General features: G+C 63.1%; 109 protein-coding genes, 1 other RNA gene, 3 pseudogenes and 1 riboswitch (2 of these 114 cut by a window edge). Of the genes and pseudogenes, 64 read left to right on the plus strand and 49 right to left on the minus strand.

Going from position 1 to position 111,229, the window contains the following annotated elements; all coding sequences use genetic code 11:
* The 4 genes from pyc to DBIPINDM_RS19750 form a co-directional block, all read left to right on the plus strand.
* Positions 1-2,661, plus strand: partial view of a pyruvate carboxylase gene (gene pyc, locus DBIPINDM_RS19735; RefSeq protein ID WP_258588793.1) — the 3' portion only. The gene continues 798 nt to the left of window position 1, outside the view; the window shows 2,661 of its 3,459 coding nt (coding positions 799-3,459); its start codon lies off the left edge, out of view; its stop codon occupies positions 2,659-2,661.
* Positions 2,662-2,825: 164 nt separating this feature from the next.
* Positions 2,826-3,086, plus strand: a complete 261-nt coding sequence (locus tag DBIPINDM_RS19740) for a DUF2312 domain-containing protein (RefSeq protein ID WP_027053014.1) — start codon at positions 2,826-2,828, stop codon at positions 3,084-3,086.
* 204 nt (positions 3,087-3,290) lie between these two features.
* The gene (locus DBIPINDM_RS19745; RefSeq protein ID WP_258588794.1) at positions 3,291-3,731 is read left to right on the plus strand and encodes a hypothetical protein; all 441 of its coding nucleotides are present in this window, start codon (positions 3,291-3,293) and stop codon (positions 3,729-3,731) included.
* Positions 3,732-3,738: 7 nt separating this feature from the next.
* Positions 3,739-4,050, plus strand: a complete 312-nt coding sequence (locus DBIPINDM_RS19750) for a hypothetical protein (RefSeq protein WP_258588795.1) — start codon at positions 3,739-3,741, stop codon at positions 4,048-4,050.
* 69 nt (positions 4,051-4,119) lie between these two features.
* On the opposite strand, the gene msrB is transcribed toward DBIPINDM_RS19750, so the two are convergent.
* The 5 genes from msrB to DBIPINDM_RS19775 form a co-directional block, all read right to left on the minus strand.
* Complete coding sequence (gene msrB, locus DBIPINDM_RS19755) at positions 4,120-4,524, minus strand: peptide-methionine (R)-S-oxide reductase MsrB (RefSeq protein ID WP_258588796.1); 405 nt, start codon at positions 4,522-4,524, stop codon at positions 4,120-4,122.
* A 100-nt stretch (positions 4,525-4,624) separates the two neighbouring features.
* The gene (locus DBIPINDM_RS19760; protein WP_258588797.1) at positions 4,625-5,422 is read right to left on the minus strand and encodes an MBL fold metallo-hydrolase; all 798 of its coding nucleotides are present in this window, start codon (positions 5,420-5,422) and stop codon (positions 4,625-4,627) included.
* Between the two features lie 19 nt (positions 5,423-5,441).
* Positions 5,442-6,632 (minus strand): vWA domain-containing protein, encoded by a 1,191-nt coding sequence (locus tag DBIPINDM_RS19765; protein WP_258588798.1) that lies wholly within the window; start codon positions 6,630-6,632, stop codon positions 5,442-5,444.
* A 7-nt stretch (positions 6,633-6,639) separates the two neighbouring features.
* Entirely contained in the window at positions 6,640-7,086 is a 447-nt protein-coding gene (locus tag DBIPINDM_RS19770) for a GNAT family N-acetyltransferase (protein ID WP_258588799.1), read from the minus strand.
* Between the two features lie 92 nt (positions 7,087-7,178).
* The gene (locus DBIPINDM_RS19775; RefSeq protein ID WP_258588800.1) at positions 7,179-8,018 is read right to left on the minus strand and encodes an AAA family ATPase; all 840 of its coding nucleotides are present in this window, start codon (positions 8,016-8,018) and stop codon (positions 7,179-7,181) included.
* A 136-nt stretch (positions 8,019-8,154) separates the two neighbouring features.
* Here DBIPINDM_RS19775 and ssrS point away from each other — a divergent pair.
* From ssrS to DBIPINDM_RS19795, 4 genes are all read left to right on the plus strand, one after another.
* Positions 8,155-8,310, plus strand: a non-coding RNA gene (gene ssrS / locus DBIPINDM_RS19780) — 6S RNA.
* A 96-nt stretch (positions 8,311-8,406) separates the two neighbouring features.
* Entirely contained in the window at positions 8,407-8,994 is a 588-nt protein-coding gene (locus DBIPINDM_RS19785) for a 5-formyltetrahydrofolate cyclo-ligase (RefSeq protein ID WP_258588801.1), read from the plus strand.
* Positions 8,995-9,070: 76 nt separating this feature from the next.
* Positions 9,071-9,895: a TIGR00282 family metallophosphoesterase gene (locus DBIPINDM_RS19790; protein WP_019861780.1), complete on the plus strand. Its 825-nt coding sequence runs from the start codon at positions 9,071-9,073 to the stop codon at positions 9,893-9,895.
* A 78-nt stretch (positions 9,896-9,973) separates the two neighbouring features.
* On the plus strand, positions 9,974-10,741 hold the full coding sequence (locus DBIPINDM_RS19795; protein WP_258588802.1) for a TerC family protein: 768 nt from the start codon (positions 9,974-9,976) through the stop codon (positions 10,739-10,741).
* A 19-nt stretch (positions 10,742-10,760) separates the two neighbouring features.
* Here the strand turns inward: DBIPINDM_RS19795 and DBIPINDM_RS19800 are convergent.
* A pseudogene (locus tag DBIPINDM_RS19800) lies at positions 10,761-11,227 on the minus strand (SRPBCC family protein).
* An 8-nt stretch (positions 11,228-11,235) separates the two neighbouring features.
* Positions 11,236-11,714, minus strand: a pseudogene (locus DBIPINDM_RS19805) (SRPBCC domain-containing protein).
* 51 nt (positions 11,715-11,765) lie between these two features.
* On the opposite strand from DBIPINDM_RS19805, the gene DBIPINDM_RS19810 reads away from it, so the two are divergent.
* The 3 genes from DBIPINDM_RS19810 (at position 11,766) to DBIPINDM_RS19820 (ending at position 13,413) form a co-directional block, all read left to right on the plus strand.
* Positions 11,766-12,089 (plus strand): ArsR/SmtB family transcription factor, encoded by a 324-nt coding sequence (locus tag DBIPINDM_RS19810; protein ID WP_258588803.1) that lies wholly within the window; start codon positions 11,766-11,768, stop codon positions 12,087-12,089.
* Positions 12,090-12,304: 215 nt separating this feature from the next.
* A complete protein-coding gene (locus DBIPINDM_RS19815; protein ID WP_258588804.1) occupies positions 12,305-13,054 on the plus strand; it encodes a YebC/PmpR family DNA-binding transcriptional regulator in 750 nt (249 codons plus the stop codon).
* 32 nt (positions 13,055-13,086) lie between these two features.
* Positions 13,087-13,413 (plus strand): SelT/SelW/SelH family protein, encoded by a 327-nt coding sequence (locus DBIPINDM_RS19820; RefSeq protein ID WP_258588805.1) that lies wholly within the window; start codon positions 13,087-13,089, stop codon positions 13,411-13,413.
* 30 nt (positions 13,414-13,443) lie between these two features.
* Here the strand turns inward: DBIPINDM_RS19820 and DBIPINDM_RS19825 are convergent, their stop codons facing one another.
* On the minus strand, positions 13,444-13,920 hold the full coding sequence (locus DBIPINDM_RS19825) for a DUF1772 domain-containing protein (protein ID WP_258588806.1): 477 nt from the start codon (positions 13,918-13,920) through the stop codon (positions 13,444-13,446).
* 1 nt (position 13,921) lies between these two features.
* The gene (locus tag DBIPINDM_RS19830; protein ID WP_258588807.1) at positions 13,922-14,749 is read right to left on the minus strand and encodes an NAD(P)H-binding protein; all 828 of its coding nucleotides are present in this window, start codon (positions 14,747-14,749) and stop codon (positions 13,922-13,924) included.
* A 124-nt stretch (positions 14,750-14,873) separates the two neighbouring features.
* On the opposite strand from DBIPINDM_RS19830, the gene DBIPINDM_RS19835 reads away from it, so the two are divergent.
* Entirely contained in the window at positions 14,874-15,503 is a 630-nt protein-coding gene (locus DBIPINDM_RS19835; protein WP_258588808.1) for a TetR/AcrR family transcriptional regulator, read from the plus strand.
* 16 nt (positions 15,504-15,519) lie between these two features.
* On the opposite strand, the gene DBIPINDM_RS19840 is transcribed toward DBIPINDM_RS19835, so the two are convergent.
* Positions 15,520-16,683 (minus strand): helix-turn-helix domain-containing protein, encoded by a 1,164-nt coding sequence (locus tag DBIPINDM_RS19840; protein WP_258588809.1) that lies wholly within the window; start codon positions 16,681-16,683, stop codon positions 15,520-15,522.
* 160 nt (positions 16,684-16,843) lie between these two features.
* Between DBIPINDM_RS19840 and DBIPINDM_RS19845 the strand changes: the two genes are divergently transcribed.
* The gene (locus DBIPINDM_RS19845; protein WP_258588810.1) at positions 16,844-17,551 is read left to right on the plus strand and encodes a hypothetical protein; all 708 of its coding nucleotides are present in this window, start codon (positions 16,844-16,846) and stop codon (positions 17,549-17,551) included.
* Positions 17,552-17,607: 56 nt separating this feature from the next.
* Here DBIPINDM_RS19845 and rpmE read toward each other — a convergent pair whose 3' ends face one another.
* Complete coding sequence (rpmE, locus tag DBIPINDM_RS19850) at positions 17,608-17,829, minus strand: 50S ribosomal protein L31 (RefSeq protein WP_010912060.1); 222 nt, start codon at positions 17,827-17,829, stop codon at positions 17,608-17,610.
* Positions 17,830-18,035: 206 nt separating this feature from the next.
* Here rpmE and DBIPINDM_RS19855 point away from each other — a divergent pair, with 206 nt between their 5' ends.
* The gene (locus DBIPINDM_RS19855) at positions 18,036-19,835 is read left to right on the plus strand and encodes an ABC transporter transmembrane domain-containing protein (protein ID WP_258588811.1); all 1,800 of its coding nucleotides are present in this window, start codon (positions 18,036-18,038) and stop codon (positions 19,833-19,835) included.
* 118 nt (positions 19,836-19,953) lie between these two features.
* Here DBIPINDM_RS19855 and DBIPINDM_RS19860 read toward each other — a convergent pair whose 3' ends face one another.
* Positions 19,954-21,000, minus strand: coding sequence for a Kelch repeat-containing protein (locus DBIPINDM_RS19860; protein WP_258588812.1), 1,047 nt, complete (start codon positions 20,998-21,000; stop codon positions 19,954-19,956).
* A 263-nt stretch (positions 21,001-21,263) separates the two neighbouring features.
* On the opposite strand from DBIPINDM_RS19860, the gene DBIPINDM_RS19865 reads away from it, so the two are divergent.
* Complete coding sequence (locus DBIPINDM_RS19865; RefSeq protein ID WP_258588813.1) at positions 21,264-22,208, plus strand: LysR substrate-binding domain-containing protein; 945 nt, start codon at positions 21,264-21,266, stop codon at positions 22,206-22,208.
* A gap of 51 nt (positions 22,209-22,259) precedes the next feature.
* Here the strand turns inward: DBIPINDM_RS19865 and DBIPINDM_RS19870 are convergent, their stop codons facing one another.
* The 4 genes from DBIPINDM_RS19870 to DBIPINDM_RS19885 form a co-directional block, all read right to left on the minus strand.
* Positions 22,260-23,027, minus strand: a complete 768-nt coding sequence (locus DBIPINDM_RS19870; protein ID WP_258588814.1) for a hypothetical protein — start codon at positions 23,025-23,027, stop codon at positions 22,260-22,262.
* Between the two features lie 55 nt (positions 23,028-23,082).
* Positions 23,083-23,562 (minus strand): GlcG/HbpS family heme-binding protein, encoded by a 480-nt coding sequence (locus tag DBIPINDM_RS19875; protein WP_258588815.1) that lies wholly within the window; start codon positions 23,560-23,562, stop codon positions 23,083-23,085.
* 286 nt (positions 23,563-23,848) lie between these two features.
* Positions 23,849-25,753, minus strand: coding sequence for a DUF3857 domain-containing protein (locus DBIPINDM_RS19880; RefSeq protein WP_258588816.1), 1,905 nt, complete (start codon positions 25,751-25,753; stop codon positions 23,849-23,851).
* Positions 25,754-25,995: 242 nt separating this feature from the next.
* Positions 25,996-27,480, minus strand: a complete 1,485-nt coding sequence (locus DBIPINDM_RS19885; protein ID WP_258588817.1) for a carboxypeptidase M32 — start codon at positions 27,478-27,480, stop codon at positions 25,996-25,998.
* A 267-nt stretch (positions 27,481-27,747) separates the two neighbouring features.
* Between DBIPINDM_RS19885 and DBIPINDM_RS19890 the strand changes: the two genes are divergently transcribed.
* Complete coding sequence (locus tag DBIPINDM_RS19890) at positions 27,748-28,101, plus strand: DUF1304 domain-containing protein (protein ID WP_258588818.1); 354 nt, start codon at positions 27,748-27,750, stop codon at positions 28,099-28,101.
* Between the two features lie 97 nt (positions 28,102-28,198).
* Here the strand turns inward: DBIPINDM_RS19890 and DBIPINDM_RS19895 are convergent, their stop codons facing one another.
* The 7 genes from DBIPINDM_RS19895 to DBIPINDM_RS19925 form a co-directional block, all read right to left on the minus strand.
* On the minus strand, positions 28,199-28,627 hold the full coding sequence (locus tag DBIPINDM_RS19895) for a hypothetical protein (protein ID WP_258588819.1): 429 nt from the start codon (positions 28,625-28,627) through the stop codon (positions 28,199-28,201).
* Positions 28,628-28,874: 247 nt separating this feature from the next.
* Complete coding sequence (locus tag DBIPINDM_RS19900; RefSeq protein ID WP_258588820.1) at positions 28,875-29,906, minus strand: peptidoglycan -binding protein; 1,032 nt, start codon at positions 29,904-29,906, stop codon at positions 28,875-28,877.
* Between the two features lies 1 nt (position 29,907).
* Entirely contained in the window at positions 29,908-30,933 is a 1,026-nt protein-coding gene (locus DBIPINDM_RS19905; protein ID WP_258588821.1) for a MotA/TolQ/ExbB proton channel family protein, read from the minus strand.
* 150 nt (positions 30,934-31,083) lie between these two features.
* The gene (trhA, locus tag DBIPINDM_RS19910; RefSeq protein WP_258588822.1) at positions 31,084-31,770 is read right to left on the minus strand and encodes a PAQR family membrane homeostasis protein TrhA; all 687 of its coding nucleotides are present in this window, start codon (positions 31,768-31,770) and stop codon (positions 31,084-31,086) included.
* Between the two features lie 99 nt (positions 31,771-31,869).
* The gene (locus tag DBIPINDM_RS19915) at positions 31,870-32,670 is read right to left on the minus strand and encodes an inositol monophosphatase family protein (RefSeq protein WP_258588823.1); all 801 of its coding nucleotides are present in this window, start codon (positions 32,668-32,670) and stop codon (positions 31,870-31,872) included.
* Between the two features lie 24 nt (positions 32,671-32,694).
* Positions 32,695-33,261 (minus strand): elongation factor P, encoded by a 567-nt coding sequence (gene efp, locus DBIPINDM_RS19920; protein WP_019861758.1) that lies wholly within the window; start codon positions 33,259-33,261, stop codon positions 32,695-32,697.
* Between the two features lie 115 nt (positions 33,262-33,376).
* Positions 33,377-34,243: a LysR family transcriptional regulator gene (locus DBIPINDM_RS19925; protein ID WP_258588824.1), complete on the minus strand. Its 867-nt coding sequence runs from the start codon at positions 34,241-34,243 to the stop codon at positions 33,377-33,379.
* Positions 34,244-34,351: 108 nt separating this feature from the next.
* On the opposite strand from DBIPINDM_RS19925, the gene DBIPINDM_RS19930 reads away from it, so the two are divergent.
* Positions 34,352-35,368, plus strand: a complete 1,017-nt coding sequence (locus DBIPINDM_RS19930) for a zinc-dependent alcohol dehydrogenase family protein (RefSeq protein WP_258588825.1) — start codon at positions 34,352-34,354, stop codon at positions 35,366-35,368.
* A 15-nt stretch (positions 35,369-35,383) separates the two neighbouring features.
* Here the strand turns inward: DBIPINDM_RS19930 and DBIPINDM_RS19935 are convergent, their stop codons facing one another.
* From DBIPINDM_RS19935 to DBIPINDM_RS19945, 3 genes are all read right to left on the minus strand, one after another.
* Positions 35,384-36,379 carry a tetratricopeptide repeat protein gene (locus DBIPINDM_RS19935; protein ID WP_416361768.1) on the minus strand — a complete coding sequence of 332 codons (996 nt, stop codon included), beginning with the start codon at positions 36,377-36,379 and terminating at the stop codon, positions 35,384-35,386.
* Positions 36,380-36,425: 46 nt separating this feature from the next.
* Positions 36,426-37,073, minus strand: a complete 648-nt coding sequence (locus DBIPINDM_RS19940; protein WP_258588827.1) for a thiamine phosphate synthase — start codon at positions 37,071-37,073, stop codon at positions 36,426-36,428.
* Between the two features lie 131 nt (positions 37,074-37,204).
* Complete coding sequence (locus DBIPINDM_RS19945; protein WP_258588828.1) at positions 37,205-38,110, minus strand: DMT family transporter; 906 nt, start codon at positions 38,108-38,110, stop codon at positions 37,205-37,207.
* Positions 38,111-38,242: 132 nt separating this feature from the next.
* Between DBIPINDM_RS19945 and DBIPINDM_RS19950 the strand changes: the two genes are divergently transcribed.
* The 3 genes from DBIPINDM_RS19950 to DBIPINDM_RS19960 all read left to right on the plus strand — a co-directional run bounded on the left by DBIPINDM_RS19950 (position 38,243) and on the right by DBIPINDM_RS19960 (position 40,375).
* Positions 38,243-38,695, plus strand: coding sequence for an Lrp/AsnC family transcriptional regulator (locus DBIPINDM_RS19950; protein ID WP_258588829.1), 453 nt, complete (start codon positions 38,243-38,245; stop codon positions 38,693-38,695).
* Positions 38,696-38,762: 67 nt separating this feature from the next.
* The gene (locus tag DBIPINDM_RS19955; protein WP_258588830.1) at positions 38,763-39,491 is read left to right on the plus strand and encodes a class I SAM-dependent methyltransferase; all 729 of its coding nucleotides are present in this window, start codon (positions 38,763-38,765) and stop codon (positions 39,489-39,491) included.
* Positions 39,492-39,604: 113 nt separating this feature from the next.
* Positions 39,605-40,375, plus strand: a complete 771-nt coding sequence (locus DBIPINDM_RS19960; protein ID WP_258588831.1) for a sulfite exporter TauE/SafE family protein — start codon at positions 39,605-39,607, stop codon at positions 40,373-40,375.
* A 42-nt stretch (positions 40,376-40,417) separates the two neighbouring features.
* Here the strand turns inward: DBIPINDM_RS19960 and DBIPINDM_RS19965 are convergent, their stop codons facing one another.
* The gene (locus DBIPINDM_RS19965) at positions 40,418-40,969 is read right to left on the minus strand and encodes a DUF2269 domain-containing protein (RefSeq protein WP_258588832.1); all 552 of its coding nucleotides are present in this window, start codon (positions 40,967-40,969) and stop codon (positions 40,418-40,420) included.
* Between the two features lie 329 nt (positions 40,970-41,298).
* Here DBIPINDM_RS19965 and DBIPINDM_RS19970 point away from each other — a divergent pair, with 329 nt between their 5' ends.
* The 11 genes from DBIPINDM_RS19970 (at position 41,299) to DBIPINDM_RS20020 (ending at position 48,321) form a co-directional block, all read left to right on the plus strand.
* The gene (locus DBIPINDM_RS19970) at positions 41,299-41,679 is read left to right on the plus strand and encodes a hypothetical protein (RefSeq protein WP_258588833.1); all 381 of its coding nucleotides are present in this window, start codon (positions 41,299-41,301) and stop codon (positions 41,677-41,679) included.
* Positions 41,680-42,230: 551 nt separating this feature from the next.
* Positions 42,231-42,764, plus strand: coding sequence for a DUF1465 family protein (locus DBIPINDM_RS19975; protein WP_258588834.1), 534 nt, complete (start codon positions 42,231-42,233; stop codon positions 42,762-42,764).
* Positions 42,765-42,859: 95 nt separating this feature from the next.
* Positions 42,860-43,369, plus strand: a complete 510-nt coding sequence (gene ruvC, locus DBIPINDM_RS19980; protein WP_258588835.1) for a crossover junction endodeoxyribonuclease RuvC — start codon at positions 42,860-42,862, stop codon at positions 43,367-43,369.
* 60 nt (positions 43,370-43,429) lie between these two features.
* Positions 43,430-43,681, plus strand: coding sequence for an AbrB/MazE/SpoVT family DNA-binding domain-containing protein (locus DBIPINDM_RS19985; RefSeq protein ID WP_013529138.1), 252 nt, complete (start codon positions 43,430-43,432; stop codon positions 43,679-43,681).
* 2 nt (positions 43,682-43,683) lie between these two features.
* Positions 43,684-44,097: a type II toxin-antitoxin system VapC family toxin gene (locus tag DBIPINDM_RS19990; RefSeq protein WP_109664762.1), complete on the plus strand. Its 414-nt coding sequence runs from the start codon at positions 43,684-43,686 to the stop codon at positions 44,095-44,097.
* A 15-nt stretch (positions 44,098-44,112) separates the two neighbouring features.
* Positions 44,113-44,733, plus strand: a complete 621-nt coding sequence (gene ruvA / locus DBIPINDM_RS19995; RefSeq protein ID WP_258588837.1) for a Holliday junction branch migration protein RuvA — start codon at positions 44,113-44,115, stop codon at positions 44,731-44,733.
* A gap of 68 nt (positions 44,734-44,801) precedes the next feature.
* Positions 44,802-45,083 (plus strand): AbrB/MazE/SpoVT family DNA-binding domain-containing protein, encoded by a 282-nt coding sequence (locus DBIPINDM_RS20000; protein ID WP_258588838.1) that lies wholly within the window; start codon positions 44,802-44,804, stop codon positions 45,081-45,083.
* Positions 45,080-45,484 carry a PIN domain-containing protein gene (locus DBIPINDM_RS20005; RefSeq protein ID WP_258588839.1) on the plus strand — a complete coding sequence of 135 codons (405 nt, stop codon included), beginning with the start codon at positions 45,080-45,082 and terminating at the stop codon, positions 45,482-45,484. Before DBIPINDM_RS20000 ends, DBIPINDM_RS20005 begins: the two co-directional genes overlap by 4 nt.
* Positions 45,481-46,518: a Holliday junction branch migration DNA helicase RuvB gene (ruvB, locus tag DBIPINDM_RS20010; RefSeq protein WP_258588840.1), complete on the plus strand. Its 1,038-nt coding sequence runs from the start codon at positions 45,481-45,483 to the stop codon at positions 46,516-46,518. The genes DBIPINDM_RS20005 and ruvB overlap by 4 nt, the downstream gene beginning before the upstream one ends.
* A gap of 11 nt (positions 46,519-46,529) precedes the next feature.
* Positions 46,530-47,297, plus strand: coding sequence for a hypothetical protein (locus DBIPINDM_RS20015; RefSeq protein ID WP_258588841.1), 768 nt, complete (start codon positions 46,530-46,532; stop codon positions 47,295-47,297).
* A 127-nt stretch (positions 47,298-47,424) separates the two neighbouring features.
* Positions 47,425-48,321, plus strand: a complete 897-nt coding sequence (locus DBIPINDM_RS20020; protein WP_258588842.1) for a metallophosphoesterase — start codon at positions 47,425-47,427, stop codon at positions 48,319-48,321.
* An 85-nt stretch (positions 48,322-48,406) separates the two neighbouring features.
* On the opposite strand, the gene DBIPINDM_RS20025 is transcribed toward DBIPINDM_RS20020, so the two are convergent.
* Positions 48,407-49,657 (minus strand): glycoside hydrolase family 5 protein, encoded by a 1,251-nt coding sequence (locus DBIPINDM_RS20025; protein WP_258588843.1) that lies wholly within the window; start codon positions 49,655-49,657, stop codon positions 48,407-48,409.
* A 57-nt stretch (positions 49,658-49,714) separates the two neighbouring features.
* Between DBIPINDM_RS20025 and ybgC the strand changes: the two genes are divergently transcribed.
* The 9 genes from ybgC (at position 49,715) to ftsH (ending at position 59,698) form a co-directional block, all read left to right on the plus strand.
* Complete coding sequence (gene ybgC, locus DBIPINDM_RS20030; RefSeq protein WP_258588844.1) at positions 49,715-50,197, plus strand: tol-pal system-associated acyl-CoA thioesterase; 483 nt, start codon at positions 49,715-49,717, stop codon at positions 50,195-50,197.
* 268 nt (positions 50,198-50,465) lie between these two features.
* The gene (gene tolQ / locus DBIPINDM_RS20035; RefSeq protein WP_023766137.1) at positions 50,466-51,176 is read left to right on the plus strand and encodes a protein TolQ; all 711 of its coding nucleotides are present in this window, start codon (positions 50,466-50,468) and stop codon (positions 51,174-51,176) included.
* Between the two features lie 11 nt (positions 51,177-51,187).
* Positions 51,188-51,640 (plus strand): protein TolR, encoded by a 453-nt coding sequence (gene tolR / locus DBIPINDM_RS20040; RefSeq protein WP_183463941.1) that lies wholly within the window; start codon positions 51,188-51,190, stop codon positions 51,638-51,640.
* Positions 51,641-51,647: 7 nt separating this feature from the next.
* Complete coding sequence (locus DBIPINDM_RS20045; RefSeq protein ID WP_258588845.1) at positions 51,648-52,805, plus strand: TonB family protein; 1,158 nt, start codon at positions 51,648-51,650, stop codon at positions 52,803-52,805.
* A gap of 39 nt (positions 52,806-52,844) precedes the next feature.
* Positions 52,845-54,155 (plus strand): Tol-Pal system beta propeller repeat protein TolB, encoded by a 1,311-nt coding sequence (tolB, locus tag DBIPINDM_RS20050; RefSeq protein ID WP_258588846.1) that lies wholly within the window; start codon positions 52,845-52,847, stop codon positions 54,153-54,155.
* Positions 54,156-54,403: 248 nt separating this feature from the next.
* Positions 54,404-54,910 carry a peptidoglycan-associated lipoprotein Pal gene (pal, locus tag DBIPINDM_RS20055; protein WP_095201157.1) on the plus strand — a complete coding sequence of 169 codons (507 nt, stop codon included), beginning with the start codon at positions 54,404-54,406 and terminating at the stop codon, positions 54,908-54,910.
* Between the two features lie 224 nt (positions 54,911-55,134).
* Complete coding sequence (gene ybgF / locus DBIPINDM_RS20060; RefSeq protein WP_258588847.1) at positions 55,135-56,250, plus strand: tol-pal system protein YbgF; 1,116 nt, start codon at positions 55,135-55,137, stop codon at positions 56,248-56,250.
* On the plus strand, positions 56,250-57,647 hold the full coding sequence (gene tilS, locus DBIPINDM_RS20065) for a tRNA lysidine(34) synthetase TilS (RefSeq protein WP_258588848.1): 1,398 nt from the start codon (positions 56,250-56,252) through the stop codon (positions 57,645-57,647). The genes ybgF and tilS overlap by 1 nt, the downstream gene beginning before the upstream one ends.
* Positions 57,648-57,769: 122 nt before the next feature.
* Complete coding sequence (gene ftsH, locus DBIPINDM_RS20070) at positions 57,770-59,698, plus strand: ATP-dependent zinc metalloprotease FtsH (RefSeq protein ID WP_258588849.1); 1,929 nt, start codon at positions 57,770-57,772, stop codon at positions 59,696-59,698.
* 174 nt (positions 59,699-59,872) lie between these two features.
* On the opposite strand, the gene DBIPINDM_RS20075 is transcribed toward ftsH, so the two are convergent.
* Together DBIPINDM_RS20075 and DBIPINDM_RS20080 are read right to left on the minus strand one after the other, a co-directional pair.
* Positions 59,873-61,354 (minus strand): tetratricopeptide repeat protein, encoded by a 1,482-nt coding sequence (locus DBIPINDM_RS20075; RefSeq protein WP_258588850.1) that lies wholly within the window; start codon positions 61,352-61,354, stop codon positions 59,873-59,875.
* Positions 61,355-61,640: 286 nt separating this feature from the next.
* Complete coding sequence (locus DBIPINDM_RS20080) at positions 61,641-62,498, minus strand: hypothetical protein (protein WP_258588851.1); 858 nt, start codon at positions 62,496-62,498, stop codon at positions 61,641-61,643.
* 369 nt (positions 62,499-62,867) lie between these two features.
* Between DBIPINDM_RS20080 and glmM the strand changes: the two genes are divergently transcribed.
* The 5 genes from glmM to serA all read left to right on the plus strand — a co-directional run bounded on the left by glmM (position 62,868) and on the right by serA (position 69,461).
* A complete protein-coding gene (gene glmM, locus DBIPINDM_RS20085; protein ID WP_258588852.1) occupies positions 62,868-64,220 on the plus strand; it encodes a phosphoglucosamine mutase in 1,353 nt (450 codons plus the stop codon).
* A 257-nt stretch (positions 64,221-64,477) separates the two neighbouring features.
* The gene (locus DBIPINDM_RS20090; protein WP_258588853.1) at positions 64,478-65,317 is read left to right on the plus strand and encodes an outer membrane protein; all 840 of its coding nucleotides are present in this window, start codon (positions 64,478-64,480) and stop codon (positions 65,315-65,317) included.
* Positions 65,318-65,656: 339 nt separating this feature from the next.
* Positions 65,657-66,421: an outer membrane protein gene (locus tag DBIPINDM_RS20095; RefSeq protein ID WP_258588854.1), complete on the plus strand. Its 765-nt coding sequence runs from the start codon at positions 65,657-65,659 to the stop codon at positions 66,419-66,421.
* 201 nt (positions 66,422-66,622) lie between these two features.
* Positions 66,623-67,798, plus strand: coding sequence for a phosphoserine transaminase (locus DBIPINDM_RS20100; RefSeq protein ID WP_258588855.1), 1,176 nt, complete (start codon positions 66,623-66,625; stop codon positions 67,796-67,798).
* 61 nt (positions 67,799-67,859) lie between these two features.
* Positions 67,860-69,461: a phosphoglycerate dehydrogenase gene (gene serA / locus DBIPINDM_RS20105; RefSeq protein WP_258588856.1), complete on the plus strand. Its 1,602-nt coding sequence runs from the start codon at positions 67,860-67,862 to the stop codon at positions 69,459-69,461.
* Positions 69,462-69,516: 55 nt separating this feature from the next.
* Here the strand turns inward: serA and DBIPINDM_RS20110 are convergent, their stop codons facing one another.
* Positions 69,517-70,428, minus strand: a complete 912-nt coding sequence (locus DBIPINDM_RS20110; RefSeq protein WP_258588857.1) for a DMT family transporter — start codon at positions 70,426-70,428, stop codon at positions 69,517-69,519.
* Between the two features lie 213 nt (positions 70,429-70,641).
* Between DBIPINDM_RS20110 and DBIPINDM_RS20115 the strand changes: the two genes are divergently transcribed.
* Positions 70,642-71,940, plus strand: a complete 1,299-nt coding sequence (locus tag DBIPINDM_RS20115) for an adenylosuccinate synthase (protein WP_258588858.1) — start codon at positions 70,642-70,644, stop codon at positions 71,938-71,940.
* 76 nt (positions 71,941-72,016) lie between these two features.
* Positions 72,017-73,717 carry a hypothetical protein gene (locus DBIPINDM_RS20120; RefSeq protein WP_258588859.1) on the plus strand — a complete coding sequence of 567 codons (1,701 nt, stop codon included), beginning with the start codon at positions 72,017-72,019 and terminating at the stop codon, positions 73,715-73,717.
* A gap of 30 nt (positions 73,718-73,747) precedes the next feature.
* On the opposite strand, the gene DBIPINDM_RS20125 is transcribed toward DBIPINDM_RS20120, so the two are convergent.
* From DBIPINDM_RS20125 to DBIPINDM_RS20140, 4 genes are all read right to left on the minus strand, one after another.
* Positions 73,748-74,047 carry a CcdB family protein gene (locus DBIPINDM_RS20125; RefSeq protein ID WP_258588860.1) on the minus strand — a complete coding sequence of 100 codons (300 nt, stop codon included), beginning with the start codon at positions 74,045-74,047 and terminating at the stop codon, positions 73,748-73,750.
* Positions 74,047-74,289, minus strand: a complete 243-nt coding sequence (locus tag DBIPINDM_RS20130) for a type II toxin-antitoxin system CcdA family antitoxin (RefSeq protein WP_258588861.1) — start codon at positions 74,287-74,289, stop codon at positions 74,047-74,049. Before DBIPINDM_RS20130 ends, DBIPINDM_RS20125 begins: the two co-directional genes overlap by 1 nt.
* A 239-nt stretch (positions 74,290-74,528) precedes the next feature.
* The gene (locus DBIPINDM_RS20135) at positions 74,529-76,349 is read right to left on the minus strand and encodes an ABC-F family ATP-binding cassette domain-containing protein (protein WP_258588862.1); all 1,821 of its coding nucleotides are present in this window, start codon (positions 76,347-76,349) and stop codon (positions 74,529-74,531) included.
* A 1-nt stretch (position 76,350) separates the two neighbouring features.
* Positions 76,351-77,010, minus strand: coding sequence for a thiamine diphosphokinase (locus tag DBIPINDM_RS20140; RefSeq protein ID WP_258588863.1), 660 nt, complete (start codon positions 77,008-77,010; stop codon positions 76,351-76,353).
* Between the two features lie 88 nt (positions 77,011-77,098).
* Positions 77,099-77,213: riboswitch (TPP riboswitch) on the plus strand.
* Positions 77,214-77,256: 43 nt separating this feature from the next.
* Here DBIPINDM_RS20140 and thiB point away from each other — a divergent pair.
* The 4 genes from thiB to DBIPINDM_RS20160 all read left to right on the plus strand — a co-directional run bounded on the left by thiB (position 77,257) and on the right by DBIPINDM_RS20160 (position 82,528).
* Complete coding sequence (thiB, locus tag DBIPINDM_RS20145) at positions 77,257-78,255, plus strand: thiamine ABC transporter substrate binding subunit (protein WP_258588864.1); 999 nt, start codon at positions 77,257-77,259, stop codon at positions 78,253-78,255.
* A 190-nt stretch (positions 78,256-78,445) separates the two neighbouring features.
* Positions 78,446-80,029, plus strand: coding sequence for a thiamine/thiamine pyrophosphate ABC transporter permease (gene thiP, locus DBIPINDM_RS20150; protein WP_258589306.1), 1,584 nt, complete (start codon positions 78,446-78,448; stop codon positions 80,027-80,029).
* Complete coding sequence (gene thiQ / locus DBIPINDM_RS20155; protein ID WP_258588865.1) at positions 80,022-80,798, plus strand: thiamine ABC transporter ATP-binding protein; 777 nt, start codon at positions 80,022-80,024, stop codon at positions 80,796-80,798. The genes thiP and thiQ overlap by 8 nt, the downstream gene beginning before the upstream one ends.
* 260 nt (positions 80,799-81,058) lie before the next feature.
* On the plus strand, positions 81,059-82,528 hold the full coding sequence (locus DBIPINDM_RS20160) for a M48 family metalloprotease (RefSeq protein WP_258588866.1): 1,470 nt from the start codon (positions 81,059-81,061) through the stop codon (positions 82,526-82,528).
* Between the two features lie 159 nt (positions 82,529-82,687).
* On the opposite strand, the gene DBIPINDM_RS20165 is transcribed toward DBIPINDM_RS20160, so the two are convergent.
* A complete protein-coding gene (locus tag DBIPINDM_RS20165; RefSeq protein WP_258588867.1) occupies positions 82,688-83,551 on the minus strand; it encodes an RNA polymerase factor sigma-32 in 864 nt (287 codons plus the stop codon).
* Between the two features lie 324 nt (positions 83,552-83,875).
* Here DBIPINDM_RS20165 and DBIPINDM_RS20170 point away from each other — a divergent pair, with 324 nt between their 5' ends.
* The 3 genes from DBIPINDM_RS20170 to DBIPINDM_RS20180 all read left to right on the plus strand — a co-directional run bounded on the left by DBIPINDM_RS20170 (position 83,876) and on the right by DBIPINDM_RS20180 (position 86,231).
* Positions 83,876-84,649 (plus strand): amino acid ABC transporter substrate-binding protein, encoded by a 774-nt coding sequence (locus DBIPINDM_RS20170; protein ID WP_258588868.1) that lies wholly within the window; start codon positions 83,876-83,878, stop codon positions 84,647-84,649.
* 131 nt (positions 84,650-84,780) lie between these two features.
* Positions 84,781-85,461: an amino acid ABC transporter permease gene (locus tag DBIPINDM_RS20175; protein ID WP_258588869.1), complete on the plus strand. Its 681-nt coding sequence runs from the start codon at positions 84,781-84,783 to the stop codon at positions 85,459-85,461.
* A complete protein-coding gene (locus tag DBIPINDM_RS20180; protein ID WP_258588870.1) occupies positions 85,458-86,231 on the plus strand; it encodes an amino acid ABC transporter ATP-binding protein in 774 nt (257 codons plus the stop codon). Before DBIPINDM_RS20175 ends, DBIPINDM_RS20180 begins: the two co-directional genes overlap by 4 nt.
* 78 nt (positions 86,232-86,309) lie before the next feature.
* Here the strand turns inward: DBIPINDM_RS20180 and DBIPINDM_RS20185 are convergent, their stop codons facing one another.
* The 7 genes and pseudogenes from DBIPINDM_RS20185 to DBIPINDM_RS20215 all read right to left on the minus strand — a co-directional run bounded on the left by DBIPINDM_RS20185 (position 86,310) and on the right by DBIPINDM_RS20215 (position 94,453).
* Entirely contained in the window at positions 86,310-86,891 is a 582-nt protein-coding gene (locus tag DBIPINDM_RS20185; protein ID WP_010911999.1) for a CarD family transcriptional regulator, read from the minus strand.
* Positions 86,892-87,261: 370 nt separating this feature from the next.
* Complete coding sequence (fdxA, locus tag DBIPINDM_RS20190; protein WP_095201183.1) at positions 87,262-87,600, minus strand: ferredoxin FdxA; 339 nt, start codon at positions 87,598-87,600, stop codon at positions 87,262-87,264.
* Positions 87,601-87,853: 253 nt separating this feature from the next.
* Positions 87,854-88,241, minus strand: a pseudogene (locus DBIPINDM_RS20195) (RNA-binding S4 domain-containing protein).
* Between the two features lie 15 nt (positions 88,242-88,256).
* Complete coding sequence (locus tag DBIPINDM_RS20200; protein WP_258588871.1) at positions 88,257-91,739, minus strand: helicase-related protein; 3,483 nt, start codon at positions 91,737-91,739, stop codon at positions 88,257-88,259.
* Positions 91,740-92,038: 299 nt separating this feature from the next.
* Positions 92,039-92,275, minus strand: a complete 237-nt coding sequence (locus DBIPINDM_RS20205; RefSeq protein WP_258588872.1) for a hypothetical protein — start codon at positions 92,273-92,275, stop codon at positions 92,039-92,041.
* 176 nt (positions 92,276-92,451) lie between these two features.
* A complete protein-coding gene (phbB, locus tag DBIPINDM_RS20210) occupies positions 92,452-93,177 on the minus strand; it encodes an acetoacetyl-CoA reductase (protein WP_258588873.1) in 726 nt (241 codons plus the stop codon).
* 91 nt (positions 93,178-93,268) lie between these two features.
* Positions 93,269-94,453, minus strand: a complete 1,185-nt coding sequence (locus tag DBIPINDM_RS20215; protein ID WP_258588874.1) for an acetyl-CoA C-acetyltransferase — start codon at positions 94,451-94,453, stop codon at positions 93,269-93,271.
* Positions 94,454-94,494: 41 nt separating this feature from the next.
* On the opposite strand from DBIPINDM_RS20215, the gene DBIPINDM_RS20220 reads away from it, so the two are divergent.
* Positions 94,495-94,674: a hypothetical protein gene (locus tag DBIPINDM_RS20220; protein ID WP_258588875.1), complete on the plus strand. Its 180-nt coding sequence runs from the start codon at positions 94,495-94,497 to the stop codon at positions 94,672-94,674.
* Between the two features lie 81 nt (positions 94,675-94,755).
* Positions 94,756-95,367, plus strand: a complete 612-nt coding sequence (gene phaR / locus DBIPINDM_RS20225) for a polyhydroxyalkanoate synthesis repressor PhaR (protein WP_258588876.1) — start codon at positions 94,756-94,758, stop codon at positions 95,365-95,367.
* Positions 95,368-95,402: 35 nt separating this feature from the next.
* On the opposite strand, the gene DBIPINDM_RS20230 is transcribed toward phaR, so the two are convergent.
* Entirely contained in the window at positions 95,403-95,870 is a 468-nt protein-coding gene (locus DBIPINDM_RS20230) for a GNAT family N-acetyltransferase (protein WP_258588877.1), read from the minus strand.
* Positions 95,871-95,926: 56 nt separating this feature from the next.
* A complete protein-coding gene (locus DBIPINDM_RS43635; RefSeq protein WP_416361769.1) occupies positions 95,927-96,136 on the minus strand; it encodes a hypothetical protein in 210 nt (69 codons plus the stop codon).
* Positions 96,137-96,455: 319 nt separating this feature from the next.
* Here DBIPINDM_RS43635 and ftrA point away from each other — a divergent pair, with 319 nt between their 5' ends.
* Positions 96,456-97,454 (plus strand): transcriptional regulator FtrA, encoded by a 999-nt coding sequence (gene ftrA, locus DBIPINDM_RS20240; protein ID WP_258588879.1) that lies wholly within the window; start codon positions 96,456-96,458, stop codon positions 97,452-97,454.
* 15 nt (positions 97,455-97,469) lie between these two features.
* On the opposite strand, the gene DBIPINDM_RS20245 is transcribed toward ftrA, so the two are convergent.
* A complete protein-coding gene (locus DBIPINDM_RS20245; protein ID WP_258588880.1) occupies positions 97,470-98,612 on the minus strand; it encodes a citrate synthase in 1,143 nt (380 codons plus the stop codon).
* Positions 98,613-98,705: 93 nt separating this feature from the next.
* On the opposite strand from DBIPINDM_RS20245, the gene DBIPINDM_RS20250 reads away from it, so the two are divergent.
* Together DBIPINDM_RS20250 and DBIPINDM_RS20255 are read left to right on the plus strand one after the other, a co-directional pair.
* Positions 98,706-99,794 (plus strand): citrate synthase/methylcitrate synthase, encoded by a 1,089-nt coding sequence (locus tag DBIPINDM_RS20250; RefSeq protein ID WP_258588881.1) that lies wholly within the window; start codon positions 98,706-98,708, stop codon positions 99,792-99,794.
* A gap of 227 nt (positions 99,795-100,021) precedes the next feature.
* A complete protein-coding gene (locus DBIPINDM_RS20255; protein ID WP_258588882.1) occupies positions 100,022-101,152 on the plus strand; it encodes a patatin-like phospholipase family protein in 1,131 nt (376 codons plus the stop codon).
* A gap of 24 nt (positions 101,153-101,176) precedes the next feature.
* Here DBIPINDM_RS20255 and DBIPINDM_RS20260 read toward each other — a convergent pair whose 3' ends face one another.
* Both DBIPINDM_RS20260 and DBIPINDM_RS20265 read right to left on the minus strand, forming a co-directional pair.
* Entirely contained in the window at positions 101,177-102,169 is a 993-nt protein-coding gene (locus tag DBIPINDM_RS20260) for a methionyl-tRNA formyltransferase (protein WP_258588883.1), read from the minus strand.
* A gap of 108 nt (positions 102,170-102,277) precedes the next feature.
* Positions 102,278-103,732: an aldehyde dehydrogenase family protein gene (locus DBIPINDM_RS20265; protein WP_258588884.1), complete on the minus strand. Its 1,455-nt coding sequence runs from the start codon at positions 103,730-103,732 to the stop codon at positions 102,278-102,280.
* A gap of 220 nt (positions 103,733-103,952) precedes the next feature.
* On the opposite strand from DBIPINDM_RS20265, the gene DBIPINDM_RS20270 reads away from it, so the two are divergent.
* From DBIPINDM_RS20270 to DBIPINDM_RS20290, 5 genes are all read left to right on the plus strand, one after another.
* Positions 103,953-105,029 (plus strand): helix-turn-helix transcriptional regulator, encoded by a 1,077-nt coding sequence (locus DBIPINDM_RS20270; RefSeq protein ID WP_258588885.1) that lies wholly within the window; start codon positions 103,953-103,955, stop codon positions 105,027-105,029.
* Positions 105,030-105,159: 130 nt separating this feature from the next.
* Complete coding sequence (locus tag DBIPINDM_RS20275) at positions 105,160-105,411, plus strand: hypothetical protein (protein ID WP_258588886.1); 252 nt, start codon at positions 105,160-105,162, stop codon at positions 105,409-105,411.
* 400 nt (positions 105,412-105,811) lie between these two features.
* Positions 105,812-106,987, plus strand: a complete 1,176-nt coding sequence (locus tag DBIPINDM_RS20280; protein WP_258588887.1) for an efflux RND transporter periplasmic adaptor subunit — start codon at positions 105,812-105,814, stop codon at positions 106,985-106,987.
* 79 nt (positions 106,988-107,066) lie between these two features.
* Entirely contained in the window at positions 107,067-110,240 is a 3,174-nt protein-coding gene (locus DBIPINDM_RS20285; RefSeq protein ID WP_258588888.1) for an efflux RND transporter permease subunit, read from the plus strand.
* 123 nt (positions 110,241-110,363) lie between these two features.
* Complete coding sequence (locus DBIPINDM_RS20290) at positions 110,364-110,522, plus strand: DUF3309 domain-containing protein (protein ID WP_258588889.1); 159 nt, start codon at positions 110,364-110,366, stop codon at positions 110,520-110,522.
* A gap of 56 nt (positions 110,523-110,578) precedes the next feature.
* Here the strand turns inward: DBIPINDM_RS20290 and DBIPINDM_RS20295 are convergent, their stop codons facing one another.
* Positions 110,579-111,229: the 3' portion of an SDR family oxidoreductase gene (locus tag DBIPINDM_RS20295; protein ID WP_258588890.1), read on the minus strand. Its footprint extends 309 nt past the window's final position; 651 of the gene's 960 nt are visible here — the last part of the coding sequence; the start codon falls outside the window, past its right edge — the gene reads right to left on this strand; it ends in the stop codon at positions 110,579-110,581.

Raw genomic sequence — 111,229 nt, forward strand, 5'->3', positions numbered from 1 at the left:
GCGCTGAGGATCGCGCGCGAGACCAGCTATATCGGCGCCGGCACGGTCGAGTTCCTGCAGGACGCCGATAGCGGAAAATTCTATTTCATCGAGGTCAATCCACGCATCCAGGTCGAGCATACCGTCACCGAACAGGTGACGGGCATCGACATCGTCAAGGCGCAGATCCACATCCTCGACGGCTTCGCCATCGGCACACCGCAATCGGGCGTGCCGGCGCAGAAGGACATCAGGCTGAACGGCCATGCCTTGCAGTGCCGCATCACCACCGAGGATCCCGAGCACAATTTCATCCCGGATTACGGCCGCATCACCGCCTATCGTGGCGCCACCGGCTTCGGCATCCGGCTGGATGGCGGCACCGCCTATTCCGGCGCGGTCATCACCCGCTTCTACGATCCGCTGCTGGAGAAGGTGACGGCGTGGGCGCCGACGCCGGCCGAGACCATCGCCCGCATGAACCGCGCGCTGCGCGAATTCCGCATCCGCGGCGTCGCCACCAACCTCACTTTCCTCGAAGCGATCATTAACCACCCGAGCTTCGCCGACAATTCCTATACGACGAAGTTCATCGACACGACGCCGGAGCTGTTCCAGCAGGTCAAGCGGCAGGATCGCGCGACCAAGCTCATCAACTATCTGGCCGACGTCAGCGTCAACGGTCATCCCGAGACGCGCGGCCGGCCGATGCCGAAGGCCGATGCGGCCGCACCCGTCGTGCCTTATCTCAACGGCAACGTGCCCGGCGGCAGCAAGCAGAAGCTCGACGTGCTCGGTCCGGAAAAATTCGCCGGCTGGATGCGTGAGCAGAAGGAAGTTCTGGTCACCGACACAACGATGCGCGACGGCCACCAGTCGCTGCTGGCGACCCGCATGCGCACGCACGACATTGCCAATATTGCCGGCACCTATGCGCGCGCCCTGCCGCAGCTTCTGTCGCTCGAATGCTGGGGCGGCGCGACCTTCGACGTCGCTATGCGCTTCCTCACCGAGGACCCGTGGGAGCGGCTGAGCAAAGTGCGCGAGGCGGCCCCCAACCTGTTGCTGCAGATGCTCCTGCGCGGCGCCAACGGCGTCGGTTACACCAACTATCCCGACAATGTCGTGCAGCATTTCGTCAAGCAGGCAGCGAGCGGCGGCATCGACCTGTTCCGGGTTTTCGACTGCCTGAACTGGGTCGAGAACATGCGCGTCGCCATGGACGCGGTCGGCGCCGAGGGCAAACTGATCGAAGCGGCGATGTGCTATACCGGCGACATTCTCGACCCGGCGCGGGCCAAGTACGATTTGAAATATTATGTCGGCCTGGCCGGTGAATTGCAGGCCGCCGGCGCCCACATCATCGCCGTCAAGGACATGGCAGGCCTCTTGAAGCCGGCAGCGGCACGCGTGCTGTTCAAGGCACTGCGCGAGGCGACCGACCTGCCGCTCCATTTCCACACCCACGACACGTCCGGCCTGTCGGCGGCGACCGTGCTGGCGGCGGTGGAGAGCGGCGTCGACGCCATCGACGCGGCGATGGATGCCTTCTCCGGCAACACGTCGCAACCTTGCCTGGGTTCGATCGTCGAGGCGCTGAAGGGCACCGAGCGCGACCCGGGTCTCGACCCGCAATGGATCCGCAAAATCTCGTTCTACTGGGAAGCGGTGCGCAACCAGTACGCCGCCTTCGAAAGCGATCTCAAGGGGCCGGCCTCGGAAGTCTATCTGCACGAAATGCCGGGCGGGCAGTTCACCAACCTCAAGGAGCAGGCGCGTTCGCTCGGGCTGGAAACGCGCTGGCACGAGGTCGCGCAGACCTATCACGACGTCAATCTGATGTTCGGCGACATCGTCAAGGTGACGCCGTCGTCCAAGGTCGTCGGCGACATGGCGCTGATGATGGTGAGCCAGGACCTGACCGTCGCCGATGTCGAGAATCCGGCCAGGGACATCGCCTTCCCGGACTCGGTCGTCTCGATGCTGCGCGGCGATCTCGGCCAGTCGCCGGGAGGGTGGCCAGAGGCGCTGCAGAAGAAGGCGCTGAAGGGCGACAAGCCGATCACGGCGCGGCCCGGTTCGCTCTTGAAGCCGGCCGATCTCAAGACGAGCCGCAAGGAGATCGAGGAGAAACTGGAGCGCAAGCTCAGTGAATACGAATTCGCCTCGTGGCTGATGTATCCGAAGGTGTTCACCGACTTTGCCGGCGCGCAGGAGACCTACGGCCCGGTTAGCGTCCTGCCGACGCCGACCTATTTCTACGGCATGAAGTCGGAAGATGAGATCTTCGTCGACATCGAAAAGGGCAAGACGCTTGTGGTGCGGTGCCTTGCCATCGGCGATGTCGACGACAAGGGCATGGTCACTGTGTTCTTCGAGCTCAACGGCCAGCCGCGGCGTGTCAAGGTGCCGGACCGGGCGCACGGCGCCTCCGCCGCCAAGGCGCGCCGCAAGGCCGAGCCCGGCAACGAGGCGCATGTCGGTGCGCCGATGCCTGGCGTGGTCTCGGCACTTTCGGTGGCCGCCGGCCAGGCGGTGAAGGCCGGTGACGTGCTGCTCTCCATCGAAGCGATGAAGATGGAGACGGCGCTGCATGCCGAGCGCGACGGCACCGTCGCCGAGGTGCTGGTCAAGGCCGGCGACCAGATCGATGCCAAGGATCTGCTGATCGCCTTCGCTTAAGCGCCCGCAAAGAACGGGCAGGCTGTCGGCTTCTGTCGGCAGCCCGTGGTGAGCTGTTCGATAACAGCTTGACCCGCCGCCGCCGGTCGGGCATCGAACCGGCTCAAATTTGCCGCCGTCTCTCCCCGAGTCGCGGCACGGAACCAATTTTTTTGGAGAAAAACATGGCCGACGATATCACCGAGACCAGCCAGACTGTTGCCGCCGGCCAGCTGCGTGCCCTCATCGAGCGCATCGAGCGGCTCGAGGAAGAAAAGAAGACGATCGCCGACGACATCAAGGAAGTTTTCGCCGAGGCCAAGGGCACCGGCTTCGACACCAAGGCGATCCGCACCATCATCCGGCTGCGCAAGAAGGACCAGGCCGAGCGCCAGGAAGAGGATGCCATCCTCGATCTGTACATGGCCGCGCTCGGCATGGAATAAAGAGACTGTCTGGAAATTCTACTCCGGTGGCCATCTGATGGCGTTTTCTGCGCTTCCCCGTTCTACTGCGGCGGCGCAGTAGAACTGAGCTCACGTACTTAAGTACGCTCCGCTACGGTTCTCGAAACCACCACCATATGACTCGCCAGAGCGAATTTCGAAACAGCCTCGGCCTGAGCGTGATGCTGGAGCGGGCATCGAACCATGAGCGAATTCGACTTTGGCGGACGCCGCGCCTCGGAATTCCGCCATCGCGGCTTCTGGTCGCTGTTCGCTGAACGGCATCCGGAAGAAAGAGCCCGGTTGGCGCGGCGCGGACCCTGGTTCTGGCAGCGCGGGCTGCCCGACTTCGCCCTGGTCATTTCCATGTATGTCGCGCCGGCGCAAAACCATGTCGGCGTCTTTTTCGGCCGCAACGAGAAATTCGGTGCGACGCAAAGCTGGTCGCGATTGAAGCCGTTCCAGCCGGCGATCGAAGACAGGCTGAAGCTCAGGCCGGAGCAAAGCTGCGAGGGCCTCGGCATCAATTCGATGTGGCGGGTCAACTGCTATGCCGAGGATAACTGGCCGGCCATGACCGACTGGCTGGTGACGGAGTGCTCACGGGTCGAGCGCGCCGTTGTCGACGTGCTTGGTCAGGGGTAGGGCGCCGGTGTCCCTGGAAGGCGTCAGGTCCTTCTTGCGCTCGCGTTGGCTTGGCGAGGTCCCGCTCGACCGGCTGTTCTGGCGCGACATGATGCTTGTCGGCACGGGGATCAACATTGCCTCGTCCGTGGCAGCACTGATCCTGCTTGGGCTGAAAATGCCGCTTGGCGTCGTGCTGACAGTGCATTTCGCACCGGTGCCCTACAACATCTTTCTCACCATCGCGGTCTGGCGGACGGCCGAGAAATCCGGTGGCGCCAAGGCTTCGCTGGTGATGCTGGGTTCGGCGCTCTGGCTGATCGCCACAGTTGCTGCCTGAGGCGCTCAGCCTGCGCATACGAAAAAGGGCGGCCGAAGCCGCCCTTTGCCGAAAACTACAAGATGCCGATCAGGCGGCCGGCTCGAATTTCAGCGCCACGCCATTGATGCAGTAGCGCAGGCCGGTCGGCAGCGGGCCGTCTTCGAAGACATGGCCGAGATGGCTGCCGCAGCGCGCGCAATGGCACTCGGTGCGGACCATGCCGTAGCTGCGGTCGATGGTGTTCTCGACCGAGCCGGGCACGGGATCGTTGAAGCTCGGCCAGCCGGTGCCGCTCTCGAACTTCAGCTTGGATTCGAACAGCGGCTGGTCGCAGCCGACGCAGGAAAATGTGCCGGCACGCTTCTCGTAGAGCAGGGCGCAGCTTCCCGGCCGCTCGGTGCCGTGGTTGCGCATGACCGCATATTGCTCCGGCGTCAGCCGGGCGCGCCATTCGGCATCGGTGCGGGTGACAGGGTAGGTGTGGGTGTCCATTTGATCTCCTCAGCCTTGCCGGCTCGTTGTTGATTGCAACCTCATATTCGCACCAACATAGGCATTTGTTACCGGATTTTCTCGCATTTTCGATCGCCTGTCATGCGATCGCCGCGAGATAGCGGGCAACTGAAGTGGCGAATGAATTCTTTCCGCCGCCGATTATGTTCAGGTCCCACCATGCACCGCGGATGTCGTCGAAGTCGAATGGTCCCAGTGCTGCCGCGATGCGGCGCACGGCCGTCGCGTTGAGCGGTATCTGGTTCGGATAGCTGTACATGAAGCTGACATGGCGGCGCGTCGGCGCCACCTGCACGGTGTCGCCGGTCAGCAGGGCGTTGCCGCCATCGCGCTTCCAGTGCAGCACCTGGCTGCCGGCAAAATGGCCTCCGCAGCGGATGAGGGTCAGCGAGGGATTTATGGCCAGAGTCTCGCCTTGCCAGCTGACAATCGAGGGATATGGCCGCATGATCCACTGGCGGTCATCGGCATGGAGGTAAATCGGCACGCCGCCAAAGGCCTCGCTCCAGCCGACCATCGCCGAATAGAAATGGCAGTGCGAGATGGCGATGGCCACCAGGCCGCCGCGCCGGTTGATCTCGGCCACCGCCTCGTCGCTCACCATCGGGACGCAGTCCCACAGCACATTGCCGTGCGGCGTCTGCACAAGCTGCGCCCGCTGGCCGATGGCGAAGCGCGGCTCGATGCCGAAGCCGAGCACGCCCGCATCGTCCCTCATCACCAGCCTATGCCCAGCAGAGAGCTCTTGCTGTGTAATCCAGGCCTGGCCCTCCCAGCGCACAAACTGCCGTTCGTCCTCGCAGATCGGGCAGTGTTGCGGCGGCGTCTCCGTCGCCGCGAACTGGACACCGCACTGCAGGCAGAGGAAGCAGGTCATCGGATCTCCCGTCGGTCTTTCAATGTTTTCTGGAAAGCTGCTTTGTCGCGGTTTCGAGCCCGGCCAGCGTCAGCGGAAACATGCGGCCGCCAAAAATGTCGCGGATCATGGCGATGGAATGGGTGTAACCCCAGTTCTTTTCGCTCTCGGGATTGAGCCATACCGCATTCGGCCATTGCTGCAGCAGGCGGCCGAGCCAGACGGCGCCGGCCTCCGGATTCCAGTGCTCGACCGAACCGCCGGGATGAGCGATCTCGTAAGGGCTCATCGAAGCGTCGCCGACGACGATCACCTTGTAATCCGGACCGTATTTGTGGAGGAGGTCGAAGGTCGGGATCACCTCGGCATGGCGGCGCCGGTTGTCCTTCCACACCCCCTCGTAGAGGCAATTGTGGAAATAGAAATATTCGAGCTGGCGGAATTCGGCACGCGCCGCCGAAAACAGCTCCTCGACGCTCTTGATGTGGTCGTCCATCGAGCCGCCGACGTCGAAGAACATCAAAAGCTTCACAGCGTTGCGCCGCTCGGGCCGCGTCTGCACGTCGAGATAGCCGTGCTCGGCGGTGGCGTGGATGGTGCCGGGCAGGTCGAATTCTTCCTCGGCGCCCTCGCGAACCCAGCGGCGCAGCCGTTTCAGCGCGATCTTGATGTTGCGGGTGCCAAGCTCGACGGCATCGTCGAAGTTTTTGAACTCGCGCTTGTCCCAGACTTTGACGGCACGGCGGTTGCGGCTTTCATGCTGGCCGATGCGCACGCCTTCGGGATTGTAGCCATAAGCGCCGAAGGGCGAAGTGCCGCCGGTGCCGATCCATTTCGAGCCGCCCTGGTGTCGGCCCTTCTGCTCCTCGAGCCGCTGCTTCAAGGTCTCCATCAGCTTCTCGAAACCGCCAAGGGCCTCGACCAGCTTTTTCTCTTCCTCGGTCAGGTGCTTTTCGGCAAGCCGACGCAGCCATTCCTCGGGAATATTGGCGACATCAACCGCATCTGGCCCGCCCAGCGCCTCGATGCCCTTGAAGATATGCGCGAACACCTGGTCGAAGCGGTCGATGTGGCGCTCGTCCTTCACGAGAGCGGCGCGGGCCAGGTAATAAAAACCCTCGACGTCATAGTCGACCAGCCCGGCTTCCAGCCCCTCGAGCAGCGACAGGTATTCCCTGAGCGAAACGGGAACACGCGCTGCCTTCAGTTCGAGGAAGAAGGGGATGAACATTTTCTATCTACAGCAGATCATACTCGATGAAGCCGGTGCGGCGAGCGACGTGGTCGTAGAGCTTGCGGGCCGTGGTGTTGGTCTCGTGCGTCATCCAGTAGACGTTCTTGACGCCGATTTTTTCCGCCGCGTCCTTCACCGCCTTGATCAGCGCAGCACCAATGCCCTTGCCACGCACGTCCGGATCAGCGAACAGGTCCTGCAGGTAGCAGTTGTTTTTCTCCGACCAGCCTGAGCGGTGGTAGAGATAGTGGGTGAGGCCGACCGCCTTGCCATCGAGGGTGGCGATAAAGCCCTTCGGCTCGAATTCGCCAGCGGTGAACAGCCGCTTCCAGGTGATGGCGTAGACCTCTTCCGGCAGTTTGGTCTCATAGAAGGTCAGATAGTCGGTCCACAGGCGTTTCCAGTCAGCGTGGTCGGACTGCGCGAGCGGGCGGACAACAATCTCAGACATTTCATCTCCTCCGAAAGGTTTTGGCCGAAGCTGCCTTCCTGTCCGGCCGGCAGCAACGGTCCACAGCCGGGGAAAGCGCTATTGCTGCCTGGCTATTGCTGCCTTCTGGCCATGAAGGCCAGCCGCTCGAACAGATGCACGTCCTGTTCGTTCTTCAGCAGGGCGCCATGCAGCTTGGGCAGCGCGTTCTTCGGGTCGGCGCGCAAATCCTCGGGCGCGATGTCGTCGGCGACCAGCAGGCGGATCCAGTCGAGCGCCTCGGAGGTTGACGGCTTCTTCTTAAGGCCCGGCACCTCGCGGATCTCGTAGAACTGGGTGAGGGCCGCGCGCACCAGGTTCTGCTTGATGCCGGGATAGTGCACGTCGACGATTCTGTGCAGCGTGTCGACGTCGGGAAAGCGGATGTAGTGGAAGAAGCAGCGGCGCAGGAAGGCGTCCGGCAGTTCTTTCTCATTGTTGGAGGTGATGATGACGATCGGCCGGACGGCGGCGCGGATGGTCTCGCCGGTTTCGTAGACGAAGAACTCCATTCGATCGAGTTCCTGCAGCAGGTCGTTGGGAAACTCGATGTCGGCCTTGTCGATCTCGTCGATCAAAAGCACGACCTTCCTGCCCGCCGCGAACGCCTCCCACAGCTTGCCGCGCTTGATGTAGTTCTTGATGTCGTTGAACCTGATATCGCCGAGCTGGCTGTCACGCAGGCGGGAGACGGCGTCATACTCGTAGAGACCCTGTTGCGCCCTCGTCGTCGATTTGACGTGCCATTCGATGAGATCGACGCCGAGCGCTGATGCCACCTGGCGGGCAAGTTCGGTCTTGCCGGTGCCGGGCTCGCCCTTGACCAGCAAAGGCCGCTCCAGCGCGATCGCCGCGTTGACGGCCACCATCAGATCCTTGTCGGCGACATAGGCCGCCGTGCCTTCGAAACGCATTTTTGCTCCTTGGTTCACGCCATGAGCGTAAGGACGCCGGTCAGCCTGTGCAAGGGCGCGACGCGGGTGGCGAATAAAGCCACCGAGACCGCCTGCGTCACTGGCGCTTGACCGATGAGCGGCCTATATTGGGGAGGACGGTCTGTGCTTCCCGGCAGGAGAACATTTTCCCCGGGGCCTTAACGATCCTTAGGGAGCTGTCCCTGGGAAGACCCGTGGGTTTTCTCACACGGCGCCCACCTACTTTGTAGGTTCCCGGGATCGCTCTCTCCACCGGTTGTGTGGATCGTCGCTTCTTGCAGCGCATCCATGCATTGCGGTGGATGATGCGGTAGAAAACGTCGCTCCCAAAACGCCATCCCGATCCGGCCTTTTCTATCGTCCGCGCATGACATCTCTCAAAGACCTGAAAAAACAGCTGCGGCGCGAAGCGCTTGGACGCCGCGATGCGCTCGATGAATTCTGGCGCGTGGAAATCGCGCTTGAAATGGCCGAGACGGCGCGCGATCACCTCGCGATCGAACCGGGCCAGATCGTCTCCGGCTTTTGGCCGATGCGCTCGGAGGTCGACGTCCGGCCGCTGATGTTCGCCTTGCGCGAGCAGGGAGCGCGGCTCTGCCTGCCGGCGATCCTCGACAAGACCACCATCGTCTTTCGCGAACTGGTGCGCGGCGCGCCGATGGTCGAGATGGGGTTCGGCACCGTCGGCCCGCATGAAGAGGCCGAGGTGCTCGATCCCGCGGTGATGCTGGTGCCACTCGCCGCGTTCGACGCGCGTGGCCACCGCATTGGCTACGGCGCGGGCTATTATGACCGCGCCATCGCCAAGCTGATCGACAAGGGGTTGCCGCCACGGCTGGTCGGCATAGCCTTCGACTGCCAGGAGGTGGCGCTGGTGCCGGATGAGAACCACGATGTCATCATCCCGGAAATACTCACCGAGAGCGGGTTGCGTCGCTTCGCGCCACAATTGTAGATAAGCACAATGGACGCATGATCTTTTCGCAGACGTCATGCAGCTTTTGCTTCGCTGACTTTTGGTGCGGGATCATATGAGACTTCTCTTCCTCGGTGACATGGTTGGAAAAACGGGACGCACGGCAGTGTGGGAGCAACTGCCTGGCCTGATCTCGGATTTCAAACTCGATTTCGTCATCGTCAACGGCGAGAATGCCGCCGGCGGCTTCGGCATCACCGAAGAGATCTTTCGCGAGACGATCGCGGCCGGCGCCGATGTCGTCACCACCGGCAACCATGTCTGGGACCAGCGCGATGCACTCGCCTTCGCGCCGCGCGAAGAGCGCTTCCTGCGCCCGTCGAATTTTCCCAAGGGCACGCCGGGGCGCGGCTCCGGCGTCTACATCGCCAGGAGCGGCGCGCGCGTGCTGGTCGCCAACATCATGGGCCGCGTGTTCATGCATCCCGAGCTCGACGATCCGTTCCAGGCTGGCGAGCGCGAGCTTGCCGCCTGTCCGCTCGGCGAGCAGGCGGATGCGGTGGTCATCGACTTCCACGCCGAGGCGACCTCGGAAAAGATGTGCTTCGCGCATTTCGTCGATGGCCGCGCCAGCCTCGTTGTCGGCACCCACACCCACCAGCCGACCGCCGACCACCAGATCCTCAATGGTGGCACCGGCTATCTATCCGATGCCGGCATGTGCGGCGACTACGATTCCTCGCTCGGCATGGACAAGGAGGAACCGCTCAACCGGTTCCTGTCGAAAGTGCCGAAAGGGCGCTTCGAGGCAGCGACCGGACCGGCGACATTATGTGGGGTTGGTGTCAATATTTCCGACCGCACCGGACTGACCGAGAAGATCGCGCCGTTTCGTCGCGGGCCGAGGCTTGAAGAAACGGCTCCATCCTTCTGGTCGTGACATTGATATAGGCGCACGCAGTACCTAACTGCCGACGACAACTGCTTCAGATCGTTAAAAGAGGGGACAACGACCTCCATGCAGCTTATCGAATTTCTTGCGCCGCATTTTCAATTCGTTTCCGATCCAACCGCATGGGTCGCCTTGCTGACGCTGGTGGTGCTCGAGATTGTGCTCGGCATCGACAATCTGATCTTCATCTCGATCCTGACCAACAAACTGCCGGAAGCGCAGCGGGCTCGCGCCCGCCGGCTCGGCATTTCGGCGGCGCTGGTCATGCGGCTGGTGCTGCTCGCCACCATCTCGACTATCGTCCAGCTGACGACGCCGGTCTTCACCGCCTTCGGCCACGGCTTCTCCTGGCGCGACCTGATCCTGATCGCCGGCGGCCTGTTCCTGGTCTGGAAGGCAACCAAGGAGATCCACCACACGGTCGATCCCGACGATCATCAGGACACGATGCTGGGCGGGACGCTGCAGATCAGCCTCGCCGGCGCGATCTTCCAGATTCTGTTGCTGGACCTCGTCTTCTCGATCGATTCCATCATCACCGCCGTCGGCATGACCGACGAGATCGCCATCATGTACATCGCCGTGATCGTGGCCGTCACCGTGATGATGCTGGCGGCCGGGCCGCTGGCCAACTTCATCGCCAAGAACCCCAGTATCGTCATGCTGGCGCTGGGCTTCCTGCTGATGATCGGCATGACGCTGATTGCCGACGGCATGGGCTACCATGTGCCCAAGGGCTACATCTACGCCGCGATGGGTTTTTCGGCCCTGGTCGAGGGGCTCAACATGCTGGCGCGGCGGCGCAAGAAGGCGAAGTCAGGCGACGGGCACTGAGGCTGGCCCGCCGGGGCATCTAACGCCCTGGCACACCCTTCGGGTGGCGGTCACCGATCAGGCCCAGCGTCAGGCCCTGTTCCAGCCAGGCCTTGGCGCCGGCCAGCACGAGCGTGAAGCCACCGGTTGAGCCGATCGCTTCTGTGACCTGTTCATCGGCCGTGCCGGCAAAGCCGAAGTTCCGGACCTCGAGAAGGTCGCATCGCCAGGCATTTCGGTGAAGGTCCAGACCACCGTGGTCGGCGGATCGCTCCACTGCATGACGATCTTTTCGTTCCTGACGATCTCGCTGACACGGACTGTCGTCGAGACACCGTACATGCGCCATTCCCAGCGAATTTCCTTGCCGCTGTCCAGTCGGTCGCTGCCGTGGGTGAACCAGAATTTGGTGGTGATGGCCGGATCGACAATAGCCCCGAACACTTCGGCGACCGGCCGCCGGATCAGCATGCCGGCTTCGGCTGTTGGGGTTTCGTGGATCTCCATGGGAACGCTCAAATGTTGGACTCGTTGGCAGGTTCGCCCTTCATCTCGCTGCGGTAATAGCCGTCGCGCAGATTGATGCCGTATTCGACATAGGCCTTCATGCAGGCCAGCATCTGCGACCAGCCCTCGCAGTTGAGGTAGGATTTCTTCAAGCCGACCGCGCCTTCCTGCCAGCCGCTTTCGGCGATGGTGACGAAGGTGCCGCCATCGTCGAGTGGCTCGAAATTCATCTCGATGCGGGTCTTGTAGGCCGGCTTGCGGCATCGGTGGCGTCCCAGCGCAGCACGATGCGGCTGTCCTTGACCACTTCATCGACCTCGACCGGCACCTTGCCCCACCAGACAACGCCAGCGCCGGCTTCCAGCGGCGCGCTGGCGCCGCCGATGGTGGTGAAATAGCCGCTCAGCTTCTTCGGATTGACGACGGCGTCGAAAACTTCGGCGACCGGCCTGCCGATGCGGCCGGAAACCCTGAATCCAAGAGACATATCCACAGCTCCTTGCTTGATCGACCCAACGATATGTTATATAAATATAACATGTCAAGCCAAGCCCAGGACGACAATGTTTTCAAGGCGCTGGCACATCCGCGCCGGCGCGAAATGCTCGATCAGCTGAAGGACGAGCCGAAGACCACCGGCATGCTGTGCGATGCCTTTCCCGACATCGACCGCTGCACCGTCATGCTGCATCTCAAGGTGCTGGAGGAGGCGGAGCTGATCGTCGCGCGCCGTGACGGACGCGAGCGCTGGAACCACCTCAATTCACTGCCGATCAAGCAGATCCACGACCGCTGGATCAGCCAGTATGCCGGCCATGCGCTCAGCATCATCGACCGGCTGAAGTCGGATCTGGAGGCGTAAGCGATTGCAGCAGCTTGTGTCGTGGCGTCCCTCATGCGGCGCGGCTGGACGAATTGAGCCGATTTATCTATAAGCCGGCCATTCCGACAGAGAACGCCGTGCTTCCGCGGGTTGCACCTGGGACGCTCTGAGATTTTGAATTCGAGCATTTATGCAAAGGCGAGGTGATCCACCTTGCTGCAGGATGCTCTAGCCGAGAAGACGACAGGGGTGCCATGGCTGGCCATTCACAGTTCAAGAACATCATGCACCGCAAGGGCCGTCAGGACGCGGTGCGGTCGAAAATGTTTTCCAAGCTGGCGCGCGAAATCACCGTGGCCGCCAAGAGCGGTACGCCCGACCCATCGATGAATCCACGCCTGCGACTGGCGATCCAGAACGCCAAGGCGGTGTCGATGCCGAAGGACAACATTCAGCGCGCCATCAACAAGGCGTCGATGGGCGACGCCGAAAACTACGAGGCGGTGCGCTACGAAGGCTATGGTCCAGGTGGCGTCGCCGTCATCGTCGAGGCCTTGACAGACAACCGCAACCGCTCGGCGTCGAATGTCCGCGCGGCCTTCACCAAGGCCGGCGGCGCGATGGGCGAAACCGGCTCGGTGTCCTTCATGTGGGACCGTGTTGGCGAAATCTATTATCCGGCCTCGGCCGGCAGCGCCGACAAGGTCATGGAAGCGGCGATCGAAGCCGGCGCCGACGACGTGGAAAGCGACGAGGAAGGCCACACGATCTATTGCGCCTTCGAGAATCTCGGCGAGGTGTCGAAGGCACTGGAAGCCTCGCTCGGCGAGGCAGAATCGGTGAAGCTGATCTGGCGGCCACAGAACAATGTTCCGGTCGACGAGGAGCGGGCACAATCACTGATGAAGCTGGTCGCCACGCTCGAGGACGACGATGACGTGCAAAGCGTCTACGCCAACTTCGAGGTCGACGACGAGACGCTGGCCAAGCTCAGCGCGGCGTGATCGGCCAGGATATGAGCAGAGCTCAATCCGATATGAGCGAGAAGCCGTTGCCCACCATCCGCATCACCTATTGCACGCAGTGCCAGTGGTTGCTGCGCGCCGGCTGGATGGCGCAGGAGCTGCTCTCCACCTTCGGCACCGATCTCGGCGAAGTCACGCTGGTGCCCGGCACCGGCGGCATCTTCACCATCTCCTGTAATGACGTGCTGGTCTGGGACCGCAAGCGCGATGGCGGCTTTCCGGACGCGGCAAAGCTCAAGCAGCTGGTGCGTGACGTGATCGACCCGGATCGCGATCTCGGTCATTCCGACCGCAAGGGCCACACGTCAAAGGGGCACACGCAAAAAGACCCCGCCTGAGCGGAGTCCTTTGCGTTTCGGAAGGCCTCCTTAGAGCAATGCGAAGATAAAGCAGGCCATCGCCACGATGGCGGTGATGGTACGGACGTGGTTCCACATCACCCATTGGCTCAGGTGGTTCGCCCACACGGCGGCGCCGTTGCTGCTGGCCGGGTCGACGGCGGCAAGCGCGTCGTTGAGCGGCACGTTGAAGACCATGGTCACAATCGGGTTGCCGATCAGGTAGACCACCGCGCCGGCAAGCAGCCAGTAAGAGCCGGACTGGCTCCAGCCCATGATGGCGGCGGCGATAAGCACCAGACAGAGCAGTCCGGTGCCGAAGAGCGCCGTCATGAAAGTCGGCGTGATCACCGTGATATTGATCGAATTCATCGCCGCGATGCCGCTCGGGACGGGCAGGCGGGCAAGTGCTGCCATGACGAAGTTGGAAAAGGCGAAGAACACGCCGCCGACGACGCCCGAGCCGATTGCGGCGATGATGGTGAGGGCGGGAACAAGCTTGGTCATTTCAGTTGCTCCAGATGCCGGTTGCGGCGGTTTCGGTTGCGTAGGCGGAAAAGTCTTTCGGCGCACGGCCAAGCACGCGCTGTACGCCGTCGGTGAGCGACTCGTTGCGGCCGTCGAGCACCTGGGTGAACAGCTCATCGAGCAGCCAGACGATTTCGGGTGGCAGTTCATGCGACGTGACAGCGGCCGTGAACTCGTCATGCGAAATTCTGACAAAGCGGATGTCGCGTCCTGCCGCCTTGTCAATCTCAGCGACCGCGTCGGCGAAGCTCAACAGCCGCGGCCCCGTGAGCTCATAGAGCTGGCCGAGATGACCGGGCTGGGTCAGCACCGCTTCGGCGGCGTCGGCGATGTCGTCGACATCGACAAAGGGTTCGCCGACCGGTCCGACCGGCAGTGCGACCTCGCCCGCCAGCAGCGGCTCGACGAGAAAGCCTTCGCTGAAATTCTGCGAGAACCAGGCGCAGCGCAGGATCGTCCAGTCGGCCCCGGAAGTCTTCAGCATCTCTTCGGCGCGCTGCGCCTCGTGCTCGCCGCGGCCCGACAAAAGCACCAGCCGGCGAACGCCATGCCGCACGGCAAGGCGGGCGAATGCACCAATCACTTCGGCGGCGCCCGGCACTGCGATGTCGGGATAGTAGCTGATGTACACCGCGCTGACGCCCTCGAGTGCAGGAGCCCAGCTTGCGGGAGCTTCCCAGTCGAAACGCGGCGCGGCGGAACGGGAACCGATCCGTACCGGAATGCCGCGCGCGGTCAGCCGCTCGGCGAGACGGCGGCCGGTCTTGCCGGTGCCGCCGAGAATCAGGATTGGTTTGGTGTTGGTCATGGTGGTTTTCCTCTGTTACAAAACATGAGTAATCCTCACATTTGCAAAACGTGATAAACCCTCGTATTTTGCGAGTCAAGCCATTTCCTCGGCGATTTGCCGATGCGTTTGTTGGAGACAGTCCATGGAAGGCACGCCGGCCAATGAGCAGATGGCTTCGCCACGGCGGGCGCCAAGCCAGCAACGCAGTCGCGAGCGGGTCGAGCGCATGCTGGCCGCAGCCTCGGCACTGATCACCGAGCAAGGCAGCGATGCCATGCGCATGGGCGAAGTCGCCGAACGGGCAGGGGTATCGATCGGCTCGCTCTACCAGTTCTTTCCCGACAAGCGGGCGATCATCTGGGCGTTGGCCGAGCGCTACACCGCCGAAAGCCAGGCCTGCATCTCGGCCGAACTCAAGGATGTCAGCGATGCCGAAGGCCTGCGGCGGGCTTTCTCGAAGTTGGTCGACATCTATTATCGGCTGTTCCTGGCCGAGCCGGTGATGCGCGACATCTGGTCGGGCACGCAGGCCGACAAGGCGCTGCGCCAACTCGAACTCGCCGACAGCCGGGCCAACGCTGAATTCCTTGTAGCGGTGCTGAAGCGATTGCGTCCCGGTGCCGACCCGGTCTCCCTGGAGACGACCGCATTTCTCATCTGGCAGATGGGCGAGGCCGCGATGCGGCTGGCGATCTCGGTCGACCGGCAGGAAGGCGACAGGCTGGTCGCCGCCTACAAGCGCATGGCGCTGCGGGAACTGACCGGAGACTGAGTGGCAATGCGCGTGTTCATTTTCCACCCTCCGGCAAAGATGTGGCCGGCAAAGATGTGGCCGGCAAAGATGTGGCCGGCAAAGATGTGGCTGGTAAGGATGTGGCTGGTAAGGATGTGGCCGACAAGGATGTGACCGACATCGCACCGCCTGGCGGCTGGTGCTCAAGCCGCCATGCCTTCGGGCTCAGGCCGGTGATGCGCAGGAACTCGCGGTTGAAGTTCGATTTGCTGAGGAAACCGGCGTCGAACATGATGCGGGTGATCGGTTCGTCCGTCGTCGCCAGCAGGCGGCGCGCCTCGTCGATCCGCTGGTTGTTGACATATTGCGACACGCTCGATCCGTGGATGCGATTGATCGCCGACGACACTTGCCGTGCTGGCAGGCCGAGCCGCCTGGCGATGCGCCCAAGGTTGAGATCGACATCCTTGTAGAGTTCCTTCGACTGCATCAGCGCGTCGACCGCCGCCGCGATCGCGGAGTCTTCGCTGGTTGCCCGTGGTGCGGTTTGCAGCTGAGGCTCTTCTTCCTCGTCTTCGTCCGGTGCGGCGGTTTCGCTGGCGACGGCGGCAGCACCCCCAAGCAGCAGCAGCGCCAGCACGTTGCCGCCGGCAATCACCGCGCCGGAATGAGCACCGCCGGTCCATTGCATGTCGAAACTGATGATGATGTCGGTGATCGGTGACGCGAGGAGCGCCAGCGCCGTCACCCACAGCGATCGGTAGGACCGCAAGACGCCGTCGAGGCGCGATTCGACAAGGACATCGGGGCCAGCCAGTGCAAGCCAAAGAAGCGCGAACCCATATGACAGGAACACAAGGATGATCACCGGCCCAACCGGCTCGCGCCAGAAGATCAGCAGCAAGGCAACCAGGCAGGCCGGCAGCAGATGCGGCCACAGCCGTGCCAGGCGATGCTCCGATCGTTCCTTCGTCAAGCCGCTGAAGGCGATCCAGGCAAGCGGTGCGATCAGCGTCGCCAGCACCGACTGGACCGGCATCATTGCCCTGACATCATAACCCCAGCGGATGCCGATCAGCACCGACTGCAAGGCATAGGCGGCCATCAGCAGCATGAAGGCGATGTGCTCGCGCAGATCGGCCTCGTTTCGGCGGATCATCTGCACAAGCAGGATGACGAGCAGCAGGGCAACGACGAACGGCAAGGGAATGAAGATCATGATCGCAAGCGTGGTTCCAGGGCTGGCAGCGACCGACAATGACCTGGATTGCGTTCACGGTCGTCCCGGATCGCGATCGAGGTCGCGGATATCGACGCCCCGGGTCATTCCGACAGCGCCACGGTCCAGGCGGGACCGCCACACATGATCGGAGATATCAATGAAATCCGCAATTCTTGGCCTGCTGTCTTTCGGCAGCGTCGTGCTTGCGTCACCGGCAAGCGGGGATGCCGGCAAGACACTCGATCTCGCCGGCGTGAACGCCGTCATCATATCCGGCGAAGCCAGTTCCGTCAGGCTCACCACTTCGGCCTCGGCGCCTTACCAGGCGACGATCGGCAGCCGCCGCGAAGGCTGGTTCGCGCGCTGGTATTCGAGCTGGTTCGCCAATGACTGCAGCCTTGCCAGCGACATGAGGCTGGAGGCCTCGACATTGCGTATCGACGTTGCCTCCTCCTCATGGCCGGATCCCTCCGACTGCAGGGTCGAGATCAATGCCAACATTCAGCCCGAAAGTTCGGTGTCGATCGATCAGGCGGCGCTGCAGGCCAACATGGCGGGGAATTTCTCCACCATCGCCATAACCAGCAAGGCGGCCGATGTTTCGCTGGACGGGCATGCCTCGACCGTCGACCTCAAAGGTGACGCGCTGAAAGCCAATCTCGCCTTTGACAGCATCAGGCAGGACGAAAACATCGCCATCACCGGCAAGGCACTGGACGCCACGCTGTCCTTCGGCCAGGGGGTTGCGATCAGCTATTCGGTCACCGCGACGGCGTCCTTAGTCGACAGCTCGCTTGCCAGTACCGCCGGTGCCAAGCCCTCGGTTGTCATCAAGGGTGACTTTGTTCGTGCCACCATTCGTTGAACAAAAAACCCGCCTCGAAGGCGGGTTTTTGATTCTGCGGCGATGCCGAAGTGGGCTTAGAGGCCGAAACCTTCGAAACGCTTCTTGAACTTCGACAGACGGCCGCCGCGGTCGAGCAGGGTCTGCTGGCCGCCGGTCCAGGCCGGGTGCGTGGTCGGGTCGATATCGAGGTTCATCGTATCGCCTTCCTTGCCCCAGGTCGAACGGGTCGTGTATTCGGTGCCGTCGGTCATGACGACCTTGATGGTGTGGTAGTCGGGATGAATAGCGCTCTTCATGGTTCGGTTCCTGGCTTGCCGGCGCGGCTGACGGGCGTAAGCCTGCGTCGATGCGCCTCTTTTTAAAACTCGAAGCCGCAGCTATTGAGGAGCCACGGCTTCTAAAACGGTCGGCGTGCCTATACATCAGGCGGAATTGAATCACAAGGCCGCGGCAAGCGCATATTGAGGCGCATGAAGCTGAAGCGGCTAGAGGAAACACCGAGATGGTGCAATCAAGCAGCGCAGACGAGCGCCGACGCTCGCTCAAGCCGCTCAGGCGCCTGTTCCCCTATATCACTGGATATCGCACGCTGGTCGTCGGCGCCCTTATCTCGCTGGCCATCGCGGCGGCAACGACATTGGCGCTGCCACTGGCCGTGCGGCGCATGATCGACCATGGTTTCTCGTCGTCCAGCACCACATTCATCGCCGAGTACTTTGCCGCATTGGTGGCGATGGCCGCCGTGCTGGCGGCGGCATCGGCCAGCCGCTATTATTTCGTCATCACGCTTGGTGAGCGCGTCGTCGCCGATATCAGGCGCGATGTCTTTGCCCATGTGACGACGCTGTCGCCTGCCTTCTTCGACACCGCCCAGTCGGGCGAGATCGTGTCGCGGCTCGCCGCCGACACCACGCAGGTCAAATCGGCGGTAGGCGCCACGGCTTCGGTCGCGCTGCGCAACGTCATCCTCGGCCTCGGCGCGGTGGGGATGATGGTCATCACCAGCCCGAAACTGTCGGGGCTGGTCATCGCCGCCATTCCAATCATCGTGCTGCCGCTGGTCGCCTTCGGCCGCTCGGTGCGACGCAAGTCAAGGCAGGCGCAGGACACGCTTGCCGATGCCACAGCCTATGCCAGCGAGCAGATCGGCGCGGTACGCACGCTGCAGGCCTTCACCAACGAGAAACTGGTCACCGGACGCTTTTCGGGCGCGGTGGAGGTTGCCTTCGAGGCGGCGCGCTCCTCGATCTTCGCGCGCTCCTTTCTCACCTTCTTTGCCATTTTCACCATTTTCTCGTCCGTCGTCGCGGTGCTCTGGTTCGGCTCGCGCGACGTCCTCGACGGCACGATATCGCCGGGCACGCTTGGCCAGTTCCTGCTCTATTCGGTGTTCGCCGCCGGCGCGCTCGGCGCGCTGTCGGAAGTCTGGGGCGAACTTGCCCAGGCGGCAGGTGCGGCCGAGCGGCTGACCGAGATCCTGGCCGAGAAACCGGCGATCCAGGCGCCGTCCGATCCGAAGCCGTTGCCGGCGGTCGCCAAGGGCGCGATCGTCTTCGACGACGTCTCCTTCTCCTATCCAGCGAGGCCCGACCGTGCCGCCGTCCACGGCTTGAGTTTTCAGGTCATGCCCGGCGAGACGGTGGCCATCGTCGGCCCCTCTGGAGCCGGCAAGAGCACGGTCTTTTCGCTGATCCTGCGTTTCTATGATCCCGAAACCGGCAAGATCCTGATCGATGGCGTCGACGTGCGCGAGGCCGATCCCGTCTCGGTGCGCGAGCGCATCGCCATCGTGCCGCAGGACGTCACCATCTTCGCGGCAAGCGCGCGCGACAATATCGGCTTTGGCCGACCGGGTGCAGGCAATGCCGAGATCGAGACAGCGGCGAAGGATGCGCTGGCCGACGAATTCATCCTCAAGCTCGAGAATGGCTATGACAGCCAGGTCGGCGAGCGCGGCGTGACGCTGTCCGGCGGCCAGCGCCAGCGTGTGGCGATCGCCCGCGCCATCCTGCGCGACGCGCCGATCCTGCTGCTCGACGAAGCCACCTCGGCACTCGACGCCGAAAGCGAGACGCTGGTGCAGATGGCGCTGGAACGGCTGATGCAGGGCCGCACCACCATCGTCATCGCCCACCGGCTGGCGACGGTGCTGAAGGCCGACCGGATCCTGGTCATGGATGGCGGCCGCATCGTCGAGGAAGGCACGCATCAGAGCCTGGTCGCCAAGGGCGGCATCTATGCCAGGCTGGCCAAGCTGCAGTTCGAGACCGGCGCCAGCGCCTTCAGGGGTGCTGCGGAATAGGTGTTTTGTTTTGACGCAATTCCGGACGGAAAACCGTTTCACACCTTTCGTGGAATTGCTTTGGCTGGTCCTCACCGCGATCTGAAATGCCGCCAGAGGTTTACGCCGCCTTATTGAACTACTTGGGTACGGTGTAGAACTCGTGGGTGTTCATCTGGGCATTGATTCCCGGCATGCCGTCGGACTGGAAGGAGCCACCGGCTACGTGGAACTCGCTGCCAATGAAACCGGCTACGAAGCCGTGGCGGGCAATCTGCATATGCGGCAGAGTCTGCCACGTGTCGGTCGCGGGATCGTAGGCCTCAAGCGCCCAGAATGTGCGCTTGCCCGCTGCGTCCTGGTACTCGCCACCCGTCACATAGATCTTCCAACCATAGGCACCGCCCGACACCCCGCCCCGCGGTGTGGGGGAACGGCCCTTGTAGGTCCAGGAATCGGATTTTGGATCGTATTCCTCGACCAGATCGGTGACGTCGCTCTTGGTTACGAAGGGCAGACCAATTCGACCGTCAATCGCATAAATCTTCCCACCAACAGCGGCGGCGAGAAAATGATTGCGGCCGGTCTGCATCGGAGCCCGGCTTGCCCAGATGCCGGAGGCGGGGTCGTAGACCTCGACAGTCCTGCCGACGATGTTGGGAACACCAGCCCAAAGGGGCTCCTTCATGTCGCGGCCATCCTCATGGGCATGCGCGCCGCCGACGACGTAGATTTTTCCGTCGAGTACCACAGCCGCCGCCGCTCCACGGGCCGTTGGCATAGGCGGAAGCTTGGACCAGCTGTCGGTCTTCGGTTCGTATACAAAAGCATCCGCGGTCGGTTGCCATTCCTTGGTGCCCGGCTTTCCGACGAATCCACCGAACACGTAGACTTTGCCGTCGTAAGCCACAGTTGCGGTATGATGAGCCGGCTCAGGCATTGCCGCTCTCTGCGACCAGGTCTTCGTATTTTCGTCATACATCACAACCGTGCCAACGGGCATGACCTCCGGCACGTCGATGCCGCCAATGACGAACCACTGGTTGCCCACCACAGCGCTGGAATTCTCGCTCTGAGGCTGTGGCATCGGTGTTCCCATCCGCCACGTGCCCTCCTGGGCGAACGCTGGCGCAAGATTAAGTGCCAGACTGATCACAGCAGCGGAAACCAGCAATTTCGTCTTCATCGGAAACTCCTTGGTTGCGGTCAGGCGCCGACCTGGAGTTGCCCGAGCGCCTTTCGTCTCGCGACAGGGGGTAACTGAACGTATGAACAATGAGAATTATCGATTGCGGAATGGCCCCTTTGGACCGGCTGAACAATGCTATGCTCAGCCTCGCTATTCCGAAGCGCGCCCTTGGCGGGAGACTCGGCCTGCGGTCGGGAAATTTGAAGCTTGAGTGCGTGCCGAACCGTCAATCGAGGGCCGGACTCAAGCGAGGGGGACAAATGCACAAGCCAGAATTGCGGGAGCTCATCGCCTTCGCGGAGGTTGCTCGGCAATTGAATTTTACCAGGGCCGCCGCAGCACTGGGGGTGTCGCTGCCCAGTTTCAGCCAAACGCTGAGGGGTCTGGAAGAGAAGCTCGGCGTGAGACTGCTCACACGAACCACCCGTAGCGTGTCGTTGACCGAGGCGGGCGAAGAGCTTCTTGCCAACATAGGCCCGATATTGAGCGGGCTGGACAGTGTCCTCGATGGATTGAACAAGTTCCGTAGCGCTACGGGTGGAAGACTGAGAATTCTAGGTTCACGGACGGCAACAACCGTTCTGATAGCCCCTCTTATCGGCCGCTTCCTTACAAAGCACCCCGAAATTGAACTCGAAATCATCGTCGATGATCTTCATCTTGATCTGGTGGAACACCGCATCGACGCCGGCATTCAGGTCGGAGAACGCATCGAGAAGGACATGATCGCCGTTCGGATCGCCGATCCCTTCAACGAAGTTCTCTTTGCTGCGAAAGACTACCTGCTGGCTCACGGCGAGCCCAGCGCGCCCAGCGCGCTCGTCGATCACTGGTGCGTTCGCCTTCGATCCCCGTGGGACGGCACAATTCGACCCTGGACCCTGCACAAGGGGGCCGAGAAGGCCGAACCAGTCACCGGCACGCACGTCGTGGCCAACGATCTCCGTGCGGTTGCCAGCGCGATTGCCGGAGGCGCCGGAATCGGCCTGGTGCCAACTGTTCTTCTGCAGGATGAGCTGCGATCGGGGCGCGTCGTGACTGTCCTCGATGGGTGGGCTTCCCAGATCTCCGGGATCTACTTGTACTATCCCAGCCGCCGACAGATTCCTGCAGCCCTTGCTGCCCTTATAACGTTCATGAAGCAGAACAGGTCCGCGCCAATATCCGCCTGCACCGAAAAGGCCACAGGCGCGGCAGAATCCTAGAGGGCAGCGGCAACCCATTGGGTGGCCGCCGCCCTCCTAAGAAAGCGGAACTCAGGATTGCGGAACAAAAATGTCGCGGGAATAGACCGGCAACGATACGACCGAGACAAGGCTCTCGCTGCCGTCGAACATCGCGGTCAACTTTCCACCTTCGGCCTTCAAGGACAGGCTGTGCAGATGGTTGGCGTCACCGGACTTCACAACGTCGGCCGCCTCATTGTAGCGATAGATGCGCGAGAATTCTGGCTTGAGCTGCGAGTAGACGTGACTGTCGCCCTTCTCCAGGGTCACCGGGCCACGTTCGAATTCTGTTTGCAGTGAAATCTTCTCGCCGCCACCTTCGAAGTTCCAGGTCTCGTTGACCGTCGTCGGGCCCGAGCTGTAATGAACCCCACGATTGACGTCGTCGTTGGATGTTTCGGCAATGCCGTAGGGACCGGCACCACCGCGCGAAAGGCCATCGAACAACATCAGCACGCTCTCGCTGCTTCCCGTCTTGTGAACAGGGATGCCGAAAAGCACGTAACGGTACGGAGCCCCGACGGTGCCCTTGGGATCCACCGCATAAAGCTGGTCCACAAATTCAACCTGGAGGTTGGCGCCGGCGGAAGGAGCTGATGTAAACGGGCTGAGCTCCCAGCCTGCTGGCAGGTACTTGGAGAGCGCGGCCGTCGAAGCCTTGTAGTAAAGAATCGTGCGGACATCGGAATTGCTTCCGCTGTAAAGCTCGGCGGCGTCTGCGAGCGAAGGCAATGCAAGCGCAACGGCGAGTGCGGCGGCCGCGGCAAGACGGCTGCCCAGCGATTCGAATTTCATCATTTCAATGGTTCCTTTGGAGTACGGCGGTTCCGTCCGGAGCCGTCGCTGAAGAGGATCAAAGGCCGGCAAGGCCGGCCTTGGCGCACTGCTCGTCCTGCGCGCCCGTGCCGCCACTCGCCGAGATCGCACCGATGATCTTGCCGTCCTTCATGACCGGAATGCCGCCAGGCGCCGCGATGACGTGATCCATGTTCAGCATGAACGGACCCATCTTGGCGGTGACATCGAAGAAGTCGCGTGTCGGACGCTTGTAGAGGGCTGCCGAAGCTGCTTTGTCCAAGGCGATCTGGGCGCTCGCCACCTCGGTGTTATCTGCCTTTTCGTAGTAGACTAGGGCGCCGTGCGTATCGACGACGGCGATGGCCATGAGCCACTTGTTGACCGCGCATTCCTTGACAGCGCCGGCGGCAACCTGCTTGGCCTCCGACAGAGTGATGTCGGGACCATAAACGTCAGCGTCGCTGGCAAGTGCGGAGGTGGCAACCGAGAAAAAGCCAATGGCCGCGGCTGTGGCGGCCCATTTTGACATAGACATGTTTGAAACCTTTCGTTGGTCATGCGACCTTGTTTCGTTGAGACGAAGCCAAGGTGGTCGCCGCCTCACGAGAGGACCAAACGAGCGCCCATCATCCTTGATGGATTTGAGACTGAGTGCCGTTGGTCACGGGACATGGATATGTCTGCCCGTTCCGCGAATGAATGACGAATTCCGAAATGAAGTATTTGGGGATGTGAAAGAATGGGCCTGTACGGACAACAGCCAAGGCCGTCCGGCCATATGGCTGCCGAAATTTACGCTGTGCGGTCTCTGGCTAGCGGGCTCAGTTCGCCTCGGTTTCGGTATAGCCGAAATTGTAGCTCCATGAGGCGTTGTCGCTCATCTTCCTGCGCGACCTGAGATACGAACCGATATCCTTGGCGGGGACCCGATCGCCGATCATCTTGAGAAACCAGTCGACCTGGAATTCGGTCGGCGTGCTCGACCAGCGCGCCTTGAAGGCGACATAGGGCGTGATCACGTCGTCGGACTTTTCGGGGCCGACAAACGCCGCCTTCAAGTTCCGGACGATGCACTGATGGCGCTTGAAAATCGGGCTGCCGAGCCAGATCGGCCCGGCCCGGCCAACCATGTCCGGCTCCGGCAGATTGCTGATGCCGACATCCGCTTTCAGTGGGAAGTTCTTGACGAGATCATCGGCGTCGAGGTCCTCGGCAGGCAGCTCATAGGATTCGACCGTGGTGACGACGTTGCCGTCGCGATCGTCATGTGTCGACAAAGGTGCCAGGCTGGTCATTCCGGGATATTGCCGGTTGTAGTACTGGAGATAGTCGTCGGCGAGCTTGGTGGCCGATTGCGAAACCAGCCTGTAGCGCATGCTGTCGGCATCGGCGTCCCGATAGGTCGTGCTGACCGTCAGCTTGAGCGCCTCGCCCTTGAGTTTGGGAAAGTCGAACGCCTCGCTGACGAAGGTGGTCGGCTGGAAAAGCTCCTTGCGTTCCATCCTCTCCATCTGCGCTTTGCCGGCGACAATCGGCAAGGCAAAGCCATAGTCGGGCGGAACAAGGTTTTCGGCCCGGCCGCCCTGCAGATAATTGGTCGCATCGATCCAGTAGGTCTGGCTTTTGATCGATGCCTTGACGATGACGTGGTCGAAGGCGCGGATTGTCGGCAGCATGTCGCCAAGCGCCAGTCCGTCGTCGAGATCGGTCAGGGCTGGATCGGCCTGAACGCCGAGCCGGCGCAGGCTGGAGGCAAGAAGCAGGGCCTTGTCCTTGCAGTCGCCGAAGCCTGAGGCGATCACGGTGCCGGGGCTGCGGGGAATGTAAGAGCCGCGGCCCATCGACAGGCTTACATAGCGAATGGTGTCCTGGACCAGCCGCATTGCCTCGATCATCCGGTCTTCCGGCCTGGCGTATCTGGCGGCAATGTCATCGAGCTTCGACGCGAAAGCGGCCGGCAATTCCTGGTCGAGCCGATAGTAGGGCAACATCGCGTCGACAACGTCCTGCCATTTGGCTGTCGATGAAATCTGGATCGTCGGATAGGTCAGGAAATCCGCCGGCAGGTTTTCCTCGGGCTTGACCGGGGCAGGGTTGATGCTTTGCCAGGTATAGGTTTTCGAGGCGCCGTCGGTTTTGACATCCGGCTGGATGTCGGTGCGGATCTGGCGGATGTTCAAGGGCTGGTTTGCCGGCCAGACGACCTTCTCGCGGATGAGCGCAATGGGCTCGCCCCAGGCCATGGCGACCGAGTGGAAAAACAGATCGGCGCCGACGATCGGTGTCCTGACGGTCGTCTTGCCATAGTCGATGATGTCGCCGACACGGACATCGTCGACATTCACGTAAGCGGTGAGCCAGCCGTCGAACAGGCCCTTCTCCGCATCCTTTTCGCGCCGGAACACATCGAAAGTGGCTCCGGGCAGCCGGTCGATGACCACGCCGTCGCGGATGATGTTCAGCCAGTTCATCGTGACCTGCGACGTCGCCGGGTCGAACTCGAAATTTATGGCGGCGCCGCGCTCGAGCCCGGTGCGATCGACGATCCTGTAGGCATAGTGGTCGAAGGCCTCGATGCCACCAGGATGCTGCCGGATCTGATATTCCGAGACAAGATTGGAGATGCCGCTTTTGATCCGGCTGTCGAGATGCGGGTCCGCCTTCGGAAGCTCGATCCGGTCGATCCAGGCGCCAGGGCTGCCCTTGTGGATTTCGGCGTCGGCCATGGCCGGGGCGCAGAAAAGCGTAAACGCAATCAAGACGAAAAGCCGCGTGATCGCAGAAGATGTCACCGGAAGCACCCGCCCTTATGATCCGCACGTCTTGCAATATGCCGTCGGACACCACCAGTGATAGAAAAGTAGAGGCGATCCTGCAAGATCGCCGCCAGGCGATGATGCGTCATCGCCTTCCTGTTCGCCGGCTGTTGCCGCCAGTTACCGAAATCGGGATGGCATGACGGCCGATCTCATGCGCCGTAGCGCTGCTTCAGGTGATTGACGAAATACACGGCGTTGAGTTTCTCGCCGGTGGCGCGTTCGAGCAGGTCCGGCGTCGACCAGCGCGATCCCTGCGACCATATCTTCCTGCGGCGCCAGTCATTGATGGCAGTGAAATTCCCTTTCGCCAGTTCGTCGTCGGCGGCAGGATGCTCCCGCGTCAGCGCCGCCCATTGCTGCGCCGCCATCATCGCGCCCAGCGTGTAGGACGGGAAGTAGCCGAAGGCGGCGCCCGGCCAATGCACGTCCTGCATCGGCCCATCGGCCGGATTGTCAATGGTCGACAGGCCGAGATAGTCGCGCATCTTGGCGTCCCAGGCTTCGGGGAGATCAGCCACCTCCAGCCGGCCCGAGACCAGCTCCTGCTCCAACTCGTAGCGCAGGATGACATGCAGCGGATAGGTCACCTCGTCGGCGTCGACGCGGATCAGGCCGCGCTCGACGCGATGCACATGCGGCAGCAGATCGTCGAGCGACCAGGCCTCGCCGAGATGCCTTTCCACCACCGGCAGCGCCCAGCGCCAGAAGGCAGGATTGCGGCCGATCTGCTTTTCGACGAACAGGCTCTGGCTTTCATGGACGGCCATGCCGCGCGCCTTGCCGAGCGGCGAGTGCGACCATGCTTTCGGCAGGTTCTGCTCGTAGAGCGCATGGCCGGTCTCGTGCAGCACGCCCATCAGCGCCGACAGGAAATCCGACGTCTTGTAGCGGGTGGTGATGCGCACGTCGCTGGGCACGCCGCCGCAGAAGGGATGGTGCGACACCGACAGCGAGCCGTGAGTCAGGTCGAAACCGACCGCCGCCATCATGGCAAGGCCGAGTTCGCGCTGCTTGTCGATCGCATAGGTGCCCGAAAGCGGCTTCAGCGGATGCTTGCGCAGCCGCGCTTCCTGGCTCGCCAGCGCCTCCGGCACGAATCCTTTGAGGAAGGCCTTCAGGTCGGCGAAGACGGGGGTGATGTCGGCGGTGCGGTTGCCAGGGTCGAATTGCTCCATCAGCGCATCGTAGGGGGCGAGGCCGAGCACGGCGGAGCGCAGAGCCGCCTCTTCGCGCACCAGCGCCACCACGCCCTCGAGCGCCGGCTGGAAGCCCGCCCAATCGTTCTTGGCGCGCAGGTCGCGCCACAGCTGCTCACAACGCATGCGCGCCGTCGTCTGGCGTTCGACGAATTCGACCGGCAGGCAGGTCAGGTTGGTGTACTGCCGCCGCAGTTCGGCCAGGGCCGCGCGCTGCTCGTCGTCGAGCGCCTCGGCTTCGGCGGCGGCGATCCAGTCTGATATCTCCGGTGCGGTTGCCCTGGTGTGGTACATGCCGGCCAGTGCCGCCATCGCCTCGGCACGTTTCTCGCCGCCGCCGACGGCCATATGCGTCGCTTCATCGGCGCCGAGGATGGCCAGCGCATGCTCAAGTGCTTCGAGCTTGTGGCCGAGGTCGTCGAGTTTCTGAAAGGACATGGCGGCTTCCGTGATTGAGGACGGCGCGAAAAGACACCAACGCAAAAGCGTTGGCAACCCTCAGAGCAGTTCACCGTTTCACGGAAACAGTGAGCTGCTCTGACTCCTGTTTTGACGCAATTCCTGTGGGGAAAGCGCTACGCGCCTTTCCCGGGAAAACCGCTTCACACTTTTCCTGGAATTGCTCTAGACACCGTCCGGCAGATGCACCTTGCGCAGGCGCTGCCACACGTGAAATGCTGCCGGCAACGCATGAAGGGGGCGCAAATGATCGGCAACATCCTGGTCGGGCTGGTGGCCTTGATCCATGTCTACATCGTCTATCTCGAGATGGTGCGCTGGGACACGCCGCGCGGGCACAAGACATTCCGCCTGACGCCGGAATTCGCCAATGCCTCGAAGGTGCTGGCCGCCAACCAGGGCCTCTACAACGGATTTCTCGCCGCCGGCCTGATCTGGGGGCTTTATCTCGGCGCCGCCGGTTTTCAGGTCAAGGTTTTCTTCCTGTTGTGCGTGGCGATTGCCGGCCTCTACGGCGCGGCAACGGTCGGCCGCAAGATCCTGTTCATCCAGACAGTGCCGGCGGTGGTCGCCCTGATCGCGGTCTGGCTGGGTTGGTAGGCAGACGGGCTGGTGAGGAAAAAGGACGCCCGCGGGATTGGGTCCCGAAGGCGCCAGGTGGTCCCTTCCTGTTGGACCTTTTCCAGATGGGCTGGCCTCAGCCGTTCGGATAGTTTCCGCCGTCGGCGCCGTCACCCATCAGGAAACCGCTGCCGGTGTCGACCCTCAGCCGCTGGTCGACACGGTCGAGATGGCGCAGCAGGTCATGATACTGCGCCGCCGGTATCCTGCCGTGATCCGACGCGGCAATCTTCTCGGCGGCCTGGCTGATCTGGTTGGTGCGCATTTCCAGATGTTCCGCCACGGCCGGGGTGATGTTGTTGGCCTGGCGTGCGTCGACGATGCCCTGGTGGACGCCTTGAGCCTGTTCAATGAGGGCTTCGACACGCGGACCCGTCAAGTCGGTCGGGTCGGTGGCATCGAGAGCGCCCTTGTGATGACCCGCGGCATAGGCGCCGGCGAGCGGAATGGCGATGAAGAATGCGGTCAGTGCTGCAGTCCTGAGCGTGGGGTTAAAAGAGCGCATCGTCGCGTCTCCTCCGAAGAGGAAGGCAGCGGTTCTTTCGCCTGCCTTCCAGCCGCGGGCCGTCCGGTTCCGTCGCGTCGCGATGGGAGGCATCGCCGGCGGTTCTCGGCCCTGCGCAGCACGCTAGGAGCCCTCCGGCGGGAAGTGTAATTAAAAAAAGATAATCTTTTCAGGCCTTGCCGGCCCTGGTCTGCGCCCTAGAGTTGAGCCGACGAACAAGTTCGCGTGACTTTTCCGTGATGATGAATCACCGTTCGGTGAGCTTCAGTTCAATGCGGCGGTTCTTGTTGCGCGCCTCGTCGGTGTCGGCGGGATCGAGCGGCTGGAACTCGCCGAAGCCGGCGGCGACCAGCCGGTTGGCCGGCACGCCGTTCTCGATCAGGAACTTGACCACCGAGGTCGATCGCGCCGTCGACAGCTCCCAATTGTCGCGGTAACGGCCATTGCCGGACAACGGCTTGTTGTCGGTGTGGCCGTCGACGCGCAGCACCCAGTTGATCTCAGGCGGAATTTCCTTCTGCAGTTCGATAATGGCGTCGGCGAGCTTCTTCATCTCGACCTTGCCGGCATCGTTGATCACCTCGGAGCCGGTCGGGAACAGCACTTCCGACTGGAAGACGAAGCGGTCGCCGACAATGCGGATGTTCTCGCGGTCGGCGAGGATTTCACGCAGACGCCCGAAGAAGTCGGAGCGGTAGCGGTTCAATTCCTGCACACGCTGCGCCAGTGCCACGTTGAGGCGGCGGCCGAGATCGGCAATCTTGGTGTTGGAATCGCGGTCGCGGGTCTCGGATACGTTGAGCGCGTCCTCGAGCGCGCCGATCTGCTTGCGCAATGCGGCAATCTGCTGGTTGAGGATCTCGACCTGGCTCAGCGCCTGCTGGCTGATCTGGCGCTGGCTGTCGAGTTCGCCGCCCAGTTCCGCGGCCCGCTGGTTGGCGGCATCGCCGGCACCGGCGCCTTGCGCCAGCAACTGTTCGAGCCGGCTCTTCTCCGCCTCCGCCGCCGATAGCGACGCCTGCAAATTGGCGAGCGAATCGTCCTTGTCCTGCGCCGTCGAGCGTTCCAGCGCCAGAAGCTGCGTCAATTCATTGATCTGCGAGTTGAGGCGTGTGAGCGCCGTATCCTTGCCGGAGAGTTCGCGGCCGAGCAGGAACTGCGCCAGCACGAAGACGGTGAGCAGGAACATGATGGCGAGCAGCAGCGTCGACAGCGCGTCGACAAAGCCCGGCCAGTAATCGATGCGGCGATCGGTACGCCGGCCCCTGGCAAGTGCCATGTCAGTGCACCCCGGGCTTCTTCAGGGCGTCGGCGATCTTTTCCAGCGTGTTGCGCATCGCCTTCTGTTCATCGGACTGGGCCTCGACCCAGTCGCGCATGATCTGCTGCTCGGAGCGCATGTTCTTGACCAGGCCGGAAATGCCGTCGGCGAGATTGGCCATGGCGGTGGCGACGCGCGGATTGGAGCCGCCGCCATTCTCCTGCATGCTGCGCAGCCGTTCCGACAGCACACGGATCTCGTCGGAGGATTCAGTCTTGGCCGGGTCGGAGACGACGATGTCGGACGACAGATCCGTGACCGAGGACAGCCAGTTCTCAAGCTCGGTGTAGAAGCGGGTCTGGGAGCGGCCCGCCTGCAGGTCGAGGAAGCCGAGTACGAGCGAGCCCGACAGGCCGAACAGCGAGGACGAGAAGGCCGTGCCCATGCCGGCTAGCGGCGCCGACAGGCCCTGCTTCAGCGAATCGAGCACCGCCGCGGCATCACCCGTGCCTGGGTCGAGCGATTCAATGGTCTCGCGGATCGAGCCGATCGTGTTCAACAGGCCCCAGAAGGTGCCGAGCAGGCCGAGGAACACCAGCAGGCCGACGAGGTAGCGCGAGGTGTCTCGGCTTTCGTCGAGGCGCGTGGCGATGGAATCGAGCATGGTGCGCATCGAAGAGGTCGAGAAGGCCATGGTCGAGGAGCGGCCAATCATGGCTTTCATCGGCGCCAGCAGCACCGGTTCTGTTGTCTCCGAGCCGGCACGGAAGGAGTTGACCCAACGCACCTCGCGAAACAGCCGGCCGACCTGGGCAAAGGCGAGCAGGATGCCGACCACGAGCACGCCGACGATCAGGCCGTTGAGCCCGGGATTGCTGCCGAAGGCGGTCGAGATCTGGCGGGTCAGGATGGCGGCAATGAAGGCGACGATGGCCAGGAAGATAACCATGGTCAGCAGGAAGACCTGCGGACTCGACAGTTTATGAGGATCGTAGATCAGTACGTCGGAGCGCCTGCCTATGCCGAAGGATCTGAGAAAAGCCATCCGTGCCCCGTTTCCGATGCCGCTGCCGCCGATCACGTAGCTGGCGACTCTAAACGGAATTGTGACCAAATTGAATGGCGCTTGGCAATATTGCCGTGGGGCTAGTATGCAACCCCGATCCGAGATGGAAACCGAAATCGGTTTCCATGATCAGAGACGATTGATGACCAGACAGTCGACCATGGCCGCCAGATGCAGGCCAGCGCCGGTGACGACGAAGCCATGCCACAGCGCGTTGTGGAAGCGCAGCCCCTTCCAGGCGAAGAAAATCACACCGCAGGAATAGACGACGCCACCGGCAACGATGAGCACGATCGACGTCGTCGGCAGCGTCTCCACAAGTGGCTTGACAAGGACGATGCCACTCCAGCCGATGGCGAGGTAGAAGACAACAGCAAGCCGGTCGAAGCGGCCGGGGAAAAACACTTTTATGGCAATGCCCGTGGCGGCCGCTGCCCACACCAGGACGATCATCCAGCTGGCCAACGGCGAGCCATCGAGCTGGGCAAGAAAGGGCGTGTAGGTGGCGGCGATCAAGAGATAGATCGCGGCGTGGTCGAAGCGCCGCAAGACCCATTTCGCCGGCGACGTCACCGGCCAGAGATTGTAGGTCATCGATACCGACAGCACGGTGAGCAGCGAAACGACATAGAAGGCGGCGGCGATGTATTCGCCCGGCCCGACCCGAAACGCCGCCAGCGCCAGCAGCGCCGAGCCGGCCGCGATCGCCAGCACGATGCCGACAGCATGGACGATGCCGTCGGCGATCATCTCCGCGCGGGAGTAGTGCCATCGCCCGACAAAGGGGATTTCGAGTTGCGGCGGTGTGTTCGTCATCTCACGTCCTGCATCACCCTTAATCTGGGTAACCGCCGGACAGTATTTCAAGCTTTGGTTGCGGTTTTGCGACTGCGGCCCTTCGGCGCGCCGTGCCTGTCAGCGCGCCGAGAGAGGCTTCTTCACGGCCTTCAGCAAAGCGCGCTGGATGACTTCGTTGCCGGCGACCACCGAGCCGTTGTCGAGCATGTCCTGCCCGCCATCCATGTCCGAGACGAAACCACCGGCTTCGCGGATCAAGAGCAGGCCGGCGGCGATGTCCCAGGCCGACAGGCCGGTTTCCCAGAAGCCGTCCATGCGGCCAGCGGCGACATAGGCAAGATCGAGCGCGGCGGAGCCGAGACGGCGCACGCCCGAAACCTCGGCCATGACGTTGCGCAGCTCGACCAGGAAATTGCCGTGGTGGCCGCGTCCCAGATGCGGCATGCCGCAGCCGATCACCGTGTCGACCAGCTTGATGCGGCCGGCGACGCGCAGCCGGCGGTCGTTCATGAAGGCGCCGCCGCCGCGCTCGGTGGTATAGAGCTCATCCATGGCCGGGTTGTAGATGACCCCGGCAACGATCTGGCCCTGGCGTTCCAGCGCGATCGAAACGGCAAACAGCGGGATGCCGTGCAGGAAATTGGTGGTGCCGTCGAGCGGGTCGACGATCCAGCGGTGCTGGCTGTCGTCGCCTTCCACCACGCCGCGCTCTTCCATCAGGAAACCGTAGCCCGGGCGCGCCTTTGACAGCTCGGCAAACAGAATGTCCTCGGCCTTGCGGTCGGCCTGGCTGACATAGTCGCCCGGGCCCTTCAACGAGACCTGCAGGTTCTGGACCTCGCCGAAGTCGCGCGACAGCGAGCGGCCGGCCTTCATTGCGGCCTGGACCATGACGTTGAGAAGGGCTGAGCGTGCCATCGTGTGTCTTCCTGTGCCCGCGCGTCAGTCGGCGCGGCGCACGTAAGTGATTTCGTTGGTGTCGACGATGATGCGTTCGCCGGCACCGATGAAGGGCGGCACCAGCACGCGGATGCCGTTCTCCAGCACCGCCGGCTTGTAGGAGGATGCCGCCGTCTGGCCCTTCACCACCGGGTCCGCTTCGGTGATGGTCAGGGTCACATAATCGGGCAGCGAGATGCCGATCGGCCTTTCCTCGTAGAGCTGAACCGTCACCATCATGCCGTCCTGCAGGAACGCGGCGCGGTCGCCGACGAAATCCTTGTTCAGCTCGAGCTGTTCGTAGCTTTGGGTGTCCATGAACACCAGCGCGTCGTCCTGCTCGTAGAGGAAGGAAAAATCCTTCAGGTCGAGGCGGATCTGCTCGACCGTCTCGGCCGAGCGGAAGCGCTCGTTGAGCTTGGTGCCGTTGATGAGGTTCTTCAGTTCGACCTGGTTGTAGGCGCCGCCCTTGCCGGGCTTGACGGTGTTGGTCCTGACCGCCACCCAGAGGCCGCCATCGTGCTCGATGACGTAGCCGGGACGGATTTCGTTGCCATTGATCTTGGCCATGATGATGGGATCCGGAATGAGATTTTCGCCTGGACAAGCGATTTAGGGGCTCCCAAGACCACAAATCGCCCGGAGAGGCAAGGGACGCCGGATCGGCTCCAGCGGCTGGCCGGCATCAGGCCTCGATCTTGATGGCTTCGCCGACGGCCCTCGCCATGGCCTCCACGGCCTTCGCCAGCCGGTTGAGATGCGGAGAGCGCAGGGCCACGACCTGCAATGAAAGGTCGACATCTTCGACATCGACGCGTGCGAGGCCGTCGGGAAGTCCTCGCGCCGCGAGCCGCAACGGCATGAGGCCAAGGCCGTGTCCCCGACGTACCCATTCCATCTGCATGGCCGGGTCCTGAATTTCCGCCGCCACAACGAGCCGATGCCGTTCGCCACCCAAACTGGAGAGGAGCGTCTGACGCGCGTCGCAGGGCTCGGGGCTAAGAACCCAAGGCATGGCAGTCCGAGCGTCCGTGAGATGGGGTTCGGTGCCGCCAGCCTGCCCTATGATGCAGAGACGTTCGGTGCCGAGCGCGTCCGAGCCTTGATGATCGGCAGGTCGCAGAACGATCGCCATATCGAGTTGACCGCGTTCGAACTGCTCGATGAGTTCCGCGCTCCAACCGGTCTTGAGCCGCAACGATACTTTTGGAAACGCAGCGGACGCGCCGGCGATAGCGCCCGCAACGCTTGGATCGGACAAGCCATGCGCCAGGCCGACACGCAGCACGCCCTGCGGCTCGGCGTCAGCGGCGAATGCTTTCAGAGCCTCGACCGAAGCCAGTATGTCCTTTGCACGCGCCAGCACCTCCAATCCTGCCGCAGTCAGGCGCGGCGGCTTCTGCCGGCGATCGAGAAGCGTCGTGCCGAGCATCTCCTCCAGTCGCTGCATCTGCCGTGTGACGGCAGGCTGTGTCAAAGGCAGGCGGCGGGCCACATTCTGGATCGAGCCTTCCTCGGCGAAGAGAACAAGGGTGCGCAGTTCCTCCAGCATCCTGAAAATACTCCATGTGCATAATCATTCTGATTATTATGAATTTGAAATCAGGATGTCGGCAAGCGATTTTCCTTTTCAACGGATTTGCAAAAGGAAGGGAAGACAATGCAGGCAATCGAATTGCAGGCCCCCGGCGGCATCGACAATCTCAGACTGATCGAACGGCCGATGCCGGAACCGGGCCGTCAGGAGATGATCATCAAGGTCAAGGCAACCGCGCTCAACTACCGTGACGTGGAGATTGTCCGTGGCAGCTACCACACCGCCTTTGCGCTGCCGCTGATCCCGCTTTCGGACGGTGTCGGCGAAGTGGTCGCGGTTGGCGCCGAAGTGACCCGCTTCAAGGTCGGCGATCGCGTCTGCGGCACGTTCTGGCAGCGCTGGGTCGGCGGCAGCCTTGCCATGGCCGAACCGTCCTATCAGCGCGGCGGTCCCATCGATGGTTTGCTCAGCGAGTTCGTGCGGCTGGACGAACAGGCAGCCGTGTTTGCGCCGCCCCATCTGAGCGATGTCGAAGCGGCCACATTGCCTTGCGCCGCGGTCACGGCCTGGCACGCGCTGTTCACCGAAGGCCAGTTGAAGCCGGGCGACACGGTTCTCAGTCTGGGTACTGGCGGCGTCTCGCTGTTTGCGGTGCAGTTCGCCGCCGCAGCCGGCGCACATGTCATCGTCACGTCAAGCAGCGACGACAAGCTCACGCGGGCAAAGGCGCTTGGCGCACATGACGGCATCAACTATCGCAGCGATCCGGACTGGGCGACGGCGGTGCTGACGCTGACCGGTGGACGAGGTGCCGACCACATTATCGAAGTCGGCGGGCCGCAAAGCTTCGCCCAGTCGCTGAAGGCGTCTGCGCGTGGCGCCCAGATCAACGTCATCGGCTATCTCGGCGGCAGCGAAGGAGCAATCAATCCGCTCGACATCTTCCGCCGCCAAGTCCGGGCGCGCGGCATACCGGTCGGCTCACGCGAATCCTTCGAGGCGATGAACCGGGCGCTCGCCGTTAACTGGCTGCGGCCGGTGATCGATCGGGTCTTTCCATGGATGGAGGCAGCAGAGGCCCTTCGGCATCTCGAACACGGCTCGCCTTTTGGCAAGGTCGTCCTCGATCACACACAATGACTGCGCCAACCGCCGTCAGGGCAGGCGATTTGCCTTCTGCAGGGCCTGCTTGGTCTGGTCGTCGCTCAACCCCTGCAGGAAATCGTCCATGTCGGGATCGATGAGACCGGCGCGGCGGGCGACGATGTACCAGGCGCCGGCGAGCACCAGGTCCGGGTCGGTGCCGATGCCTTGCATATAGAGCTTTGCCAGGCGGTTCTGGGCGGCGACATTGCCACCCTCGGCGGCCTGCTTGGTCCAGCCGAAAGCCGATTTCAGGTCGCGGGCGCCGCCGCGGCCTTCGATCATCCAGGCGGCGAGATCGATCTGAGCGGTGTCGTAGTTCTGTCGAGCGGCCTGCGCCAGCAGGCGCCTTGCCTGCACATCGTCGCGCGGCTTGCCGCCGACGCCGTTGGCGTAGATCTGGGACATGGCGTATTGGGCGTCGGCGAGGCCGGTCGCGGCGGCGCGCTCATAGTAGGCGGTAGCTTTGGTCAGACCGGCGTCGCCTGGATCCTGCTGGACCAGCATCTGCGCGAAATTGAACTGCGCCAACTGGTTGCCGGCTTCGGCGGCGGCCTGCATCAGCGCATAGGCCTCCTTCGTGTCCTTCTTCACGTAACGCCCGTCGAGCAGCATCAGCGCGTACTGAAATTGCGATTCCGGCACGCCCTGCTCCGCAGCGCTAGCGTACCATTTCGCCGCTTCCGCCGCATTCAACGGCACGCCGAGCCCACGCGACAGGATTTCGGCCACCAATGTCTGCGCCGCCGGGTCGCCGTTCTGGGCCCGCACCAGCGCGAGGTTGTAGGCCGTCTTGTAGAGCCCGCGCTGGAAGGCGCCATAGGCCGCGTCGGCCGGCTTGGCCCCGAAGCGGTCGGGATTGATGCTGTCGACCGAGGGCAGCGGTGCGGGCTCCGCCGTGGTGGCGGGTTGCGGCAGCTGCTTTTCGATCGGCTTGTCGGTGTGCACGCCGGTTTCCGGCTTGGGCTGCGGCAAGGGTATGGTTTCGGCGGCGGCGGCCTGGATCATGACCGCTGCAAGCAAGGCCTGAAGGGGAAGCCTCACCGGAGCCACATCAGTCCTCGAAGCGCGGCGCGGTTTCGTCGAGCAGCGCGTTGGCCTGGGCAATCGCCGCTTGCGGATCGACACCATCGGCAAACACCGCGCTCGACAGCGCGACGAATTCGGCGCCGGTGGCGGCCACTTCCTCGATGGAAGCCAGGTCGGATCCGGCCATGACGATACAGGGGATCTGGATCATGTCGGCCCACCATCGCCCCAGCGACAGGTTGCGCGGGTGCGGGTCGGGCTTATTGTCGTAGCCGAAGCGGCCGAAGAAGATGTAATCGGGCCGCGTCTCGCCAAGCTCAAGCGCATCGTCACGTGTCTTGGCGCCGCCGGCGCCGACCATCATTTTCGTCTGAAAATGTTCGATCGTCTCGGCGAGCTCGGCCTTGGAAACTTCGACATGGATGCCGTCGGCCTGGACGCGGCCCGCTATGCGGGTGTCGCCGGCGATGACGACGGCGACGCCTGCGGCCTGAGCCGCCGGCACAATCTGTTCGGCGAAAGTCTGGAAGGAGGCTTCGTCCATGCCGTTCTCGGGCAGGATCAGCGAAGCGACGTCGCCGCCGTCGAATGCGGTGGCGATGCGGGCGGCCGGCACGCCGGACGGCGCGATCAGCACGATGCGGCAGCGATTTGGGGGTGTGGCGTCGTTCATGGTTCTTCGATCCCGGATTTCGCCTATGCCGGGCGAAGATGGTTGGATTGCGGCATAGAGCAAACTGCCCGCTTTGAACAGGCGGGCAGTCGGGATCGCGTTCTAGACCGCCGGGCGGCCGGTGTGCTGCCCTACTTGACCGGCTCAGGGCTCGCGGCGGACGGTTTCGACTTCCACAAGGTCCAGCCGAGATTCATGCCGGCCGCCGCCGTCAGGATCAAAGCGGCGCCGACGATCTGGCTGAGATGCAACCGATGGCCGAAGGCGGTGACGTCGACCAGGATGGCGACGACCGGATAGATGAAGGACAGCGATCCCTGCAGATGCGTCGGCAGCTTCTGGATGGCGCCGTACATCAATATATACATCAGGCCGGTGTGGACGATGCCGAGCGTCGCCAGCATGGCCCAGCTCCATGGGTCGGCCGGAAGATGCGAGAGACTGGCGAAGGGCGCCAGCATGACGACGCCGACGCAGACCTGGATCAACGCGATCAAATGCGGCGGCGTGCCCTTGAGCTTCTTGGTGACGATGGCCGCGACGGCCCAGAAGAAGGCCGCGGCCAGCGCCATGAGGATGCCGGCAAAATAGTTGGTGCCGACATCGCCGGCGTCAGGGGCGGCCTCGACGATCAGCACCATGCCGGCGAAGGCGATTACCAGCCATGTCAGCTTGGTCAGCGTCAGGCGTTCGGCGAAGAAGAGCGCGCCGAAGCCGACCAGCATGAAGGGCTGTGTGTTGTAGACGGCGGTGGCGATCGAGATCGACGCGCGGGAGAAGGCGCTGAACAGGAGCAGCCAGTTGATGACGATGGCGGCGCCGCCAAGCGCGGCGAGGCCGATGATGCGCAAAGACAGTTTGTTGCGCAACAATCCGAGCGAGGCGCAGATGACGAGCAGCGTCACCGCGCCGAATGCGCAACGCCAGAACACCACATCCATGATGGGCTGGCCGGACATGACGACGAACCATCCGATCGTGCCCAGGATCGCCATTGCGGCCGACATTTCGATCGTGCCACGTACCGTATCGTTCATGATAGACCTCTGAGTCAGTTGAGGTGGCATAATCTCATGCGATCTGAGCGCTTTCCATCTCCTTGAAAAGGCGATATGGGTAGATTGCCTAATTATATTAGGTGTCAGACTCGAATCCGTGAGAAACAGAAAATGCTGGATGATCTCGACCGAAATCTCCTCGAAATCCTGGTGAGGGATGCACGGACCTCGCTGAAGGAGCTGGCTGCCCAGGTCGGGCTGTCGTCGCCAAGCGTTTCGGAGCGGCTCCGGCGGCTCGAGGAGCGCGGCGTCATCCGGGCGTTCACCGTCGAGATCGATCCGCTGGCGCTCGGCTACACCTTGCAGGCGATCGTGCGCATCAAGCCTTTGCCGGGCAAGCTGCACATCGTCCAGAAGCTGATCGAGGAGATTGCCGAGTTCGGCGAGTGCGACAAGGTCACGGGTGACGACTGTTTTGTTGCCCGGCTGTTCGTGCGCTCGATCGGCGACCTCGACGGCATTCTCGATCGCATCGCCGACAAGGCCGAGACAAGCACCGCCATCATCAAGGCGCAGCCGATCCGGCGGCGGCCGCCACCGCTCGGGGTGGCCTCATCGTCTTGACTCCGCATGGCCGTGGTGGAAATGCGCGGCCAGTCCGCCAGATAATTGGCTGAGAGATGAGGAAGACATGGCGCAGAATATCTACGACCAGCCGGATTTCTTCGCTGGCTACAGCCAGCTTGGCCGGTCGATCGAAGGCCTGGAAGGTGCTGCCGAATGGCCGGCGCTGCGCGCGATGCTGCCTGATGTCGGCGGCTTGCGGGTCGTCGATCTCGGCTGCGGCTTCGGCTGGTTCTGCCGCTGGGCGTATGAGCATGGGGCGAGCCAAGTCCTTGGGCTGGACCTGTCGGAGAAGATGCTGGCCCGGGCGAGGGCCGCCGGCCCGGACACCGGCATCACCTATGAGCGAGCCGATCTCGACCAGCTCAGCCTGCCGCAAGGCGGCTTCGATCTCGCCTACAGCTCGCTTGCCCTGCACTATGTCGAGGACGTTGCGCGCCTGTTCAGGACAGTGCATCAGGCCCTGTCGTCCGGCGGGCATTTCGTCTTCTCGACGGAACATCCGATCTACATGGCCCCGACCAGGCCCGGCTGGGCGGTGGATGCCGAAGGCCGCAAGACGTGGCCTGTCGACCGCTATCTGGTGGAAGGCCCACGCAAGACCGACTGGCTGGCCAAGGGCGTGGTGAAGCATCACCGCACCATTGGCACCACGCTCAACGCGCTGATCCGGTCGGGTTTCGCGATCGAACATGTCGAGGAATTCTGTCCGACAGCCGCACAGATCGCGGCCCGGCCGGAACTGGCGGAAGAACTCGAGCGGCCGATGTTCCTGCTGGTCTCGGCCCGGCGATAGGGCACGAGCCGGACATTCGCGGGTGTCGGCAACCGGTCCGGATTTACAGTCGCCCGAAACGCAATTCTGGGTTATTCAGGCGTTGACGCCTTCCCTCCAGACCAGTCCCTCCCATGTCAGGCCTGCTTCTCGATCCGTGGTTCTACGCGGCCGCCATCCCGGCGGTCATTCTGGTCGGCTTGTCCAAGGGCGGGTTCGGCGGCGCTGTCGGCTTCGTCGGCGTGCCGCTGATGGCGCTGACCATACCGCCGGTGCAGGCGGCCGCCATCCTGTTGCCGATCCTGTGCCTGATGGACATCGTCTCGGTGTGGACGTGGTGGGGCGTGTACGACCGCAAGATGCTGGTCGACATGATGCCGGGCGCCGTCATCGGCATCGGCCTCGGCTGGCTGACGGCCGCACTGGTCACCGAGGAGGCGGTGCGGCTGATCGTCGGTGCCGTCGCCATCATCTTCGTGCTGCGCTGGCTTTATCTGCAGTTCCGCCATGGCTCCGACCACGCCGCCGAGCCCAACCGCGTGGCTGCCGCGATCTGGGGCACGGTGGCCGGCTTCACCAGCTTCGTCGCCCATGTCGGCGGCCCGCCCTTTCAGGTCTATGCCTTGCCGATCCGGCTCGATCCCAAGGTCCTGTCGGGCACCGCCGCGATCTTCTTTGCCGCGACCAATGCGCTGAAGCTCATACCCTATTTCGCGCTCGGCCAGTTCGACACCGCCAATCTGACGGCGTCCGCCGTGCTGATGCCGCTGGCGCCGCTGTCGACCATCGCCGGCGCCTGGCTGGTGCGGCGGATGCGGCCCGAGATTTTTTATCCGTTCACCTACGCGACCGTGGCGGTCGTGGCGCTGAAGCTTTTGTGGGATGGCATTGCCGGCCTGCTGTAACAGGCGCGGCGACTTTGCTGCCGCACGCAGCTCACCGCCAGGTCAGGCGGCGCTTTCCACCAGCCGCCGGTTTCCGCCGAAGGCCAGCGTGGCGCCGGCCACCAGGACCAGCATCATGCCGGCGAGGATGCCGATGTCATGCGTGGTCGGCTTGAGCACCATGTCGGCGACGATCACCAGCATCACCGCATAGTCGAAGCGCGCCGCGCTCATCATGCGCTGGCCAATGGCTAGCACGGAAGGCGTCACGCCCTCCTTGGCGATCATCGCGCCCATGCGCTCGCCGGTCGGCTTGAAGATGAACATGCCGATCGAGAAGGTGGTGGCGTATCCGACCAGGCCGATGATGATCCACAGGTCGGAGAAGCCGACCCAGAAGCCGCACATGATGAGGCCGAAGAGCAAGGTGAGCATCGACATCGGCGCGAAGAAACGCCCGCCCAACTGCCCGCTGGCACGTATCGCCTGAAGCTTGTCCTCGACGTTGCCGGCGCGTTCGGCAAGCACGCCGAGCAGGAACAGCACGAAGCCGCCGCCGACCCACAAAGTGGCTGAGACGATGTGGAGAAATTTGACGATCGAATACCAGTCCATCGGTTGCTCCTGAGATATTTCCGGGTTTTTGCGGCGGAGCGGATATGCGCCAGCCGTCAAAGGAGCGGGCGTTTTGCGTGACGCCTGTTTCGGAACGATGTCGCAAAAAACAGTTTCTGTTTCGGCGGCTTTCGACCGGCGCGGTTTCCGACAACAAGCCGATGCGCGGTTTGATTTTCTGCTATTGTCGGATGCGTCAGGGGGGCGCGACATCGTCCGGAAACACTGCCGGTGCTAGTGCGCCGACGCCGGGAGCCCGGCGGCGACTATAATCGCCTGACGATCAACCCATTCCCGAAAACGGGAAAAGGCAATTCGAGGGGACAGACATGCAAGGGGTAGCACGGAATTTCTTCACGCTGGCCATCATCTATTCGCTGTGCGGCATGGCGCTCGGCATCCACATGGCGATCAGCGAAGACCATGGCCAGATGCCAACCCACGCCCACACGATGGTGGCCGGATGGCTGATGTCGGCGGTCTTCGCCTTCTTCTACCATCTGTTTCCGGCGGTCGGGCAAAAGACGATCGCTGTCGTCCACTTCTGGCTGACCGCGATCAGCGGAATCGGGCTTATGATCGGCCTCTACATCTTGCTTGCCGGCAATCCGGCAATCGAACCGCTGTTGGGCATCGCCTCGATCGGCTTCTATGCAGGCATGCTGGTGTTTGCCTTCATCGCGCTGCCGGTGGTCTGGAAGAAGGCCTGAACCGAGCCTGTTTGGAAACTCTACTCTGGCGGCCATCTGAAGGCGTTTTCTGCGCTTCCCCGTTCTACTGCGTCGCAGTAGAACTGAGCTCACGGACCCGAATGTCCGCTCCGCTCCGGTTCTCGAAACCACCATCATATGACTCGCCAGAGCGACTTTCGAAACAGACTCTGAGCCTGAGACCAGGCACCGTCGACTGTGCTGTTACGGCACAGAAATGCGGCGTTCGGTCGAAAAACATCGGTCCCGTTAAGGGTTCATTAAGCTTTACAGGCGTTTACTATGCGCATCCAGTGATCTGGATTCTTACCGAGTGGTTGGAGCCACTTTGTTTGACGCCTCCCTGTTAAACTCCTGAGAGCCGCCTTATCCGCGGCTCTTTTTTTGTCCGCATTCCGGTGCACGCCTGGCGTCGGTCCGCTGTTAACCTTCTGTTAAACATGTGCTTGCCTTCACCCCCGGCGAAGCGCATTTTCAAGCTTCAGTCGTATAGGGTTCCGGGTGTATCGGCAGTGACCGAATCGGCCGGTTGCAAGTGCAGGGGCGTAGCAATGAACGAGCCTTCGAAGGGCAGTGCGAAAACCGTGAAGCTGGCGGAGCGTCGGGTTTTTTCGCACTCCTTCAAACCGCTCTACCAGGAAGGCATGGGGCTGGTCGAACAGGCGGCGGAGTATCTCGACGGCAAGGGCCGCGCCGAGGCGAAGAAACTGTCGCGGCTGGCGGCCACGCTCTACGCGGCCGAATCGATGCGGCTGACGACCAGGCTGATGCAGGTTGCCTCCTGGCTGCTTTTGCAGCGTGCGGCCAATTCCGGCGAAATGACCCGCGACCAGGTCGCTTCGGAAAAGTCCAAGGTGCGGCTCGACACAGCTTCCGCGCATGACGAAGCCGCCGGCTGGGCCGAACTGCCCGAGGATTTCCTTGACCTCGTCAACCGCTCGCTGCGCCTGCAGGCGCTGGTGCGCCGCATGGATGACGAGATCTACGGCGCCGGCGCTGTGGTCGACATGCAGCCGCTGGGCCGCCGGCCCAATCCGGTTTCGGACCAGATCAGCCTGCTGAACACGGCTTTCGCCCGCAACTAAGCAGCTTCGGAGTATTTCCGGCGCGATAGGCTGCCGTTTCCGGTTTGTTCACATTTCGCTGGCATCGCTGTCCGCCCAGGGGGTAGGGTGACAGGATGGGGGACGCGATTCGCATCATTGGTATCGATCCGGGGCTCAGGCGCACCGGATGGGGCATCGTCGAGAGCCTCGGCAATTCCTTGCGCTTCGTCGCGTCCGGCACCGTGCGCTCCGAGGACAAGGCGGCGCTGGCGACGCGGCTCTGCCAATTGCATGACGGGCTCGCCGAAGTCCTGCATCAAGCCATGCCGCACGAGGCGGCCGTCGAACAGACCTTCGTCAACAAGGATGCCGTGGCGACGCTGAAGCTGGGCCAGGCGCGCGGCATCGCCATGCTGGTGCCGGCGCGTGCCGGCCTGGTCGTCGCCGAATATGCGCCCAATGCGGTGAAGAAGGCTGTCATCGGCGTCGGCCATGGCGACAAGAAGCAGATCCACATGATGGTGAAGGTGCTGCTGCCGAAAGCGACCTTCGACACCGAGCATGCCGCCGACGCGTTGGCCATCGCGATTTGTCACGCGCATCACCGCCAGAGCGCCGCCTACCGGATGGCGCTTGCCGGCTAGGATGTTCTTGACTTGTTCACATAGTTGGAATATTTCTTACTTGTAAGAAAGGTGCGTTTCATGCGTGTGACGAGCAAAGGCCAAGTGACAATCCCACGGGATCTGCGGGAGACATTTGGGATTGGCGCCAACAGCGAAGTCATCTTCGGCATTGAGGGCGGCAAGATCACGATCACGCCGAAGCATGACAAGGGGCGGCTGGCCGACCGCGAAAGACTAGATCGTTTTCTCGCTGCGCTCGATCGGCTTGAGGGCAGCGGCGATCAGACAATGAATGCCGATGCCGTCATGGCTTTGACCCGGGATCGCTGATCTTGGCGACGCTTGTCGACACCAATGTACTTATCGATGTCGCCGTTCGCGATCCCGTCTGGTCAAAGTGGTCGTGGTCCAAAATGGTGTCTGCCCTTGAGCAAGGCAGCCTGGTCATCAATCAGATTATCTACGCCGAGTTTTCGATGCGCTATGAGGCGATAGACGATGTCGATGATGCCTTGCCTGAAGATGAGTTCCGGCGCGAAAGTCTTCCCTTCGAAGCGGCCTTTGCGGCGTCGAGAGCGTTCTCGGTCTATCGGCGGTTGGGCGGACCCCGAGAGAAGGTGATGCCCGACTTCCTGATTGGGGCTCACGCTGCCATCCGAGGCTATCCCATTCTTACTCGCGATCCCGCAGGTTTCAGAAAGTACTTTCCAGATGTCGAGCTCATTACGCCCGATACTCATCCCTAACGGGGGCTGCGTCCAATGATCGGCAAGCTCAAGGGCACGTTGGACGAGATCGACGAGGATCATTGCCTCGTCGACATTCATGGCGTCGGCTACGTCGCCTATTGCTCGGCGCGCACGCTGGCGGGACTGCCTTCGCCCGGCGAAGCGGTGGTGCTGTTCATCGAGACCTATGTCCGCGAGGATATGCTGCGCCTTTATGGCTTCCAGTCGCAGCTGGAGCGTGAGTGGTTCCGGCTGCTGATGAACAATGTGCCGGGCGTCGGCGCCAAGGTGGCGCTCGCCATCCTGTCGACACTGGCGCCGGCCGACCTCGCCAATGCGATCGCGCTGCGTGACATCGCCATGGTCAGCCGCGCGCCCGGCGTCGGCAAGAAGGTGGCTGAGCGCATCGTCACCGAATTGAAGAACAAGGCGCCGGCCTATGCGGGCACTGCCTCCGGCACCATCGGGCTGAAACAGGAGCTCGGCGAAGGCGTGGCGCCCGCGCCGATCACCGACGCGGTCTCGGCGCTGGTCAATCTCGGCTACTCGCGCGACACCGCCGCCAATGCGGTTGCCGCGGCGCTGAAGACGGCGGGCGAGGACGCGGATGCCTCGAAGCTGATCCGCTTCGGGTTGAAGGAATTGGCGCGGTAATATGGTTGTTGGATGCAAGAATTCCGACTACCATATTATTGGTAAGAAACTTCGAAGAAAGTAAGAAAATGGGCGCGTATGCCAGTCTGACATCGAAGGGTCAGCTTACAATTCCAAAGGATGTCCGGGATGCGCTTTCGCTGAAGACGGGTGACATGATCGCCTGGACAGTCGTGGATGGATATCTGGTCGGGACGCCGCGCAATCTCGAATTTGCTGACCTGGCCGGGTTTCTGGGAGACCCGCCCGGCGGTCCCGCCTCGCTAGAAGAAATCGATGTGGCAGTGCGAAATGCTGTTGGCCGGCATGTTGTCGGAGATAGTCTGCACGACCAAGAGGGCGACGCGTGACGTCGATAGGCATCGATACAAATGTTCTGCTCCGGATGGTGCTGAACGATGATGCCGAGCAGCGGGCTAAAGCCCTCGCATTTGGCAATGGACTCAGCGAAGAGACCCCAGGCTTCGTCAGCTTGATCGTGTTGGTCGAATTTAGTTGGTCGCTGATCTCGCGCTACAGACTGCCAAAAGAACAGATGCAGGTGGCGATCCAGAGGTTACTAAAGGTCAGGACGCTGATCTTCGAGGACTTCGACGCTATCGTGATTGCGCTCGAAAGATCGAATTTGCCTCAGGTAGACTTCGCCGATGCGCTGATCGCTGAGCACAATCGGAATCTGGGTTGCTCACATACGGTTACGTTTGATCAGCGCGCCGCCAAATCTATTGCCAGTATGGAACTGCTCGCATGAGCCTGTCGCCTCGCCTGATCGCTCCGGAAAAACGCGGCGAGGATGCCGATCAGACCTTGCGGCCGCAGACGCTCGCCGACTTTGTCGGCCAGGCGGCGGTGCGAGCCAATCTCAAAGTCTTCATCGAGGCCGCCAAGGGCCGCAACGAGGCGCTCGACCATGTGCTGTTCGTCGGGCCGCCGGGACTGGGCAAGACGACGCTGGCGCAGATCATGGCGCGCGAACTCGGCGTCAATTTCCGCTCGACTTCCGGGCCGGTGATTGCCAAGGCCGGCGATCTCGCGGCGTTGCTCACCAATCTCGAAGAAGGCGACGTGCTGTTCATCGACGAAATCCACCGGCTCAACCCGGCGGTGGAGGAAATCCTCTATCCGGCGATGGAGGATTTCCAGCTCGACCTGATCATCGGCGAGGGGCCGGCGGCGCGCTCGGTCAAGATCGACCTTGCCCGTTTCACCCTGGTCGCCGCCACCACGCGGCTTGGCCTGCTCACCAATCCGCTGCGCGACCGGTTCGGCATTCCGGTGCGGCTCAATTTCTACACCGTCGAGGAACTGGAACAGATCGTGCGGCGCGGTGCGCGCATCCTGCAAATGCCCCTCGGGGACGACGGCGCGCTGGAGATCGCGCGGCGCGCGCGCGGCACGCCACGCATCGCCGGCCGGCTGTTGCGCCGCGTGCGCGATTTCGCCTCGGTCGCCGGCGACGGTCATGTCGACCGTAAGATCGCCGATGAGGCGTTGACACGGCTCGAGGTCGACGCGCTCGGCCTGGACGCGCTCGACCGCCGCTATCTCTCGATGATCGCCCGCAATTTCGGCGGCGGTCCGGTCGGCATCGAGACGATCGCCGCGGGCCTGTCCGAGCCGCGCGACGCCATCGAGGACATCATCGAGCCCTATCTTATCCAGCAGGGGTTCATCCAGCGCACGCCGCGCGGCCGCATGCTGACGGCCAATGCCTGGCGCCATCTTGGCCTCGATGCGCCGAAGGACCTGGCGCAGCAGCAGATCAACCTGTTCCAGGAAGATTAGTAGGGCGAATAATGGACGAAAAGTCCCTCGAAAACGCCCTGTCCAATTTAAGCAAAAAGATTTTATTTTTGCAGAGCGCCGTTTCGTTTCTCGAATCTGAGTTGAGTCGTCCGCTGATCGTGCCTGATGGCGATCAGGCTATAGCGTTTAGGTTTTCTAATCCGAGTATAGTGCACTTTTGTGTTCTTCATCTGATTCGAGTTGTATCTTGCCTTAATGCCTTGATCGTTTTGGCAAGGTACGGATATGTGCAGGAAATATGTGTGCTAATTAGAACTGGATATGAATTTCTGTCAAAAGTTGATTATGTTTCTACAGGGTACTATGATCCCGAGCAAAGGGAGAAAGTAAAGCTCTATGTAGAAAGATATTTTTCAGATAACACACGAAAACCAAAGAGATTAGATAAAGACGTTTCTCTGCGGCAGAAAGAGATTAACGAGGGATTGCAGAAAAACTACGAAAACACAACAAGGTCGCCTAAGGCTCCCGACGATGAGAGGGGCGTAGCGGAGATGCATCGATACGTACTGTCTGTTTTCAGCAACTACGTGCACGCCCGCTATCCGGAAGTAATGGACATGTTTGGCGGAACACCTGTTCAGCCACACATGGTCGGAATGAAGGGGACACCCAAGGATGCCGAAAATATCGTCCAAATTTACACTTTTTTTGATTCGACGAACCTGTCTTTAAAAAATGTATATCTGAGGTTGGGCTATGCGAATTCGGACGTGACTCCGCCATCGTTGCGCGAGTGGGCCAAATCGTTCGATTAGTTAATGCCGGATATGTGAACACCTTGCGCAGAATCTGCTCGTCTTTGTCGATTTGCCGGCGCAATCGTGGACTTTATCGGCGCTGTCTCGCGGCATGCCGCCGCGATCCACGTGCCGGAGCCATAGAATGATAACCAGACGCGGGTTCCTGCGCTTCATTGGCGGGTCGTTCGTGGCGGCCGCCGCGCTCGGCGCCTATGCGGTCGGCATCGAGCCGATGCTGTTGACGCATGTGAAGCGTTATGCGCTGACGCCGCCGCACTGGCCTGATGGCCTGAAGCTGAGGGTTGTCGCGCTCGCCGACATCCATGCCTGCCGACCCTGGATGACGCAGGAGCGGATTGCCTCGCTCGTTGAAGCCGCGAATGCGTTGCAGCCGGACCTCATCGTGCTGTTGGGTGACTACATTGCCGGCATGCCCGTGGTGACAGGGCCAGTGACGCCATCGCAATGGGCCTCCGCACTGTCGGGCCTCAAGGCACCGCTCGGCGTCCTGTCGATCCTTGGCAATCACGATTGGTGGAGCGACGGCCTCGCGCAGCGCGCCGGGGCCGGCCCGATAATCGCGCGCAAGGCCCTCGAGAAGGTCGGTATCCCGGTGCTGGAGAACGATGTCGTGCGCCTGGAGAAGGATGGGCATGGCGTCTGGATCGCTGGCCTGGCCGATCAGCTGGCGCTGCTGCCGACCAGGAAGGGCGACGACTGCAAGGGGCTCGACGATCTCGACGGCACGCTGGCCAAGATCAGTGACACCGCGCCCGTCATCCTGCTCGCCCATGAGCCGGATATTTTCCCCACCGTGCCATGGCGGGTGTCGCTGACCCTGTCGGGCCACACCCATGGCGGGCAGGTGCGGCTGTTCGGCTATTCGCCTGTCGTGCCGTCGCGTTTCGGCAATCGCTACGCCTATGGCCATGTCGTCGAGAACGACCGCAATTTGATTGTCTCGGGCGGGCTTGGCTTCAGCATCATGCCGGTGCGTTTCGGCGTGCGGCCGGAGATCCTGCAGATCGATCTCGGTTAGAATCTGTGTTTGGGCATGATCTCGGACAAACGGAAACCGTTTGTCCGAGAAAACCGGGAGCCACTTTTCGGGATCATGCCCAGCCTCAGTGAAGCGAGCGGATCACGTCCATCACATCGGGCTCGGCCTTGTCGCCATTGAAGGCGTCGACGATGCCGAAGGCGCCGCCATAGCTCCACACCGACCAGGAGAAGCCGTGCGCCTCGGCGCGGGCGACCATATCCTTGACGTAGGCGGCGCGGTACTCACCCGGCATCACATAGGCATTGCCGTATTCCTGGCGGATCATGCCGAACTCGCCCAGCGTGACGTTTTCCGGCTTGATGCCGTTTGCCTTCGCCCATGCCTCAACCTTTTTGAACGGCGCATCCATCAGGCCAAGCAGTTTGTCGGGGCTGTCCATGCTGGCGACCTGTTCATCGAGATAGGCAAGCAGGCCGCTCTGCCGTGTCCAGGGCGCCTCGGCCTTGATCCGGGCGCGGATGGTGTCGAGCGTCACGTCGAGCTGCGCCTTCGGCACTGCGGTCAGCGGATAGGGCAGGCCAGTCACATAGGGAATAAAATCGCCGGCCCAGGTCGCGACCTGGTGGGTGAGCAGGAACGGATCATAGGAATGGAAAGTCCAGATGACATTGTCGTCGGGGATCGCCTTGGGATCGATCTTCTCCAGGGATGAAGCGGCGGAGTAGCAGGCGCCGGTCAGCACCAGGGTCAGTTTCGTCGCCGAGGACCGCGCCGCGGCGAATAATTTGCGCTGGCGGTCCGGCCACAGGCTGGTGCCGTCGCTGTCGCAGTCGACGATCGGTTCGTTCATCAATTCGAACGCGACCTTTTTGGGGTCCTCGCCGGCCAAGGTGCGGCCCATTTTGCGCACCATGTCGACGTAGCGCTCGAAGGTCTGCGGATCGTCCATCACTTGCGCCATGCCGATCTTGCGGCTGCCGCCGGCCGGGATCAGGTGCATGTCGACGATCACCTTCAGGCCCGCGCGGTTGATGATACGCACCGAGTCCAGAACGCTGGCATAGAGGTCGGCGCGCAAGGCCGTGGTCTGATCGGAGAGGAAGGGCGAGGGGTCAACGGGCATGCGCAGGAAATCGAAGCCCGCTTCCTTGAGCGCTCTGAGATCGTCCTCTCCGAGGAATTTGCGCCATTCCGGATAGGGCAGTATGGTCTTGGCGTCGCCCCATTGATCCTCACCGGGCCAGGTGACCCACTGGTCGAGATTGAGGCCGCGCTTCATCGAGAACGTCGCCGCGTGGCTGGGCCACGCCAAAGCCACCAGTACAAGCAGCGCCGCCATCAAACTCTTGATCATCGCCGTCAACAGTGCCATCCGATGCCATGTCACGCGGGGAACAGGTGCCTTGTCGGGGCTGAAAAAGGAAGCGCAATGGACGATCATGGTGAATCGGCGACGCTGCTGGCCGGGCTTTCCGGCGCGCTGACGGCGTTCGGCCACCGGCTGATGGCACGGGTCTATTATGCCGACACCGATTTCTCGGGCGTCGTCTACCACGCGCGCTATCTCGAATTCCTCGAGCGAGGCCGCTCCGACTATCTCAGGCTCACCGGCGTGCATCACACGGAACTCGCCGACGGCAAGCATGGCGAGAAGATCGTCTGGGTGGTGCGTCGCATGGAGATCGACTTCCGCATCCCTGCCCGCATCGACGACATCCTGACTGTCGACACCCGCACCGACGCCATTTCCGGCGCGCGCATCTTCATGGCGCAGCAGCTCAAACGCGGCGACGAGGTGCTGGTCGAGGCCAAGGTCGAGGCGGCGATCATCGGCCAGAATGGCCGGCCGAGACGCTTTCCCAAGGAATGGGTGGCAGCGTTCATGCCCAAGGCACTGCTGACGGCCGACTAGGCGAATTACGCCGTAGGCGATTATGCTTGCCTCCTAACCGGGCGCGGCAATGCGCCGCGCCTTAGCCACTAACCCATCCTTAACCATAACGGTTCATGAAGAGATTGGTGAAGATTGGCGCTATCCAGCGCCTTCCTTTCACCAATATTTGCCCTGAAAAGGCCGCTAACGGCACGGTTTGGGGTGTCCGGTAGCCTCGTGCGAACCGACCACAAGGGATGCCAGGGGCCAGCCGCCAGCTTCGCCCGGAAATCTTAAGGACGTAACGATGGAAAATATCGCACTCGCCGAACCGGGCGCGCAATTGTCGATTTGGGCGCTGTTCATGCAGGCCAGCTGGGTGGTCAAGCTGGTCATGATCGGGCTGCTCTGCGCCTCGGTGTGGACCTGGGCGATCATCATCGACAAGCTGGTCGCCTATGGCCGCATGCGGTTGGCGTTGAACCGCTTCGAGCAGGTCTTCTGGTCCGGACAGTCGCTGGAAGAGCTCTACCGCACGCTTGCCGACCGCAAAACCAGCGGCATGGGCGCCATTTTCGTCGCCGCCATGCGCGAGTGGAAGAAAAGCTTCGAGAAGGGCGCCAAGACGCCGCTCGGGCTGCAGACCCGCATCGACAAGGCGATGGACCTGGCGCTGACCCGCGAGATGGAGAAGCTGGAGGGGCGCCTCGGCTTCCTCGCCACCACCGGTTCGGCAGCCCCCTTCATCGGCCTGTTCGGCACGGTCATCGGCATCATGACGTCGTTCCAGGCGATTGCCGGTTCCAAGAACACCAGCCTCGCGGTGGTCGCGCCCGGCATCGCCGAGGCGCTGCTGGCGACGGCCATCGGCCTGCTCGCCGCCATCCCGGCCGTCATCGCCTACAACAAGCTGTCATCGGATGCGAGCAAGATCGCTGTGCGCATGGAAGGGTTCTCCGACGAGTTCTCCGCCATACTCTCGCGCCAAATCGATGAAAAAGTCGCGCCGAAGGCCTGAGGAGTAACGAGATGGGCATGTCCGTAGGCATGGTAGGACGCGGCGGGCGCGGCCACCGGCGGCGCGGCCGTCACCACGCATTGATGTCGGAAATCAACGTCACACCGATGGTCGACGTGATGCTGGTGCTGCTGATCATCTTCATGGTCGCCGCACCGATGCTGACGGTCGGCGTGCCGATCGACCTGCCGGACACGCAGGCCAAGGCGATGAATGCCGATACCCAGCCGATCACCGTCTCAATCGATGCCACGGGCAAGATCTTCCTGCAGGAAACCGAGATCCCGATCGAGGAGCTGGTGGCCAAGCTGCAGGCGATCTCGAAGACCGGTTACGAGGAACGCATCTTCATCCGTGGTGACAAGTCCACCGACTATGGCACCGCGATGAAGGTGATGGCCCGCATTTCGGCCGCTGGCTACAAGAACATCGGCCTGGTTTCGCTGCAGGAACAGGATCAATAGACGCGAGATGAAGACCGGCCTCACCACATCGGTGATCTTGCACATGGCGGTGCTGGCCTTCGGCCTGTTCACGCTGTCGGCGCCGGCCGCGCTTCCGTCCGCCGATGTCGAGTCGGTCGCGGTCGATATCGTGCCGATGGAGGCCATTGCGCAGACGCTGCAGGGCGACAAGAAGGCCGTGATGCATGAAAAGCCGGCGCCATTGCCGACGCAGCGTCCCGACATCGTGCCGGCTGCGCAGAAGGTCGGCGAGAACAGCGTCGATACCGACAAGCCGATAACGCCGGAGGCCAAGCCGAAGCCGGTCGATACGACCTCGGCCCCGCCGCCCGCGCCGACTCCGAAAGAAAAGCCGAAGACCGAGGACGTGCCGAAGCCGCAGGAAAAGCCGAAGCCCATTCCGGCGACGGAAGTGGCGCCGGCGCCGACGCCCAAGGAAGAGGTCAAGCCCGAGCCGGTCAAGCAGACCGAGCCCAAGCCGACACCGGCCAAGCCGGCGCCGACCCCGCCGCCGCAGGACAAGACCGCCGCCATCGATCCGACGCCCGAGGTCAAGCCGGATGCCGTCGCCGAGGCCATAGCCAAGGACCCGCCGACCGAAGAGACGCAGTTGCCGAGCTCGGCGCCGGCGCCGGAAGCGCGGCCGAAGCCGCAGCCGGCACCGGCTGAAAGCGCCAAGGCGCCGGAACGCAAGGATGCCGAAAAGCCGGTCAAGGAAGCCTCGTCGAAGCCGAAGTCCGACGACAAGCAGTTCAACGCGAACGAAATCTCGGCCCTGCTCGACAAGCAGAAGCCATCCGGCGGCGGCGCCAAGCGCTCGACGCAGCAGGCGTCGCTCGGTGGCGACAAGGACCAGGGCCAGAAGCTGTCGAAGTCGGAGCAAGGGGCGCTGGAAGATCAGCTTAAAGGTTGCTGGTCCATCCCGGCGGGCCTCGAAGGTGCGGAAAATTTTGTGGTTGTGATTCAGTTCAATCTAAATGTTTCCGGGAAGCTTGACGGTCGCCCGACCGTGAAGACGTCGAGCGGTAATCGCCAGTTCGACGAAAGCGCCGTACGCGCCGTCCAGAAATGCGACATGGCCGGTCTGCAAGTTCCCGCCGGCAAGCATGACATCTGGAACGATGTCGAGGTCACTTTTGATCCAAGAGAGATGCTTGGCCTCTAGGCCGAGAGCTGGAACAGCGAAGAAGAAAAGCGAGAAGACATGAGATCTTTCCTCAATCCGCTCCTGGTGCTTGTAGCCGTGACACTGGGCATAACGGCAAGTTCTGTCGTTCCAGTTCTGGCCAAAGTCGAGCTCAAGGTTACCGGAGGCAACATTGAGCCGCTGCCGATTGCCATCACCGATTTCCAGGGCGGCGATGCGCTTGGCGCCCAGATTTCGCAGATAGTCACCGCCGACCTGAAGCGCTCCGGGCTGTTCGCGCCGATCGACAAGAGCGCCTTCATCGAGAAGATAACGAACCCGGACGCGGCACCCCGCTTCGACGACTGGAAGGTGATCAATGCCCAGGCGCTGGTCACCGGCAGCGTCAGCAAGGAGGCCGATGGCCGTATCCGCGCCCAGTACCGGCTATGGGATACATTTGACGGGGTACAGATGTCGGGCGAACAGTTCTTCGCCAACGATGCCAACCAGCGCCGTGTCGCCCACATCATCGCCGACGCCATCTATGAGCGGATCACCGGCGAGAAGGGCTATTTCGACACGCGTGTGGTGTTCATCGACGAGTCGGGCGCCAAGAACGCCCGCAAGAAGCGGCTCGCCATCATGGACCAGGACGGCGCCAATGTCCGCTATCTCTCGGACGGCCGCTCGATCGTGCTGACGCCGCGTTTCTCGCCGAACCGGCAGGAAATCACCTACATGTCCTATGAAAGCGGCCAGCCGCGCGTCTATCTCCTGCAGATCGAGACCGGGCAGCGCGAACTGGTCGGCAACTTCCCGGGCATGACGTTTGCGCCGCGCTTCTCGCCCGACGGCCAGAAGGTGATCATGAGCCTGCTGCGCGACGACGGCAATTCCAACATCTTCGCCATGGATTTGCGCAGCCGCTCGACGACACGGCTGACCAACTCGACCGCCATCGACACCTCGCCCTCCTATTCGCCCGATGGCAGCAAGGTGGTGTTCACCTCCGACCGCGGCGGCCGTGCGCAGATCTATGTCATGGGCGCCGACGGCTCGGGCCAGACCCGCATCTCCTTCGGCGACGGCGTCTATTCGACGCCGGTGTGGTCGCCGCGCGGCGATCTCATTGCCTTCACCAAGCAGACCGGCGGCGAATTCCAGATCGGCGTCATGAAGACCGACGGCTCGGGCGAGCGTATCCTGTCGTCCGGCTTCCAGCAGGAAGGACCGACCTGGGCGCCTAACGGCCGCGTGCTGATGTTCTTCCGCGATTCCGCCGGTGGGCCAAAACTGGTTTCGGTCGATCTTACCGGCCGCAACGAGCAATCGATCCCGACAGCGAACTTTGCTTCCGACCCGGCCTGGTCGCCGCTGCTTGAGTAGCTTCGGCTGAATTGCCACACATGCTGAAAAGGGGCCGTTTCGGCCCCTTTTCCATGCATTGGTCGCGTTTTGGCCGCATTTCCGCCTAGGGTCCGCGCCAACTGTGGCCTCGGATCAAGAGGTTGCGGACGGGCAGCCTAACCAAATTTTAACCGTGTTTCTTGAATGCCGGTTAACCCAAACGTGGTTACTGGGTGATCAACGAAATCACTCGAATACGATCACTCGAAATACGAAGGAGAGGCGGCATGGGCCGTATCGCAGCACTTACCAGAAACCCGGCCATGATCGCGCTGGTGGCGATGCTCGCCATCACCGGTTGCGCCTCGAAGAAGACGCCAAACAACGCCGCTGACCTTGGCCTCAACGGCGCTGGTGCTGCAACGCCCGGTTCGGCGCAGGATTTCACCGTCAATATCGGCGACCGCATCTTCTTCGACACGGACTCGACCTCGATCCGGGCTGACGCACAGCAGACGCTTTCGCGCCAGGCGCAGTGGCTGAACCAGTACAAGCAGTATGCCATCGTCGTCGAAGGCCATGCCGACGAGCGCGGCACGCGCGAATACAATCTGGCCCTTGGTGCCCGCCGCGCCGCCGCCACCCGCGACTTCCTGGTCTCCAAGGGCGTCGCTTCCAGCCGCCTGAAGACCATTTCCTACGGCAAGGAGCGTCCGGTCGCTGTGTGCGACGACATCTCCTGCTGGTCGCAGAACCGCCGCGCGGTCACCACGCTCAGCGGCGCCGGTTCCTGAGTTGGATACAGCCGATCGGCGCGTTGCAAGGACGCACCGCTGTCGAGCGACAAAAATGCAACACAGCTTTGCGAAAGGCGGCCCCCGGGCCGCCTTTTTCATATCCGGATGCCTGAAACAAAATTTGGCCGAAGTCTCGCGCCCTGCTATGAGCCGAGGGCGCTTGGCTGGTCCCACTCTGGTTGGAAGGCGCGAACAGACTAACGACACACGGCGAGAGGCACATGCATTTGAGATCGGTTCTGAGCGGCACGCTTGCGCTGCTGCTCCTTTCAGGCGTCACCGCCCCGGCTAGCGGCCTGGGGGCCAGCGGTACAGGGCAATCAACCGACAGTGGCTTTTCCTTCCATCTGCCCAGCATCGAGCTGCCCAGCCTTTTCGGTGAAAAGAAGAAGCCGGATCAGGTCCAGATGGTGCAGTCCGATCCTACTGCCGTCACCAGCCTGGAAGACCAGTTGCGGCAGATGAACGGCAAGATCGAGGAACTCAATTTCCAGGTCCTGCAGATGCAGGAGCAGATCCGCAAGCAGCAGGAAGACAACGAGTTCCGTTTCCAGCAGCTGGAAGGCGGCTCGCAGGGCGGACAGGCACCGGCGGCACCGAAGAAGAAGTCCGACGCAACCACCGACACCAACACCAACGTGGCTGCGGCCCCGGCAACCCAGGCGCCGGCCGATGCCGGCGCCGCTACCGGCAGCGATCAGTCGACCGGCGGCAAGACGGTCGAGGATGTCATCGTCGAATCACCCGATGGCGACCCCGGCAAGGTGATCCCCGGCACCGGAGCGCCGGAAAAGACCTTTGGCTCGATCACCGTCGACAAGAACGGCAATGTGATCGATGCCGGTGGCAACACCCAGCCAACCGCGCCCGCGCAAGACACTGCCCCCGCCCCCGGCGCTCCGGCCAAGGCCGGCAAGTCCAATGGCACGATCGTCGCGGCGCTGCCTTCCACCAAGGATCCGGAAGAGCTCTACCGCAATTCCTATCAGTTCATCCTGTCGGGCGATTACAGCACCGCCGAACAGGGTTTCCGCGATCATATCTCGCGCTTCCCCAAAGATGCCAAGACGGCGGACGCGCATTACTGGCTGGGTGAATCGCTGCTTGGCCAGCAGAAATACCGCGACGCGGCCGAAGTCTTCCTCGCTGCCAGCAAGGACTATCCGAAGGCCAAGAAGGCGCCCGACATGCTCTTGAAGCTCGGCGTGTCGCTGGTCGGCCTCAAGCAGCACGACGTTGCCTGCGCCACCTTCAGCGAGGTCGGCAAGCGCTACCCCGATATCTCCAATGCACTCAAGGAACGCGTCAAGCAGGAGAAGGCCCTGGCTGCCTGCTAATGCTCGCGACTGAGCCCGATCTTTCGACCAGACTTTTTTCGCATATCGATTTTACCCACGGCGCCGTTGCGGCCGTGTCCGGCGGCAGCGACTCGACCGCCCTGCTTCTCCTTCTCAAACAGCATCTCGACCGAACCGCGCCGTCCGCGAAGCTGCTGGCGGTGACGGTTGACCATGGCCTGCGGCAAGGTTCGGCAGCCGAGGCGCAGGCCGTGGCGAAACTGTGCGCTGAGCGCGGCATTGCCCACCGCACTATGGTCTGGGCGGGAAGCAAGCCATCGACCGGCCTGCCGGCGGCGGCGCGGGAAGCGCGCTACCGGCTGCTGGCAGAGGCGGCGCGCTCGGAAGGCATCGGCCTCATCGTGACCGGCCATACCGCCGACGACCAGGCTGAGACGGTGCTGATGCGGCAGACGCGGGAGGAGGGCCGGGAGTTTGCCGAAATGGCAAGCCGCGGGCTTGCCGAGATGGGAGGCCGTGGGCTTGCCGGCATGGCACCTGCCACCCTCTATGACTGGCGCGAGTGGATCGTTCGGCCGCTTCTGGGCACGCGGCGCGCGGCGCTTCGCGATTTCTTGCGGCGTGAACATGTCGGCTGGGTCGATGATCCGACCAACATCGACGAGACCTTCGAGCGGCCGCGCGTACGCGCCGCGCTTGCCGGCGAAAGTGCCGAGCACATGGAGGGCGCGCTGCTGCTCGCCGGCCAGGCCGCTATCGAGCGCAGTCAGCTTGGCGCCGGTGCCGCCGATCTGATCCATCGCTTCGCCAGCCAGCCGACCACGGGCCTCATCCGCCTCGACCCGCGCCTGCTTTCGGCCGGCGACGACCGGGCGGCCATCTATGCGTTCCGCATTTTGCTGGCCACCGCCGGAGGCGTTCCCTTCCTGCCGGACCAGGCGCGCAGCGAGGCGTTGTTCGATCGGCTGAAGGCCGGATTTCTTTGCGCCACATTGTCGCGGACCGTGGTCGATTTCCGGCGCATCGGTATCTTCCTGCGCCGCGAGGCGCGGGGGTTGCCGGCCGCCGCCGCGGCTGTCGACAACACCATCTGGGATGGCCGCCGCCACATCACATTGAACGACAGCTCGAGCGGATTGTTGATCGCACCATTGGGGAGCGCCGCGGTGAAACGGCTGGCGATCGATGATGGAGAAACCCCGGCAAGCCTGATGCGCGCCGCATTGGCCGCGGAACCGACATCGCGGCAAGCCTTTGAAAACCCTGGTTTGCCGCAGGGCGAGCCGGGCTCGCCAGGGTTCGCGGCACGGCCGGTCGTGTCCCCTTTTGCTCGCTTCCTGCCGTCCTTCGATCTGGCGCCGGCGCGGGCCGTCGCCGAACTGATTGGCGCGTCACCGCTTCCCGCTCCGCCATTGCGCGGCCACAGTGCCGGCTGATGGTGGTCGAAAGCTTAACCCAGACGTGCTGTTCTGCTTGGCAAGGGGAGGCGCTCTCCCTATGTTAGGCGCAAGTTTCCTCTCATGATGCTGTCCGTGCGCGGACGCCAACGGGACAATTGATGAATCCGAACTATCGCAACCTCGCGCTCTGGGCGATCATAGCGGTCCTGCTCATCGCGCTTTTCAATCTGTTCCAGACGCCGCAGACGCGCGGGGCTTCGAGCGATGTGCCTTATTCGCAGTTCCTGCAGGATGTCGCGGCCGGCCGGGTCAAGACGGTGACCATTGCGGGCGCTCGCATCACCGGCACCTACACCGACAATTCCACCGGCTTCCAGACCTATTCGCCCGGCGATCCCCAGCTGGTCTCGCGGCTGCAGGACAAGAACGTCACCATCAATGCGCGGCCTGAGACCGACGGCTCCAATTCGCTGTTCGGCTACCTGATCTCGTGGCTGCCGATGATCCTGATCCTCGGCGTCTGGATATTCTTCATGCGCCAGATGCAATCCGGGTCCGGGCGCGCCATGGGTTTCGGCAAGTCGAAGGCCAAGCTCCTGACGGAGGCGCATGGCCGCGTCACCTTCCAGGACGTCGCCGGCGTCGATGAGGCCAAGGAAGATCTGGAAGAGATCGTCGAGTTCCTGCGCGACCCGCAGAAATTCCAGCGCCTCGGCGGCAAGATTCCGCGCGGCGTGCTGCTGGTCGGCCCTCCCGGCACCGGCAAGACGCTGCTCGCCCGCTCGGTCGCCGGCGAAGCCAACGTGCCGTTCTTCACCATTTCGGGTTCGGACTTCGTCGAGATGTTCGTCGGTGTCGGCGCATCCCGTGTGCGTGACATGTTCGACCAGGCCAAGAAGAATGCGCCCTGCATCATCTTCATCGACGAAATCGACGCCGTCGGCCGCCATCGCGGCGCCGGCCTCGGCGGCGGCAATGACGAGCGCGAGCAGACGCTGAACCAGCTGCTGGTTGAAATGGACGGCTTCGAATCCAACGAAAGCATCATCCTGATCGCGGCCACCAACCGTCCCGACGTGCTCGATCCGGCGCTGTTGCGTCCAGGCCGTTTCGACCGCCAGGTGGTGGTGCCGAACCCCGACATCGTCGGCCGCGAGAAGATCCTCAAGGTGCATGTGCGCAACGTGCCGCTGGCGCCCAATGTCGACCTCAAGGTCGTCGCGCGCGGCACGCCGGGCTTCTCCGGCGCCGATCTGATGAACCTGGTCAACGAATCGGCGCTGATGGCGGCGCGGCGCAACAAGCGCCTCGTCACCATGGCCGAGTTCGAGGACGCCAAGGACAAGATCATGATGGGCGCCGAGCGCCGCTCGTCGGCCATGACCCAGGCCGAGAAGGAGCTGACCGCCTATCACGAGGCCGGCCACGCCATCCTTGCGCTCAACGTGCCGTCGGCCGATCCGCTGCACAAGGCCACCATCATCCCGCGTGGCCGCGCGCTCGGCATGGTCATGCAGTTGCCGGAAGGCGACCGCTATTCGATGAGCTACAAATACATGATCTCGCGCCTCGCCATCATGATGGGCGGCCGCGTCGCCGAGGAGTTCAAGTTCGGCAAGGAGAACATCACCTCGGGCGCCTCCTCCGACATCGAGCAGGCGACCAAGCTGGCGCGCGCCATGGTCACGCGCTGGGGCTTCTCCGACAAGCTCGGCCATGTCGCCTATGGCGACAACCAGGAAGAGGTGTTCCTCGGCCATTCGGTGGCGCGTACGCAGAATATCTCGGAAGAGACCGCGCAGATCATCGACGCCGAAGTGCGCCGCCTGATCGACGAGGCCTATTCGACGGCGAAATCCATCCTGACCAAGAAGAAGAAGGAATGGATCGCGCTGGCGCAAGGCCTGCTCGAATACGAGACGCTGTCGGGCGAAGAGATCAAGCAGCTGATCGCGGGCAACAAGCCCTCGCGCGACCTTGGCGACGATACGCCGCCGAGCCGCGGCTCGGCCGTGCCGAAGTCCGGTGGCCGCCGCAAGAAGGGCCCCGAGCCCGAAGGCGGTATGGAGCCTCAGCCGTCGAGCTGAGCAGGATCCCTGGTTCAAGAAAAACGCCGCGGCTTCAACCCGCGGCGTTTTGCTGTTGGCGATGCTTGATGGCCCCAGGAAGCCGTGCCCGCGCTTGCCAGATGCGCCGCCCCCTTGCCAATCCAACCAATATGTATGGTGGCCATCTGGCGAATAGCATCCGCCGCCGCTGCGCTACCCGCCTTTGCGCTGTTTGCGGACATGGTGTTTTGCTGGTCGAGGCGGAGCGTCGAGCACCGCAAGATTCTTCTTGGCGTCTTCGTTTCCGAGGTCCGCCGCCTTCTGGTACCAGACGCGCGCCTCCTTGACGTCCTTGGCGCCGCCTTCGCCGCGCCAGAGCATGGACGCCAGGTTGGTCATGCCAGATGAGTTGCCGCCGTCGGCGGCTTTCCGGTATTGCCGCCGGGCCTCGGAGAAGTCTTTGGGGCCGCCCTGGCCTTCATGAAGCATGATGCCATACTCATTCGCGGCAACGGTATTGCCAGCGTCGGCGGCCTTTTGCATCCAATCCCGAGCACCAACTGGATCTGCCGCTCCACCTTCGCCGTGCTGGAGTAGGAGTGCAAAATTGGCCATGGCGGTGATGTCTCCGCCGTCCGCAGCTTTCTGATATTGCCGACGCGCTTCCACGAGGTCCTTTGCTCCACCCTGGCCATTGTAGAGCATGACGCCATATTCATTTGCGGCGAAGGCATTGCCGGCGTCCGCCGCTTTCTGGAACCATTGGCGGGCGGACACTGCATCCGCTGGCCCTCCGGTTCCATCTCGGAGCATCCCCGCCAGATCGGTCATCGCGGAGAGATTTCCTGCATCGGCAGCCTTCTGAAACCACTGGCGAGCGGACATCGGGTCGGCGGGTCCGCCCTCTCCGTCGCGGAGCATCTGCCCGAGGTAGCCCATTGCATCGGGGTTCTGGGCTTGCGCGCTTTTTTCGAACCACTGCCGGGCCGAAACAGCATCTTTCTCGTACCAGAGCACGTAGCCAAGCCTGCTCATGGCGACGGCGTCATTCTTTTCGGCCGCCTTCTGAAGCCATTGCCTCGCGATAACCGGATCGGCGGTTCCGCCTTCGCCCGACCAGAGCATGTCCGCGAGCTCGTTCATGGCGGCGGCGTAGCCCGCCTCGGCGGACTTTTGATACCAGCCTCTGGCTGCCGCCGTGTCCCTGGCAACGCCGGTGCCATCGCGGAGATTTAATGCCAGGCCGTACATTGCCATCGCCGCACCGCCCTTTGCCGCCTTCTCCAGAAGCGACCAGGCTCGCGGATGGTCGGCGGGAACACCCAAGCCTCGCTCATAGATGTCGGCGAGATTGATCGTAGCCAATGCATAGCCGGCGGCGTGGCCCTTCTGATATTGCGCGCGTGCCGACTCATAGGCCTTGGCGGCGTAATAGGCGCGGCCGAGCTGATAGGCGATGCGCGGATCGTCGGGGGCGGCGTGTGCGGCCGCCTCGCAGGCTGGGACGGCGATGTTCGGGTCGACCTTGTCGAGAAAAACGCCGGCAACGCCGGCCGGGCGCTTGTCGTCAAACGGACTTGCGGCGGCCTGATCGCAGATCGCCTTCACGGCTTCGACGGGATCATTTTCTGCCTGTGCGGCACTACCGCTTTGACAGGCAGCCAGAACCGCAATTGCCAGAACAACGCCCCGCATTAGTTCCCCCGACCAATGAGCGACCCGACACTAGAGCGTTTCACCGTTTCACGGAAACGGCGAACCGCCCTATCTCATTGTTTTAACGCAATTCCCAAGGGCAAAGCGCTATGCGCTTTGCCCGGGAAAACCGCTCACACTTTTCCTGGAATTGCTCGAGCAGAGCAGGCTTGAGGCAGGCGAGTGGGCTCGTCGAGGAATCCAGCGGCCGGCGGTGAATTTGACCCAAAACAAAACCCGCGGGCCGAGACCCGCGGGTTTCCTTGTCGAACTGCAATGCTGGCGATCAGCCCTTCAGCTTGGCATTGCACAGGCTGTAGAAGCCGCCGCCCTTCTGGATCCACTTCAGGCCGCCAAGCGCGTTGGCGTCCTTGAGGACATAGTACTGATCGAGGCAGGTATGCATGCGACCCTTTCCGGGGGTCTCGCTGGCATATTTCGCCGAGATCGCGGACGGGAAGGTGACGCCCTTGGGCGCAACCGTCGTCGGCTTTGCCGGCTCCTTGGTGTAATTTGCTTCGCTCGGAGCAGGCACGCTGTCGTCATCCGAGGCGGCGGCGCCGCATTCGGCCTTGCGGAAGTCGTTCCACTTCTGGCCCTTCAGCGTGTTGGCCGTCTTGGCAGCCTGGTACTTGGCGCTGCACTCGGCCATGGTCAGGCCCTTGCCGCCATTGGCGGCGGGAGCCGCGGCAGCCTTGGTGGTTGCCGGCTTGGTGGTTGCCGGCTTGGTGGTGTCAGCGGCGGCGGATGCACCGGCGGCGCATTCGGCCTTGCGGAAGTCGTTCCACTTCTGGCCGTTCAGCGTGCCGGCAGCCTTCGCCGCCTGGTACTTGGCACTGCATTCCTTGGCCGTCAGGCCCTTGGCCGTGCTGTCGGCCGCCGCGGCCGCAGCCTTGGTGGTCTTGGCCGGCTTGGTTTCAGCAGCCTTGGTCGTGGCCGGCTTGGTGTCCGTGGTGGCAGCCGCGTCGGTGCCGCACTGCGCCTTGCGGAACTGGTTCCAGGTCGCCCCAGCAAGTGTCCCCGCGTCCTTGGCGGCGTTATACTTCGTGCTGCATTCGGCCATCGTCAACGCGTTGGCTGGCGCAGCCAGGAACAACGTCGCTACGGCAAGGCCGGTCAAAGTGGCAAGTCGGTGGATGAGCATAGCGTTTCTCCGTTGCAGCAGCCCATTATACGTCCCTGCGAATCAATAACGCTCAACGGTCGGTTGCGCCAGATGCTAAGTGAGGTATATATCGCCGAAAGCTCGGTCCTCCCGATAAGGTGATGAAATCATTGTCCCTTACCGGGTCAAAAACAAGATTTTCCGCGTGCATCTGCGCCGAATAGCTCGCAAAACTGGTATATTGCAGTGCCACAGTGCCGTCATGTTAGGCTGCGGCCTTGTTGTGTGCAGTGCACAACAATGATTTTCTAAGGATTGGTAACATATAATCACACAATGTGATCAGGGCGCATCGGCCAATTGTGGCATGAGATGCCGGCAAAAGAACCGTCAGGGACTCTAACTAGCATGGCAGGAAATTACTTCGGCACCGACGGCATTCGCGGGCGCGCCAACAAGTTTCCGATGACCGCTGAAATCGCCATGCGCGTCGGCATGGCCGCGGGGCTTTCGTTCCAGCGTGGCAGCCACCGCCATCGTGTCGTTCTCGGCAAGGACACCAGGCTTTCCGGCTACATGATCGAGAATGCGATGGTGGCCGGTCTTTGTGCCGCCGGCATGGATGTGTTCCTGCTCGGCCCGATCCCGACCCCGGCCGTTGCCATGCTGGTGCGTTCACTGCGCGCCGATATCGGTGTCATGATCTCGGCTTCGCACAATCCCTATTACGACAATGGGATCAAGCTGTTCGGTCCGGACGGCTACAAGCTCTCCGACGTGATCGAAGAGCGCATCGAGAGCATGCTCGACAAGGATATCGAGCTGGGGCTTGCCGATTCCGACGGGCTTGGCCGCGCCAAGCGCGTCGACGGCGTGCATGACCGCTATATCGAATTCGCCAAGCGCACCCTGCCGCGCTCGATGTCGCTTTCGGGCCTCAGGATCGTCGTCGATTGCGCCAATGGCGCGGCCTACAAGGTGGCGCCCGAGGCGCTGTGGGAGCTCGGCGCCGAAGTCGTGGCCATCAATGTCGAACCCAACGGCTTCAACATCAACAAGGAATGCGGCTCGACCCATCCGGCCGGCCTGCAGAAGAAAGTGCATGAAGTGCGCGCCGATATCGGCATCGCGCTCGATGGCGATGCCGACCGGGTCGTCATCGTCGACGAGAATGGTGCGATCGTCGACGGCGACCAGATCATGGCGCTGATCGCCGAGTCCTGGCACCAGAGCGGACGGCTTGCCGGCGGCGGCGTGGTTTCCACGGTCATGTCCAATCTCGGCCTCGAACGCTTCCTCGGCGACATGAAGCTGCAGCTACACCGCACCAAGGTCGGCGATCGCTATGTCGTGGAGCATATGCGCGCGCATGGGCTCAATGTCGGCGGCGAGCAGTCGGGCCACATCGTGCTGTCGGATTTCTCGACCACCGGCGATGGCCTGGTGTCGGCGCTGCAGGTGCTGGCCTGCATCAAGCGCCAGGGCCGTCCGGTCAGCGAACTGTCGAAGAAGTTCGAACCGGTGCCGCAACTCCTGAAGAACGTTCGCATTGCTGGCGGCAAGCCGCTCGAGGAAGCTCCGGTCAAAGCCGCCATCGAGGATGCACGCAACCGTCTCGGCAAGGCCGGGCGGCTGGTCATCCGTCCGTCCGGCACCGAGCCGCTGATCCGTGTCATGGCCGAGGGCGACGATCCGCAGCTGGTCGAGGCCGTCGTCAACGACATCGTCGAGGTCATCTCGGAGACCCGCAGCGCCGCCTGATCTCCGGCGTACCCTCAGCGCGTCACGCCGCCGCTCTCCGGCTGCATCCAAGCCCGCCCTTCCGGCGGGCTTTTTTCGTTGGCAGGAGAACCGGTCCCCAGGCTGTCGAAATCATCCCCGAATCCTCCGAATTTTAGAGATTCGTGGTTAATCGACAGGGTTAAACGCCTTTTAACTTTTGCAATTCATTATCCACGCTTGAAAGCCAATCTCATTCGGACGCGATCGCGTTCCGAGGGTTCCTAGGGGTGACAAGCATGTTCAATACAGCAAGAAAGGCCCTGTTCGCGTTGCTGTTCGCGGGCCTGGCCTGGCCAGTTTTCGCAGCCGACCTGCCCGAGCCGCAGGTCGAAGAAGCGCCACCGCCGGTCTATGAGCAGCCGGCCGATGTCGGCGGCTGGTATATCCGTGGCGACCTCGACTACCACAAGTCGAGCGTACGCGGCATCGACTACATGACCTACACTGTCGATCCCTGTAACTGTTCGGTGACGCCCGGCGGCAAGAGTTTCGACTACGGCAAGCTCAAGGGTGGCTTCTCGCTCGGCGGCGGCGTCGGCTACAAGATCAACGATCACTTCCGCACCGACGTGACCGCCGACTACTGGTTCAAGTCGAACTTCAACGGCGGTACCTCGGATCTCGTCTCGACTTCGGTCGAAGCGTCGAAGATGAGCGCCTTCTTGCTGCTCGCCAACGCCTATGTCGATATCGGCACCTGGCACGGCATCACGCCTTATGTCGGCGCCGGCATCGGCGGCGCGCATGTCAAATGGGATACCGTCTATGACCCGACGCCGGGCGCTACCGAGCGCAATCCGGGAGCGTCCAACTGGCGCTTCGCCTACGCCCTTATGGCCGGCGCTTCCTACTGCCTGACCGACAAGGTCATCCTCGATGCTGGCTATCGCTTCTCCCATATCCAGGGCGGCCGCATGTTCGAGTGGGATGTGACCAGCTCCGGCCCAGGTTTCGACCGCGGCATCAACACTCACGAGGTACGCGGCGGCCTGCGCTATCAGTTCGGTGGCAATAATGGGTGCGCTGCACCGGTGGTTGCCTACCAGCCCGAACCCGAGCCGGTCTATACCAAGTAAGACTTTCACGACCGAATGTCCGCGAACCGCCCGGCTCAGCCGGGCGGTTTTCGTTTGAGTTGTCGCCAATGACGTGCCTGGAAACGGAGGTCAATTTTGGCCGTCATGCGTTAGACCGGTTCACCGTTTCACGGAAACGCCGAACCGTTCTAACTCTTGGTTTTGACGCAATTCCGGACGGAGAACCGTTTCACACTTTCCTGGAATTGCTCCAGCGAAATCAATTCGCTAACGCTCTGTTAGCCTTAACCGTGACTTAACCACTATGGTTAACAATGCTTCCTGAAACGATGGCTGCTGGGTTGATTGCAGGTGTCGCCAAATCCGGGAGTCGGGACCATGACACTCACATCGCGTATTGTGCTGGCGCTTGCCGGATTCGGGCTTTTGCCGCTGACATCCGCATTCGCCGCCGACTATGATCCGCCGATCTATGCTGACCAGGCGCCCGACTATGTGCCGGTCGAGGTCGGCTCGGGCTGGTATCTGCGTGGTGATGTCTCCTATCTGGTGCAGAAGAGCTTCAAGAACGACGACTTTGCCTTCACGCCGGCGAGCTTCGACGAGAAAGAAGATCCGATCTTTGCCAGCATCGGCTTTGGCTATCACTTCAACGATTATCTGCGCGCCGATCTCAATCTCGGCTATCTGCCCGGCAACAAGATTGGCGTCGGCTATGACGATTCGGGGACCACGGTAGCGTACACCCAGGCGTCGGCCGACCTGAAGAATTACGCGTATTCGCTCATGCTCAACGGCTATGTCGACCTTGGTACCTATGTCGGGATCACACCTTATGTGGGCGGTGGCGTCGGCATCGTGCAGAGCACACGCAAGCTTTCGGCGAGCTATTTCACCAACAATAGCGACCCCACCGACGATTTCGTCCAGAGCGACGACAAGACGCAGTATTCCTTCGCCTATACGCTGAATGCGGGCCTTGCCTACCAGGTGACGAAGAACGTTTCCGTCGATCTGGGCTATCAGTATTTCTCCGCCCCGGATGCCGAATATGTCACGGCTGAAAGCCTGACCTCCTATCCGGTCAAAAAGGGGATCAGCAATCACCAGGTCAAGCTCGGGCTGCGCTACGATCTCTGGTAGGCCTGGGGCAAATCGGGACTTAGCGGCGGATCCCTGCGGTCCGCCGTTTGCGTTTTGAAATCACGCGATCCTGATCGCGGATCGCCGGTATCCCGGCAGCGACAAAAACTTTCCTCTTGACGCCCGAGGCCTGAACGCATATCGCCGTCCGTGGGCCACCCCTCCCCAACGAGGGGCCACTATCTGGAAGGATAGACCACGATGACGACGCATACGAAGCCCGGACTCCGTCCGGCAAACCCCAATTTCTCCTCAGGTCCCTGCGCAAAACGTCCCGGCTGGTCGGTCGAGGCGTTGAAGAATGCCGCGCTCGGCCGTTCCCATCGCGCCAAGATCGGCAAGACCAAGCTCGAACAGGCGATCGAGCTGACGCGCGAAATCCTTCAGGTCCCGGCAGACTACCGCATCGGCATCGTGCCAGCGTCGGACACCGGTGCGGTCGAGATGGCGCTGTGGTCGCTGCTCGGTGAGCGCGGCGTCGACATGGTCGCCTGGGAAAGCTTCGGCTCCGGCTGGGTCACCGATGTGGTCAAGCAGTTGAAGCTGCCCGACGTGCGCAAACTCGAGGCCGGCTATGGCGAGTTGCCGGATCTGGCCAAGATCGATTTCGACCGCGACGTGGTCTTCACCTGGAACGGCACGACGTCGGGCGTACGTGTGCCGAACGGCGATTTCATCCCTGCCGATCGCCAGGGCCTGACCATTTGCGACGCCACTTCAGCGGCGTTCGCGCAAAGGCTCGATTTCGAAAAGCTCGATGTCGTCACCTTCTCCTGGCAGAAAGTGCTGGGCGGCGAGGGCGCGCATGGCATGCTGATCCTGTCGCCCCGCGCGGTCGCGCGGCTGGAGGGCTACAAGCCTTCATGGCCGCTGCCGAAAATCTTCCGCCTGACCTCGGGCGGCAAGCTGATCGAGGGCATCTTCAAGGGCGAGACCATCAACACGCCGTCGATGCTGTGCGTCGAGGACTATCTCGACGCACTCCACTGGGCAAAGTCGATCGGCGGCCTCGATGCTCTGGTCGCCAGGGCGGATGCCAATGCGGCCGTCCTCGATGGCTTTGTCGGCAAATCATCCTGGCTCGGCCATCTCGCCGCCCAACCGGCGACGCGGTCGAACACGTCCGTATGCCTGTCCTTCACCGATCCGGATATTGCGGCACTCGACGCCGACGGACAGGCGGCTTTCGCCAAGGGGCTGGTCTCGGCGCTCGACAAGGAAGGTGTCGCCTATGACATCGGCTCCTATCGCGACGCACCCGCCGGCCTGCGCATCTGGTGCGGCGCGACGGTCGAGACATCAGATCTCGAAGCGCTGCTGCCCTGGCTTGACTGGGCCTTCGCCGCGCAGAAGGCGTCGCTGAAAGCGGCGGCCTGAGATTTCATGGCGGCCCGCGGGCCGCCATTTCCCCGACAATCCCATTTTCAAGGAGGCCGCCATGGCGCCCCGCGTTCTCGTCTCTGACAAACTCTCTCCCACCGCCGTGCAGATCTTCAAGGATCGCGGCGTCGAGGTCGACTATCTGCCCGACCTCGGCAAAGACAAGGAAAAGCTGCTCGAAGTGATCGGCCAGTATGACGGTCTCGCCATCCGCTCGGCGACCAAGGTCACCGAGAAGCTGATCAGCGCCGCCACGAACCTCAAGGTCATCGGCCGCGCCGGTATCGGCGTCGACAATGTCGATATCCCGGCGGCCAGCCGCAAGGGTATCATCGTGATGAACACGCCCTTCGGCAATTCGATCACGACGGCCGAACATGCCGTCGCGATGATCTTCGCGCTGGCGCGCCAGATCCCGGAAGCCAACGCCTCGACCCATGCCGGCAAATGGGAGAAGAACCGCTTCATGGGCGTCGAGATCACCGGCAAGACGCTCGGCGTCATCGGCTGCGGCAATATCGGCTCGATCGTCGCCACACGCGGCGTCGGCCTGAAGATGCATGTCATCGCCTTCGACCCGTTCCTGTCGGACAAGCGCGCCGAGGAACTCGGCGTCGACAAGGTCGAGCTCGACGAGCTGTTCGCCCGCGCGGACTTCATCACGCTGCACACGCCGCTGACCGACAAGACACGCAACATCATCGATGCCGCGGCAATAGCCAAGATGAAGAAGGGCGTGCGCATCATCAACTGCGCCCGCGGCGGGCTGATCGTCGAAGCCGATCTGATCGCGGCGCTGAAGAGCGGCAAGGTGGCGGGCGCCGGCATCGACGTGTTCGAGGTCGAGCCGGCCGAGCAGAACGCCCTGTTCGGCATGGAAAACGTGGTGGCGACGCCGCATCTCGGCGCCTCGACGGCGGAAGCGCAGGAGAATGTCGCGCTGCAGGTCGCCGAGCAGATGTCGGACTATCTGATCAAGGGCGCCGTCTCCAACGCCATCAACATGCCGTCGATCACGGCGGAAGAAGCGCCGCGGCTGAAGCCCTTCGTCAAGCTAGCCGAGGTGCTCGGCGCCTTTGTCGGCCAGGTCACCGAGGATCCGATCAAGGAGGTCGAGATCCTGTTCGACGGCTCGACCGCGACGATGAATACGCGCGCGCTGATCAGTGCGGCACTTGCCGGGCTGATCCGGCCGCAGGTCGCCGATGTCAACATGGTGTCGGCGCCGATCATGGTGAAGGAGCGCGGCATCATCGTCGCCGAGGTCAAGCGCGACAAATCGGGCGTGTTCGACGGCTACATCAAGCTGACCGTCAAGACCGAGCACAGGACGCGTTCGATCGCCGGCACCTGCTTCTCCGACGGCAAGCCGCGCTTCATCCAGATCAAGGGCATCAACCTCGACGCCGAGGTCGGCCAGCACATGCTCTACACCACCAATGCCGATGCGCCCGGCATCATCGGCCTGCTCGGCACGGTGTGCGGCGAGAACGGCGTCAACATCGCTAACTTCCAGCTTGGCCGCAACCGGCCGGGCGGCGACGCCATCGCGCTGCTCTATCTCGACGCGCCGTTCCCGGAAAAAGTGCTGGAGCAGGTGCGGGCGCACAAGTCGATCGACTCGGCCAAGCGGCTGCAGTTCGACGTGGGCGGGGTCTGATACCGGCCTTTCCTAGAGATCAGAAGGCGCGGCCTTGGTCGCGCCTGCTTGCTGCTCAGCGCGTCCTGAGGCGGTCCAGCATCGCCTTCTTGCGCCCGCTGTATTCGGCGAGCGCGATGCCGCCCAGCACGAGGACGAGTGCCAGCGCCTGATAGAGCTGGAACGTTTCGCCGACGATCAGCACCGAAAGCAGCGTGCCGAAGATCGGCACCAGATTGATGAACAGGCCGGCGCGGTTGGCGCCGATCAGCTCGTTGCCCCTGATGTAGGTTATCTGCGAGATGACCGAGGCGCCGATCGCGGTGTAGACGATGACCGTCCAGCCGCGTGCATCGGGCACGATGACCTTGCCGGCAGCGACCTCCCACAGGACAAAAGGCAGCGAGGTGATGAGCGCTGCGATCGACATGGCCAGCATCAGGCTCTGCCAATGCATCACCGGCTTCAGCCGCAAGCCGACCGAATAGCCACTGTAAAGGATGACCGCCACCAGCATGATGGCGTCGCCGAAATTGAGCTCCAGCGTCAACAGCCGGCGCGGGTCGCCGTGGCAGGCGGTCAGGACGACGCCGGCAATGGTCAGCACGACGCCGGCGATCTGCGCCCAGTTCACGCGCAGGCGGAAGAAGATGAAATTGGCTGTCATGATCAGGATCGGCATCGCCGCCTGTTCGATCGAGACGTTGATCGCGGTCGTGTAGTTGAGCGCCGTGTAGAAGATGGTGTTGAACAGCGTGAAGCCGCTGGCGCCCAATGCCGCCAGGACGAACCAGTGTTTGCGCACCACCGGCCAATCCTCCTGGATCGTGCGCCAGCCGATCGGCAGCAGGATCGCCACTGCCAACACCCAGCGCAGGAAGACCAGCATCATCGGCGAGACGTGATCGACCGCAAGCTTGCCGGCCACCGAATTGCCGCCCCACAGCAAGGTGGTGAGCAGCAGGAATATGTAGGCGCTTCGATGCATCGCGGGATTCCGGCCGCGACGGACGCGTTGCGGTGTTTGCCGGCCTATTGCCCCCATCAACCCAAGTAAATGATGTCAAAGCCGAAAATTGTTGTGCCTCAGGGCATTTTCGGCGGCAAAGAAAGGTCGCACTCGCGAGGTCTTGACGCTATAGAGGCCTGTCGTTTCGAACCATATCCAAGCCGCTTGGCGGCGTGTCAAGGGAAAAGAAACATGGCCAATGTGGTGGTCGTCGGCTCGCAATGGGGCGACGAAGGCAAGGGCAAGATCGTCGACTGGCTGTCGGAGCGCGCCGATGTCGTGGTGCGGTTCCAGGGCGGCCACAATGCCGGCCACACGCTGGTCGTCGACGGCAAGGTCTACAAGCTGTCGCTGTTGCCGTCGGGCGTCGTGCGGCAGGGCAAGCTGTCCATCATCGGCAATGGCGTGGTCTTCGACCCGCATGCTTTCGTGGCGGAAGTGGCGAAGCTCAAGGCGCAGGGCGTCGAAGTGACGCCCGATCGCCTGAAAATAGCCGAAAACACAGCGCTTATCCTGTCGCTGCACCGGGAACTGGACGGATTCCGCGAGGACGCCGCCTCAAATTCCGGGACGAAGATTGGCACGACCCGCCGGGGCATCGGTCCGGCCTATGAGGACAAGGTGGGTCGGCGCGCGGTGCGGGTGATGGATCTGGCGGATTTGGAAACACTGCCCCTGAAGGTCGACAGGCTGCTGACGCACCACAATGCGCTGCGCCGTGGGCTTGGCCATGCCGAAGTCACGCATGACGCGATCATGAGTGAGCTGACCTCGGTCGCCGACGAGATCCTGCCCTATATGGACCGGGTCTGGAAGATCCTCGACGACAAGCGCCGTGCCGGCGAGCGTATCCTGTTCGAGGGCGCGCAAGGCACGCTGCTCGACATCGACCACGGCACCTATCCGTTCGTCACCTCATCCAACACCGTGGCCGGGCAGGCTGCCGCCGGCTCCGGCGTCGGTCCGGGCGCCATCGGCTATGTCCTGGGCATCACCAAGGCCTATACGACGCGCGTCGGCGAAGGTCCGTTCCCAACCGAACAGAAGAACGAGATCGGCGAATTCCTTGGCACGCGTGGCCACGAATTCGGCGTCGTCACCGGGCGCAAGCGCCGTTGCGGCTGGTTCGACGCGGTGCTGGTGCGCCAGGCTGTCGCCGTCAACGGCATCAAGGGCATCGCGCTGACCAAGCTCGACGTGCTCGACGGGCTGGACGAGATCAAGGTCTGCACCGGTTATCGCCTCGACGGCGAGATGATCGACTATTTGCCGGCAAGCCAGGGCGCACAGGCCCGTGTCGAACCGGTCTACGAGACGCTGGAGGGCTGGAAAGGCACCACCGCCGGCGCGCGCAGCTGGAACGATCTTCCGGCCCAGGCCGTCAAATATGTCCGATACATAGAGGAGTTGATCGGCGCGCCGGTAGCACTCCTCTCCACCAGCCCGGAACGGGACGACACGATACTTGTGACCGATCCGTTTCAAGACTAGTTTCTGAAGCCTTTCCGGGCATCGCGGCTGATTTGCGGGGGCCGGCGCGGAAGCAAAAATACAGGTCGACTGAAGCATGGCAGATTTTGTTGCTGTTCTGAAAAAGGCGCTCGACAAGTATGGCGAGCCGACGCCCGAAACGCGCACGCGGACCTATGACGGCGCGCGTTCCGCACTGGTCAAGAAGCTTGCGGAATTTTCGCCGCCGCTGTCGGCCGACGTCGTGGCCAAGCAGAAGCGTTCCCTGGAAGACGCCATTGCGAGCGTCGAGCGCGACTATGCCAAGAGCGTGCCGGAAACGGATCCACTCGCCGAGCTGGAACATATCTTTTCCTCGATCGACCGCAACAAGAACCAGCCAAGCCACACGCGCCAGCCGGTGAAAGCGGAGCCGGCGTGGCCGGCGCCGCCGGCCGCCAAGCCGGAACCCTACCGTCCCGCGCCGCCACCCGCCGCAAAGGCCGAGCCAAGCTGGCAAAAGCCTGTGCCGGTGCAACCGGCAGCCCCCGACCTCGCCGATCATGCCATGCCGGGCATGGATGCTGACCAGGACGATGACCGCGCCGATGTCTTCCCGAATGATGAGGAGCCGGCGGCGGCTGATACGTTCCAGCGCCTGCGTCCGGCCGAGCGCAAGCGCAGTTATGGCGGGCTGATCGCCGCTGCCGTTGCCTTGCTGGTCGTTGCCGGTGGCGGTTATGGCATCTGGCTGAACAAGGACGCTTTCGGCAAGATGCTGGGCCTGGGCGGCAGCAAGGTTGTTGCCAAGACCGAACCGGTGAAACCGGCGCCGGCCAAGCCGGCGATCGATGCCGCGGCAACGCCGCCGGCACCCGCAGCGGGCGCCGAAGCGACGAAATTCACGCAGCGGCTGACGCCTGAAGGCGGCGAAACCGACCCCGGCCCGGCCGCTGGACAAACCGGCATAGGCGAGGGTGAATCCGTCGCAGCGCTGACGACACCGCCATCGGCGACGAATGCGCCGGCCGCGCCGCCACCGGCTGCAGCCGCGCCCGCCGCGGCGGCACCTGCCGCGGCCACACCTGCGGCGGCCACACCAGCGGCGACCGCACCCGCGGCAGGCACCGCGCCCGCCGCGACCCCACCTGCCAACGGAACCGCGCCCGCAGCGCCGGCCGATGCCGCCGCCACGCCGCCGCCCGCTCCGGCGGGCGCCGCGCCTGCGGCACCGGCGGCCGCTCCAGCGACTGCAACCTCGGTGCCGGTCGGCCAGAAGGCGATCTTCTATGAGGAGCGCACCAGCACGGCGCAGGGTTCGGCCGAGCCCGGCAGCATCGTCTGGTCGCTGGTGCAGGAATCGCCCGGCGGCGACCTGCCGCCCGAGCCGGCGATCCGCGCCGAGGCGACCATCCCCGGCAAGGACATCCAGTTGCGCATGACCATCCGCCGCAACACCGACCAGACGCTGCCGGCCAGCCACATCATCGAGATGATCTTCCTGACGCCCGACGGTTTCGAAGGCGGCGGTGTCGACAACATCCTGCGCGTCGCCATGAAGAGCTCGGAACAGGATGCCGGCAGCCCGCTGATCGGCATCCCGGCCAAGATCGCCGACGGCTTCTTCCTCGTCGCGCTCAACGACACCAAGGCCGACGAGGACGCCAACATGACCTTGCTGCGCGGCCAGGACTGGATCGACGTGCCGGTTGTCTACAAGACCGGCCGGCGGGCGCTGCTGACCATGGAAAAGGGCATTCCCGGCGAGAAGGTGTTCGACGAGGCGATCAAGGCCTGGCAGGCCAAGACGGCGGGCTGAGAGGGCCGCCGGTGCCCAAGCGCTGTTGGCTCAGAAGCCCTGGAACAGCATGTCGAGCGCGGCGACGATATCGTCGTGGTGCTTCGTCAGGTTCAGCCGACTTTCACCCAATTCGCTCGCCGGAACGGTGGCAATCAGGTGTGTCGCCATGACCAGCTTCCGGCCGTTGATCTCGAAGATCGGGTGAAGCTTTCGCATCGGCGGCGGCACCGCTGCGACCGGCAGCAGGGGGACGACGACCCGTGTCTTGAAATTGTTGAGCAGGTCGGATTGGACGTCGAGCAGATAGTTGCCTTCGATGCGGCCAGCGAAGACATCGTAGCGGGCCATCAGAACTGCCGGTACTCGTCCAGTGGAATGCCGTTTTTCTCGACATAGTCGTTCCACGCATCCATCGTGGCGCGGTTCTCGAGCTTCCACAGCCGGGTTTTTTCAGCCGCCACCGCTTCCGCGATGCCAGCTTCAGCAGCACGCGAGACATTCACGTCCAGCCCCTTGGCTTCTCTCATGAGGTTGGAATCGATCGACAGATTTGCTGGCTGACGGATCGCATTCATGGCAATCTTACGCATAATGGCCTCCGCAACATGCGCATAATGTATGCGCATTGTCGTGCGGAGGCAATAATCGAGCGAATGGTTATGGGTGAGGCGCCCGGCCCTCCGCTATGGCTCCCTGCCCTTCGGGCGTTCAATCCCTTAGAAAGGTCCACTGGACCTTTTCTATTCGCCCGAAGGCGAACCGGGCTTCACCGTTCGTCGCTTCAATCGACAAATCGTTGTCGACTAATCGGCCTACGGCCGAACGCTCCTCACCCCTCCATCTCTTCCCGCAGCATCTCCAGTTCCAGCCATTCTTCCTCGAGCGCTGCCAGCGTCGCGCGCTCCTTGTCGAGGGCGGCGATGGTCTTCTGGAACGAGGCCGGATCGCGCTCGTAATAAGCCGGGTCGGCGATGTTGTTCTCCAGCCGCGAGATCGACGCGGTTACCGCCTCGATCTTCTTCGGCAAGGACTCCAGGGCGAATTTCTGCTTGAACGACAGTTTTTTCGCCGGGCCTTTTGGGGCCGCTGGCTCGCTCCTGCCGGGCGTCGGCGCATCGCCGGCTTCGGCCTTGGCGCGCGCCTTGCGGTCGTCGAGCCGGGTGCCGCCGCGCTGCGCCAGCATGTCGGAATAGCCGCCGGCATATTCGATCCAGCGCCCGTCGCCGTCCGGTGCGATCAGGCTGGTCACCGTGCGGTCGAGAAAGTCACGATCGTGGCTGACCAGGATGACGGTGCCGGCAAAGCCGGCGACCAGTTCCTGCAGAAGTTCCAGCGTCTCCATGTCGAGATCGTTGGTCGGCTCATCGAGCACCAGAAGGTTCGCCGGCCGCGCCAGCACGCGCGCCAGGATCAGCCGCGCCCGTTCGCCGCCGGACAGCTCGCGCACCGGGGTGCGCGCCTGCTCCGGCTTGAACAGGAAATCCTTCATATAGGAGACGACATGGCGCTGCTCGCCATTGATGACGAGGTTTTCGCCACGCCCGTCGGTGAGATACTGCGCCAGGGTCTCTTGCGGGTCGACCGCCTCGCGCTTCTGGTCGAGCGTGGCGATCTCCAGATTGGTGCCGAGCCTGATCGAACCGGCATCCGGTGCCAATTCGCCGGTCAGCATCTTCAAAAGCGTGGTCTTGCCGGCGCCGTTCGGGCCGACGAGGCCGACGCGGTCACCGCGCTGGATGCGGGTCGAGAAGCCTTTGACCACGGTGAGGTCGCCAAAGCTCTTCTCGATGTTCTTCGCTTCGATCACCAGCTTGCCGGATTCGGCGGCGTCGCTCGCCACCATGGTCGCAGTCCCTTCGGCGCCGCGATGGCCGCGGAAACGCTGGCGCATGGTCTGCAACTCGCCCAACCGGCGCATGTTGCGTTTGCGCCGTGCCGTCACGCCGTAGCGCAGCCAGTGCTCTTCACGCACGATCTGGCGGCCGAGCTTGTGCTGCTCGCGCTCTTCCTCTTCGAGAACCAGGTCGCGCCATTCCTCGAAATGGCCAAAACCCTTGTCCAGGCGGCGGGTCTGGCCACGATCGAGCCAGACGGTGGCGCGCGACACGCGCTCGAGAAAGCGGCGGTCGTGCGAGATGACGATGAGCGCCGAGGAGGTGCGGACGAGCTCCTCCTCCAGCCATTCGATGACAGATAGGTCAAGATGGTTAGTCGGCTCATCGAGCAGCAGGATGTCCGGCTCCGGCGCCATGACGCGGGCAAGCGCTGCACGCCTCGCCTCGCCGCCGGACAGATCGTTAGGCCGCTCTTCGCCCGACAAGCCGAGATGCTCCATCAGATAGCTGGCGCGGTAGGGATCGTCGGCGGGCCCGAGCCCGGCCTCGACATAGGCGCGCACGGTGGCAAAGCCCTCCATGTCGGGCATCTGCGGCAGATAGCGGACAGTCGCCGAGGGCTGGCGGAAGACCTCGCCATCCTGCGGTTCGATCAGGCCGGCGGCGATCTTGAGCAGCGTCGACTTGCCGGAGCCATTGCGGCCGACCAGCGCGATCTTGTCGCCGGCCGAAGCGGTCAAGGCTGCGCCATCGAGCAGCGGCGTGCCGCCAAAGGTCAGTTTTATCCCGTCGAGATTGAGAAGGGGCGGGGCCATGTCAGCTTTCAGGTAGTGGATACGGATGCGCGAGCAGCAGTGCGCGGCCGTGGCCGAGCGCGATTTCGAGGCGGCCCCCGGTCTTGTCGAACTTGACCTCGTTGGAGATGGTCAGGGACGAGCCGAAGGCCACCTCGACCTGGTTCAGCGGCCATTTGGCGCCAGAAACGGTCAGGCCGGCAAGTTCGGAAAAGCCGAGGATCGAAAACAGCGTGCCGTCGGCATAGTCGAAGTCGGCCTTTTCGTGCAGCAAGGGGACACCTTCCTGGGCGCCGCTGGTCAGCAGCACCTTGGTCCCGGCCTCGGCCAGCCGCAGGGCGAGTGCCAGATGCAGGAAAGCGTGGTCGGCGCGCTTGCCGCCGAAGGCGCCCGCTAGCACAAGGCGGGTCGCGCCGCGCTCGAGGGCTGCGGCGATCGCCAGTTCGCCGTCGGTCTTGTCCTTCTCAGCCGGAAAGGTCTGGCGGGGCACCGAAGCAAGGTCGTCAGGAAGATTGGCCGGCACCGAATCGAAATCACCCACCCACAGTTCAGGCACAAGGCCGAGCAGCCGCGCATGGCCGATGCCGGCGTCGGCGGCGATGACGCGCGAGCCTTCGACCTGGCGGTCGAGCCGGGGCGTGCGGATGAGATCGCCGCCAAGCAGGATGGTGAATGTGCTCATATCTGGTGGCCTGTACCAGCCCGGCAGCGGAAACGGAAGGCCGGCAAACTGCCACTTGCGCGGTTCGTCGGCCGGGCCTATGTGTCGAAACGCTCTAACGGGGTGCCGGCTGCGATCTTCGCGGACCGGCTGAGAGGCAATCTCGCCAACCCGCTGAACCTGATCCGGTTTGTACCGGCGGAGGGATTAGACGTTTCGGACAGTCCGACGCCTCAATTCCTTTTAATTCGAACGAAGGAGGCGCCGATGCGCACGCTTTTATACGCTCTTGTCTCAGCCATGATTGTGGCGCTGTCCGGGCCGGCCTTGGCCAAGGACAAGCTCACCGTCTACACCTATGAGAGCTTCACCGCCGACTGGGGTCCAGGCCCGGTGGTGAAGAAGGAATTCGAGGCCGAATGCGGCTGCGATGTCGAGTTCGTCTCGGTCGCCGATGGCGTCGCCCTGCTCAACCGCGTCAAGCTCGAAGGGGCGTCGACCAAGGCCGATATCGTGCTCGGCCTCGACACCAATCTTACCGCCGATGCCAAGGCCTCGAGCCTGTTTGCCCCCCATGGCGCGGTGAGCGATATCAACGTGCCGGGCGGCTGGACCGACGACACGTTTGTTCCCTTTGACTACGGCTATTTCGCCGTCGTCTATGACACGGAAAAGCTGAAGACGCCGCCCAAAAGCCTGAAGGAGCTGGTCGAGGGTAGCGCCGACGACAAGATCGTCATCCAGGATCCACGCACCTCGACGCCAGGCCTCGGCCTGCTGTTGTGGGTGAAGTCGGTCTATGGTGACAAGGCGCCGGAAGCCTGGGCCAAGCTCAAGGCGAAGGTGCTGACCGTGACGCCGGGCTGGAGCGAGGCCTATGGCCTGTTCACCAAGGGCGAGGCGCCGATGGTGCTGTCCTACACGACGTCGCCGGCCTATCACATGGTTGCAGAGAACACCGAGCGCTACCAGGCGGCTTCCTTTGAAGAGGGCGAATATCTGCAGATCGAGGTCGCGGGAATCACCACCACGGGGGCCAAGAACCCGCTGGCGGAAAAGTTCATGGCCTTCATGACCGGACCGAAATTCCAGGACGCCATCCCGGAGACCAACTGGATGTTCCCGGCAGGCAAGACCGACAAGCCGCTCAACCCGGCCTTCGACAAACTGGTCAAACCGACAAAGACCTTGCTGTTCAGCCCCGAGGAGGTTGCCGCCAATCGCAAGGCCTGGGTCGATGAATGGCTGGCGGTGATGAGCAAATGAGCGCGCTTCTCACCCTCCCCCTTGTGGGGAGGGTCGATCCGCGAAGCGGAGCGGGGTGGGGGCTGCGACGCTGAGCACTGCCTCACCCCCACCCCGGCTCGCGGACACCGCTTCGCGGCATCCGCGTTCCGACCCTCCCCGCAAGGGGGAGGGTGGAAGGCGCGCGTCTGACCCCCGCGTCACCGCCGGCATTGTCGCGCTTGCCGCGATCACCCTGTTGATCGGCGGCGCGTTTGCCGGGCTGCTTGTCGAAGGCGCCCATGATTTCTCAGGCGCCTGGGCGGCCTTCGATCCCTACCTGCTGCGTGTCGTCCGCTTCACACTCTGGCAAGCCGCACTCTCGACCCTGCTCTCGGTCATCCCTGCTCTGTTCGTGGCGCGTGCCCTGTCGCGGCATCCGCGCTTCTTCGGCCGCGCCTTCATCCTGCAGCTCTTTGCCGTGCCTTTGGCGCTGCCGGCGATCGTCGCGGCGCTTGGCATCCTGGCGCTCTACGGCCGCGCCGGCTATTTCGCCGGCCTGTTCAGCGCGGTTGGCGGTCAGGGCTGGCCAGGCATTTACGGCCTGTCCGGCATTCTGGTCGCCCATGTCTTCTTCAACCTGTCGCTCAGCGTCCGGCTGTTCCTCGAGGCGCTGCAGACCATCCCCGCGGACCAATGGCGGCTGGCGAGCCAACTCGGCATGGGGGCGCGGCCGGCGTTCCGGCTGATCGAATGGCCGACGCTGCGCGCCGCTCTGCCCGGTGTCGCCGGCCTTGTCTTCATGCTCTGCATCACCTCGTTCACCATCGTGCTGACGCTTGGCGGCGGACCGGCCGCGACGACGCTGGAGGTCGGCATCTACCAGGCGCTGCGATTCGATTTCGATCCGGCGCGGGCGGTGACGCTGACGTTACTGCAGATCGCCTTGACCTTTCTGGTGGTGCTGGCGCTGACGCGGCTTGGCGTCAATGTCGTTGGCGACGCCAATCTGCCGGTGGCGCAGCGCCGCTATCTGTCAGTCGTTGGCACCGAAACCCTGTTCAACGCCATGCTCATCACTCTGGCGGTGCTGTTCGTTGTCGGACCAATGGCGGCCACGGTGATGGCCGGGTTGGGGGCCGATCTCGGCCGGCTCGCCGGCGAGACCACGGTCCGGCAGGCGATACTGACCAGTGCGATGCTCGCCTTCCTGTCGGCGCTGCTTTCGGTGATGCTGTCACTGGCATTGACCATGGCGCGGCGGGCGCTGGCACTGAGCCGCGGCACCAGTCCAAAGACGCTGCTCGAACATGCCGCCGATACCGGCGCCGGTTTTGTCCTGGTCGTGCCACCGATCGTCATCGGCGCCGGCTGGTTCCTGCTGCTGCGCCATGGCGTCGACGTCTTCGCCATCGCCCCGGTCATGGTCGTCACCGTCAATGCGGTCATGGCCATGCCTTTCGCGCTGCGCGCCGTGCGTCCCGCCTATGATGCGGCGAGCGAGCGTCATGAACGGCTATGCGCGCAGCTGGGTATCTCCGGCTGGGCCAGGCTGCGGCTGATCGACTGGCCGTCATTGCGGCGTCCGCTCGCCACCGCCTTTGCTTTCGCCATGGCATTGTCGCTGGGCGATCTCGGCGTCATCGCGCTGTTCGGCAGTGATTCCGTGCAGACCTTGCCCTACCTTCTGCTGGCGCGCATGGGCAGCTACCGCACCGAGGACGCCGCCGGCCTCGCACTCCTGCTTGGCCTGGTCTGCCTCGCCTTGGTGCTGGCAGCGGACTGGCTGGGAAGGGAAAAGGTCCGCAATGTCTGACGGGGCGACGGGCAGGAAAGGCGTTCCGGTGCGGCTGGACAAGGTCTTGTTCAGCTATGGCGAGGTATCGCTTGCCTTCGATGTCGAGTTCACTGCCGCAAAAATCACCGCCATCATGGGGCCGAGCGGCTCGGGCAAGTCGACGCTGCTCAACCTTGTTGCCGGCTTCGAGACGCCACAGTCCGGCCGCGTGCTGATCGGCGAGGCCGATGTCGGCGCCGCGCCGCCGGCCGCGCGGCCGGTGTCGATGGTGTTCCAGGAGAACAACCTTTTCGCCCATCTTTCCGTCGAGCAGAATGTCGGGCTTGGCCGCTCGCCATCGCTGCGACTGACCGAGACCGATCGAATCGCCATCGCCGAGGCGCTTGCGCGCACCGGCCTTGCCGGCAAGGAAAAACGCCTGCCGCGCGAACTGTCCGGCGGCGAGCGTCAGCGCGTTGCCCTGGCGCGCGTGCTGGTGCGCGATCGCCCGGTGCTTCTGCTCGACGAGCCCTTTGCTTCGCTCGGGCCTGCGTTGCGCGACGACATGCTCGACCTGGTTGCCGGCCTCCATGCCGAGCGCGGCATGACGGTGCTGTTCGTCACGCACCAGCCGGAGGATGCCCGCCGTATCGGCCAGAATGTGGTGTTCCTGGACAATGGCGCCGTCGCTGCCACCGGCACGGCGGACGATTTCTTTGCCGGGGCTGGTCCGGAGGCTTTCCGACGCTATGTTGGCACAAGCATCCAGACGACTGGATCACGAGATATTGCCCGGAAGCGGACATAATTTACGCCCAAACCGGTCCGAGGCGATATGGCGCTTGCTTGCCATGACTGGAGTAGTGTGGCTAGGTCCGCTGAATACCGGTCCGGCACACGCCGTGATTTGCCTACAGCATCCGCCGTCCGCCCTGAGGGACGTGCGACGGATGCTGTAGCAGTTTGAAGTAGCGCGTGACACTCTTCGAAGATCGCCCCCGATCGTCGTCGTCATGCGCCGGGACCCGAAAGGAAGCCGTTCTGGCGATCGGCGTTAACAGGCTAAGAATGAATCCGCTGGCGCGCTTTCTGGCGCTGGCCGGCTTTGCCGTGGCCTTGGCAAGCTGCCAGATGTTCACGCCCCCGGCAGTCCAGGAATCCGGTTTCCAGCCTTCCGACAAGCCGATCACGGTCGACAATGTCGGCGCCAACAACAAGCTTGCGGAGTTGGCCAAGGCGCAGCATCCGCGCATCCTGGCCACCTATGGCGGCGAATATTCCGATCCCAAGCTCGAGCGAATGGTGGCCAAGGTCGTCGGCAATCTGACTGTGGTGTCGGCGAACCCGACCCAGACCTACCGCATCACCATCCTCAATTCGCCCAACGTCAACGCCTTCGCGCTGCCGGGCGGCTATCTCTACATCACGCGCGGCCTGCTGGCGCTGGCCAATGATTCGTCCGAACTTGCCGCCGTCATCGCGCATGAGATGGGCCACGTCACCGCCAATCACGGCCTGCAGCGCCAGCAGTTGGAGGCCGAGGAAGGCCTGGCGACCAAGGTGGTCTCTGATGTGCTGGGCGACAGCCCGACCGCCAAGGCGGCTCTGATCCGCGGCAAGCTTCGGCTGGCGCAGTTTTCGCGCAACCAGGAGTTGGAGGCAGACGCCATCGGCATCAAGTCGATTGGCGAAGCCGGCTACGACCCTTACGCCGCCGGACGCTTCCTGCAGTCGATGTCGGCCTACACCGATTTCCGTTCGATCAGCGGCGCCACCGACGCCAGCCTCGACTTCCTGGCGACGCACCCCAACACGCCGCAGCGCATCGATCTGGCGCAGCGCCATGCTCGCCAGTTCGGCGCGCCCGGCGTCGGCACGCGCGACCGCGATTCCTTCCTCGCCGGCATTGACGGCCTGCTCTATGGCGACACGCCGGAGGAAGGTTATGTGCGCGGCGAGACCTTCCTGCATCCGGGCCTCGGCGTGTCGTTCACGGTGCCGGACGGTTTCATCATCGACAATTCGGCGGCAGCGGTGACGGCGACCGGGCCGGGCGACATAGCGATCCGTTTCGACGGCGTTTCGATCGACAAGAACCGCCCCTTGACCGACTACATCAGAAGCGGCTGGGTGGCCGGTCTCGATGACAGCACTGTCAAGCAGGAAACCATCAACGGCAATGAGGCCGCGACCGCGCATGCCGGTGCCGAAGGCTGGCAGTTCGACATCGCGGTGATCCGTGCCGGCGGCCAGGTCTACCGGCTGTTGACCGCGGCACCGTCAGCCAGCACCTCGCTGGAGACGGTGGCGCGCTCGGTCAGCGGGTCGTTCCGTATCCTGAGCCCCGCAGAAAAGGCGGCTTTGAAGCCGCTGCATATTCGCGTCCTCACCGTGCAGCCGGGCCAGACCATGGGCTCGCTCGCCGCACAGATGGTCGGCGTCGATCGCAAGCTCGACCTGTTCCGGGTGCTGAACGCGCTGTCGCCGGGTGCCGCGGTTTCGGCCGGCGATAAGGTCAAGATCGTTACGGATAAATAAGAGCCCGTCGCAAACTCACTCTGCTGGACGCCTGACGCGGTTTTCTGCGCTTCCGGTGCTCATGGACTTCATGTCCACTCCGCTCCGGTTCTCGAAAACCACGCCATTCGCCTCAGCGGAACGAGTTTTCAACGCACTCTTATCCTGTGCTTTGAGTGGTCAGGCGGCTGTCGCCAGAAATTCCGGATTCTGCTTTACCAGTGCGACCTTGAGCTTTTCCATGGCGCGGGCCTCGATCTGGCGGACGCGTTCCTTGGAAATGCCGAGCGTCTCGCCGAGCGCTTCAAGCGTGGCGCCCTCGTCGTTCAGCCGGCGTTCTTCGATGATCCTGAGTTCACGCGCGTTGAGCGCGCCAAGCGCCTCGCGCAGCCAAAGCGAGCGGCGCGCGACATCGATCTTGTCGCCGACGATCTCGTCGGGCAGGGGTTCATCCGAAACTAGGAAATCCATCCGCTCGGTGGCGCCCGCATCATCGGCAAGCGGCGCGTTCAGGGAGGAGTCAGGCGCCGACAGCCGCGAATCCATCATCGCCACATCGGCCTCGGAGACGCCAAGTGCGACCGACACCTCGCGGTAGAGGGTCGTGTTGGAAAGCGGCTCCGCGCCGTTCGCCAGCCGGGCACGTAACCGTCGCAGGTTGAAGAACAGAGCTTTCTGCGCCGAGCTGGTGCCGCCGCGCACGATCGACCAGTTGCGCAGGATGTAGTCCTGCATGGAGGCGCGAATCCACCATGTCGCATAGGTCGAAAACCGCACTTCGCGCTCGGGCTCGAAGCGGGCGGCGGCCTCGAGCAGGCCGACATGGCCTTCCTGGATCAGGTCGCCGAGCGGCAGGCCGTAGTGACGGAATTTGGAGGCCATGGAAATGACCAGCCGCATATGGGCGACGGTGATGCAGTGCAGTGCGTTCTGGTCGTTGTCTTCCTTCCAGAGCAAAGCCAGTCGATGCTCCTCGTCCCGTTCGAGGTAGGGCGCCTTCATCGCCGCGCGGACCATGATCCGTCCAGCCGTGTCTTGCATCATGAGGCGCTCCCTGGCTCAGGCGATAGGACTGACGTTACGAACTTGGCCGGGCGCCGGTTGAAATCGCGGGGTCGCGCCCTAGAACAGCCAAAACTGCCATGCGCGAGAAAGGTTCCGCTGGCGCGCGGAAGCAAGCGGTGCTGTCCGGGCGATTTTGAAATCGTTCCCCGGAGCTTCAGACGTTGCAGGGAATCCCTTTTAGAGAATGTGGTTTCAGAAATTCTTTGTTTTTGAAATCTGGTTCCTTATTCTTTCGGCCCGCATCTGTCATTTTCCAGCCCTCACAACAGGCCTGACATAGGCCAAGGACGGGATCACAAAAAAATGAAATGGCTCAAATCGCTTATCGTCGCCGGAACGTTGCAGGCCCTGGCGGTCACATCAGGCCATGCTGGTGCCAATCTCGATCAGATCAAGCAGGCAGGCACCCTCAAGGTCGGCACCGAGGGCACCTACGCACCCTTCACCTATCATGACGCTTCCGGCGCGCTGGTCGGCTTCGATGTCGAGATCGCCAAGGCAATCGGCGACAAGCTTGGCGTCAAGGTCGAGTTCCTCGAAGGCAAATGGGACGGGTTGATCGCCGGCCTCGACGTCAGCCGTTATGACGCCGTCATCAACGAAGTCGGCATCACTGATGCCCGCAAGGCCAAGTACGACTTTTCCGATCCCTACATTGCCTCCAAGGCGGTGCTGATCGTGCGCGGCGACAACACCGAGATCAAGACGTTCGCCGATCTCAAGGGCAAGAAGTCGGCGCAGTCGCTGACCTCGAACTTTGGCAAGCTGGCTGAGACGAACGGCGCCGAACTGGTCGGCACCGACGGCTTCGACCAGTCGATCCAGCTGCTTTTGACCGGCCGCGCCGACGCTACGATCAATGACAGCCTGTCGTTCCTCGATTTCAAGAAGCACAAGCCCGATGCCAATGTGAAGATCGCCGCGCAAGAGGAAAACGCCGACTATTCCGGCGTCATCGTGCGCAAGGGCGATCCGGAACTGGTCGCCGCCATCAACAAGGCGCTGGCCGACATCAAGGCCGACGGCACCTACAAGAAGATCGCCGACACCTATTTCGGCCAGGACGTTTCGAAGTAATTTTTTCGAGGGTGGACCCGGTTGCCGCCCCGTCAACGCATCAGCGGCGAGCCATCTTTGATGGCTCGCCGCTTTTGTCGTGATATGGCTGACGCATTCGCATTTCGATCATCCATCCTGGAGGGCCTTTCGTGCCGCACTGGCTGCAACTGATGCTGGAGTCGCTGCCTTCGCTGCTCTGGGCCGCTCTGATCTTCACCGTACCGTTGACGCTGCTGTCCTTCGTCCTCGGCTTGACGGTTGGCCTGGGGGCAGCACTCGGCCGGCTGTTCGGACCGAAGCCGCTGGTCGCGCTCGTGCGCTTCTATGTCTGGATCTTCCGCGGCACGCCGCTTTTGGTGCAGCTGTTCCTGATCTTCTACGGTCTGCCGTCGGTCGGCATCCTGCTCGACGCCTTCACGGCAGCCCTGATCGGCTTCACGCTCAACATCGGCGCCTATACGTCGGAGATCATCCGTGCCGCCATCGGCTCGGTGCCGAAAGGCCAGTGGGAAGCCGCCTATTCGATCGGCATGACCTGGAGCCAGGCGATGCGGCGCACCATCCTGCCGCAAGCCGGCCGCGTCGCGGTGCCGCCGCTCTCCAACACCTTCATCTCGCTGGTCAAGGACACCTCGCTGGCCGCCGCCATCACCGTGCCGGAGATGTTCCAGGCGGCGCAGCGCATCGTTGCCACCTCCTATGAGCCGCTGATCCTCTATGTCGAAGCGGCGATCCTCTATCTGGCGATGAGCTCGGTGCTGTCGGCCTTGCAGACGCGGCTCGAAACCCGGCTCAACCGCTATGGCGGCTTTCTGGAGGCACGCACATGATCGGCCTCAGCAACATCGAAAAACGCTTCGGCGACAATCTGGTGCTGAAGGGCGTGACGGTCACCATCGCCGAAGGCAGTGTCACAGCACTTGTCGGTCCTTCGGGCGGCGGCAAGAGCACGCTCTTGCGTTGCATCAACCTCTTGGAGATCCCGACCTCGGGCACGGTGCGGATCGGCGACGAGACGCTCGAGTTCCGGCCGGGCATCAAGGTCCCGGCGGCAGACATAAGACGCGTGCGCCTGCAGACCGGCATGGTGTTCCAGAATTTCCAGCTGTTCCCGCACCGCACTGCGATCGAGAATGTCATGGAAGGCCTGGTGACAGTGCTGAAGTGGTCGCCTGAGAAGGCGCGCGAGCGGGCGCTCGCTTTGCTGGAAAAGGTCGGGATGGCGCACAAGGCCGATGCCTGGCCGGCGACGCTGTCAGGTGGCCAGCAGCAGCGCGTGGCGATCGCTCGCGCCTTGGCGCCGTCGCCGAAGGTGCTGCTGTGCGACGAGCCGACCTCGGCGCTCGATCCGGAACTGGCGCAAGAGGTGGTCGACGTGCTTGGCAAGCTTGCCAGTGAAGGCACCACCATGGTGATGGCGACGCATGACCTGCGCCTCGCTTCCAAGATCGCGCAGGAAGCGGTGTTCCTCGATGCCGGCGTCATCGTCGAGAAAGGGCCTTCCGCCGTACTGTTCGGCAATCCGGAGCGCGAACGGACCAAGCGTTTTATTGCGACGCTGAAGCAGGAGGCGGAGAGGGAGGGCGGCGGCCAGGCGTAGGCGCGGCCCTTGCATTGTTCGAGGAACAAAAAACCCGGCGCGAGGCCGGGTTTTTCGAGAACTTAAAAGTGAAAGAGATCAGGCAGCTTCTTCCTGCTCGGCTTCCTCATTGTCGGCCTTGGCGCCACGCTTAGGGCCCTTGTTGAGGTTGACCTCGATCAGCCGCACGGCTTCGGTTTCCGACATGCGGTTGACGGCCGCGATTTCGCGAGCCATGCGGTCGAGCGCCGCCTCGTAGAGCTGACGTTCGGAATAGGACTGCTCCGGCTGATTGTCGGCGCGATAGAGGTCGCGCACGACTTCCGAGATCGAGATCAGGTCGCCGGAATTGATCTTGGCATCATATTCCTGGGCGCGGCGCGACCACATGGTGCGCTTGACGCGGGCGCGGCCCTGCACAACCTTCAGCGCGCGCTCGACATAATCCTCTTCCGACAGCTTGCGCATGCCGATGGAGGTCGCCTTGGCGACCGGCACCTTCAGGCGCATCTTGTCCTTCTGGAAGTCGATGACGAACAGTTCCAGCTTGTGACCAGCCACTTCCTGCTCGTCGATCGACACGATCTGGCCAACGCCGTGCGCGGGATAGACGATGTACTCGCCAGTCTTGAAACCATGACGCGCACCAGTGGACTTCTTCTGCGGGGTGATCGTTGCCATTACGCCCTGAACTCCTTGTTGTGGTACCGGCGTCCTGCCGGCCCGAACTCGTGCGATCGGGGAAACCGATCGTTAGCCGCACAACAGATGAACCCACCGGAAAGGCCGGGACCGGCAAACCGCACGAGTTGCGACCGCCTGGCCCAGATCGCTCTGGTCCGGAGTGGGATTTTCACCTTTCAGTGATTTGGGGCGTCTGCGCCATAAATCGACGTTGTGTCACCGGCATGTTTCGCTGATGTAACACAAAAAGTCGGAAGAATCAAGGTTTTGCTGCATAAGCGAAGGCCACAGGTCACCTCCGCCTGTCAAGGCGGTTAATCGGCCATACCTCTTACGCCGCGTCATACCGATCGAAACGGTAGCGCTGTCAGTCGCCCTCGCCGGGTTCGGCGGAGAAATATTTCTCGAACTTGCCGGCCTCGCCGTCGAAGGTCTTGGCGTCTGCCGGCGGCTCCTTCTTGGCGGTGATGTTGGGCCATTTATCGGCATATTCGGTGTTGATCTGCAGCCATTTGTCGAGGCCCGGCTCGGTGTCGGGCTTGATCGCGTCGGCGGGACATTCGGGCTCGCAGACGCCGCAGTCGATGCACTCGTCGGGATGGATGACGAGCATGTTCTCGCCTTCGTAGAAACAGTCGACCGGACAGACCTCGATGCAGTCCATATATTTGCACTTGATGCAATTGTCGGTCACGACGTAGGTCATCGATCGGCTCCGGGACGTCCCAGCTTAATGGGCCAGTTTTCTTGGGCTTTTTCCGTGAGGTAACGCCTTTGTCCGTCGCTTGCAAGGGTTGCCATGCCCGACAGCTTCGGCGTTGGCGGAATGGAATTCCAGGCGGTAGGCGCGGCGAGGGCGGCTGATGTCCCGGGGAGCGTCTTGTTTGCCGGGTTCCGTTCTGTCCTGCGCCCGCCATTGCCCTGGGATCGCGGCCCGCGATCTGGCCGGCAAGCAAGCTTCAATCTTCGCCAAGCAGGCGGTCGGTCTGGCGGCGCTCTCTCTTGGTCGGGCGGCCGCTGCCGGCCTCGCGCAGTGCCGGAATAGCATCGGGAAGCGCCTCGCCCTTCGGTGTGGGCGGTGGCGACATGTCCTCATAGAGGGTGCGGGCTTCCTCTGCCGGGCCGCGCCGCACACCGGCGCCGAGCACCTTCCAGACGAAGATGCGCCTGTCGAGCGTGATGGTCAGGACGTCGCCCGGCTTGACCAGATCGGAGGCCTGCGCTGCTTTGTCGCGATTGATGCGCACCCGCCCGGCGACGACCAGCTTGGCCGCCAGCGAGCGCGATTTCATCCGCGCGCGAGAAGAACAGCCATTTGTCGATGCGCTGGCGGCCTTCAGCAACCATCGAACCACACCAAGTCTACTTCTTCAGCTGGTCGCGCAAGGCGGCGAGCTTGGCGAAGGGCGAATCCGGATCGAACCGCACCGGGCGTTCCTCGCGCGGCTTTGGCTGGAAGGCGGGCTTTGCGCCCCCCTTGCCGCGATCGGGGCCACCCTTGCCCTCGGGCCTGCCGCCCTTCCAGTCGGGCCGGCCTTCGCGGCGCTCGGGACGCTCGCCTTGCGGGCGGGCATCGCGGCGCTGTTCACCTTCGGCCTGCGGCTTGGGCTTGAATTTCGAGCGGTCGAAGCGCGGCTTGCCGGCGCCGTCGCGCCGTCCTTCATGGGCTGCGCGTTCTCCGGGTGCGGCCGCTGCCTGCGCTCCGGCGGCATCGGCCGGCGCATTGTTTCGGCCGCGCGCTTGTCCGTTGCGCTGGCGGTTGTTGCGGCCTTCGTGATGGCGGGGACGCTGTTCGAAACGGCCCTGACGCCACAACAGGATCGGCTTGGGCGCTTCGACTTCCACAGCGGGCTCGCCGGCAGCCGCTTCGGTCACGACGACAGGCTCGCCGGTCTCACCCTCCCCCTCGTGGGGAGGGTCGGCGCGCAGCGTCGGGGTGGGGGCCGCGCTGGCTTCGTCAGCACTGCCGGCTTCGTCAGCGCCACCTGCATCGTCTGCGCCATCACCCCCACCCGCGTCGCTTCGCGCCGCGACCTCCCCCATCGAGGGGGAGGTGAGGGCGCTGTCGCTTTCGGTGACAGTGACGTCAGCGAGGGCTTCCGCCACGAGCGGGACCTCTTCCACGGCTTCGGCCGGAGCTTCGGTTGGCTCTTCCGCAACAGGCTCTTCTGCCGGTTCCACGATGACCGCGGCCGGCGCTTCGACGGCGGCCTCGGCGGGAGCCGGTTCCGAACCCTCGACTGCTGCCTCCGCCGCCGCATCTGCTGCGGCAGCCTCCGCAGCCCTGGCCTGCTCGGCACGTGCAGCCTCTTCCGCTGCGAGTTTCGCGGCTGCGGCTTCGCGTGCGGCAGTGTCCTGCGCCTCGAGCCGTGCCTTGACCTCGGCCGCCGGCTTCGGCTCGGCGCGATAGCCCAGGCCCTTGAGGATCTCTTCCATGTCGTCGGCGGTGGCGCCGAGGATCGACATCATCGGCGGCGTGACCATGAAGGATTGGCCGTCATAGGCGCCGTCCGGACGCTGGCCGAGGCCGGGCTTCCAGTTGGTCGCCGGACGGATGAGATCCGCCAGCCGTTCCAATATGTCGATGCGCACGGCACGGCGGCCGAGATTGCGGTAGCCGGCAAGCTTGTAGAAGGCCTTGTCGAAGGCCGGATCGATGACCACAGATGTGCGGCCCGACGCCAGCGCGTGGACCACGTCGCCGAAACCAGGCTTGTCCTTGCCGTCGTTCGTCAGCGCCCACAGCAAGGTCACCAGTCCGGCGGGCGCCGGCTTGATCAGGGCCGGCACGAAGACATGGTAAGCGCCGAAGCGCACGCCAAGCCGGCGAAGGGCTGCACGACCTTCCTGGTCTAGTGACTTCATCTCCTCGGCGATGTCGCGGCGATTGATGAGGCCGAAATTCTCGACCAGCTGGAAGGCGATGCCACGGCCGATGCCGGAAATCTGCTCGGCGTTCTTCAGGTCGACCAGCGGCTTCAGCAGCGTTTCGATCTGGAAATTGACGAAACGTTCGGCGCGCGCGGCGACCTTGTCGCGCGCCGGGCCGGTCAGTTGTTCGTCGGCCAGCAGAACCAGACGCGGCTTCAGCGGGTCTTCGCCTGAAACCAGCGTGCCGATCGGAGCGCCGATCCAGCGCAGCGTGCCGTCCGAGCCAAGTGCGAGGTCCCCATTGGGACAGGCGCCAAAACGTTCGGCGCGCGCCTCGAATTCGGCGGCCAGCGCCTTTTGCGCGGCCGTGCGCACGGCCTTGGCGTCTTCGCCGCCGGCGGTCTGGTCGGCGGTGAAGCGGAACCCTTGCAACTCGCCGACATGGTGGCCTTCGACAAGGACGGTTCCGGTAGGACTAATTTCGGCTTCGGGCATGGTATTTTCTCTAAGGCGCCGCATGAGGACGGAAGTCCTGCGGTCTACGAAGCGTTTCGTCAACCGCTCATGCAGCGCATCCGACAATCTGTCTTCGATTTCGCGCGTCTTTTCCTGCCAGTGTGCCTGATCGGCCAGCCAGCCGGGCCGGTTCGACACAAATGTCCAGGTGCGGATCTGGGCAATGCGGTGCGACAGCGTGTCGATGTCGCCTTCGGTGGTGTCGGCGCGGCGCACCTGCTCGGCCATGTAATTCTCGTCGACATGGCCATGCCGGGCAAGGTCCATATAGATCGAGGCGATGAGGTCGGCATGCTGGGCGGGTGCGATCTTGCGGTAGTCGGGCAGCGCGCAGGCTTCCCACAGCAGCGCCACGCGCTTGGCGTCGGTGGCGAGCGCGCGGATATCCTCGTCGCGGGAGAGATATTCGAGCGCCTGGGCGTCGACTGCCGGCAGCGCCCGCGTCAGGCCCTCGACAGGCGCGTTGGTCTCGATCGAGCGTTTCAGCGCATCGAGGCTGGCGAAGTCGAAATGCGCGGTGCGCCACTGCAGCACCTTCACCGGATCGAAGTCATGGCCCTCGATCTTCTTGATCAACTCCTCGTCAAGCGGATCGACCTGGCCGGTGACGCCAAAGGTGCCGTCGCGCAGATGCCGGCCGGCGCGGCCGGCGATCTGGCCAAGCTCGGCCGCGGTCAAATTGCGATACTGGTAGCCATCGAATTTGCGGTTCTGGGCAAAGGCGACATGGTCGAGATCGAGGTTGAGGCCCATGCCGATGGCATCGGTGGCAATAAGATAGTCGACGTCGCCCGACTGGAACAAGGCCACCTGGGCGTTGCGGGTGCGCGGCGAGAGCGCCCCGAGCACAACCGCGGCACCGCCCTGCTGGCGGCGGATCAGTTCGGCGATGGCATAGACCTCGTCGGCGGAGAAGGCGACGATCGCGGTGCGGCGTGGCAGGCGGGTCAGCTTCTTCGAACCGGCATAGGCCAGATGCGACAGCCTCGGCCGTGTCACCACCGAGACGCCCTTCAGCAGGCGCTGCAAGATGCCGTGCATGGTGGCCGCGCCAAGCAGCAGCGTTTCCTGGCGGCCGCGCAGATGCAGGATGCGGTCGGTGAAGATGTGGCCGCGCTCGAGGTCGCCGGCGAGCTGCACCTCGTCGATGGCGACGAAGGCGGCGTCGGTCTCACGCGGCATGGCCTCGACGGTGCAGACAGAATATTTCGCGCCCGGCGGCTGGATCTTCTCCTCGCCGGTGATCAGCGCGACCTTGTGGGCGCCGACCTTTTCGCAGACGCGCGTGTAGACTTCCCGGGCCAGCAGCCTGAGCGGCAGGCCAATGACGCCGGTTTCGTGCGCCACCATGCGCTCGATGGCGAGATGGGTCTTGCCGGTGTTGGTCGGGCCAAGCACGGCGGTCACGTCGCGGCCCGACAGGATCAGCGGCTCGGTGTGTTTCGGCTGGATGTTCATCGACCTGGAAATAAGGCTTTCTGGCCTCTGGTTGTCGGGAGCGTGCCTCAACTGGCGCGTATGACAGGCGACACATAGGGATTTCGGGCGCGAAGCGAAAGCGGAATGTTCCGCCGGCGGCTCGAAGGCCTCTCTGTCAAGCCCTTAAGTGGTTGCTGATTAAGAGTTGGAACGAGTCTGGAACGAATCGGCGACGAATCAGTGACTCCGACAGATTCAGCTTTTGTTCACGGCTAGATGTGGATTTCGTGACCATGAGTCTCACCACATACTGAATCCCTGAACTGGCCCGTTTTATGCTAGGCGAGCTCAGCCATTAAGCTTTGCCGGGAAACCACGAATGCGGCTCGATGCATATCGCTCAAGATTATGAAATTGTTAATCTTTCTGAACTGGGCGTTAAGGAATTGCGGGCGATTCCGGCCCATTAACGTTAACTTCCGCTCAAAGCCGGAACGAATCGGCGACAAAGCAGCGCCGGCGGCATTTTCCCGTTTTGTTCCTCCAATATCTTGTGTTGTGAACAGCTTATCCACCGAGAATTCACAGGCTTGCCCACAGGGTTCGCACAGGCGGCGCTGCCGCCATTAACTTTTGCGTGCCGGATTGGGGCATTGCGCCGCAGCGGGGGCGTTTGGCTCCAGGGCATCAATTGAAAACGGACCGGTTTCCCGGTCCGTTCGTGACAGGATATGAGCCGCCGTTGGATGTCTCAGGCGAAGTACTGGCCACCATTGGCCGTGATGGTCGAGCCGGTGATGAAGCCGGCATCCTCCGAAGCGAGGAAGACGACGCAGCGCGCGATCTCTTCCGGTTCGCCGAGGCGGCCGACCGGGATTTGCGGCAGGATGCGCTCGTTGAGCACCTTCTCATCGATCGCCTTGACCATTTCGGTGGCGATGTAGCCGGGGCAGATGACGTTGACGGTGATACCCGCCCGAGCGCCCTCTTGAGCCAGCGCCTTCGAGAAGCCGATGTCGCCGGCCTTGGCGGCAGAATAATTGACCTGCCCGGCCTGACCCTTCTGGCCGTTGATCGAGGAGATGGTGACGACGCGGCCGAACTTGCGCTCGCGCATGCCGTTCCAAAGCGGATGCGTCATGTTGAAAACACCGGACAGGTTGGTGTCGATGACCTCTTTCCACTGCTCGCGCGTGATCTTGTGGAACATGGCGTCGCGGGTGATGCCGGCATTGTTGACCAACACCGAAACCGGGCCGAGATCGGCCTCGACCTGTTTGATGCCGGCGGCGCAAGCGTCATAGTCGGCGACCGACCATTTGTAGACCGGAATGCCGGTTTCGGCCTTGAACTTCGCCGCCGCCTCGTCGTTGCCGGCATAGTTAGCGGCAACCGAATAGCCGGCGTTCTTCAAAGCGATCGAGATCGCCGCGCCGATGCCACGCGATCCACCCGAGACGATTGCAACCTTGGTCATGCATTTCCCCTTTTTGAAGTCGCCCTGTTGTCGGGCTTGGCAGGCACTGGATAGGAAACGGGCGGCTTGCGCCGCCCATCTTTATGTTTTGTCAGAGTGCTTCCACGCACAGGGCGACGCCCATGCCGCCGCCGATGCACAGGGTGGCGAGGCCCTTCTTGGCGCCGCGGCGGCGCATCTCGTAGACCAGCGTGTTGAAGACGCGGGCGCCCGAGGCGCCGATCGGGTGGCCGATGGCGATGGCGCCGCCATTGACGTTGACGATCGAGGGATCCCAGCCCATGCCCTTGTTGACGGCGCAGGCCTGCGCGGCGAAGGCCTCGTTGGCCTCGACGAGGTCGAGATCGCCGACCGACCAGCCGGCCTTTTCCAAAGCCTTGCGCGAGGCGGGAATGGGCCCGGTGCCCATGATCGCCGGATCGACGCCGGCGGTTGCCCAGGACGCGATGCGCACGAGCGGGGTAATGCCGCGCTTTACGGCTTCCGCTTCGCTCATCAGCAGCGCGCCGGCCGCACCGTCATTGATGCCGGATGCGTTGGCGGCGGTGACCGTGCCGTCCTTGTCGAAGGCCGGCTTCAGCTTGGTCATGGCATCGATCGTGGCGCCGTGGCGAATGTACTCGTCCTGGTCGACGACGGTGTCGCCCTTCTTGCCCTTGATGGTGAACGCAACGATCTCGTCCTTGAACTTGCCGGCCTTCTGCGCCGCCTCGGCCTTGTTCTGCGAGGCCAGTGCGAACTGGTCCTGGTCGTCACGGGTGATCTGGAACTGGCGGGCGACATTTTCAGCCGTGTTGCCCATGTGATAGCCGTTGAAGGCATCCCACAGCCCGTCCTTGATCATGGTGTCGATCATCTTGTAGTCGCCCATCTTGACGCCGGCGCGCAGATGCTCGGCGTGCGGCGACAGCGACATCGATTCCTGGCCGCCGGCGATGATCACCTTGGCATCGCCAGTGGCGATCTGCTGCATGCCGAGCGCGATGGCGCGCAGGCCCGAGCCGCAAACCTGGTTCAGGCCCCAGGCGGTGGTTTCCTTGGGCAGGCCGGCAATGATCGAGGCCTGGCGGGCCGGGTTCTGCCCCTGGGCGGCGGTCAGCACCTGACCGAGGATGACCTCGTCGACTTCGGCGGCTTCGACACCGGCGCGCGACAAAAGTTCCTTGATGACGACGGCGCCGAGTTCATGCGCCGGGGTGGCCGCGAAAGCACCGTTGAAGGAGCCGACGGCCGTGCGTGCGGCACTGGCGACAACGATGGAATTGGCAGAGGACATTTTCTTCTCCAGACTTCGAGCTGTCGTGTTTTTGGGCATTGTTGGCGACTTTTCTTGCCCTTTCCATGATCCAAGTCAAACCGGAAATCGGCATGGCGCCCATGCGCCGCAAGCAGGTCGCGCGTCGCCGTGCCGGCGGGCTGGCTGCTGCTGCGCAGCATATTTTGCCTGCTATGCAGCATTATGTGATCCCGCACTGCACAAACTGCTTGGAATTATGAGGCTTTTGCGCATATCCTCGAAAAGGGCGCAATCGTTACCGGCTGCTTACTCAGGCGTGCCGGTGTCCGGGGAGGATGCAGATGGCCGCAAAAGACGATCCGATCATTATCAAGAAATACGCCAATCGCCGCCTCTATAATACGGGGACGAGCACCTATGTGACGCTCGAGGATCTGGCCGAGATGGTCAAGAAAGGCGAGGAGTTCACCGTCCAGGACGCCAAGACCGGTGACGACATCACGCATCCGGTGCTGACCCAGATCATTTTCGAATTGGAGAACAAGGATGGGCAGAACATGCTGCCGATCCCGTTCCTGCGCCAGCTGATCGCCTTCTATGGCGACCAGATGCAGATGATCGTGCCGAGCTTCCTCGAACAGTCGATGATCGCTTTCTCCAAGGAGCAGGAGCGCTTTCGCGAGCAGATGAAGGGCGCCATCGGCAAGTCGCCGCTGGACGTGATGAAGATCGCGACACCGATCAAGGCGCTGGAAGAGCAGACGCGCCGCAACATGGAAATGTTCCAGAACGCGATGCGGCTGTTCACACCGTTTCCGCCCGCTGGGTCACCGCCGGCCGCGGCTCCCGCAGAGCCAGCCAGGAAGGACGCGCCGCCGGAGAAGTCCGACGATCTGCAGCAGCTCAAGGACCAGATCGCGGCGATGCAGCGCAAGCTCGACACGATGTCGTGAGCCGACCAGCCGGCAAGGCCAAATCCGGTCTTGCCCTATCCGTCGATAGTGATCTGCCACAATTCCCAGGTTTCGTCGGCCTGCCCGTCGAGCGAGCGGTAAAAGGCCTTGGCGGGCATGTTGGATTGCAGCACCGTCCACTTGATGGCGGATGCGCCGATGCCGATCGCATGGTCGCGCAGCCGCTGCACAAGGGCGTGGCCGACCGACATGCCGCGCGCCGTCTCCGCCACGCATAGTTCCTTCAGCACCACGACGGGCTTGAGATCATAGGTCCAGGGTATGAGATAGTGGACGGCGATGCCGACGATCGCGCCGCCGACTTCGGCCACGAACACCCCGAAGCGAGGTGATGGCCCGAGCCCATGTTCGACGATGTCGGCTTCGGTGACGCGGAATTTGTCGTCATAGCCCTCGAAGACGGCGAGCGCCCGCATAAGGACGAGCACCGCGCCGACATCCCGCCGCTCGAACGGACGGACGGTAACCGCCGCTTTGCGCATGGTTTTGTCCTCGCTGCCGATCTTGTCTGGTTGGCGCACAGACCTCGGGCTGGCGATCATGGGCGCAAGACGCCAGGCTCCTTGCCTGAGGCGAAAGGAAGCTCTTCGTCCTGCCAGCCTGAAATGCCACCGATCATGATCTTGACCGGCAGGCCGAGGCTGGCCAGCTTGAAGGCCGCCCGGTCCGCGCCGTTGCAATGCGGCCCGGCGCAATAGACGACGAACAGCGTGCCGGCCGGCCATTGTGCCATCCGCTCGGCCGACATCTCGCGGTGCGGCAGATGCCGCGCGCCGGGCACATGGCGGCGCTCATAGGCTTGCGCGGAACCGACCACGTGCAGAAGGACAAAGTCCGGCTCTCCGCTGCGCAGTGTCGCGGCGACGTCGGAACAGTCGGTCTCGACCGAAAGCCGGCGTAGGAAATGGTCTCGGGCAATTTCCGGCGATGCCGCTGGAATGTCTGTCACATGGCTCATCAAGCTTCTCCATTCGCCGATGGAGCTGGCCTCCATCGCTGATGGAGCTGAGGTAGCGCACCACGCCGGGCGATTGCAGCTGGCAGCTTTGCCATATATCGTCAAGATCATGCCAAATGTGCCCCCTGCCAATCGGCCCGCCGCCAACCTGCTTGTCGTTGCCGTCGCCTATGATGGGCTGTGCACGTTCGAATTTGGCGTGGCGGCCGAGGTGTTCGCCTTGCCCAGACCGGAGATGGGTGCGGATTGGTACCGTTTTGCCGTCGCCGGCATAGATGCCGGTGAGATGCGCGCGATGGGCGGCGTGCGCATCGTCGCCGATGGCGGGCCCGATCTGATCGGCGAGGCCGGCACGGTGATCGTGCCTGGATGGCGCGGCGTGGATTGTCCCGTGCCGCCAGCGCTGATCGAAGCGCTTCGGACGGCCAATGAGCGGGGCGCACGCATTCTGTCCATCTGCTCTGGGGTCTTCGTGCTTGCGGCGGCCGGCCTGCTCTCAGGCAAGAAGGCAACCACGCATTGGCGCTACAGCGAGAGGCTGAGGGAGCTGTACCCCGATATCACCGTGGTCCCTGACGTTTTGTACATCGATGAGGGAAATGTCCTGACATCGGCCGGCAGCGCGGCCGGCATCGACCTGTGCCTGCACCTGGTGCGGCGCGATTTCGGTACCAAGGCGGCCAACATGGTGGCGCGCCGCCTTGTCGTGCCGCCGCACCGCGACGGCGGCCAGGCGCAGTATGTCGAGAGTTCCGTTCCCGAGCCGCACGAACGCAGCCGGCTCGGGCCGTTGATCGATAGAATGCGCGCCGATATTTCCGCCGACTATCCCGTCGCCATCCTGGCTGACCTGGCCGGGATGAGCGAGCGGACATTTTTGCGCCGGTTCGCCGCCGCAACCGGCGTTACGCCGGCGCGATGGCTGCTTTCGGAACGGCTTTCGCGGGCGCGCACGCTGCTGGAAGACACGAGCATGCCGATCGAGCGGATTGCCGAGACCGCCGGATTTGGCGCGGCGGCGACGTTGCGGCATCATTTCCGCCAGCAATTCGCCACGACGCCTGCCGCTTACCGGGCGGGGTTCGGGACCAACGCCAACTCCGCCTGACGACGTCACGCGCCGTCAGGGCAACAGTCCCTCATAGCGGCCGCGCGGCCGAATGATGCTGCCGCTGACGATCTGTTCGACCATATGCGCGGCCCAGCCGACGCTGCGTCCAAGCGCGAACAAATGGAACGGTGCATCGCGCGGCAGGCCGAGGCTGCGCGTCAGTACGGCCAGGGCAAAATCGATGTTCGGCTGGGCGCCGGTCGCGGCAATGGCGGCGGCCTCCAGCGACCGCAATGTGTCGTCGGGGTTGCCGATGGCCGCCAGAAGCGCCGTGGCGCGGGGATCGCCCTCGGGATAGAGCTGATGGCCGAACCCCGGCAAAGGCCGGTCATGGCCGAGCCAGCGCCGGATCGCGGCATCGGCGCCATGCCGCGCTGCATCCTCTGCCAGTTGCATCACCGCTTCGCCGGCGCCACCGTGGCGTGGGCCGGACAGTGTCGCCAGGCCCGCCAGCAGGCAAGCTGCGGGCGAGGCTCCAGTCGAGGCGGCGACGCGGGCCGCGAAGGTCGACGCGTTGAGTTCGTGATCGGCGAGCAGCACAAGCGCACGCCGGATCGCTTCGGCACCACCGTCATCGACTGACCAGCCCCGCGCCAATCGCCGATGCACGGGCTCCGGCCCCGCCTCGGCACCGAGAGCCCCGGCCAGCACACCGATCGCGCGTGCGGCGTCGGCGCACAGCGAGGTGGCGTTGCGGCCAAGTGAAGGCCGGCCCTGGCCGGCCAGCAAAGCAAGCTGCGCAAAGGCCGGGGCGCGGCCAGGTTGGCCCAGTGCATCTGGCACCGGCGCTTCGAAACGGACCGGTTCAGGCAGGTCCCAAAGCACAGCGGCGGTCTCTTCCAGCGTGGCATGGTCGGACAGCGCAGCGGCGTCCCGGGCGCGATAGATGAGGTGACCGTGCCAAACAGTCGAAATCGCCGTCACGATCGACGGCTCGCCCCAGGCAATGGCACTTTCGGCGATGGCCGAGGGGCTGCGTCCGCGCGCCCTGCGCGTTGCGAGTGCTGCGATATCATCGGCGCGATATTCGCTGCGGCGCGGATCGGCACGGTCCGGGCGCATGCCGATGCGCCCACGGCTGACATAGGCGTAGAGCGTCTGCGGTCTCACCTTGAGCCTCTCCAGCGCCTCTTCCCGTGACAACCATTCGGACATTTTTCGCTCTGATATTGATTCTGTTGATCAAGATTGATGCTTGTGTCGCCCACCCTTATCTCCCATCCGGAAAAGCTTCAAGGAGACAAGGCTATGGCGAATGGGCTCGATGATGTGGTGGCGGCTGAAACCGTGCTGTCCGACGTGGACGGTCTGGGCGGCCGCCTGACGATCCGCGGCCATTCGCTGCCGGAGCTGGCCGGACGATGGAGTTATCCGCAGGTCGTCCGCCTGTTGCTGGATGGGTTCTTCGAGGATCTGCCTGGTGACGCCGAACTGGCGGTGAAACTGGGCGAGGCACGTGTCGAGGTGTTCGACCGCCTCCTGCCTTCGCTGCCCTTGCTGGCGTCGCTTGAAATCTACAGCGCCATGCGCGCCGGCATGGCAATGCTGCCGGACGGCGAGACGCTGGCGGACGCGCTACGGCTGATCGCGGCGCCGGCGGTGCTGACGCCGGCTTTGCTGCGCCTGCAGCGCGGTGAGCAGCCGATCGCGCCGGACGGCAAGGCCGATCATGCCGCCGACATGTTGCGGATGCTCAAGAGTTCCGTCCCGTCGCCGGCATTGGCAAAGGCGCTCGACACCTATCTGGTGACCGTCTGCGACCATGGCCTCAACGCCTCGACCTTCGCCACCCGCGTCGTCGCTTCGACATTGGCCGGGCTGACCTCGTCGGTGCTGGCCGGCCTCGGCGCGCTCAAGGGGCCGCTGCATGGCGGTGCGCCCGGCCCGGTGATCGAGATGCTGGATGCGATTGAGGCGCATGGCGATGCCGCCGGCTGGCTGCGCGACGAGATCGCGCATGGCAGGCGCATCATGGGCTTCGGCCATCGCATCTACCGCGTGCGCGACCCGCGCGCCGATGTGCTGAAGGCGGTGGTGCGGCAACTCGGCAGCGAGGGCGAAACCGGCCGCCGGCTGGCCTTCGCTGAAAAGGTCGAACAGACGGCGCTTGAGGTGCTGCGGATCGCCAAGCCGCAGCGCTCGCTGCAGACCAATGTCGAGTTCTACACCGCGCTGGTGCTGGAAGCGGCTGGTTTTCCGCCACACGCCTTCAGCAATGTTTTTGCCGCCGGGCGCGTCTCCGGCTGGATCGCGCATGCACGGGAGCAGCAGACGACCGGACGGCTGATCCGCCCGCAATCGCGCTATGTCGGCCCGGTGCCTGACCTGGTCGCCTGAAGCTCCAGCCTGTTTCGAAAGACCGGGGCCTCTCCGCATTCCGGGGCCTCTCCGCATTGAAGCGGAGGGGCTTTTTTGGCATGACCGAAATTTCATGTGATCACGCGACCGTGTTCGTGTTCTTGCCTTGGTCCGTCCTTATATGCTGCACTGCAACATAGACCGGCGATAGCTGCTTCTTCCAATGACGTTGGGGCAGGCCGGTGCATCAGGATGACAGGAACGCCATGACGAAGAACGGCAAGGCGGAGGAAAACAAGAAGATCAACATCGCGCTACAGGGCGGCGGCTCGCATGGCGCCTTTTCCTGGGGTGTGCTCGACCGGCTGCTGGAGGACGGCAGGCTGGAGATATCAGCAGTATCCGGCACCAGCGCCGGCGCCATGAACGCGGTGGCGCTGGCCGACGGTTTTGTGCGCGGCGGGGTCGAAGGCGCGCGCAAGAAGCTGGACGATTTCTGGCGCGCCGTCGCGGCGAAGGGCCGGTTCAGCCCGGTGCAGCGCATGCCTTGGGATGTCGCCTGGGGCAACTGGTCGATCGAGAACACGCCGGGCTATGTCTTCTTCGACACCATGTCGCGGGTGTTCTCGCCCTATGTCGCCAATCCGCTCGGCCTCAATCCATTGCGCGACGTCGTCGCGCAGGAGATCGACTTCAGGAATGTCCGCGCCTGCAAGTCGATGGAGCTGTTCATCTCTGCCACCAATGTCGAGACCGGGCAGTTGCGGGTCTTTTCCGACGGCGAGATCGACCTCGACACGGTGATGGCCTCGGCCTGCCTGCCGCAACTGTTCCGCGCCGTCGAGATCAAGGGCGTGCCCTATTGGGATGGCGGCTATGGCGGCAACCCGGCGCTGTTCCCGTTCTTCAAGACGGCGGCGACCGAGGATGTGCTTTTGGTCCAGATCAATCCGGTGGTGCGCGAAGGCACGCCAAAGAGTGCCAACGAGATCCAGAACCGCATCGACGAGATCACCTTCAATGCCGGGCTGTTGAACGAATTCCGCTCGATCGCCTTCGTCAAGGAACTGATCGCCGCCGGCCGTCTGCCGCATGGCGAGTACCGCGACATCCGCATGCACCGCATCGATGCCGACGAGGCGTTCAAGGACCTGTCGGCATCATCCAAGGTCAATGCCGAATGGGCCTTCCTGAGCTATCTCAGAGATCTCGGCCGCACGGCGGCCAGCGACTGGCTGGAAGAGAATTACGACGCGGTCGGCAATCGGCCGACGCTCGATCTCTCCGGCGAACTCGACGACGGCTTCAAGCCGGTGCGCGGACCGGCGCCAGGTCGTCGGGTGAAGGAGTTTCTTGCCGCTCGCAAGAACCCGGAGGCGGAGCGCCGCCGGGCCTGAACCCGCCGGCGCTGGCTGACGCCATCAGGCGTCAGCGACGTCCTTCTCGACCTTGGCGGCCACGGCAGGTTTTGCCGCCGGGGCGTCGGTTCCCAGTTTTGAGCCTGCCAGCAGGCCTTTCGACTTCGCGAACTCGGCGCCGGACATTTTTGCCCCGGCTTCGGTGCGGACCTTGAAGATTTCAAGATTGCCGCCCTGGACGGTGACTTGCAGGCTCTTTTCGCCGACCCAGCTGATCTCGCCGGGTTTGCCGACCACATCGGCGAACTTGCGTGCCGGGTGCTTCCGGACCTCGAACAGGCGGATTTTTTCGCCGTCCACGGTCGTCCAGGCGCCGGGCGCCGGGTCGCAGCCGCGGATGAGGTTGTGGATGGTGTCGATATGGCTGTGCCAGTTGATCCTGGCCTCGGCGTCCTTGCACCAACCCTCGTAGCTCGCCTGGGATTCGTCCTGCGGGATTTCCTGGTGGCGGCCGGAGACGACGAGATCGGCCGCGTCTAGCATCGCCTGGACGCCGAGCGGAAACAGCCGGTCGAAATAGACGCTGCCCAGCGTGTCCTCGGGGCCGATGCCGACCGTCACCTGCAGCAGGACCGGACCTTCGTCGAGGCCATCGGTCGGGCGGAAGATGGTCAGGCCGGTCTGGCCGTCGCCCTTGATCAGCGGCCAGTTGATCGAGCTCGGGCCGCGGTACTTCGGCAGCAGCGAAGGGTGGTACTGGATGGTGCCGTGCTTCGGAATGTTGACGAAGGTCTGCGGGGCGAACTGCAGTACATAGGCCATGACCGCCAGCTCGACATCGAGTTCGCGCAGCGCTGTTTCCGCTGCCTCGCCCTTCAGGCTCGGCAGCTGGAACAGTTTTAGTCCGTGTTCCTCGGCCGCGAGGCGCAGCGGGTCGGGCCTGGCGCCAGGCTTTTCCGGGGCGCAGAAGACGCCGGCGATCTCGTCGCCGCGCGCCAGGAAGGCCTCAAGCACGCTTTTGCCGAAGGCCTGCTGTCCGATGATTGCAAGACGCATGATGGGATTCCCTGTTGTTGGACAAAGCTCGGGTGAGCCCTCGTTGACCTCGGCGGTCGCGGAAGGCGTTTTCAGATGTCGGCGAGGGCTGTCAGTGCCGGCGGATGATCAGCGGCCGGTCTGGATCCATACGACCTTCTGTTCGGTGAAATTCTCGATGGCCGCGTCGCCATGCTCGCGGCCGAAGCCGGAATCGCGCGATCCGCCCCAGGGCAGGCGGATGTCGGTCGGGCCATAGGTGTTGACCCAGACCGTGCCGGCCTTCAGCTCCCTGGCGAAGCGATGGACGCGGCCGATGTCGCTGCTCCACACACCGGCCGCCAGGCTATAGACGGTGCCGTTGGCCAGACGCAGCGCGTCGGCCTCATCGGTGAATTTGATGACGGTCGCGACCGGGCCGAAAATCTCTTCCTGCGAAATGCGCATCTGGTGCTCGACATCGGCGAACACCGTCGGCTTGACGAAATAGCCGACATCGCCGTGGCGGCTGCCGCCGGTTACCAGCGTCGCGCCTTCGTTGCGGCCGATCTCGATGTAGTCCAGAACGCGCTTCATCTGCACTCCGGAGACCAGCGGGCCCATTGCCGTCGAGGTCTCCTGCGGGTTGCCGATGCGGGTGGATTCGGCACGTGCGGCCAGCCGCTGGACGACCTCGTCATAGACGGATTCATGCGCCAGGATGCGCGAACCGGCCGAGCAGACCTGGCCGGTGTTGAAGAAGATGCCGGAACCTGCGGCCTTGACCGCGGTGTCGAGGTCGGCGTCGGGGAAGATGATGTTGGCGGACTTGCCGCCGAGTTCCAGCGTCACGCGCTTCAGGTTGCCCGAAGCACCCTGCAGGATCTGGCGGCCGACGACCGGCGAGCCGGTGAAGGTGATCTTGTCGACATCGGGATGGTCGACCAGGGCCTGGCCGGCGATCTTGCCGAAGCCCGGAACGACATTCAGAACACCGGCGGGAAAACCCGCTTCCAGCGCCAGTTCGCCGATCTTGAGCGCCGTCAGCGGCGTCACCTCGGCGGGCTTCAGCACCACCGTGCAGCCGCAGGCGAGCGCGGGTGCAATCTTCCACATGCCGATCATCAGCGGGAAGTTCCATGGGATGATCGCGGCAACGACGCCAAGCGGCTCGCGCACCGTGTAGGTCAAGGCATCGGGGCGGGCGGGAATGACCTGGCCGTTTATCTTGTCGGCCATCCCTGCATAGTAGGTCAGCGTGTCGAGGACGGCGGGCAGGTCCTGGCGGCGAATGGCCGAGACCGGCTTGCCGGAATCGAGGCTTTCCAGATTGACCAGTTCGTCCTCGTCGCGGCGGATGAGGTCGGCGAGCTTGAGCATCAGCAGACCACGATCAGCGGCGCGCATGCGCTTCCACGGGCCTTCGAAGGCCGCGCGTGCCGAACGCACCGCCGCATCGACATCGTCCACACCGGCCTCGGCGATCTTGGCGATCACCTCTCCGGTGGCGGGATTGACCGTTTCGAAGGTGCGGCCCGACAGCGCCGCCACGCGGCGTCCGTCGATCAGGAGATTGTGCGTCTGGTCGGAAGCCCGGGTGAGCATGCAAATATTCCCTAAATATGAAGTGAAATGCATATTTGGCGGATGAAGCCATAGCCTGCACGGTTGGTCGAAAGTTTATGATTCTGACAAACCGTTGGGAATATGATATTTATTGCCTATGCTATCAGAGCTAGATATGAACCTAGTTTCCTATCTCTCGCTAAGATAGATATGATATTGAGTGCATATCTTGCCTGCGCTCGAACCGGAGGAGACAGCTTTGATCCAGATCGAGATCGATCCGGTGTGGCGCTTCAGGCGGCGCGAGGATGCGCAATCGCTGCAGATCATGCTGGATTTCCTCGCCGAAATCCGGGCGACGGGCAAGATCACCTCGGCGGCCGACAAGGCGCATATCTCCTATCGGCATGCCTGGAACCTGATCGAGAAGTGGTCTGCGTTCTTCAACATGCCGCTGGTGGTGCGCAAGCAAGGCAGCGGCACCAGCCTGACGCCTTTCGGCGACAAGCTGGTCTGGGCCGGGCAAAGGCTGGAGGCGCGCCTTCGTCCCTTGCTGCAGAACCTGTCGCAGGAACTGGAGACCGAGATCAACCAGATGCTGCCGCATGGGCCGCTGGTGCTGCGGGTCCACGCAAGCCACGGTTTCGCGGTGCCGAAGCTGCGCGAAATCCTCAGCCGCGAGCCCGACATCGGCGTCGACTTCCGCTATGTCAGCAACCAGAACTCGCTGGCCTCGCTTGCCCATGACGGCTGCGACCTGGCGGGCCTGCACCTGCCGCAGGGCGAGTTGCGCAAACGCGCGATCGCCGCCAGCAAGGGCTGGCTGACGCCGAGCGTCCATCGCGTCATCAGCTTCGTCACGCGCGAAATGGGCCTGATGGTCAGGCGCGGCAATCCGCTAGGCATCACCACGCTGGAGCGGCTGCTCGATCCGTCGATCCGCTTCGTCAATCGCGATCCGGATTCAGGGACCAGGCTGCTGTTCGAACAGTTGCTGGCGCAGCACGGGCTGGATGGCACGCGCATCAATGGCTATGAGCATTCCGAGTTTACGCATGCCGCGGTCGCCGCCTATGTCGCCAGCGATCTGGCCGACGTGGCGTTCGGCGTCGAGGCAGCGGCGCGGCAGTTCGGGCTCGATTTCGTGCGGGTGCTGACCGAGGACTATTTCTTCGTCTGCAAGAAGCCGATCCTCGAGGTCGAGGCCGTCCGGCGGGTGCTATCGATCATGCGCGGCGAGGAATTCCACGCCGCTATATCGCAATTGCCGGGCTATCGCGTGAAGGATGCCGGATCGATCAAGACCATCAGCGAGGTCTTCCGGAAATCTGAGTAGCGACTAGGCGATCCCGCAAGGCGACAACCTTCGCGTGTGGAGGATGCTTCATCATGCTGACGCCTGCTGCCACGCCGTGCCGACGAGGCCGTGTGCTGTCGCACTGTATTGTCGCAGAGTGACGAGCGGAATGGTCGACACCACTCCTGCGAAGGGCACGGAAAATAGTCCGGGTTTCCGCAGCCGCACCGTGCTCGCGTCACCCCGCGAACCGGTGGGCCACGCCGATCCCAGACATTTCAGTGCCGCGGGTACCGGCACTCTCGATGCCGGGTTCCATGTCAACGAACCGGCCTCGGGCAATCCCCGCCTGATTGGCGTATCTTGCCATTTCCCGAGCAATTCCAATGCGTTGGTCAAGCGCCCCGTCGCCGGGGCTTGATGTCATTCGTTGACTGAAAATCTTTTGGCCGGTCGGTCAAAATCTGCTTTCAGATCAGAAATCCTGCGCACGACGGCGGCAGCATTTCCGAGAGTGCTTCGCTGCCCGTCGGCAACGACAGACCGGTCGTTCGGGACCGGGCATGGGAGCGGATCGTCAGCCGGCTGCCAGTCCGCTGAACCGGTATTTTAGCAGATCGAGAACAGTTTCGCGGCGGCCACACCTTGCCCGGCTACGCAATGCTGCTGCAACTTTCGGACTATATTGCGGTGCAACTTTGATGTAGAAGCGCGCTCGCCTATCACGGCAATTTGAACACGGTCAGGCGCGCACCCATATCGGCGACGCGCCCGCGACATGAAGGCGCGGTGCTGGCCGAACCCGCAGTGGAAAAATGACGATGCCTAAAATCAGGTTTCACAAGCTTGCAGCCATTGTTGTGCTCATTGGTTTCGCGGCGTGGATGGGAACGGGCGAATTCTCGTCGGTCGGCAGCGTAGCAGCCAACAAGGCCAAGGCAGCCGAGGTCGAGCAGGGCAAGGCGCCGGATGCGAGCAAACCGAAGACGGCGGAAGCCGAGGCGAAGGCGCCGCTGCGCACTGTTGCCGTTGTGACGCCGCCGCGCAAGACCTATGCGCGCGCCATCCGCATTTCAGGCCTGACCGAGGCCGACAAGCGCGCCGTGCTTGCCACACGTGTCGCCGGCGTCATCGACAAGCTGCCGGTCAAGCAAGGCGATCACGTCAAGACCGGTGACCTGGTGCTGATGCTGGCCGCCGAGGAAAAGATCTCGATGGTCGACAATGCCAAGCAGCTTGTCGCGCAGCGGCAGGCCGAGCTGGACGCGTCGCTGCGGCTGATGAAATCAGGCAATTTGCCCAAGCTGCAGCTTGACACCGCCCGCTCCAATCTGACCCTGGCGCAATCGCAGCTGGATACCGCGCAGGCCGAGCTCGACCGCAACGAAGTGAAGGCGCCTTTCGACGGCGTCATCGACCGGGTGCCGGTGGAACTCGGCAGCTCCGTCATGCAGGGCGGCGAGGTGGCGACCATCCTCAAGCTCGATCCGGTGATCGCGCGCGGCGAGATCAGCGAGCGCGACCTCGGCTATCTCAAGCTTGGCGACAAGGCCAATGTGCGGCTGGTCAGCGGCCAGACCGTCGAAGGCACGGTGCGCTACATCAGCCGCGACGCGTCGTCGGCGACCCGCACCTTCCGAATCGAGGTCGCCATCCCCAACGCCGATGGCTCGGTGCCGGCCGGCATGACGGCGGAAATCCAGCTCAGCGCGCTGCCGACCGACGCGGTCCTGCTGCCGCGTTCGGTGGTGACGCTCGGCGACAAGGGCGATCTCGGCATCCGCGCCGTCGGCAAGGACAACAGAGTGGCGTTCTTCCCGATCGACCTGGTCGATGACACGCCGACCGGCCTCGTGCTCGGCGGCATCCCCGCCGATGCGCGCATCATCGTTGCTGGCCAGGAGTTGGTGAAGGAAGGCGATGAGGTCAAGCCGGTCGAGGCCGACCAGGCGACCATCAACAAGCTGATCGGCGAAGCCACCGCCGGCACGCAGTAGCGCAGGGGCGCTGGCGCCGGGCCTTGCCCGGCGACGTCCGTCCGTTCGCCACTCCCGAAAGCAACAGCAGGCACAAGTCATGGATATCGTCAGACTCGCAATCAACAATGCCCGCCTGACCATCTCGGTCCTGGTCTTCCTGCTGATTGCAGGCTGGGTCGCCTATCAGTCGACGCCGAAGGAAGCGGAACCCGACGTTCCGATTCCGATGATGTATGTCAGCCTGATCTATCAAGGCATTTCGCCTGAGGATTCCGAGCGCCTTCTGCTGCGGCCGATGGAAAGCAAGCTGAAAAGCCTGAAGGGCCTCAAGGAAATGCGCTCGGCCGCCTTCCAGGGTGGCGGCTACGTGCTGGTCGAGTTCCAGCCGCAGACCAACCTGGCGACGGCGCTGCAGGATACGCGTTCCAAGGTGCAGGACGGCAAGGCCGACCTGCCGCAGGCGGCCGAGGAGCCTGTCGTCACCGAGGTCAATATTTCCGAATTCCCGGTGCTCGTCGTCACCTTGTCCGGCGAATTGCCCGAACGCGTGCTGGCTGCCGCCGCGCGCGAACTGCGTGACCGCATCGAGGAGGTACCCGGCGTTCTCGAAGGCTCGCTGCAGGGCTCCCGCGACAATCTCGTCGAAGTTGTCATCGATCCGATGAAGCTATCGTCCTACGGTTTGCAGCTCGACCAGCTGATCGGCGCCGTCGGCGCTTCCAACAGCCTGGTCGCCGCCGGCAACATCGAGGGCTCGGAAGGCAAATACGCCGTCAAGGTGCCATCACTGATCGAGACGCCTGAAGATGTGGCTGCACTCCCCGTGGTCGCCGGCCCCAATGCCGTGGTGCAGGCCAAGGACATCGCGACGATCCGCTCGACCTTCGCCGACGCCACGACGATCACGCGTCTGAACGGCAAGCCGGCCATCGCCATCGAGGTGAAGAAGCGCATCGGCGCCAATCTGATCGACACGCTCACCAAGGTGAGGGCGGTGTCCGACGCCTTCGTCAAGACGATGCCCGAGGGGATGCACGTCACCTACACGCAGGACAAGTCGGTCTTCGTCAACCAGTTGCTCGGCGACCTGCAGAACCACGTGATGATCGCCGTCATCCTGGTGTTCATCGTCATCCTCTACGCGCTGTCCGGCCGTGCCTCGCTGCTGATCGGCCTGGCCATTCCGTCGTCCTTCCTGATCGGCATCCTGTTGCTCGCCATGATGGGCTACACGATCAACATGATCGTGCTGTTCAGCCTCATCCTGGCTGTCGGCATGCTGGTCGATGACGCCATCATCGTCACCGAATTCGCCGAACGACGGATGAGCGAGGGCATGGCCAAGCAGGAAGCCTTCGCGCTTGCCGCCAAGCGCATGGCCGGTCCGGTCATCGCGGCGACGATGACGCGCATCGCCGCCTTCTCGCCGCTGCTGTTCTGGCCCGGCATCATCGGCGACTTCATGAAATACATGCCGATCACGCTGATCGTCACGCTGTCGGCCTCGATGCTCTATGCGCTGGTGTTCGCGCCGACGCTGGGCGCGATCTTCGCCAAGGCGCCGCAACACCACGAGGACGACAATCGCGACGGCTGGTACATGGCTATCGTCAAGCAGGCGGTACGCTTTCCAATCACCGTGGTTTTGCTGACCGTTGCGTTGCTGTTCGGCGTCGGCTTTGCCTATTCGAAGTATGGCGCGGGTGTCGAGTTCTTCCCGAGTGTCGAGCCCGACTACGGCCTGCTCTATGTCCACGCACGTGGCAACCTCTCGCTGGCCGAAATGGATACCGCGACCAAGATTGCGGAAAACAGGCTGCTCGGCTGGCCGGGCGTCAAATCGGTCTACACCCGCGTCGGCAAGACGCAAGGTGGCGGCCAGGATGTTCCGGAAGACGTGGTCGGCGTCATCCAGTATGAATTTGTCGACTGGCGCGAGCGCAAGTCGGCAAACCAGATCCTGGATGAATTGCGCGGCGTCATGGCCGGCATTCCCGGTGTCGATGTCGAGGTGCGTGTGCCGGAAGCTGGCCCACCGACCGGCAAGCCGATCCAGATCAGGCTTTCGGCCATCGACCCCAAAGGCTTGGACGAGAAGGCGCGCGCTGTCGCGGCGCGCATCGCCAAGGTGCCTGGCGTCATTGACATTTCCGATGGTTTGCCGCCGCCCGGCGTCGACTGGGCGATCGAGGTCGACCGTGCCAAGGCTGCCCAGTACGGAATCAGCCCGACCTCGGTTGGAACGGTGGTGCAACTCGTCACCAACGGTCTGAAGCTTTCGGAATACCGGCCTGCCGGCGCCGACAAGGCGGTCGACATTCGTCTGCGCTTGCCGGAGGACCGTCGTACGCTGTCGACGCTCGACGAACTCAGGGTACAGACCTCGCAAGGGTCGGTACCGATCTCCAACTTCGTCGTCCGCAAGGCGAAGCCGAGTGTCGGCATCCTCAACCGCATCGATGGCGCCCGCACCGTGGTGGTGCAGGCCAACGTTGCGGCCGGCGCCCAGGTTGCCGCCGTGCAGCAGCAGGTCACTCAGGCTGTCACCGACATGAATCTCAGCAGCGGCATCCGCTGGAAGCTGGCCGGCTCGAACGAGGACAGTGCCGAAGCCAGCGCCTTCCTCGGTAAGGCATTCGGCGCGGCGATCTTCCTGATCTTCCTCGTGCTCCTGATGCAGTTCAACAAGTTCACCAGCGTGCTGATGGTGCTGTCTTGCGTGGTCATGGCGACGATAGGCGTGTTCCTTGGACTGCTGTTGACCGGAGAGGCATTCGGTATCGTCATGTCGGGCATTGGCGTCATCGCGCTGGCCGGCGTGGTGGTCAACAACAACATCGTGCTGATAGACACCTATGACCGGCTGCGGGAAGAAGGTTGGGATAAGATGGATGCCGTGCTGCAGACCTGCCGCGAGCGTGCGCGCCCGGTGGTGCTGACGGCGGTGTCGGCGATCCTCGGCGTGTTGCCGATCGCCTTCGGCCTTGGCCTCGAAATCTTCCATCACGAGACGACGATCAACGCGCCGTCGACGCAATGGTGGATCTCGCTGTCGTCGGCGATCGTCTTCGGCCTGTCCTTCGCCACCTTGCTGACGCTGGTGGTGACGCCGTCGATGCTGATGATCTTCACCCGCAGCAAGAACAGCCGCTTCTACGCGTTCTTCCGTCGGGTCTTCCGGCGCGGCAAGGGCACGGTTTCGTCGACCGATGCGCCGGGCCGGGATGCCAGCGTGGAACCCGCGATCGCCTTTCCAAAAGCCGCCGAGTAGGCAGGCTTCCCAATCTGACTGGCAAAGGCCGTCCGGAACAACCGGACGGCCTTTCGCATTGTCCCCCCAAGAGCAATGCAAGGCATTGTCTCGTAGCAGAGCGTCAAATGCGGGGAATGTCTCATGCCGATCAGCACTCTCGTCATCGTCGTCCTGATCCTTGTCCTCATCGGTGCGGTGCCGGCCTGGCCGCATTCACGCTCGTGGGGTTATGGACCTTCGGGCATTGTCGGCGTGGTGCTGGTAGGGATCGTGGTGTTGCTTTTGATGGGGCGGCTCTGAGCCGCCTTTTTGGTTCAATGTGAATGGACGGGACGGGCATGGCCCGCCGACGTGGTTCAGGCTGCTTTCGACGTGCCCTTCACAGTGGCGATGCCGATGTCCTCGAGGGCCTGGGCGACCGCCTGATTGAGCGGCGTGTGCGGGATCTCGCCGATGATGCCTTCCAGTCGCGTCGAGGCCAATTGGTGCGGCTCGAAGCGTAGATAGGACATTGAGACGATCTCGCGCCACATCGCCACGAACGGGCTGCCGGCGCGCAGCACCCACCAGGGCATCGAGGTCATCTTGAGCGGCCGGCCGAACGCCTTCTCGGCGGCGGCCTTGATCTGCAGGTCGGTGACGGCATGACCTGGAAAGTTCAGCGCCTCATAGGAGCCGAGCTTGTCGAGATTCTTGGCCAGCGCGACGAAGCCTACCGCGAAGTCCGGCAGGTAAGCCCATTCATGCACGAGATCGGCCGGGCCGGGCGCGGTGTAGATGCCCTTGCTCATCTTGGCGGCGACGACCAGGTCGAACCACGAGCCGCTGCCGGTGCCGCCGAAGAAATCGCCGGCGCGCAGCAGAATGGTGCGCACCCGGCCTGCTTCTGCCTCGCGGCGGAACAGATCCTCCATGGCGCAGCGGATGCGGCCCTTCTCGGTCGTCGGATGGAATGGCGTGTCTTCCGTGATCACCGCCGGCATCGGCGAGCCGTAATTGTAGACGGT

Source organism: Mesorhizobium sp. AR02, from assembly GCF_024746835.1.
In the GTDB taxonomy this organism is placed as follows: domain Bacteria; phylum Pseudomonadota; class Alphaproteobacteria; order Rhizobiales; family Rhizobiaceae; genus Mesorhizobium.

Coding starts and splice junctions, on each gene's coding strand:
- DBIPINDM_RS19745 (WP_258588794.1), top strand. CDS start 3,291: ATGAGCGAATTCGACTTTGGCGGACGCCGCGCCTCGGAATTCCGCCAT.
- DBIPINDM_RS19915 (WP_258588823.1), bottom strand. CDS start 32,670: ATGGCACGCTCAGCCCTTCTCAACGTCATGGTCCAGGCCGCAATGAAG.
- DBIPINDM_RS19865 (WP_258588813.1), top strand. CDS start 21,264: ATGCACAAGCCAGAATTGCGGGAGCTCATCGCCTTCGCGGAGGTTGCT.
- DBIPINDM_RS20075 (WP_258588850.1), bottom strand. CDS start 61,354: ATGCGGGGCGTTGTTCTGGCAATTGCGGTTCTGGCTGCCTGTCAAAGC.
- DBIPINDM_RS19775 (WP_258588800.1), bottom strand. CDS start 8,018: ATGCGTTTCGAAGGCACGGCGGCCTATGTCGCCGACAAGGATCTGATG.
- DBIPINDM_RS19960 (WP_258588831.1), top strand. CDS start 39,605: ATGTCAGGCCTGCTTCTCGATCCGTGGTTCTACGCGGCCGCCATCCCG.
- tolB (WP_258588846.1), top strand. CDS start 52,845: ATGAGATCTTTCCTCAATCCGCTCCTGGTGCTTGTAGCCGTGACACTG.
- tolR (WP_183463941.1), top strand. CDS start 51,188: ATGGGCATGTCCGTAGGCATGGTAGGACGCGGCGGGCGCGGCCACCGG.
- DBIPINDM_RS20200 (WP_258588871.1), bottom strand. CDS start 91,739: ATGAACATCCAGCCGAAACACACCGAGCCGCTGATCCTGTCGGGCCGC.
- DBIPINDM_RS19815 (WP_258588804.1), top strand. CDS start 12,305: ATGGCTGGCCATTCACAGTTCAAGAACATCATGCACCGCAAGGGCCGT.
- DBIPINDM_RS19770 (WP_258588799.1), bottom strand. CDS start 7,086: ATGTCTGAGATTGTTGTCCGCCCGCTCGCGCAGTCCGACCACGCTGAC.
- DBIPINDM_RS19900 (WP_258588820.1), bottom strand. CDS start 29,906: ATGGCACTTGCCAGGGGCCGGCGTACCGATCGCCGCATCGATTACTGG.
- DBIPINDM_RS20125 (WP_258588860.1), bottom strand. CDS start 74,047: ATGGCCCGCTACGATGTCTTCGCTGGCCGCATCGAAGGCAACTATCTG.
- DBIPINDM_RS19760 (WP_258588797.1), bottom strand. CDS start 5,422: ATGACCTGCTTCCTCTGCCTGCAGTGCGGTGTCCAGTTCGCGGCGACG.
- DBIPINDM_RS19890 (WP_258588818.1), top strand. CDS start 27,748: ATGATCGGCAACATCCTGGTCGGGCTGGTGGCCTTGATCCATGTCTAC.
- ybgF (WP_258588847.1), top strand. CDS start 55,135: ATGCATTTGAGATCGGTTCTGAGCGGCACGCTTGCGCTGCTGCTCCTT.
- DBIPINDM_RS19840 (WP_258588809.1), bottom strand. CDS start 16,683: ATGATCTTCATTCCCTTGCCGTTCGTCGTTGCCCTGCTGCTCGTCATC.
- DBIPINDM_RS19965 (WP_258588832.1), bottom strand. CDS start 40,969: ATGGACTGGTATTCGATCGTCAAATTTCTCCACATCGTCTCAGCCACT.
- DBIPINDM_RS19875 (WP_258588815.1), bottom strand. CDS start 23,562: ATGTCTATGTCAAAATGGGCCGCCACAGCCGCGGCCATTGGCTTTTTC.
- DBIPINDM_RS20130 (WP_258588861.1), bottom strand. CDS start 74,289: ATGCGTAAGATTGCCATGAATGCGATCCGTCAGCCAGCAAATCTGTCG.
- DBIPINDM_RS20255 (WP_258588882.1), top strand. CDS start 100,022: ATGACGAAGAACGGCAAGGCGGAGGAAAACAAGAAGATCAACATCGCG.
- DBIPINDM_RS19925 (WP_258588824.1), bottom strand. CDS start 34,243: ATGCTGGAGGAACTGCGCACCCTTGTTCTCTTCGCCGAGGAAGGCTCG.
- ftrA (WP_258588879.1), top strand. CDS start 96,456: ATGCCAAATGTGCCCCCTGCCAATCGGCCCGCCGCCAACCTGCTTGTC.
- DBIPINDM_RS19855 (WP_258588811.1), top strand. CDS start 18,036: ATGGTGCAATCAAGCAGCGCAGACGAGCGCCGACGCTCGCTCAAGCCG.
- ruvA (WP_258588837.1), top strand. CDS start 44,113: ATGATCGGCAAGCTCAAGGGCACGTTGGACGAGATCGACGAGGATCAT.
- phbB (WP_258588873.1), bottom strand. CDS start 93,177: ATGACCAAGGTTGCAATCGTCTCGGGTGGATCGCGTGGCATCGGCGCG.
- DBIPINDM_RS20110 (WP_258588857.1), bottom strand. CDS start 70,428: ATGCATCGAAGCGCCTACATATTCCTGCTGCTCACCACCTTGCTGTGG.
- DBIPINDM_RS19835 (WP_258588808.1), top strand. CDS start 14,874: ATGGAAGGCACGCCGGCCAATGAGCAGATGGCTTCGCCACGGCGGGCG.
- DBIPINDM_RS20015 (WP_258588841.1), top strand. CDS start 46,530: ATGGACGAAAAGTCCCTCGAAAACGCCCTGTCCAATTTAAGCAAAAAG.
- DBIPINDM_RS19895 (WP_258588819.1), bottom strand. CDS start 28,627: ATGCGCTCTTTTAACCCCACGCTCAGGACTGCAGCACTGACCGCATTC.
- DBIPINDM_RS19795 (WP_258588802.1), top strand. CDS start 9,974: ATGCAGCTTATCGAATTTCTTGCGCCGCATTTTCAATTCGTTTCCGAT.
- DBIPINDM_RS20230 (WP_258588877.1), bottom strand. CDS start 95,870: ATGCGCAAAGCGGCGGTTACCGTCCGTCCGTTCGAGCGGCGGGATGTC.
- DBIPINDM_RS19940 (WP_258588827.1), bottom strand. CDS start 37,073: ATGAACGACGCCACACCCCCAAATCGCTGCCGCATCGTGCTGATCGCG.
- ybgC (WP_258588844.1), top strand. CDS start 49,715: ATGGACGATCATGGTGAATCGGCGACGCTGCTGGCCGGGCTTTCCGGC.
- phaR (WP_258588876.1), top strand. CDS start 94,756: ATGGCCGCAAAAGACGATCCGATCATTATCAAGAAATACGCCAATCGC.
- DBIPINDM_RS19860 (WP_258588812.1), bottom strand. CDS start 21,000: ATGAAGACGAAATTGCTGGTTTCCGCTGCTGTGATCAGTCTGGCACTT.
- DBIPINDM_RS20080 (WP_258588851.1), bottom strand. CDS start 62,498: ATGCTCATCCACCGACTTGCCACTTTGACCGGCCTTGCCGTAGCGACG.
- DBIPINDM_RS19955 (WP_258588830.1), top strand. CDS start 38,763: ATGGCGCAGAATATCTACGACCAGCCGGATTTCTTCGCTGGCTACAGC.
- trhA (WP_258588822.1), bottom strand. CDS start 31,770: ATGACGAACACACCGCCGCAACTCGAAATCCCCTTTGTCGGGCGATGG.
- DBIPINDM_RS20260 (WP_258588883.1), bottom strand. CDS start 102,169: ATGCGTCTTGCAATCATCGGACAGCAGGCCTTCGGCAAAAGCGTGCTT.
- rpmE (WP_010912060.1), bottom strand. CDS start 17,829: ATGAAGAGCGCTATTCATCCCGACTACCACACCATCAAGGTCGTCATG.
- DBIPINDM_RS19765 (WP_258588798.1), bottom strand. CDS start 6,632: ATGTTCATCCCCTTCTTCCTCGAACTGAAGGCAGCGCGTGTTCCCGTT.
- DBIPINDM_RS20275 (WP_258588886.1), top strand. CDS start 105,160: ATGGTCGACACCACTCCTGCGAAGGGCACGGAAAATAGTCCGGGTTTC.
- DBIPINDM_RS20215 (WP_258588874.1), bottom strand. CDS start 94,453: ATGTCCTCTGCCAATTCCATCGTTGTCGCCAGTGCCGCACGCACGGCC.
- DBIPINDM_RS20160 (WP_258588866.1), top strand. CDS start 81,059: ATGAATCCGCTGGCGCGCTTTCTGGCGCTGGCCGGCTTTGCCGTGGCC.
- DBIPINDM_RS19905 (WP_258588821.1), bottom strand. CDS start 30,933: ATGGCTTTTCTCAGATCCTTCGGCATAGGCAGGCGCTCCGACGTACTG.
- DBIPINDM_RS43635 (WP_416361769.1), bottom strand. CDS start 96,136: ATGTCGGCCGAGCGGATGGCACAATGGCCGGCCGGCACGCTGTTCGTC.
- DBIPINDM_RS20250 (WP_258588881.1), top strand. CDS start 98,706: ATGGCGAATGGGCTCGATGATGTGGTGGCGGCTGAAACCGTGCTGTCC.
- ruvB (WP_258588840.1), top strand. CDS start 45,481: ATGAGCCTGTCGCCTCGCCTGATCGCTCCGGAAAAACGCGGCGAGGAT.
- DBIPINDM_RS20285 (WP_258588888.1), top strand. CDS start 107,067: ATGGATATCGTCAGACTCGCAATCAACAATGCCCGCCTGACCATCTCG.
- ftsH (WP_258588849.1), top strand. CDS start 57,770: ATGAATCCGAACTATCGCAACCTCGCGCTCTGGGCGATCATAGCGGTC.
- DBIPINDM_RS20045 (WP_258588845.1), top strand. CDS start 51,648: ATGAAGACCGGCCTCACCACATCGGTGATCTTGCACATGGCGGTGCTG.
- DBIPINDM_RS20000 (WP_258588838.1), top strand. CDS start 44,802: ATGGGCGCGTATGCCAGTCTGACATCGAAGGGTCAGCTTACAATTCCA.
- DBIPINDM_RS20185 (WP_010911999.1), bottom strand. CDS start 86,891: ATGGCAACGATCACCCCGCAGAAGAAGTCCACTGGTGCGCGTCATGGT.
- DBIPINDM_RS20140 (WP_258588863.1), bottom strand. CDS start 77,010: ATGAGCACATTCACCATCCTGCTTGGCGGCGATCTCATCCGCACGCCC.
- DBIPINDM_RS20095 (WP_258588854.1), top strand. CDS start 65,657: ATGACACTCACATCGCGTATTGTGCTGGCGCTTGCCGGATTCGGGCTT.
- DBIPINDM_RS19885 (WP_258588817.1), bottom strand. CDS start 27,480: ATGTCCTTTCAGAAACTCGACGACCTCGGCCACAAGCTCGAAGCACTT.
- efp (WP_019861758.1), bottom strand. CDS start 33,261: ATGGCCAAGATCAATGGCAACGAAATCCGTCCCGGCTACGTCATCGAG.
- DBIPINDM_RS20165 (WP_258588867.1), bottom strand. CDS start 83,551: ATGATGCAAGACACGGCTGGACGGATCATGGTCCGCGCGGCGATGAAG.
- DBIPINDM_RS19790 (WP_019861780.1), top strand. CDS start 9,071: ATGAGACTTCTCTTCCTCGGTGACATGGTTGGAAAAACGGGACGCACG.
- ruvC (WP_258588835.1), top strand. CDS start 42,860: ATGGGGGACGCGATTCGCATCATTGGTATCGATCCGGGGCTCAGGCGC.
- fdxA (WP_095201183.1), bottom strand. CDS start 87,600: ATGACCTACGTCGTGACCGACAATTGCATCAAGTGCAAATATATGGAC.
- DBIPINDM_RS19825 (WP_258588806.1), bottom strand. CDS start 13,920: ATGACCAAGCTTGTTCCCGCCCTCACCATCATCGCCGCAATCGGCTCG.
- DBIPINDM_RS19810 (WP_258588803.1), top strand. CDS start 11,766: ATGTCAAGCCAAGCCCAGGACGACAATGTTTTCAAGGCGCTGGCACAT.
- DBIPINDM_RS20290 (WP_258588889.1), top strand. CDS start 110,364: ATGCCGATCAGCACTCTCGTCATCGTCGTCCTGATCCTTGTCCTCATC.
- tilS (WP_258588848.1), top strand. CDS start 56,250: ATGCTCGCGACTGAGCCCGATCTTTCGACCAGACTTTTTTCGCATATC.
- DBIPINDM_RS19985 (WP_013529138.1), top strand. CDS start 43,430: ATGCGTGTGACGAGCAAAGGCCAAGTGACAATCCCACGGGATCTGCGG.
- DBIPINDM_RS20020 (WP_258588842.1), top strand. CDS start 47,425: ATGATAACCAGACGCGGGTTCCTGCGCTTCATTGGCGGGTCGTTCGTG.
- tolQ (WP_023766137.1), top strand. CDS start 50,466: ATGGAAAATATCGCACTCGCCGAACCGGGCGCGCAATTGTCGATTTGG.
- DBIPINDM_RS20135 (WP_258588862.1), bottom strand. CDS start 76,349: ATGGCCCCGCCCCTTCTCAATCTCGACGGGATAAAACTGACCTTTGGC.
- DBIPINDM_RS19930 (WP_258588825.1), top strand. CDS start 34,352: ATGCAGGCAATCGAATTGCAGGCCCCCGGCGGCATCGACAATCTCAGA.
- DBIPINDM_RS19845 (WP_258588810.1), top strand. CDS start 16,844: ATGAAATCCGCAATTCTTGGCCTGCTGTCTTTCGGCAGCGTCGTGCTT.
- glmM (WP_258588852.1), top strand. CDS start 62,868: ATGGCAGGAAATTACTTCGGCACCGACGGCATTCGCGGGCGCGCCAAC.
- DBIPINDM_RS19740 (WP_027053014.1), top strand. CDS start 2,826: ATGGCCGACGATATCACCGAGACCAGCCAGACTGTTGCCGCCGGCCAG.
- DBIPINDM_RS20025 (WP_258588843.1), bottom strand. CDS start 49,657: ATGGCACTGTTGACGGCGATGATCAAGAGTTTGATGGCGGCGCTGCTT.
- thiQ (WP_258588865.1), top strand. CDS start 80,022: ATGTCTGACGGGGCGACGGGCAGGAAAGGCGTTCCGGTGCGGCTGGAC.
- DBIPINDM_RS20100 (WP_258588855.1), top strand. CDS start 66,623: ATGACGACGCATACGAAGCCCGGACTCCGTCCGGCAAACCCCAATTTC.
- DBIPINDM_RS20245 (WP_258588880.1), bottom strand. CDS start 98,612: ATGTCCGAATGGTTGTCACGGGAAGAGGCGCTGGAGAGGCTCAAGGTG.
- DBIPINDM_RS19820 (WP_258588805.1), top strand. CDS start 13,087: ATGAGCGAGAAGCCGTTGCCCACCATCCGCATCACCTATTGCACGCAG.
- DBIPINDM_RS19945 (WP_258588828.1), bottom strand. CDS start 38,110: ATGAACGATACGGTACGTGGCACGATCGAAATGTCGGCCGCAATGGCG.
- DBIPINDM_RS19970 (WP_258588833.1), top strand. CDS start 41,299: ATGCAAGGGGTAGCACGGAATTTCTTCACGCTGGCCATCATCTATTCG.
- DBIPINDM_RS20120 (WP_258588859.1), top strand. CDS start 72,017: ATGGCAGATTTTGTTGCTGTTCTGAAAAAGGCGCTCGACAAGTATGGC.
- DBIPINDM_RS19950 (WP_258588829.1), top strand. CDS start 38,243: ATGCTGGATGATCTCGACCGAAATCTCCTCGAAATCCTGGTGAGGGAT.
- DBIPINDM_RS19880 (WP_258588816.1), bottom strand. CDS start 25,753: ATGGCCGACGCCGAAATCCACAAGGGCAGCCCTGGCGCCTGGATCGAC.
- DBIPINDM_RS20090 (WP_258588853.1), top strand. CDS start 64,478: ATGTTCAATACAGCAAGAAAGGCCCTGTTCGCGTTGCTGTTCGCGGGC.
- DBIPINDM_RS20170 (WP_258588868.1), top strand. CDS start 83,876: ATGAAATGGCTCAAATCGCTTATCGTCGCCGGAACGTTGCAGGCCCTG.
- DBIPINDM_RS20265 (WP_258588884.1), bottom strand. CDS start 103,732: ATGCTCACCCGGGCTTCCGACCAGACGCACAATCTCCTGATCGACGGA.
- DBIPINDM_RS19935 (WP_416361768.1), bottom strand. CDS start 36,379: ATGATCCAGGCCGCCGCCGCCGAAACCATACCCTTGCCGCAGCCCAAG.
- msrB (WP_258588796.1), bottom strand. CDS start 4,524: ATGGACACCCACACCTACCCTGTCACCCGCACCGATGCCGAATGGCGC.
- pal (WP_095201157.1), top strand. CDS start 54,404: ATGGGCCGTATCGCAGCACTTACCAGAAACCCGGCCATGATCGCGCTG.
- DBIPINDM_RS19830 (WP_258588807.1), bottom strand. CDS start 14,749: ATGACCAACACCAAACCAATCCTGATTCTCGGCGGCACCGGCAAGACC.
- DBIPINDM_RS19870 (WP_258588814.1), bottom strand. CDS start 23,027: ATGATGAAATTCGAATCGCTGGGCAGCCGTCTTGCCGCGGCCGCCGCA.
- DBIPINDM_RS20115 (WP_258588858.1), top strand. CDS start 70,642: ATGGCCAATGTGGTGGTCGTCGGCTCGCAATGGGGCGACGAAGGCAAG.
- serA (WP_258588856.1), top strand. CDS start 67,860: ATGGCGCCCCGCGTTCTCGTCTCTGACAAACTCTCTCCCACCGCCGTG.
- DBIPINDM_RS19975 (WP_258588834.1), top strand. CDS start 42,231: ATGAACGAGCCTTCGAAGGGCAGTGCGAAAACCGTGAAGCTGGCGGAG.
- thiB (WP_258588864.1), top strand. CDS start 77,257: ATGCGCACGCTTTTATACGCTCTTGTCTCAGCCATGATTGTGGCGCTG.
- DBIPINDM_RS20280 (WP_258588887.1), top strand. CDS start 105,812: ATGCCTAAAATCAGGTTTCACAAGCTTGCAGCCATTGTTGTGCTCATT.
- DBIPINDM_RS20180 (WP_258588870.1), top strand. CDS start 85,458: ATGATCGGCCTCAGCAACATCGAAAAACGCTTCGGCGACAATCTGGTG.
- DBIPINDM_RS19785 (WP_258588801.1), top strand. CDS start 8,407: ATGACATCTCTCAAAGACCTGAAAAAACAGCTGCGGCGCGAAGCGCTT.